Here is an 80,775-nt window from a genome sequence, read left to right on the forward strand (position 1 = left end):
ATAAAAGAAGATAAAATTAAAGATATTTGGGATAAGCTAGTTAAAAACAGATCGAAATGGTATAAAGATTTTTATGTTGAACCCGTTGAATGTAAAGAATGTAAATATAATATTAATTGTCATAGATGTCCTGGTGTAGCTAAGATAGAAAATGGAAGTCCCAACAGTTGTTCTGAAACTTCAAAATGGGAAGCTGAATCATTCTATCTATCTAAATATATTTAATCTAGTGAGGTGGTAAGATTATGAATTACGCAATTAATCAATCAATAGTTTACAGAGAAAAAAATAATAATGTATTTATATTAAGTGAAGAGAATAGTATTATTATAGATGGAGTAGGTGTAGATATATGGAATTATGTGATTAAGGGTTATTCTAAAGAAAAAATTATAAAACTAATAGCAAAAAAATATAAAGATGTAGAAAGATCAATTATTGAAATTGATGTAGAAAAAACTCTAAATAAGTTGGAAAAAAATAATATTATAAAGCAAAGAAACATAAATCAACCCATATTAAGTCATTTTTATGATAAGATTGATTTTTTATACAAAGTTGTTTTAGAATTAACATATAATTGTAATAATAAATGTCAATATTGTTATAATGGAGAGTATAAAGAAAATGATTTGCTTTCAACAGAAAAAATTAAAGAAATAATAGATGAAAGTTATAAACTAGGAGCTATGCATTTGAGTATAACTGGTGGAGAACCTTTATTAAGAAATGATTTATTAGAAATATTGAGATATGGTAATGAAAAAAAATTTTATATTACCTTACAAACTAATGGAACATTGTTAACAGATGATATAGCACGAAGTTTAAGCAATATTAGACCTATTAATGTTGCCATAACTTTACACAGTCATGATTATAGGATACATGATGAATTTACAAGAAGAAAAGGTTCTTATACAGAAGCTATAAATGGGATTAAATTACTTAAAAAATACAATATTCCTGTTACTATTAGGTATGTAGTAACTAAGAAGAATTTTGACGGAATTGATGATTACGATAAATTAGCAAAAGAACTAGGAGTACATGTTAATAGAAGTCCATTGTTATATCCAACTACAGATGGTTCTCTTGAGCCTTTAAAGTTGCGATTAACAGAAAAGCAAATAGAATATTTAGTACAATATAAAAATTATAAGCCCCAAAAGGATCCTTGTGGTGCAGGAAAAACTAAGATTATAGTTTCACCAGAAGGAAAAGTATATCCATGTACTTTTTATCATAAAGAACTAGGAGATATATGCCAATATACAATAAAGCAAATTCTAAATAATAATAAAACTAAAAACATTCAAAAAATGTTTGAACAGCCTTCTTATTGTAGAGAATGTGATAAAGAAGATAATTGTCCAAGATGTCCTGTAATAAGTTATTACGAAAAGAATAATTTTAAAGATATTAATCCTTTTGATTGTATGATTGCTAATGTTTGTAAAAAGGAGATGATCAATGAATGAATTATAAAATTAACATTAATCCTAAAATAGCATTTTGTAAAATTAAAGATGAATATCATATATTAAATTCAAAAGGTGAAATATTGACCCTCAAAGGTATAAGTGTGCAGATATGGGATATGTTGTTAGAAAATTATGACTTTGATGAGATTGTTAAATCTATAAAAAATAAATTTCATGATATAAGTTATAAATTAATTGAGAAAGATGTTATGAAAGTTATAAACAAATTAATTGAAAAAAATATTTTAATAAAAATATATGGAGATGAAAATAAGCATACTGAAATAAAGAATAAGTATATAGATGTTGTTGAATTTAAAGGCTTATGGGAAAAGGCTATTATTAATACAGTACCTCTAAAAGTGGATATTGAATTAACTAATAATTGTAATCTTAATTGCAAATATTGTTATGTAGATTTAGCTAATGATGTAAATATAAAAAATATAGATTTAAATTTAATGGTTAGTTTAATTGATCAATTAAAAGAAATGGGAACATTGTTCATAACACTTACTGGAGGAGAGTGTACTCTTCACCCTAACTTTATGGATATAGTCAAGTATGCCTTAAAAAGCAATTTTTATATAAGAGTATTAACAAATGGAAGTACATTAACTAAAAAGCAAATAATGGAGTTAGATAAAATCTCATCAAAAGGATTATTAGGTTTAGATATAAGTATACATAGTTTTAGAGAAGAAATATTTGATGATTTTACTAAAAATAATAATCTAGATATTGTTTTTAATCCTATAGTATATCCAACCATTAATAAAAAATCTAATGAAGATTTTTATATAAATAAATTAGAAATAGAAAAGCTTATAGATAATAATATACTTTTGCCCAGAAAAAGTTTTTGCACAGCGTTAAAGTCTAAATGCTGGATTGATTATAATGGAAATGTAAATGTATGTGAATTTATTAGGGAATCAACAGGAAATATAAAGAATTCAAAGTTTAAAAATATATGGAATGAATTAATATCAAATATAAATTTAAGAGAAAGTCTAAAACTAGATAAAGAATGTACTGATTGTAAATTGAAGGAAAATTGTTTGATTTGTCCGGGACTTTTGAATTTAAATAAAAATAAAAGTTATTTTTGTAATTCAGCTCAAATTGCACACGGAATTAGTTGAAAAATTAATTGTAAAAGGAATAAACAAAAATGCAAAAATAAACTATATGATTTTATTTATGAGACATAATAGTAATTTAAAAAAGATATAACAAAATTATTTTAAGATATAAATTACATTATTGTTTGTTTGAAATTGGTTTAGAATAACTCTTTTTGAAGGCTATAAAATAAATAGCTAATATTTGTTAGAAAGAGATTATTCTTGCTATTTCAATAAAAGTATTTAATACTTAAAAAATATAATTTAATTATTTAAGGGGGTGAAAACTATGGATAACAAGAAATATGAGTCACCAGAAATTGTTGAATTAGAAAATGAAGTTTCTGATACTAGTGCATTCTTTAATATATGTGGCGGAGGATGTGCTTAAAATTAATAAGTAGAAAAAGGGTACTATAGTACCCTTTTTCTACTTATTTGGTTTTTGCTAAATAAATAGTTTTCAGGGTTGAGCAGAAAGAGTATCTATTGATATAATAAGTTTGGGTTTAACCAATCAAATTTAAGCCAAAGAAAGTATCAATATGTATAATAACAGTTTATTATATAGAAAATAGAATTCTAAATATTACATGGTTTTATATTAAAAAATAGAAAACAGATTGGATAGGCTACAATAAACTAGACAATAAAAATAAGGTCATGTAAACTAATAATAGAAAAAGGAGAGAGTTTATATGACAAAGAGAGAAAGAGGAACCTATACCCCTGAATTCAAAGAACAAATGGTAAAACTATTTGAAAGTGGTAAGCCTAAGAAAGATATTATGGCTGAATATGACTTAACACCTACTGCTTTCAATACCTGGATAAAAAGAAGCCAAACTACTGGATCTTTTAAGGAAAAAGATAATCGTTCCCCAGAAGAAAATGAACTAATAAAGTTAAGGAAGAAAAATCAACAATTAAAGATGGAGAATGATATTTTAAAGCAAGCGGCGCTGATATTAGGACGAAAGTAAATGTGATAAAAAGCAATGCTCACAAATACAGTATATCAGCAATGTGTAAAGTTCTACAAATCCCTAGAAGTACCTATTATTATGAATCAAAAGCAAAAGAATCTACAGATGAAATAACACCTAAAGTAATAGAAATATTTAAAGTGAGTAGAAATAACTATGGTACTAGAAAAATTAAAGTCGAGCTTAAAAAAGCAGGCTATATAGTATCTAGAAGAAAAATAGGTAGAATAATGAAGCAAAATGGCTTAGTATCAAACTATATAGTTGCTCAGTATAAGCCTATGTGGATAAATGTAATGAATCAAAAATTGCTAATGAACTAAATAGGGAGTTTAATACAGATGAGCCGTACGCAGCTGTAGTCAGTGATTTAACATACGTTAGAGTTAATAAAAGATGGAACTATGTATGTTTATTAGTTGACCTATTTAATAGAGAAATAATTGGTTATAGTGCTGGTCCTAACAAAGATGCTGGGCTTGTTTATAGGGCCTTTGCAAAGGTTAAAACTAGATTAGATGATATTATACTATTTCATACAGATCGAGGCAACGAATTCAAAAACAAAATAATAGATGAAGTTCTGGATACTTTTAAAATTAAGCGTTCATTAAGCATTAAAGGCTGTCCCTATGATAATGTTGTAGATGAAGCTACATTCAAGATATTTAAAACTGAATTCGCTAATAACTATCATTTTGAAAGCTTAGAACAGTTAGAAATTATGTTAGCTGACTATGTAAATTGGTTCAACAATATTAGGATTCATTCAACTTTAGGGTATTTGAGTCCTAAAGAATATAAATTACATAACCTTAAAAAAACTGTCTAAATAAGTGTTGACAATCCAGATAATCTATGAAAAGGTAAAGTAAGATGTTGAAAGAGTATTAAGATAATTATGTAAATGTAAAGTATATATAGACTATTTCACAGGGAAAAACATAAAGAAATAACGATAATAATTAAACTTCTTTAGGAATAGTCTGAAAAGTTACAGTAATTAGCAGACATTCTAGTATGTCTTGAGACATGGCAAGTAATATACCCTAGAGGCAAAAATTCCGTTTTATGGGTAGCTAATTAAATTTGTGATTTATAAAGGAGGAGGCTATGTGAAAAAATATTTATATTCTAATAAGAAACTATTTATAAGTTCCATTGTTTTATCAATTTTTGTTGTACTTTCAGACATAGGAATAGCTTTTATCTTTAAGAGGATATTTAATTTTGCACATGAAGGAACTATTATTCAATTTAAAAGATTAGTTCTATTCTCTTTAGTTTTTGTTTCAATTACATATATAATAAGTTTTTTACAACAAAATTTTCAGGCACGTTATATAAAAAACACATCTGTAAGATTAAGACAAGATGTTTTTAAAAAGATAATAAATAAAGATATATTAAATTTTTCAGGGAAAAATTCAGCTAACTATATATCAATACTAATGAATGATTTGAAGATAATACAAGAAGATTATTTTAATAGCATTTTTGATATCATATCTAATATATTTAGATTTGTTTTAAGTGCATGGGCTATTTTGTACATAAATGTGCGTATTAGTATTTGCATATTTATAATTGTAATATTAAGTATTTATTTACCACTTTTATTTAGTAAAAAAATAAGTAATTGTAAAAAAGGTTACTCTGATAGTTTAAGTAAATATACTATTAAAATAAAAGATATCTTATCTGGTTTTCAAATTATTAAAAGTTTTAATATAGAAGAAAAAATAATAGATGAACATAGTAAATATAATAAAAATGTTGAAGATAATAATTACAAGTATAAAAAGATCACTATAGTTGCAGATATTATGTCAAATATAATGGGATTTGCATTATTCTTTACTTCATTAATTGTGGGTATTCATTTAGTTATAAGTAAAAAATTGACAGTAGGTGAATTAATAGCTATAACACAACTTATGAATAATATAAAATTTCCTATTATAACTATATCTAGTAAGTTTAATATATTAAAAGGAAGTAAACCAATAATAGATAAAATAGAAAAAATACTTAATAGTGAAAAAAGTTCTGATAAGTTAATAGAAAAAAATGAATTTAATGATAATATATTTTTTAAAAATGTTTCTTTCTCATATAAAGATGATAGAAAAATTTTAAGGAATGTATCATTTACAATAAAGAAAAACAAAAAATATGCAATTATAGGTCCAAGCGGAAGTGGAAAATCCACTATTTTAAAATTGTTATTAGGATACTTTGATAATTTTGATGGTGAAATTTTCATAGATGATATTAATATGAAACTAATATCTAAAGAATATATTTATAGATTAATTTCAGTTATTCAACAAGATATATATATGTTTGATTCGAGTATAGAGGAAAATATAAAATTATTTGGAGAATATAGTAATGAAGAGTTGAAGAGGGCTATTAAACTTTCAGGTTTAGAACCACTTATAGATAAATTAAATGGTGAGATTAAAACTAAAGTAGGAGAAAATGGCTCTAATCTTTCAGGAGGAGAAAAACAAAGGGTATCTATTGCAAGATCAATCATAAAAAATACTCCTATTATGATATTAGATGAAGCTACTTCATCATTAGATAAACAAACAGCCCTTAATATCGAAAATTCAATTCTTTCTCTAAAAAATACTACATGTATAGTGGTAACACATAAATTAAATGAAAATATATTGAAGAAGTATGATGAAATAATATTTATAAAAGAAGGAGAAATATGTGAAATAGGAAGTTTTAATCAATTAATGGATAACAAGAAAAATTTTTATGATTTCTACTCTTCAACGTTAGATTCTAAATACAAAGGTTGTGTGACACCTGTTTAGAAATTATTACCGATAAATCGAATTAACATTCTGGATAAGTTATACTTAATAGATTATTTCAAAATGAAGAAAAACATGTATTAAAAAATGATTAAATAATTACAATATGATTAATAGAGAATAGATAGTTAAATACATTATCTCTTCTCTATTTTGTCTATACTGTAGTGATGATAATTGAGCAAGAAAAATAGAAGAGGAAATAGCAGGAAATAACATAGAAATAAGAAGTTAAAGTTTAAGAGCCTATCTTTAACTATTTTTAATTTAGAATTATTTTGTGTCTAATCAATTAAACATAGAGAGAATCTAATTAAAACAACTTAATTTTACTATTTTAATAAAACGTGAACCTTTTGGAATACAATTATATTTATTAATATTAATATGAACTTTTATAAAGGGGCTTATATTATTATGAGTATAAAAAAGCCCCCAATATATCTTTTAAAAAAGAATCATAAAATATAAATTTGTATATATCAATTCTTATAGTACTATAGCAAAATCCATCAAAAGTATTTCTCTTGACTCTTAACCAGTGTCTTATGTTTATACAATTTTTTAAAAAGAAGAACTTGCAAAATATTGTGTAAATGATTATAATAAATAAAATAGTTATAAGGGGTGTTTAAAATGAAAGCAAATGTTCCAAATAGAAAGGATGCTTATGAATTATTAAAAAAATACAATAAAGATGAAGGACATATAAAACATGGACTAGCTGTAGAGGCTGTTATGATTCATTTTGCGAAACTGTTTAATGAAGAGGATATAGAGAAATGGGGAATAGTAGGTTTAGTTCATGATCTTGATTATGAAATATATCCAGATGAACATTGTAAAAAAACAAGAGAGATACTAATGGAAGAAAACTGGCCAGAAGACTATATTCGAGCTATAGAAAGTCACGGTTGGAAAATTTGTTCTGATGTGGAACCTTTAGAAACAATGGAAAAAGTGTTATATACCATTGACGAATTAACAGGATTAATAATTGCTACTGCTTTAGTTCGTCCAAGTAAAAGTCTTTTAGACTTAAAGGTAAAATCAGTAAAGAAAAAATGGAAAGACAAAAGTTTTGCAGCAGGAGTTAATAGGGAAGTTGTTGCAAATGGAGCTGAAATGCTGGGGATGGATTTAAACAAAGTTATAGAAGAAACAATAAAGGCTATGCAAGGTATTGCAGAAGAAATTGGATTAAAAGGTAGTATAGATAAAAAGCATTGAGGCTGTTTGCTTAACCTCAATGTTTTTTTATTCTTCATATATTATATTATAAGTAACAGGGGTAGCTTTTTCTAGCATAGCAGTAACACCACAATATTTTTCTTGAGATAAATATACAGCCCTTTCTATTTTCTTTCTAGGAAGGTCTTTTCCTTTAAACTTGAAAGTTAAATGAATATTTTCATAAACTTTAGGATGTTCTTCTGTATTGTTTGTTTCTACTTCAATATTGAAATCATCTAGTTCTACTTTCATTTTTCTTAAAATTGACATAATATCAATACCTGTACAACCAATTAATCCTGCTAAAAGAAGCTGTTTTGGACGTGGACCAAAATCATTTCCGCCTATATCTTTAGAAGCGTCGGTAATGAAAGTATGACCATCAAGGTTCATTTCAAAAGCCATATTGCCTTTTAACTTAGCATTTATTTTTTTCTTATTCATAAGATCGACTCCCTTCAATAGATTCTATAACTTTCATACCCAATTAATTAAAAAATAAAAGGGCTTTATATTAGCATCAATTGCATTTTTATGTTAAACTATATAATATAGTAAAGTAAAAGACTGGGGAGCTTGTGCATACAGGCTGAGAGGAAGTGAATTGCAACTTCGACCCTGAACCTGATTTGGATAATGCCAACGTAGGGATAACATTAGAAACTTAATGGGATATACCAGTTGGTATATCCCATATTTTTTATGATGGGGGAATGAAATTATGTTTGAGAATATTTTAGAAAATGTAAGAGAAAAGACACCTATTATCCATACTATAACAAATTATGTAACAGTTAATGATTGTGCAAATATTATATTGGCAGCAGGAGGTTCGCCTACAATGTCCGACAGTATATATGAGGTGGAAGATATAACTTCTATTTCAAATGCACTAGTTATCAATATAGGTACACTAAATGAAGAACTAGTACAATCTATGATAAAAGCAGGTAAAAAGGCTAACAAATTAGGACATCCTGTAGTACTTGATCCTGTAGGAGTTGGTGCTTCTGCTTTCAGGACTAAATTTATTTTTGATCTATTAAAAGAAGTTAATTTTTCAGTTATAAGGGGGAATATATCAGAAATAAAGACAGTTTATAAAGGTAGAGGTACAACAAAGGGGGTTGATGCTGATGACAAGGATGCAGTATCTGATGATAATATTGATGAAGTTTTAGTTTATATTAAAGATTTAAGTAGGAAAACAGGTGCCATTATTGCAGTTACAGGAGCAATTGATATAGTAGCTAGTAGTGAAAAAGCTTATATCATTAGAAATGGACATCCATTAATGACTAAAGTTACAGGTACAGGCTGTATGCTAACAACAGTTATTGGTAGTTTTTGTGGTGGAAATAAAGAAAATATTTTGGAAGCAACAGCAGCTGCAGTCTCTGCTATGGGACTTTGTGGTGAATTAGCTTATAATAAGTTAGAAAAGGTAGGTGGTGGTACTTCTACTTATAGAACATATATTATTGATTTTATGAGCAATATGAATAGTGAAATATTAAATGGGGGTGCTAAAGTTGAAATTAGATAGAAAATCTATGCTTTTATATGCTATAACTGATAGAACTTGGCTTAAAGGTACTACTTTAGCAAGTCAAGTTGAAGATACAATAAAAGGAGGAGCTACTTTTATTCAGTTGAGAGAAAAAAATATGGATTTTGATGAATTTGTAACGGAGGCTAAAGTTATAAAGGAAATCACTGACAAATATAACATACCTTTTGTTATAAATGATAATATTGATGTGGCTTTAGCTGTCAATTCAGATGGAGTACATGTGGGACAAGATGATATGAACGCAAAAGATGTTAGAAAATTAATTGGCAAAGATAAAATCATTGGAGTTTCAGTTCAAACAGTAGAACAGGCAATATTAGCAGAACAAAATGGCGCAGATTATTTAGGAGTAGGTTCAGTATTTCCAACATCAACAAAGACTGATGCCAATTATGTTTCTATTAAGCAATTGAAAGAAATATCTAAGTCCATATCTATACCTATAGTTGCTATTGGCGGTATTAATGAAAACAATATAGAAAAACTAAGGGAAAGTGGAATTGATGGTATTTGTGTAATATCTGCAATATTTTCAAAACCTGATATATTGGAGGCTACTAAAAGATTGCGAAAGTTATCAGAAGGGATAGTAGATTATGAAATTTAAAGGTGTAATTTTTGATTTGGATGGAACACTTATAAATTCTATGTCTGTATGGGAAAATATTGGAGATGATTTTTTAAAAAGTAAAGGAAAAGTTCCACCAGACAATCTTTCTGAAATATTGAAAACTATGAGTTTTCAAGAATCTTCAAGATATTTTATTGATAAGTTTCATTTAAATCTTTCTGTAGATGAAGTGATATCTGAATTTAATAGTTTAGTAGAAGATGAATATAAATATGAAATAGAACTTAAAAAATATGTGTTAGAATACCTTAAAAAATTAAAATTAAAAAATATTAAGATGTGTATTGTTACTGCAACTGACATTGAATTATCTAAGGCTGTGCTTACTAGACTTAAAATATTAAATTTCTTTGAATTTATATTGACTAGTGGTGAAGTAGATATATCTAAAAATGATCCACGAATATATATAAAAGCAGCAGAAATGTTAGGGTATTTGCCAAATGATATAGTAGTGTTTGAAGATGCTCTTTACTGCGTTGAAGCTGCTAAAAAAGCTGGTTTTTATGTAGTGGGAATAGAAGATGAGTCTGCAAGGGAGGATAGAGAAGAAATAAAGAGAATAAGTGATATTTATATAGAATCCTTTGAGGAATTATAATATAATTTAAAACGGTTCTTTTTGTCCTATGACATATAAAGAACCGTTTTAAATGTATTATAGTACTTTAAGTATTTCTTCTTTTAATTTCAAGGTTTTTGAAGATAAGATTCTTTCTCTTTTATTAGCTGTATTAAAATCTAAAATTATTTCTTTTTTTATAGTTGCAGGTTTTGAGGACAATACATAAATTCTATCGGATAACAATAATGCTTCATCTATATCATGGGTTATTAGGAGAATTGTATTATTTAACCTGTTTTTCATATCAAGAAGCCACATTTGCATTTTAGATTTAGTGATGGAATCTAAGGATGCAAAGGCTTCATCTAAAAGCATTATATCTTCTGAAGCCATAAGGGTTCTTAAAAAACTTGCTCTTTGTCTCATTCCTCCAGATAATTGAGAGGGATAATTTTTTTCATATCCTTCAAGTCCTACTATAGGGAGGTATTTTTTTACTTTATTTTCACGCGTTTTTTTATCAACACCTTTTATTGTTAATGGAAGGGCTACATTATCCATTATAGTTTTCCAAGGCAAAAGTAAGTCTTTCTGTTGCATATATCCTATAGTTCCATTGACATAAATTTCTCCACTATCCTGAGGTATTAGTCCTGATATTATATTAAATATTGTACTTTTTCCACAACCGCTAGGACCTATAAGAGAAACAAATTCCCCTTTCTCTATATTTATAGATATATTTTTTAACACCTTTATGTTATTAAAATTTTTTTCTATGTTTTTTAATGTAATTAGGGAAGCACCTTCTTTTTTATGGTAAGAAATCGTTGGTAAAGGCATCTTCAACTTTTAACTCCCTTTCTATCAATCCATTTTCCTTTAAGAATTTAGCATATTTACTCCATATTTCCGATTTCATTGTTCCCCACTTTGGAGCATCAGATATATATTCTCTTGCTAAGAACTTTTGGCTTTCAACTACAAGTTCTTTATCTAGTTCAGGTGCATATTTTATTAAAATTTTAGCGCTTTCTTCTGGATTTTCTACAGCGAATTTATATCCCTTTTCTGTTGCTTTTAAGAACTTTTTAACTTTTTCTGGGTTTTTATCAACTATTTCATTATTAGTAATTAAAATTGGAGTATAGTAGTTTAAATCAGGATGCAAATCTTTAACTGGTATATAGTTTAATTCAATACCTTTTAATTTAGCTTCAACGCTTGTCCATCCTTCAAATATCCATGCAATATCTATATTCTTTTCAGTAGCAGCAAAGAAATCATCACTACCTATATTTATATTCTTAAGTTTATTATAATCAGCATTATTTTTACTCATAATTGCTTTCAATATAGCTTCTTCAGATGGAGAACCCCATCCTCCATAAACTTTACCTTCAAAGTCCCTTATAGTTTTTATATTTTTACTTTTTGGAGAAGCAAAGCCTGATGTATTATTTTGTATTATTGTAGCAATAGCTTTAACAGGAAGAGGATCTTTACTAGTCAATGCATAGGTAACATCCTCTTGATAACTTACACCAAAATCTCCATTTTCTGTAGCAATTAAAGTTGTAGAAGAACCCTCTGATGGTTGAATTATTTCAACATCTAAACCTTCATCTTTATAATATCCCTTTTCTAACGCAACATAAAGACCAGTATGATTTGTATTTGGGGTCCAATCAAGTATAACTTTTGTTTTTTCTAATTCTGCATCATTTTTATTTTCGTTATCTTGTGAAGAACAACCTGAAAAGACTGCTATCATCATAATAGCAATAATTATTAATGCTATTATTTTTGTTTTTTTCATAATGTTAAACTCCTTTCTCTTCTGATTTCCAACGTATTAATTTATTTCCAATGAAATCAATTGTATATATAGTTAAAATGCTTGCAATAATTATTACTAAAATAGAAGCAAATACTTTGTCTAAAGCATAGGCATTTTTAGCTCTTACCATATATACCCCTATACCTTTTTCTCCTCCTAACCATTCACTAACTACTGCAGACATAATCATATAAGTAGCTGCAATTTTTATTCCTGATAATAAGTGAACCATAGCATAGGGTAGTTTTAAATGATAGAAAGTTTGTAATTTTGAGGCATTCATAGTTTTAAATAGTCTAAGATAATCATTGTCTATTTTTTCAAGGCCATCTACTAAACTTATTACTATGGGGAAGAAACAAGTCATAATGACCATGATTATCTTAGGTAAGGTTCCAAATCCAAACCATATTATGAAGATGGGAGCTATGGCAATAGTAGGTATAGTTTGAGATATAACCAGTAAGGGATAGAAAAGCTTTTTAATTATTTTAAAACTATCCATCATTATAGCTAATATGAATGCTAATATTATTGAAAAACAAAATCCTACAAAAGATTCATAAAGAGTGATTTTCGTATGAGTTATTATTAAATTAAAATCACTCTTTAAAGCAAGAAATATATCTGCAGGAGATGGTAATATATATTTAGGTATATTATTTAAGTCTACTATTATTTGCCATATAAAAGTTATAGTTACAATACTTAGGATAGGGTATAATTTATCTATATTTATAGATTTTTTCATCCATTGTTACTCCTTCAGCTTTATAATCAATTTTTATTACAGAACAAACTCTTGCAGCACCTTCTTTTATACATATTTCCTGTGATTTTTTAACTATATCCAATAATAAATTCAAATCTCCTTCCATTGTAGTTTCCATAGGTCCAACTTCATATTTAACTCCTGTAGAATCTATATATTCTATAACTTTATCTACCACAGGATACAATTTTTCTTCTGGAACATTTGGCAATACTTGAATACTTACATTTGCACTATTCATTGATAATCACCTACCTTCATTTTTATTTAAATAAAAGCTTAAAATTATTGTAAATTTTTTCTTTTGCTTCTTCCCCAGTAATCTTCTTAAGAGTAGAGATTTTTTCTACAATGTTTATAATATAATCTGGATACCCATATTTACCATTTATCCATTTTAATGCAGTAGGTCCGTCTGTTTCTGTTAAAATTCTTTCTATAGGAATATATTTCACCATTTCTTCAGTAATTTTAGAATAGCCAATATCTACACTTATAGTAAAATAACATCCGTAATCTAAAAGTTTTTTTAATATATCAAAAGGACCACTATACCAATGTATAATTGGAGTTCTCAAGTTATATTGTTTAATGAGCTTTAGTATTTCGTATTCAGCACCTTTAGTGTGTAAATTAGTAATTTTATTATATTCATTAGCTTTTTTAAAGAAATACTCTAATACTTTTATTTGATGTGGATATTTATAATCTTCTAAAACCCAATGAAAATCTAGACCTATTTCTCCAATTATAGGAGTTTCTTTTATATATGTATCGAATCTCTCTAGATAATTAGAATTTTTATGAGCATTCCAAGGATGAATCCCAAAACATGGAACTATAAGGGAATTCTCTTTGCTCAAATTTTTAACTAATAAATAACTTTTTTCATCCATAGAACAGGCAAGAGTTTTTATTTTCTTTTTATTTATTATATTTATAGTTTTATGTAGCTTATCTCCATATAAATCTAAATGATTATGAGCATCAATATACATAATTTCCTCCAATATAAAAAGCACTGTTATATATAACAGTGCTTAGGGTTTTAAAAATTAGATTAGCTTTCCTACGTCGGGTTTATCCGAATCAGGTTCAAAGGGTAAAGTTATAAAAACTTTTCTCAGCCATAAGGCACCCCTAGCACTTTTCATATTAAATTGTAGAACTAAATACCATTGTAACACTAATAAAGAATAAAAGAAAGTTTGTTACATATTTACTCTAGCTTAGAAATTTTTTAATAATTATGGTATAGTATGAAATATAGAAAAAACGAAAAATCAAGGAGGCATTAAAACTTAGCTTGATAATAGTCTAGAGGTAACTTTTGAAATAATAGAGAATAAAAAATCTAATACTTTACTATTAGATAGAAATGGTTAAATAGTATCATATATAGATGATGTAAAAATAGCAATTAATTCTGATAGTATTGCTATAATTGATTCTAGATCTAAGGATAGATATGCTGGAAAAATTGAACCTTTTGAAAATATAGTTGGACATATTCTTACTGCAATAAATTTTCTTTAGATGAATTTAGTAATAGATGGAAAGATAATGTCTTTAAAAGAAATTAAGAAGTATTATGCACCATTAGAAAAGTATAAGGATATAACTGTACATTGTAGTTCAAGTATAACAGGAACAGTAAACTATTTATGGAAGAAGCAGGCTTGGAACCAAAACCATATGTAGGAGGATTTAGTGATTGTGTCAGTTATAAAGACAATATTGTGGTGAAGGAAAAATAGTATTGCATAGCCCTTGATTTAATAAGGGGCTATTTTTTTAATGGTTTATTTATATTATTGGGTACATATAATTATATATATTATATGTTTTTAAAGGATATAAATTTTTATTAGTATTTAAGAAGGAAGGTATGTTATGGGAAAATATAATATGGATGAATTAAATGAAATGACAATAGAGATGCTTGAAAAAAGAGGTGTGAAATTAGAAGACATTGGAAAAATAGTATTACATCTTCAGGAAGGATTTTATCCAGATTTAACTTTAGAAACTTGTCTAAAGAATGTTGAGGCTGTACTAAAGAAAAGAGAAATAATCCATGCCATTTTAACAGGGGTAGCCTTAGATGAGTTGGCTGAAAAAAAGCTTTTGCCTGAACCACTTCAAAGTATAGTTGAATCAGATGAAGGGTTATACGGTATTGATGAAATTATTCCACTATCTATTGTAAACGTCTATGGAACTATAGGTTTAACAAACTATGGATATTTAGATAAGGAGAAAATAGGAATAATAAAAGAATTAGATGAATCTAAAGGAAAAGAAGTAAATACATTTTTAGATGATTTAGTAGCTGCAATTGCAGCTGCAGCGGCTAGTAGAATTGCCCATTCTGCTAAAGAATAGTTAAATAAACTCAAATTATTATATAATAATTTGAGTTTATTATTTTTTAAAAATGTGTTCTTGCTATTCAAAAAAAATTTGATATAATATTAGAAATAATCGAAAATTGAGTTAAAGGAGGGAAAAAGCATGAATTATGTATTAAATAAAGGAATCTTATTGAAAAAAGCAGAAGAAGAATTTTCTACGGCTTCTACAGAAGATAAGAATATAGCTCTTAAAAAAGTTAGTGAAAGTTTAGAAAATCACAGAGAAGATATATTAGAAAACAATGCTAAAGATATAGAATTAGAAAAAAAAAATAATATGAAATCTGGATTAATAGACAGATTAAGATTAGATAATGAGAGATTAGATGGCATAATAGAAGGAATCAATACAGTGATTAAACTACCAGATCCTATATGGAAAAGTGATAAGGTATGGACTTTAGAAAATGGGCTTACTATATCTAAAATGACTGTACCATTAGGAGTTATAGGTATAGTATATGAATCAAGACCTAATGTGACAGTAGATGCTTTTAGTTTGGCTCTTAAAAGTGGTAATTGTATAATGCTAAGGGGAAGTTCCAGTGCTATTCATTCAAACAAAGCCATTGTAAAAGCAATAAAGGAAGGACTAAAATCAAGTAATATTTCAGAAGAAGTAATACAATTTATAGAAGAAAGTGATAGGCAACATGTTTACGATATGCTTAAGGCCAATGAATATATTGATTTAATCATTCCTAGAGGAGGAAAAGGGTTAATAGATTTTGTAGTAAAAAATTCTTCAGTGCCAATATTAGAAACAGGTATTGGAAATTGCCATGTATTTGTAGATAAAAATGCGAATTTAAAAAAGGCATTAAATATTGTAAACAATGCGAAAACTCAACGAGTAGGAGTATGCAATGCTTGTGAAACATTATTGGTTCATGAGGCTATAGCAGATAAATTTTTACCTATGGTTTTTGAAAAAATACAAAGCATAGTTGAAATAAGAGGATGTACAAAAACTAGGGAAATAATAGAAGTTAAAGAAGCAAAAGAATCTGATTGGAAAGAGGAGTTTTTAGATTATATTATAGCTGTAAAGGTTGTTAAAGATATTGATGAAGCTATAGAACATATACAAAATTATGGTACTAAACATTCAGAGGCTATAATAACGGAAAATTTTACTAATGCTCAAATGTTTTTAAGAAAAGTAGATGCCTCAACAGTATATGTAAATGCCTCAACCCGTTTTACTGATGGAGGAGAATTTGGATTTGGTGCTGAAATGGGCATAAGCACACAAAAAACTCATGCAAGAGGACCAGTTGGGTTAGAACAATTAATAACATATAAATATTTAGTAATAGGAGATGGACAAATAAGAAAGTAGAGGGATTTGATATGGAACAGGATATAATAAAGAATAGCAAGAAAATAGTTATAAAAATCGGAAGTAGTACAATAACTAGTAAGGATGGAGTTATAAATAAAAAATTTTTGGATAGTTTAGCTAGTCAAGTAAAATCTTTAATAGATAAAGGTAAACAGGTAGTAATTGTTTCTTCAGGAGCTAGAATTGCAGGGGTATCTACTTTATGTAGATGGTCAAGAAAAGAAGATGTAAACTATAAACAGGCTCTATGTGCAATAGGTCAAGTAGAGCTTATGGATTCTTATAGAATAATTTTCAATAAATATAATGTGCATGTAGCTCAGATACTTCTAACAAGAGAAGATTTTAATGATAGTTCAAGAACTTTGAATATAAGAAATACATTATTTACATTATTAGATGAAAATGTTATACCCATAGTCAATGAAAATGATACAGTTTGTGTAGAAGAAATAAAAATAGGAGATAATGATATGTTAGCTGCCCAAACAACTGTATTATGGAATGCAGATCTACTTATAATTTTAAGTGATATAAATGGAATATATGATAAAAGTCCTGTAGAACACAAAGATGCTAAGTTGATTGAGTTAGTAGATAATATTGATGAACTAGAAAAAAACATATCAATAGGTAGGTCTAGTTCTTTTGGAACAGGAGGTATATCGACTAAGTTAAAGGCAGCAAGACTTGTAAATAAATTTGATATAAATATGATAGTGGCAAACGGAAAAAAAGATAATATAATAGAAAAATTAGAAAGCGGAGAAGAAAAAGGGACAGTTTTTATTTGAAATATATATAATGGTGGGCGATATCGGATTCGAACCAATGATCTCCACGATGTCAACGTGGCACTCTAACCAGCTGAGCCAATCGCCCACTTACTTTTTATATATCTTATCATAAAATTATTGTATTTTCAATTATAATAATTCTTTTCTTAATTCCTTACCAGATTTTGGAGAGATATATGAAAGAGGAATATCAAAAATGGAAAAAGCACCTTTTTTACCTTCCAAAGCCAATCTATAAACTCCACGAGCAAAAGCAACCAGTACAGAAGCAGTGAACTCTGGATTATTATCTAAAGATAAATTAAACTCCATTTTTTGTCTATGATTATTTTCATTTATATCAGTAGAAATAACAAAACCTCCATGAGGCATTTTAGAATGATTTTTCACAAAATCTTCTTCTGTGATAAAATGGACTGTGGTATCATAGTCAAGGAAATAATCTGGCATAGTTTTTATTTCTTTTTCAATTGCATCAGTATGATCAAAATCAAAAGGTACTACATAACAAGTTCTTTTATGTTTTTCTCTAGTTTTAAGATGTGGATTGTTTCCAGACCTTGCTTTTTCAATTGCATCTTTTATAGGTATAGTATATTGAACTGCATATTTTACACCATTTATTTTTCGAATAGCTTCAGAATGACCTTGACTTACTCCTTCACCCCAGAAGGTGTAGTCTTGACCTTTTGGAAGGATAGCTTGGGCTAATAGACGGTTGATAGAAAAAAGTCCTGGATCCCATCCTATAGAAATTAGACTTACCTTATTAGATTCTTTTGCAATATCATCCACCATATTAAAATAATCGGGTATTTTGCTATGGTTATCATAAGCATCTATAGTATTGAAACAAGCTGCAAGTATTGGACATTGTTCTGGCAGATCATTAGCGGAACCACCGCAAAGAATCATGACATCTATCTCATCTTTATAATTCAGTATTTCAGAAATATGAATAATTTTTGAATTTGTTTTTATAAGGGATGTATCTCTCCTAGTGAAGATTCCCTTAAGTACAAAATCATTATTTTGTTTAAGTGCTAGTTCTACACCTTTTCCTAAATTGCCATATCCAACTATTCCTACTCGTATTTTATTATTCATAGTGCACCCCTACTTTAAAAGTTATTTATAATCTTAGATCATATTATAAATATTTTAGCATAATTTGTTTTATTTATCTAGATGGCAGTATTGACAGTCAGATTTTTACAATATAATATAAATATAAGCAGTGAAGGGAGGTTGAAAAATGTGGATAAGGAAAGTAAAAGTTTAGCTTATATCTCAGCATTATTATATGCGTTGATAGTAGGGCTTTCTTTTTTATTTACTAAAGTGGCTCTTAGCACGTCTAATCCTATTGATATTTTGGCCTATCGTTTTATAGCATCTTTTTTAGCAATATCTATACCAGTATTATTTAAATGGGTTAAAGCAAGCTATACAAAAGAAAGAATTATAAAAATAATTCCTCTTGCACTATTGTACCCCCTATTATTTTTTGGATTTCAAACTTTTGGACTAATGCATGCTACTTCATCAGAGGCAGGTATTATTCTCGCTTCAGCCCCTGTTTTTACTATGATTCTGGCTTCCTATTTTTTAAAAGAAAAAACTAATTTATATCAAAAACTATCTATTATTATATCGGTTCTAGGTGTTCTCTATATTATGATAAAAAAAGGTTCATCTATTGATTTAGCCAATTTTAAAGGAATTATTTTATTAGTATTATCAGCTCTTTCTTTTTCAAGTTACAGTATTATGGCACGAAAACTTACTAAAGATTTTACAAGTACTGAACTTAGTTATATTATGATCACTATTAGCTTCATATTTTTCACTGGACTTTCTATTATAAAACATATAGTAGATGGAAGTATTTCTGAATTTTTTATTCCTTTAACAAACATAAGTTTTGTAATTTCTATTCTATATCTAGGAGTATTGTCTACACTAGTTACATCCTTACTTACAAATTATGCACTTTCAAAACTTGAAGCATCTAAGATGAGTGTTTTTGGAAACTTAGGAACTGTTATTTCTATTGTTGCAGGAGTTATTTTCCTAAAGGAAGAAATTTTTTATTATCATATCATTGGTTCTATTTTGATTATAGGTGGTGTCATAGGAACTAACTTTTTAGATGATGAAAAGATTACTAGTAGATGAATTTAATGTTAAGGATAAAAGGATATTGTTGACAATTATTTTAAAAGGTTATATAATCTTGATGCTAGAGGGAGTAACTTTCCAGTTTGGAACTAAAGTCGTCATTACGGATATTATCCCGGCTTTGGTGGCTAATTAATTTAGCTTAGTGAGACTCTACAGTTTATTATTAATAGTAAACTGTAGAGTCTTTTTATTTATTTAGTTTTTTAAAATATAAAATGGAAGGAGACAAATTATGGATGAGATAATTTATACTATACTTAATGATTCTTCAATATTAGTCCTATTTAGTATTATTGGGGTTAGCTTATATATATTAGGTAAAGGAGCTGATATTCTAGTAAATGAAGCTGTTGGATTATCCATTCGGTGGGGTATATCTAAAATGGTTATTGGTGCTACTATTGTAAGTTTAGGAACTACATTACCTGAGGTAACAGTTTCAGTACTTGCAGCAATTAAAGGCAATCCAGATTTGGCTTTAGGAAATGCTATTGGTTCAATTATTGCTAATACAGGTTTAATCATTGGTATTGCAGCATTAGTAGGTACATTGTCAATAGATAAAGATACTATTAATCGTCAGGGTAATTTACAATTAATTTCTGGTATATTATTAGCTATTGCTAGTCTACCCTTTTTATCTAAAGGTCCTGAAGGGAGAATTACTCAATGGATGGGTTTTATTTTTATTGGATTATTAATTCTTTATATTGTGGGGACTATTTATTGGGCAAGAAAGTTTAACGGAGAAATTGCATCAGAAATTGAAGGAGAAGAAAGTTCTTTACCTTTACAATTAATAAAATTAGTATTAGGTGTAGCATTGGTTATTTTTTCATCTAAAATACTTATTCCAAGTGTAGAAATTACAGCTATACGTATTGGAATTCCCCAAAGTGTCATTGCAGCCACTTTAGTAGCTTTTGGTACAAGTCTACCAGAGTTAGTTACGGCTATTACAGCTGTAAAAAAAGGTCATGGAGAATTAGCAGTTGGAAATATTATTGGTGCAGATATACTAAATGTATTATTTGTTACTGGTAGTGCAGCAGCAGTAACTAAGGAAGGTTTATTAGTACCAAGTAATTTTTATAAATTGCAAATACCCACTATGCTAATTATATTAGTTGCTTTTCATATTTTTGCTAAAAATAAAAATCAAGTAATTACAAAATTAGAAGGAGTTTTCTTAGCAGGAATGTATATAGTTTATCTTGTACTAAACTATATTTGGATATAGAAATAAATTAAAAGTCTTTGTCCCTACATCAATCAAGAAAAATATGTTATAATGTTTAGATAATTGTATAAATAACAAATAAAAAATATTATTAGTACAAGAGGTGGAAGGATGAGATTTATAATACCAATATTGGTTGGGGCAATTATTGGGTATATTACTAATTGGTTTGCTATAAAAATGTTGTTTAGACCTTATGAAGAGAAAAAATTTTTAGGTCTTCATATACCATTTACACCAGGTCTTATTCCCAAGGAAAAGAGTAGAATAGCAAAGAGTGTAGGAGATACAATAGGTGTATATCTTTTATCTCCTGAAATAGTTACAGAAGCTATATACAGTGATAAGATAAACAATCAACTAAGGGAATGGGTAGAGCATAATATAAACAAGTTTAAAGAAAGTAATAAATCAATAAAAGATTTTACTATGAATATTGGAAATGGAAACTATTATAAATCATTAAATATAATAGAGGAAAAACTAGCAAACTTTATTTACTCTCAGTTTAAAAAACAAAAATTTAAAGATGAAATATTAAATTTAGTAGAAGAGAAAGTTTTAAATAGTCCTATGGATGATTTTTATAAAGTGATAGACGAAAGGTTAGAATTGTTTATATATGAACTATCTGCATCAGAAGAAGTAAAAATAACATTTAAAAATTTAATAAGTAAAAAAATAGATGAATTGGCAAATGATGAAAGAACATTAAATGAAATAATTCCAGAAGATTTTATTAATATTTTTAAAAAATATATCAATGAAAATAGGGAAGATATTATAAATGAGTTGAGAGGCATATTTGAAGAACCATCTGTAAATATGAGAATTAAGGAGTCAATTACTGAATTTGTTTCTCAAAATGTAAGTAGGGCAATAACTATATTTATGAGGCCTGAATTAATTTCAGATAAGATATTTAATGAGATAGAAAAATATATTTATAATCGAGAAAACGATGAAAATATTATATTAGTTATTATGGCTTCAATTGATAAATTATTAGAGTGGAAAGCAACTAATATATTTTCAGACATATCATCAAAAATTGATGATGAAGATATGTTGAATATTTCATCTACCCTATTGTCTCCTATTTCTAAGAAGGAAAATCAGGCAAAAATACTTGATATAGTAGAGAGAAAAATAAAATATTCAGAAGCAGATATTAAAGAAAGTTTATTAAACTTAATATCGAATAAGATTGAAATTATTTCAAATTCAGAAGTATTATATGAAAAGACACTTTCCATTGTACATGATATTTTTCAAATGATTATAAACAAACCTGTTTCATATATATTTGAAAATGTTGATAAATCTACAGTTACAAGTATTGCTAATTTTTCTAAGGCTATTTTTGACAATTTTGTGAAGAGTAAATTACCATATATCGTTGAACTATTGAATATTTCTAAAGTTGTAGAAGATGAAATAAATAAGTTTGATGTAGCTTTTGCAGAAAAAATAATAATTGAAATAGCTAATAAAGAATTAAAGGCTATAACATGGCTTGGTGCACTTCTGGGAGGAATAATGGGCATGCTATCGCCTCTTTTACAGCTAATATAATGTAGGGACAGTTGTTTAACTGTCCCTATATTTTACTTGGAATTATTTTAGGTATATAATTTAATATATTAAGGTTTTGATGGAGGAATTAAATTGTTAGTTATAATTTTTAAAAGTTTAATCAATAGAGTAGGAATAATAATTTTATTAGCTTTTTTCATGTCTAAAGTAGATCTATTCAGAAAATTAGTTTCAAAACAAAATATAAGTGTTAAAGATAAGATTTTATTAGGCATTATATTTGGAATTTATGGTATTGTAGGCACATATACTGGAATACCTATAAAAGGTGCTATTGCCAATGCTAGGGTAGTTGGTGTTTTTGTAGGAGGACTTTTAGGAGGGCCTTTTGTGGGCATTTTATCTGGATTGATAGCAGGAGGCCATAGGTATTTAATAGATATAGGTGGCTTTACTGCTTTTTCTTGTGCACTGTCTACTATAACAGAAGGTGCTATGGCTGGTTTTTTAAGTAAGAAAATAGAAAAGTATGATAATAAATTATTATTTGCTTTGATTTCAGGAATGGCAGCAGAAATTTTGCAAATGATAATAATATTAGTTTTTGCAAAGCCTTATTTAAAAGCTTTAAGCTTAGTCAAGATAATAGGTATACCGATGATAATTATAAATGGGATAGGAATAGCTGTTTTTATTGCAATAACTGATAGTATTTTTAAGGATTTAGAAATGGCTGCAGCTTATCAAGCGCAATTAGCTTTAAGAATAGCTAATAAAACTTTAAAGTATTTTAGAAAGGGATTCAATGAAAATACTGCCTATGAAACTGCTATGATAATAAAAGAAATGACTGATGTTAAGGCAGTTGCTTTTAGCAATACTGAAAGAATATTAGCCCATGTAGGAGTTGGAGAGGATCATCATTTTTCTGGAAGTTCAATAAAAACTAATTTAACCAGAGAAACTATAAAAAAAGGTAAATACATGGTGGCTAATAAACAGGAGGAAATAGGTTGTGAAGATAGTAGTTGTAGTCTTAAATCTGCAATAATTGTACCATTAACTGAAGGAAATAAGGTTATCGGAACATTAAAATTATATAAAACAAAGGAAAATTCGATTACTAAAGTAGAAAGAGAACTAGCTTTAGGATTAGCCCAAATATTTTCAACTCAAATTGAGCTTAGCAAAATAGATTATCAAGCGGAATTACTAGCCAAATCAGAATTGAAAGCTTTACAGGCTCAAATAAATCCACATTTTTTATTTAATGCTATAAATACTATAGTGTCCTTAATACGTACTCAACCTGATAATGCCAGAAGACTATTGATTCATTTAGGAAATTATTTTAGGAATAATTTACAAGAGGGAAATGAGGAAGTTGAGCTTCACAGAGAAATAGAACATATAAATTCTTATTTAGAGATAGAAAAGGCAAGATTTGGAGATAAATTAAAGATTGTGTACAATATTCCTGAAGATATAGACTGTATACTGCCTCCATTACTATTGCAACCAATAGTGGAAAATGCTATAAAACACGGTGTTTTAGAAAAAATCGAAGGAGGCACTGTAGAGATATTAGCTATAGATAATGAATGGGAAACAGAATTGGTGGTAAAAGATGATGGAGTAGGGATGAGTTCAGAAGTATTATCTTCTTTATTTAAAGAAGATAAATTAGATAGTATAGGGCTTACTAATGTAAATAACAGATTGAGGAATAAATATGGTAGAGAATATGGATTAAAAATAGATAGCAAACTAAATAAAGGCACTAAAGTAACAATGATAATTCCTAAGAAACAAAGGAGGGAAGCTATATGATTCGATCCATAGTTGTAGATGATGAATTGCCTGCACGTGAAGAATTAGTATATATATTGCAGAGTTTTGAAGAAATTGAGATTGTAGGAGAAGCTTCTCATGGAATAGAAGCATTAGAATTAAATAGAAAATTAAAACCAGATTTAATTTTTTTAGATATACAAATGCCTAAAATTAGTGGTATAGATGTAGCAAGTAAAATATTAAAAGAATTTCATATTCCATTTGTAGTATTTGTAACAGCCTATGAAGAATATGCTTTAAAGGCATTTGAAGTAAATGCCATAGATTATATATTAAAGCCTATTTCAATAGAGAGATTATCTAAAACCGTGGAGAAAATTATTAATAATACAAATATAGAAAAATCTAATTATCTAGGTAAGCTTAATAAGTTAATACAAGATTTAAGGGCTAATGAAAGGGAAACTGGAACTAAAATATCTGTTTCAGACAATGGCAAATTAATACCTTTAGATTCAACGGAAATAATATACGCTACTATAGAAAATAAAAATACAATTATTTTTAGTGAAAAGGGTAAATTTGAGACAAATTATACACTAGGAGAACTTTCTGGAAAATTAAATAGAGCAAATTTCTTTAGATGTCATAAGAGTTACTTAGTTAATTTAGATTTAATTGAAGTTATTGAGCCTTGGTTTAATTCAACTTTCAATTTAAAACTTAAAAATATTAAAGACAAAATACCAGTAAGTAGAAGTCAATCAAAGGAATTTAAAAATATAATGAACATAGAATAAAATATATGCATTATATCTTTCCATATTGCATTTCAAGCTCTAAAAAAGACATCTTATCTTTAAAAACCTCTTTATAATTAATAGAAGTATATAATCATAAATGTATAAGATATAAATTATAGGGAGGTTTTTTAATGTCTTTTTTTATTTTAGGTATTATAATATTAATAGCAGGTTATTTTACTTATGGTAAATTAGTAGACAAGACTTTTGATGTGGATGAAAATAGACAAACACCTGCAAATGCAATAAATGATGGTGTTGACTATGTGCCTATGAGTTGGCCAAGAGTATTTTTAATCCAATTGCTTAATATTGCTGGCTTAGGACCAATATTTGGTGCTATTCAAGGAGCATTATTTGGACCAGCAGCATTTTTGTGGATAGCTTTTGGTAGTATATTTGCAGGAGGAGTTCATGATTACTTTTCAGGTATGCTTTCTTTAAGACATGAGGGACAAAGTATATCAGAAATTGTCGGTATTTATTTAGGTGAAGGTGCAAGAAAAGTCATGAGAGTGTTTTCAGTTGTACTTCTTATATTAGTTGGTACAGTATTTATGGTGGGACCAGTTGATTTATTAGCAAATTTAAAGCCATTAGGACTAGGAAATGCAAACGTTTGGTTAGCAATTGTACTAGCATATTATTTTTTAGCTACAATATTGCCAGTTGATAAAATAATAGGAAAATTATATCCAGTATTTGGACTTGCATTACTTATAATGGCAGTTGGAATAGGTGGTGCCTTGATTATAGAGGGATATACATTGCCAGAGTTTACACTATCTAGTTTACATCCTGACGGTTTACCATTATGGCCAATGTTATTTGTTACAATTGCATGTGGAGCTATAAGTGGATTCCATGCTACTCAGTCTCCAATGATGGCAAGATGTTTGGATAATGAAAAAGAAGGTAGAAAGATATTTTATGGTGCAATGATAGCAGAAGGGATAATTGCAATGATTTGGGCAGCAGCAGCTATGGCGTTCTTTGGTGGTGTTCCACAATTAGGTGAAGCAATGGCTAATGGTGGAGGACCAGCAGGAGTTGTAAATACAGTTTCTAAATCCCTTTTAGGAACTGTAGGTGGAGTATTAGCTATGTTAGGAGTAATAGCAGCTCCAATAACTTCAGGAGATACTGCTTTTAGAAGTGCAAGATTAACTATAGCAGATGCAGCTAAATATGATCAAGGTCCAATAAAAAACAGATTATCAATAGCTATACCTTTATTTACAATTGGATTTATTTTAACAAGGATTGATTTCAATATTATATGGAGATATTTTGCTTGGTCAAATCAAACTTTAGCTATGATTGTACTATGGGCTTCAGCAGCATATTTAGTCAAAATGAAGAAATCTCATTGGATGGCAAGTTTACCAGCTACGTTTATGACAGGAGTAAGTATTACTTATATAATGATGGCACCAGAAGGATTTAAGTTATCTTCTAGCATTTCATATCCAGTAGGATTTATAGGGGCTATAGGAGTGTTAATCTATTTTATAAAGAAAACCAATAAAAAGGAAAGTTTACAAAAAGCATAAAAAAATAGTCATTCCCTAGGGAATGACTATTTTTTAGATTTCATCCTTCCATTGTTCTATATTTTCTAATTCAGGGATAGAACTTGCCTTGAAAACAGGATTTTTTCCTTCTTTTCTTTGCCTAGTATAATCTTTTAATGCTTCATAAGCAATAGGACCTAATTTAGCTATTACAATTAAGTTTATAACAGCCATTAGCCCCATAAAAAGATCTGCCATATCCCAAACAGTAGAAAGTTTAGCTACAGAGCCTAACATAACCATAGATAGTACAATGACTCTATAGATAAAAAGAGCAGATTTACTGGATTTTATAAACTCTATATTTGTTTCACCATAATAATAATTCCCTATAATAGAACTGAAGGCAAATAAAAATATGGAAATAGCAATAAATGAATCTCCCCATGAACCAACTTGTGATGATACAGCAGCTTGTGTTAATTGAATTCCTGTTAAATCTCCTGGATTGTTATGAATACCAGATAAAAGTATAATAAAAGCAGTAGCACTACATACTAAAAGAGTATCTGTAAATACCCCGAGAGTTTGAATGAGTCCTTGTTTTACAGGATGACTTGTATCTGCAGCTGCTGCTGCATTTGGAACACTTCCCATTCCAGCTTCATTAGAAAATAGTCCTCTTTTTATACCCTGCATCATAACTCCACCTAAAGTTCCACCAAGAGCTTGATTTACACCAAATGCATTTGTAAATATCATTTTTATCATTTCAGGTATAAAGGTAATATTTTTTATCATTATAAATATAGCTACACCTACATAAATCAAGGCCATAATGGGAACTATAATTGAAGATACATTAGCAATTCTTTTTATTCCACCAAAAATGATTATTCCAGAAAGAACAACTAAAACAATTCCTGTTATAGATGTTTTTATTCCAAAAGCTTGTTCAAAAGCACTTGATATAGTATTTGCTTGAACGGAGTTGAAAACAAAACCAAAAGAAATAGTTATTAGTATTGAGAAAAGAACTCCTAACCAACGCTTGTTCAAAGCTTGTTCAATATAATAAGCTGGACCTCCTCTAAATTCATCACCATCTTTTACTTTGTAAATTTGTCCTAAGGTACTTTCAATAAAACTTGAACTGCTTCCAATAAGTGCAATAATCCACATCCAAAGCACAGAGCCAGGGCCGCCTATAGCAATAGCCAAAGCAACTCCAGCCATATTTCCTGTACCTATTCTAGATGCTGCACTAATAGAGAAGGCTTGGAAAGGTGAAATACCCTTTTTACCATGTTCAGTATCTGTTTGTTCAGATAATAATTTAAACATTTCTTTAAAATATCTAAATTGTACAAAATTAGTCTTAAGAGTGAAATAAATTCCTAATGATATTAAAAGTCCAATTAAGACATAGGACCATAAAAATTCATTTAATAGTCCAACTAAATTATTTAATGATTTGACCACATAATTTCCTCCTCTTGCAATTTTAAAATTATTTAGACTATACTATACCAAACTTAATACATATATTCAACCTTTTATAATTGAATAGTTAAAGTTTAACTTTTAATAGTATTTTATATATAGAGAATATTTTTATAATAGTAATGAAATATTTATAATACTTCATAATAAATAAATGTTATACTAAAATTAGTGCTTGAAAAGATTAGCAAGGGGTATTTTATATTGTATTGAGAAAAGTATGAAATAAAATCTTCTAGGAAGGAGATTATATATTGAAAAATATATTTGATATGATGATGGAAATAATAAATGATACTGGCAAGGGCATTAAAGGATATATTAAATCTCAATTAATACTTATGGCTATAACTTTTATAATTATAAGTATTGGACTGCTAATTATAGAAATACCATGGGCTATTCTCATTGCATTAATAATAGCAATTCTTGACATATTGCCAGTTGTAGGTAGTGGACTTGTAATGGTACCTTGGTCAATAGTTAATTTTATAAAAGGAGATATAGATACAGGTATTTATTTAGCAATACTTTATGTTGTCTTAACTATATTAAGACAAATCATTGAACCTAAGATTGTTGGAGATCAAATTGGTGTAAGACCCCTTTATACTTTTATTGCGACAATATTGGGTTCTCTAATACTTGGTCCTGTAGGAGTTGTAGTTGGTCCCATGATAGTTGTGATTATAAGTTCTATATATAGAGTGAAAAAGAAATGGGATGATAGAGATTAGATGTAGGGACAAGGTTTATTTAACCTGTCCCTATAAGATATTATATAAAGTACTAAATTGAGTTGCATGCTCTAATTCATCTTTGAGAGCTATAAGTATTCCTTCTTTGTAATATGGATATTAGACAGGTTTTATGGTATATTTAGGCATTTATCCAGTAAAATAATAATATAACTTTGTGAAATATTGCAAATGTTCCAACTCATCTTCGTAGCATGTTTTATGAATTCTTGATGTAGATTATTAGGAGCTTCTTCTAATAAACGTGAATAGAATTCAGTTGCTGTTGCTTTACCTACAATAGCTATATATATTGCAATATTTTCTTAAATGAATGAGGACCTAAAATAGGTAAATGAGGAAAGTGAGTATCATTAGACATATGATTATACATAACAACCTCCTAAATATTTATAGTCTATTATATTCTTTTCTGTAAACAGTGTGATGAATTATTGATAATTAAGCATTTCATTGATAGAATATATATTGATAATTAATAGATTTGCAAGGAGAGGAAATATGAATTCTAAAAACATAAAAATTAAAAGTACTACATCTAAATTAGTATATACTAGTATATTAATAGCTATTTCATTTATTGGGTCTTTAATAAAAATACAAGGAAGTATAGCTCTTGATTCTATGGCAGGATTTTTTGCTGCATTATTTTTAGGACCAGTGTATGGAGGACTGGTTGCAGGATTAGGGCATCTACTTACTGCGGCTACAAGCGGATTTTTGTTAACAATTCCTATTCATATTGTTATAACGTTAGAAATGGCAGTATCTGCTTATATATTTGGAATAGTGTATAGAAAATTTAATAGTATAATTGCCTCCATAGTAGGCATATTATTAAATGGAATAGTAGCAGTATTGATTTTAATGCCTATTACAACATGGCTAGGGCTTCCTTTAAATGGGAAGACTTTTTTTGCTGCTATGGTAGGGCCATTGTCATTGGCATCTGTAGTAAATATTGTACTAGCCTGTGTAGTTTATAAGATAATAGAAAAAAGAGTGTTATAATAGGGAGAAGAATATGAAAATAAGTAAATATAGAGATTTAACATTAGTAGATATGAGTAGTGATCAAGTATTAGTAATATCCTGTGATTCTTCTGGGGGTATAGGTAATAAAGAAAAAGATATAGTTAAAACTTCACCAGAGATTGTAGGATATTATGCAACTCAAGTTGCAATGATGGAAATACTTTCATTTGGGGCTGAACCTGCTGTTATTGTAAACACATTATCTGTAGAAATGAATGATACAGGTAAAAAAATAATAAATGGTATAGAAAAAGCGTTGAAACCATTAGATTTTCATGCTTCCAACTTAATTACAGGAAGTACGGAAGAAAATTTTCCAGTAATTCAAACTGGAATGGGTATAACTATAATAGGAATAATAGATAAGAAAAAATGGATAAGACCATGCACCCAAGCTGGTCTTATTTCTGCAGTAGTTGGATTACCTAAAGTAGGAGATGAAGTATTAGCTGATAATAATAAAACTATAATGAGTATTTCTAAACTTGCTGAACTGAAGGAGAAAGAATACATAAAAGAAATTCTTCCAGTAGGTTCAAAGGGAATACTGTATGAGTTAAAGGAGATGGCTAAAACTAATGATATTGAATTTGAATTAGAAGAAAGTATAGATTTGGATCTTGAAAAATCTGCAGGACCATCAACTTGTGTCATAATATCTATAGAGGAAGACAAATATGAAGAATTTGAAAACAGTTTTTCTATACCAGTTAAAAAAATAGGGAGATTTTTATAAAAACAAATCCAGATAAAATTTATCTGGATTTGTTTTTATTCCCATCTAGGTTCATTGAAATTTTCTGGAGTTTTTATTCTTTTAGCTTCTTCTTCAGATACTATATATGCAACAATACCTTTTTTATCATAATCTTTTATAGTTTTTATAGCAGCGTCCCTAGACATAGGCTGGGAAAAATTCTCATCGGTTACTACAACAAATTTTTGATCCATAAATATATTCCTTTCTTTTTAAAGATATTATTATTATTTCCTAAAGAGCTAAAAGTATTCAAATTAGAATTTTTTATGTTTTTATTTTAGATTATAGTTTATAAGTGTATCTATTTAGGGTATGATATAATGTAATATAACTATAAAATATGCAAGAGGTGATGAAATGACAAGAGTAATTATATCTCCTAGTAAATATATTCAAGGTAATGGAGAACTAAAAAATTTATATAAACATATTCATTCTTTAGGGGATAAAATATTAGTATTAGCTAGTAAAAATGGGATAAAACGTACCAGAGATACAATTGAAGAAAGCTTTAAAAATAGTAGTGCTAATTTAGTATTTGAGTCTTTTAATGGGGAATGTTCTAGGAAAGAAATAGATAGACTTGGAGAAGTATTGGAAAAGAATAATTGCAATGTAGTAATAGGTGTTGGTGGTGGAAAAGTATTTGATACAGCTAAAGCTGTAGCATATTATAATAATACTCCTGTAGTTATAGTTCCTACTATAGCTTCAACAGATGCACCTACTAGTGCATTATCTGTAATATATACTGAAGAAGGAGAATTTAGTGATTATTTACTATTACCTAAAAATCCTGAGATAGTTTTAGTAGATACATCTATAGTGGCTAAAGCTCCTGCTAGATTATTAGTTGCAGGTATGGGAGATGCACTAGCCACATATTTTGAAGCAAGAGCTTGTATTATGTCTGATGGAGATACTATGGCTGGCGGAAAAGCTACCAACGCTGCTTTTGCTATTGCAGAATTGTGTTATGAAACACTTCTAAATGATGGATTGAAGGCAAAGTTAGCAGTAGAAAGAAAAACATCTACAAAGGCAGTAGAAAATATAATAGAAGCTAATACTTATCTAAGTGGAATAGGATTTGAAAGTTGTGGGTTAGCTGCTGCTCACGCAATCCATAATGGATTTACTGTACTTGAAGAAGGTCATCATCTATATCATGGAGAAAAGGTGGCTTTTGGAACTATTGTACAATTGGTGTTAGAAAATGCTCCAATAGAAGAAATAGAAGAAGTAATTAGTTTTTGCTTAGAAGTAGGTCTTCCTGTGACATTAGAAGATATGGGAATTGTAAAAGCAAAGGAAGATGATATTATGAAAGTAGCGGAAGTTGCATGTGCTGAAGGAGAAACTATATATAATATGCCCTTTGAAGTAAGTGTAGAAGATGTATATTCTGCTATATTAGCGGCAGATAATTTAGGTGGACTGTATAAATAAAGGATTAAGGGACAGGTACCTATCCCTTAGTCCTATCTAAAGTTTTAAATGAGAATAGATTATAAAATAAACCTGAACAATGGATATATTCCATGTTCAGGTTTATTTTATAAAAAATACTTAAGATATGTCTATTTTACTGAGAAATATTATATAATAAGCTTAGTTGATGCCTTATTTGTTCATTTGCTTTGTTCGTAGACGAGGTTTTGGGAATAAAATTAGTAATGATAATTTAGCTGAGGAGGTAGATTTCTATTGTCAAAAATAGAAAAGAATAAAAAACAAAAAGAGAACTCTTTATATGATGCGGCTTATCATTTGTTTACTACAAAAGGTATACACAATACAGCCATAAGTGATATCGTTAAAAAGGCAGGAGTAGGAAAGGGAACATTTTATCTTTATTTTAAAAATAAATATGATATATTAGACAAAATAATTTTAGATAAGAGTACTTATGTATTGAGTGAAGCCATTAAGCAAACTAAGGAAAAAGAATTTAATAATTTTGAAGATGAACTTTTATATTTTATAGACTATATTATTGAATATCTGAGGAAAGACAGACTTATGTTGAAATTAATACATAAAAATTTATCTTGGGGAATTTTTAAGAAAGCATATAAAGATTATGAAGAAATACATGAAATATATTCTATGTTTCAAAGTGGATATAAGAATTCTTCGTTATCTAGGGACTATATTGGAAAGGTATTATTTATGATTTTAGAACTGACAGGATCGGTATGTTATAGTTCTATAATATTGGAAGAACCTGTAGGTATAGACGAAATGAAACCAGTTCTTTTCCAAACTATAAGGAAGATTATATAGTATAAATAAATTTTGTAATTAAAATAAAAAATGTAGTATGATATAATGTACATAATATATATGCTTAAAGCTCAAATTCTATTGGAAGTGATTTTAAGTGACGGAGAAAGAATTGTTAAATAATATATTAAATGAAGTAAAAAAATAGTTAGGGATGAAGTGAAAACAGTTAGAGACGAAGTAAAGACAATTACAGGTGAAGTAAAAACTATTGATGAAAGTGTTAAATCTATTGAAAAGCAACAACAAGAGGATCATTTGATATTGAAAGCATTAGAGCATAATGCAAGGATAAACAAGGCTGAGCATGATAAAATGGATAATGATATAGCATATATAAAGGGAAAGTCAAATAATATTGATGAAAAGCTTGAGGCAATATACGATGTAATAGGAAGACATGAGATAGATATAAAGAGATTAAAAAATAAAATGGTGTAACAATTGGAGAGTTAAAGCCAAATCTAATTTATTGGCTTTTTATTTTTTTATTATAAACTTCAAATAAACTAGTATATTTTTATCCATATAGTTAAAAATAAAACAAGTATGTTATTTTTAACTATATGAAGGGAGTTTATAGTAAATGAATAAAAAGATGAGTTATCAAGAATTGAAAAAGCATATTCTAGAATTTTTAAAAGAACATAAGGAAGGCTCCTTAGGAACTTGCATGGATAATATTCCTAGAAGTAGTCCAGTACAGTATTTTATAGGCAATGATATGGACATATATATAGCTTCTGCAGGAGGAGATAAATTTAAAGCTATAGCTAAAAATCCAAATGTTTGTCTACTTGTAAATACAAGCTATATCAATTATAGGCAAATAAAAGGTGTTCAAATTTTTGGCAACGCTATTACAAGTCTGGAAGATGAAAACCTTTTTAGTGAAGCAAAAAAAATTCATCCAGAACCCTATCAAATAGAACATGAAAAAGATCATATAAAAATAATAAAAATAAAACCTACTGAGATTGTGTACTTAGATTCCTTAGGTGATGGTAATAGAATAAAGCAAGTATTAAAGAATAATAGTGTAGTAGAAAAGCAAGGATAACTATTGCTTAGTAGTTAACACGAGCTAAATGAAATTTAATTCCTTTATCACTCCATCCTAAATCCCAAGGTACTCGATGTCTATCAGAGTTGTGGGAGTTTACTAAAATATATCCTTTTGAATCTATCCCAGTTACAATAGATATATGGGCGATTTCTCCTTTTTTTTCATAAGCTATATAATCACCAGGTAAAAGTTCATAAGAATGTTTTAAAACTTCATCGTAATTACCCTGGCTAATTATAGAGGCCCTACCACTATAAACCATATAGTTATGAAAGGCTTGGGCATTTACCCAGGCGCTGCTTCCAGAACCTTTTTGATAGTTCCATGTCGAGTTTTTTTCAAAATTCCCTCCTTCATAGAATACCTGAGAAGCGAAGTTAGTACAATCTCCTCCTTCATTATTATAATCTCTATATTCAGGATTGTATTGGAAGCCGTATTTAGGCAGGCTAGCGGCACCACTATATTTATCTGCGTATTCTACTGCATTTTTTCTTCTTTCATCTATATTTGATAACTCTTTAGTATTTCCTGATTGAATAATATTCTTAATTTCTTCACTTTTAATTTCATCTAAATTTAAAGAGTCAGCAAAAGGGTCTGTGTACCATTCTCTTATAATAATGTATTTATCTTTATCTTTAACTAAATCTAGAGAATGATACGTGCCTATTCTAAAAGAATTATTTATTTTAGTATTATTTTTATATATGTATTCATATTCAGTTGAAACTAATAGATTTACTGAAATTTTATCCTCTTTCTTTTTAAAATTTCTTAAAATAACTTCAGAATCAATATTTTTAAATTGGACAGATTGTTTATTTGACCATTTATTTAAATATTCCATTTTCTTAATCTCATGTTCATAGGCCCATATGCCATTTCTTATTTCTTTGTCATATAAATTAGATAAAATATCTGTATTTCCCTCAAGTAAGGCTTTATTTCTAAGATTAAACATTTGCTCTAACTTTATATCTAAATCTTCAGTAGCAATTATAGTTGAAACTTTTTTAGGATTATTCCACATATGAAATCCTAGTATACAAGCTATAGATATAATTGTACATAATAGGACAATTCTTAATTTTTTAAGTCTTATATAGATAATCATACTGTTCCTCCTAATACGTATTCATAAGATTATATGTATAAAGATCGTCTACTATGCTTTATTAATTTAAATTTAAATTTAAATTAATAAACTAAATACAAGAAGAGAAATTTCCAAAATATATTTAATTATATAGTATAATAATTTTAGACGCTTTTAAAATTAAGGAGGTCAAAAATGGATAGAGATAATGATTTTAAATTAGTTAATATGGAGAAACAAAAACATATAGCTTTAGTTGCTCATGACAATAGAAAAGAGGATTTAATTAAGTGGGTAAGAATAAATAAGGATAAACTTGGGAAACATCTTTTATGTGGAACTGGAACTACTGCGAGAATGATTAATGAAGCAGTCCATCTGCCTGTTAAAGCTTTTAATAGTGGACCATTAGGAGGAGATCAACAAATAGGTTGTCGTATTGTTGAGGGAGACATAGATTTTATGATTTTCTTTTGGGATCCATTAACAGCTCAACCTCATGATCCAGATGTAAAAGCATTGCTCCGTATTGCAGTGTTGTATGATATACCTGTTGCAACAAACCAAGCTACAGCAGATTTCTTGCTCTTATCTCCATTAATGAATGAAGAATATGAAAGAAAAATAATAGACTATTCTAAAAGGATGCACAGGAAATAAATATATTGATAATTTTTTTATAATATGTAATACTTTATAGTAGTATAGAGAGAAGAGAAGGTGAATTATGATAGAAATCGGAAAAATACAGAAATTAGAAGTGATAAAAACAGCACAGTCAGGAGTATACTTAAATACTAGAGATGGACAGAATGAAGATAATGCATTTCTTTCTAGAAAGGAAGTACCAAAAGATATTAAGAAAGGAGATATATTAGAAGTCTTTATATATAAAGGTTCTAAAAATGAAATATTAGCTACAACAAAGAAGCCAAAGATAACTGTTGGCGGAATGGGCATTCTTAGAGTAGTTCAAAATACAAAAGTAGGTGCATTTTTAGACTGGGGTATTGAGAAAGACCTATTTCTTCCTTTTACTGAGCAAATAGGAAAAATTGAAAAAGGAAGAGAATATTTAGTTGGAGTGTATTTAGATAAAAGTAATAGGCCATGTGCTACTATGAAGATTAAAAATATATTAAGTAATAAATCTCCTTATAAAGAAAATGATAAGGTTAAAGGGACTATTTATGCTATAAATCATGATATGGGAGCTTTTGTAGCTATTGATAACAAATATGATGGACTAATTCCCAAAGATGAGCTATATGGCGTATATAGAATTGGTGATGAAGTACAAGTAAGAGTTACTAGAGTAAGAATAGATGGAAAGTTAAACTTAAGTTTAAGAAAAAAATCATATAAACAAATGGACAGAGATGCAAATAAAATTTTAAAAAAGTTAAAAAGTAACAAAGGAGAACTAGAATTGAATGATAATAGTTCACCAGAGAAAATAAGAAGAGAATTAAATATGAGTAAAAGTGCATTTAAAAGAGCCGTAGGAAGACTATTAAAAGAAAGACAAATTGAATTTATGAGAAATGGTATTAGGATAAAAAGATAGGTTATGTTATGGACTTATATTGGTGGAGACAAGGGGATTTGAACCCCTGACCTTTTGACTGCCAGTCAAACATTCTCCCACTGAACTATGTCCCCATTTAATAATAATATACTATGTTTTTAGTATTTGGTCAAGGTATTGGGAAATATCATGACATGAAAATTTAAATCAACTAAAATTTATGTCATAAAATTCTTTTTAAATGATATAATATAAATTGAGAGGCTTTATAGGGGAGAGGCAACTCCCCTATAAATCAAGCTTTTCTCTTTCTTCTAGAACTCTTCTTTTTGGAAGAGTTCTTACTGATTTTTGCATTTTCAAACTTTATTAATTGGATTAGGAAGTTAAGTAGAATAGTTAAAAAACTTAAGATATTTTCTAGATTTGTCATTTTACTCACCTCCTGTAGATAGAATTAATTGGATTTTTGACTATGGTAAGTAAAGATTTTTAGATAAAAGAAATATGGATAAGAAGATATTTTGAGCTTGTTTAAAGTTTATATTTAAACTTTACTAAAATGATATCTTATTATAATCATATGAAAAAAATTACTTTATTATTACTTATTATAGTATTTTTTGGTATTTCAATAAAAAAATAAAGGCATTTGAAATTTCAAATGCCTTTTTATCGTTATATAAGTTTTGAATAATATTCAACTACTAATTGGTCATCTATTTCAATAGGTACTTCATCTCTATTGGGATATCTTACATATTTACCAGAGAAAATATTTTTATCTTTGTCTAAATAAGGATAGCTAATAAGAAAGTTAGAATAGAAATTTTCCTTAAAGAGTTCTACATTTTGTGATTTTTCCTTTAAAGAAATAGTATCTCCAGTTTTAACTCTATAAGAAGGTATGTCCACTTTCTTGCCATTTAATAATATATGACCATGAACTACCATTTGTCTTGCTTGCCTTATAGAAGAGGCAAATCCTAATCTGTATACTAAATTATCCAATCTAGACTCTAATATTTTAACTAAAGCATGACCAGTTTGTTCTTTCTTCTTTTTTGCTTCTCTTACATACTTTACAAATTGTTTTTCCATTACTCCATAATAAGCACGTAGTCTTTGCTTTTCTAATAATTGCATTCCATAATTTGAAAGCTTTTTATCTGACCTAGAAGTACCTTTGTGAGCTCTATCCATAGCCTTTGGATGACCACATACATTTAGTCCTAGTCTTCTACATTGTTTAAATCTAGGATATTGCATATTTGCCAAATTATCATCTCCAAAATTATATTTGCCGCGATAATTTAAGACCAATATTTATATACTCTATAATAACATATATGTAAATGATAATCAATATCATTTACATATAATATTGACTATTTTTGATATAAAAAAATAACGGATAGATAAAATATCAAATTATCTATCCGTTATTTACTACACTATATTTAAGTTTATTTGATCATTTTAATACTAGCAGTCTTTACAAAAATCACAGAAGATAACTACCAATAATAAGAAGAAGAATAGTAATGAAGTGTCTGGGCAGTTTATCATTCCATTCCAACCACAATCTTTATTTGTCATTATAATACACCTCCTGATCAGGAATAGGGAATTTAAATCCTACTATAGACTATGTTACATAGCGAAAAATGTTAATGTTTAATTAATTTAATAATTAAAAAAGCTATACCAGAGGCAGTTAAAGTACCTACGGGTATTCCATTAAAAAAAGTCACTCCAATAATAGAGCCTGCTACTACACCTATTAATGCAGAAGGGTCTTCATTTAGAAAGGTTAATCCTTTTGATGCAATTATAACTACGAAAAAACCAACTATAAAAGATACAATTCCATTTATATTTAAAAATTTCTCTATATTCAGTAAGTTTAAGGTGTTTTTTCCATTTAATAAAGAGGATAGCATCCAAATCATTAGAAAGGTCATTCCAATATTTAGAAAGTGATTTTTAATTAGACTATTTAAATATCTATTATTTAAAAATGATAATAATAGAATGACAATTGCAGCAAATGTCATATACTTGTTTTTTGCTGTAGCTGAAATTAAAATTATTATAAATATTACAATTTTATTAATCATATACATATCTCCAATCACATTATCTATATCTTTATAATATATTCGGATATAGGAAATATATCACATGAAATATAAAGCTAATTTTATAGAAGCTAAGCCTAATCATCCTATGTTTCAAGACATAGGATGATTAGGCTTTTGTGTATGTAAAACTTGCATTTTGTTTCTAGTTGTGATATGTTGTAGTTAACGAAAGGCTTTGAAGCGGGCCTTATGCTGATGCTAATGTGGTCCATTGGAACGTGCATAGTTAGTGAAAATCTTAGGGAAAATAGATAGTTTTAATATGTTGTAGCTATATAGATATATTGACAGTATTAAAGAAATCTATATAGTTCCTCAGGAACTCCATCGGTTTTAGCGGTGGAAGCTTCAGTTAATACTAAAAAGTGATATGATAAATATATAGGAAAGAAATCATATTATAAAATTGAATAGAAATTTAAAGGGGGGCTTATATAATAGGCTGAGATAGGAATGTTATTCCTGACCCTAAGAACCTGATTTGGGTAATTCCAGCGGAGGGACTTGTTTTTTTATGCTTATTTTGATACTTAGCTATATGCTTCTGTTGGAAGTGTATAGCTTTTTGTTTTTTGAAAGGGGGTTATATGTATATTGAGTATCTATAGGATAATAGATGCAAATATAAACAGGGTATCAGAAGGACTTAGAGTTATAGAAGATATAGAAAGATTTATATTTGAAAACAAAGAAATATCAAGAGAAGCAAGGGAGATAAGGCATTTAGTGAGGAAGAGTTTTTCAAATACTCAATTGTTTAAAGACAGAGGTTCTTTAACAGATATAGGCCTTGATGCATCAAGAGAAAAGGATTTAGATAAGAAAAGTAACATAGAAAGTTTACTTATATCTAATTTTAAAAGAGCAGAAGAAGGTTTAAGAAGTATTGAAGAATGTCTAAAGGTTATAGAATATTATGAAGAGTCAAAACTCTATGAACAACTAAGGTTCAGAGTATATGAACTAGAGAAAAAGGCATTTTTATATAAAAGTCAAGAAAGTATATCTTCTGAAGAAATAAAAAAATAATAAGGGGGAATTTTAAATGGAGTATACTACTCAAATGGATGCAGCTAAAAAAGGTATTGTAACAAAGGAAATGGAGATAGTGGCAGAAAAAGAGAATATTGATGTAGAAATTTTAAGAAAGAAAATAGGCGAGGGAAAAATCGTTATACCTGCAAATAAAAAACATAGTTCATTAATTCCCGAAGGAATAGGAGAGGGGCTTAGAACTAAGATAAATGTAAATTTAGGTATTTCTAGAGATTGTCCTGATGTAGATAAAGAACTTGAGAAGGTAAAAAATGCAATAGATATGAATGTAGAAGCTATAATGGATTTAAGTTCTTTTGGAAAAACTGAAGAGTTTAGAAGAAGATTAGTTGAGGCCTCTTCATCTATGATAGGGACTGTTCCAGTATATGATGCAGTAGGATTTTATGATAAAGAATTAAAAGATATTACTTCAGAAGAATTTCTAGACGTAGTAAGAAAACATGGAGAAGATGGAGTGGATTTTGTAACAATCCATGCAGGTATGAATAGAAGGACAGCAGAAGTTTTTAAAAAAAATAATAGAATTACAAATATAGTATCAAGGGGAGGTTCTTTATTATATGCTTGGATGGAATTGAATAATAAGGAAAATCCATTCTACGAATATTTTGATGAGCTTCTAGATATATGTAAAAAGTATGATATGACTATAAGCCTTGGAGATGCACTAAGACCTGGATGTATTGAAGACGGTACAGATGGACCACAAATAGAAGAACTTATAGTCCTTGGAGAACTAACAAAAAGGGCTTGGAGAGAAAATGTACAAGTTATGATAGAGGGCCCAGGACATATAGCTATAAATGAAATAGAAGCAAATATGCTGCTTGAGAAAAAAATATGTCATGGTGCTCCTTTCTATGTTCTGGGACCAATAGTTACTGATATAGCTCCAGGATACGATCATATAACTAGTGCTATCGGTGGAGCAATAGCTGCAAGTAGCGGAGCAGACTTCCTATGTTATGTAACACCAGCAGAACATTTAAGACTTCCAGATTTAGATGATATGAAAGAAGGAATTATTGCTTCAAAGATTGCAGCTCATGTAGGAGATATAGCTAAAGGATTATCTGGTGCTAAAGAATGGGATTTAGAAATGAGTATTGCAAGACAAGAATTAGATTGGGAAAAAATGTTTAGTTTAGCTATAGATGAAGATAAGGCAAGAAGATATAGGAAAGAATCCACTCCAGAGCATGAAGATAGCTGTACAATGTGTGGAAAAATGTGTTCAATGAGAAATATGAATAGAATAATGAAGGGAAAAGACATAAATATTTTAAGAAATGATGATTAATTTAAATGAAGGTGATTTAATTGGGAACTAAAAAGACTAAGAAGTTGACTATGGCTGGAATGTTTACGGCTATAGGAGTAGCTCTTGGAAATTTAATATATATTCCAATAGGAGCATCAAAATGTTTCCCAGTTCAACATGTTATAAATGTTTTATCTGCCACCATATTAGGCCCAATCTATAGTGTAGGTATAGCATTTTCTATATCTCTTTTAAGGAATATATTAGGGACAGGAAGTCTTTTAGCTTTTCCCGGTAGCATGATTGGAGCTTTAATTGCTGGATTATTTTATAAATATACTAAAAATAAATATATTTCAGCTGTTGGAGAAGTATTTGGAACAGGAGTACTTGGAGGATTTTTAGCTTTTCCACTAGCAAAATATATTATGGGAAAAGAAGTAGCAGTACTTTTCTTTGTATATCCTTTTATTTTAAGCAGTATAGGAGGTAGTGTATTATCTTTAGTAATATTAAATATTGTAGAAAAAAATAGAAAAATTCAAGTTAATACAAAGTAATAAAAGGCTATACACATAGTGGTGTTGTATGAGATAAGCCTATATGTTAGTATCTATATTAGGTTCTACTTTTAAAAATAGGGGGCGTTTAGATGGAAAGTAGGAAGCCAGAATGGTTAAATATAAAACTACGAGGAAATAGAGAGATAAATAATGTAAATAATCTGGTAAAGGGTTTATCTCTAAACACTGTATGTAAAGAAGCTAATTGTCCAAATCTTATGGAATGTTTTAGCAAGAGAACGGCTACTTTTATGATTTTAGGAAGTAATTGCACTAGAAACTGTACTTTTTGCAATGTAACAACGGGAAAGCCAGAAGTTGTAGATTTAGAAGAACCTTTAAAGGTTGCTAATGCGGTTAAAGAATTGGGACTTAAGTATGTAGTTATAACATCTGTAACAAGAGATGATCTACCTGATGGTGGAGCTGAACATTTTGCAAAGGTAATAGAAAGTATAAAAGAATTAAATGAAAGTATAATTGTAGAAGTACTTATACCAGATTTTAAGGGAGATAAAACAGCACTATCTAAAGTTGTTGAATCTAAGCCTGAAGTTATAAACCACAATGTAGAAACTATACCAAAATTATATTCTACGGTAAGACCTATGGCTATATATGAAAGATCTTTAAAACTATTAGAAAATGTAAAAAGTATGGATAAGAATATATTGACAAAGTCAGGAATTATGGTTGGACTTGGAGAGAAGGAAGGAGAGGTTATAGATTTATTTAAAGATTTAAGGAAAGTAGATTGTGATATATTGACTATAGGACAATACCTTGCTCCTTCAAAAAAACATCATCCAGTTGTTGAATATATCCATCCAGACATTTTTGAAAATTATAAGAATAAGGCATTAAAAATGGGCTTTAAATTTGTAGCTTCTGGTCCACTAGTAAGGAGTTCATATCATGCAGATCAGGTAATTGATTTAATAAAATAAATATTATAAATATCGTCTATTTTGAGGTTTTTCTTACTTAAATAGACGATTTTCTATTTTTCACATTCATTATTATTTGATACAATAAGTATAAGTAGTGGTTCAAGGCTATAAGGAGGAAAAGTTGTATGAGAGCAGAGACAGTATTACATGAATATTTTGGATTTGAAGATTTCAGAAAAGGACAGAAGGAACTAATAGATGGCTTAGTAAATAGAAGAGATGTACTAGGTATTATGCCTACTAGTGGGGGAAAATCATTATGCTATCAGATTCCAGCACTATTATTAGAAGGAGTTACATTGGTGATTTCTCCATTAATATCTTTAATGAAAGATCAGGTAGATGCGTTAAATGAATTTGGAATTTCTGCTACTTTTATAAATAGTACATTATCTATAAAGGAACAAAATTTAAGGATAGATGAAGGTTTAAAAGGTAAGTATAAACTTATATATATTGCACCAGAAAGGCTTAATTCTGAAATGTTTTTAAGATTTGTTAGAAAAGTAAATATTTCCTTAATTGCTGTAGATGAAGCTCATTGCATTAGTCAATGGGGTCATGATTTTCGCCCTAGTTACAGAGAGATCCCTAAATTTATATCTAACTTAGAGAATAGGCCAGTTATAGGTGCTTTTACTGCTACAGCTACTGAAGAAATAGTAGAGGATATTTCTAATATATTAAAGCTTGATAATCCATTAAAGATAATTACAGGATTTGATCGTCCTAATCTATATTTTGAAGTAAAGAAATCTTCAGATAGAAAAGCCTTTATACTTAATTATTTAGAAAATAGTCCTGATGAGTCAGGAATTATATATTGTGCTACTAGAAAAGAGGTAGAGAGTGTAGGAAGTTTTTTAAAAGAGAAAGGCTTTAATGTAGGTATATACCATGCTGGATTGACAAATGAAGAGAGAAAGAATACTCAAGAAGATTTTATATATGATAAAATTTTAATTATAGTTGCAACAAATGCTTTTGGAATGGGTATAGATAAATCTAATGTTAGATTTGTAATTCATCATAATATGCCGCAAAATATAGAAGCCTATTATCAAGAAGCTGGTCGTGCAGGAAGAGATGGAGAAAAAAGTGATTGTATTCTTTTATATTCTCCACAGGATATACTTAAACAAAAATATCTTATTGAACAAAGTACTTACAATCCAAAGAGAAAAGAAATATCCTATAAAAATCTTCAACATATGATAGATTATTGTCATACTAGAAATTGTTTAAGAGAAAGACTTTTAAACTATTTTGGTGAAGAAAATGGAAAGGATAATTGCAATTTTTGTAGTAATTGCTTAGATGATAGAGAGTTAAAAGATATTAGTACAGAAGCACAAAAGATTATATCCTGTGTATATAGAATGGATCAAAGATACGGTACCACTATGGTTGCTAAAGTTTTAATGGGTTCAAAGGATAAGCGAATTTTAGAGTTTGGATTAGATAAGGTATCTACTTACGGAATTATGGAAGAATATACTGAAAAGGGAATAAAAGATATGATTTTGCTTCTTATAGCAGATGGATATTTGCATGTGACAGGAAGTAAATTTCCTGTAGTCCAAATGACTCCTAAATCAATGGAAATATTGAAAGGAGAAAAAAAGGTATATCAGAGAATAGAAAAGAGAGAAGAATTGCCTAAGAGAGATTTAACTATACATGGAGAGTTATTTAAAGAACTTAGAGGTATTCGTATGGAAATAGCAATGCAAAAGAATGTTCCTCCCTATGTTATATTTGCAGATAGTACTTTGAGAGAAATATGCGCCTATCTTCCAGAAAATAAAGAGGAAATGCTTTCTATGAAAGGTATTGGAAATGTAAAGTATGAAAGATATGGAGAAATATTTCTAGATGCTGTATTAAAATATAGGGAAGAAACAGGGGCAGATGCACCTAAGAAGACTAGGAATAGTAGCATTACAGAATTAAATACTAGAAAAACAAATAAAATTAAAAGCCATGAAATAACTTATAAATTATATAATGAGGGGAAATCAATAGAGGAAATTGCAAAGGAGAGAGGATTAATAGAAGAAACAATTTTTAATCATTTAATTAAATGTCAGAAAGAAGGAAAAGATATTAACTGGTCAGATATGGTAGATGAAGATTTAGAAAGTCAAATATTAGAAGTAGTTGATGAAGTAGGCTCTGATTATTTAAAGCCTATTAAAGAAAAGCTTCCGGATAGTATTTCATATTTAGACATTAAAAAAGTATTATGTAAAAGAACTTATTCATAAAATATAATAGTATGGGAGGAGAAGTTATGAGGGATATGTTAAAAAAGCTTCCTAAAGTTGAGCTACATTGTCATTTAGATGGGAGTGTAAGACCAGAAACTATGTATGAATTATTGCTAGAAGAAAAAGATTTAGAAAATATATCTTTAGAAGAATTTGAGAAAATGGTTAAGGTAGAAGATGGATGCAATTCATTGGTTGAGTATTTAGAGAAGTTTTCTTATCCATTGAAAATAATGCAAAGTAAAGAAAATATAGAAAGGATTACATATGAACTTTTAGAGGATTTAAGTAAACAAAATGTAAAATATGCAGAAATAAGATTTGCACCATTCCTTTTTATGAAAAAAGGTCTTAGTTTTGATGAAGCTGTAGAAAGTGTGTTGAAAGGAATGGAAAGAGCTAAGAAAGATTTTAATATATTGTCTAATGCTATACTTGCATGTATGAGGTATGAGAGTGTGGATAAAAGTATAGAGGTAGTTAAAAAGGGAGAGAAATTTCTTGGAAAAGGAGTAGTAGCAGTAGATTTAGCTGGAGGAGAAGAAGGTTTTCCACCAGAGAAACATAAGGAAGCTTTTGATTTAGCTTATGAAAAAGGATACAATATAACAGTCCATGCGGGAGAAACTGGAAGAGATGAAAATATAATTAAATCTGTAGAACTTTTACATGCTCAAAGAATAGGCCATGGAATAGCAGCTATAAAAAATCCTAATATAATGAAATTGCTAAAAGAAAAAGATATATTTTTAGAAATGTGTCCTATAAGTAATTTACAAACTAAGGCAGTAAACTCAATAGATGAATATCCTATAAGGGAATTTTTAAATAATGACATATTAGTAACAGTAAATACTGATAATACAACTGTTTCAAATACTTCATTAGATAAAGAATATAGTCTTTTAATAGAAGAATTAGGATTTTCCATTGAAGATATAATGAAAATTATGGAAAATTCAGTAAAAGCTACATTTTTACCTGAAGAGGAGAAAAACCATTTAAAAAGAATAATAGAAGATAGCTTAAAAAATATATAATTTTCCTAGATTAGGAGGGTTTATATATGGGGACTGCAATGCCATTGGTAGTAATTTCATTTATATGTGCTACAGTTTTTATTGGGATTGGAATATTTGCATTAAAAAAGAAAACTCCAATGCATTTTTGGTCTGGAACAAGAGTTAAAACGGAAGAAATTTCTGATGTAAAAGCATATAATAAGGCTAATGGAACTATGTGGATTGCATATGGTTCCACATTTATTTTATCAGCCATACTTTCCATATTATTTGAGGTGGTTTTTATTATCTTTAATAGGTTTTTTTATAATATACAATTACTTTCAAGCAATTTTTTATTAAAAGTGATATAATATAAATATTATTTCGTGTATCTAAATAAGTTATAAATGGGGGAGTTATATGAAAGAGGATAAAAGAAAAGATCTCATACTTGGTGGAGAATTGTATAAGGTAATTATAACATTATCATTGCCTATTATGGTTAATAACTTAATTCAAACCCTTTATAATGTAGTAGATGGAATGTGGGTAAGCAAATTAGGTTCTGTCCAATTTGCTTCTACATCTTTTGTTTGGCCAGTATTATATCTGTTTATATCTATAGGTATTGGACTTTCAGTTGCTGGAACATCTATACTATCTCAATTAATTGGGGCTTCAAAAGAGGAAGAAGCTAATAAATATGCTAGTCAGCTTATTATAGTATCTTTAATATTTGCTATTTGTTTTTCTATTATTGGATATATAATAACACCTCTTGTAATTAAGTTGATGGGAGGAAAAGGTGATTTAGCTAAATATAGCAATACATATTTAAAATTAAGTTTTTTAGATTTATCTTTTATGTTTTTGTTTTTTAATTTTAATTCTATTATGAATGCTCAAGGAAATACTCTTTTACCAACTGTACTTAGTGGTATTAGTGCTATAATCAATACAGTATTGGACCCTATTTTTATATTTAATTTTAATATGGGAATTGCAGGGGCTGCTATTGCAACAATAATTTCAAGGGTTTTTCTTGCCGTTTCTAGTATGTACATAATGTTTAAAGGTTCCAATACGATTAGACCAAGTTTTAAAAAGTTTAAATTTGATAAATTTATAATTAAAAGAATTTTAAATGTTGCATTGCCTGCTTCCATTGGGCAATCTGGTTCAGCTTTAGGCTTTATGGTTCTCAATACTTTTATAGCATCTTATGGAACAGCTACTATAGCTGCTTTTGGAATGGTCAATAGGATTACATCGCTTATATCACAACCTGCTATGGGTATTGGAGCAGCATTAACATCTATTGTAGGGCAAAATATAGGTGCTAATCAATTAGACAGGGTAAAAGAGGCATTTAAAAAATCATTAAGATTAACAGTACTTTTTTCAACTATAGGGGTCATATTTATATTATGGAAGGATAAAGAAATAATTAATTTTTTCATACGTTCAAAAGATGATAAAGAGGTTATATATCAAGGTATTAATTATCTTAGATATATTTCAGTATCTATGCCATTAATGGGAATATTCAGTGTACTTCAAGGTATATTTCAAGGGTCAGGACATACTAAATATTCTATGTCAATGGAGGTAGGAAGACTTTGGTTTGTAAGACTTCCTATGATACTTATATTTAAGCATTTTACAAATATAGGACCTACAGGAATATGGTTTTCAATGAGTTTTAGCAATTTAATAATATGCTTATATGGAATTTTTATTTACAAAAAGAAAAATTGGCAAGAGAAAATACTAACTGATAAAGAATATATATAATAAATTATTAATTTATAGTTTTAGATATGCAAATAAGGGTAATATATTATTGGTACTATGCTAAATATTTGGAAAGGAGTTGGCACGATGCTAAATTTTAATTATTCTATTCCAACAAAAATATTTTTTGGTAAAGGACAAATAGAAGTTTTAGGTAGGGAAATAAAAAAATACGGTTCTAAAGTTCTTATTGTTTATGGAAAGGGAAGTATTAAAAAGACTGGTATATATAATGAGGCAGTTAACATACTAAAAGATAATAATATAGATTATTGGGAATTAGCAGATGTAGATCCTAATCCTAGAATAACAAGTGTAAGAGAAGGAATAAAAATTTGTAAAGAAAAGGAAGTAGAATTTATTTTACCTATAGGTGGTGGAAGTTCTATAGATTGTGCAAAAGTTATAGGAGCAGGTTATTATTATGATGGAGATCCTTGGGATCTTTTAATTGGAAAAGCTAAAGTTAAAAATTCTCTTCCTATAGGTACAGTACTTACATTATCTGCTACAGGTTCAGAAATGGATGCTGGTGCAGTAATTACTAATATGGAAACTAATCAAAAGCTAAGTGTTGGTCATCCAACTATGGCTCCTAAATTTTCAATACTAGATCCAGAATATACATTTACAGTTCCAAAAAATCAGACAGCTGCAGGAGTAGCTGATATTATGAGTCATGTATTTGAATCTTATTTTAGTAGAACAAAAGAGGCTTATTTACAAGATAGAATGGCAGAGGCAATTCTAAAAACTTGTATAAAATATGGAAAAATAGCTATAGATGAACCAGAAAATTATGAGGCAAGGAGTAATATAATGTGGGCATCAAGCCTTGCAATTAACGGACTCTTAGGATATGGCAAGGGAAATGATTTTAAATGGAGTGTTCATGCTATTGAACATGAATTAAGTGCATATTATGATATTACTCATGGAGTAGGTCTTGCAATACTATATCCTAATTGGATGAGACATGTTTTAGATGATGAAAATGTATATAAATTTGTAGAGTATGGTATAAATATATGGGGTATTGACAGAAATAAAAATGATTATGTCATAGCTAATGAAGCTATAGATAAAACAAGAGAGTACTTTAATTCACTAGGATTGCCAGCTACTTTGGAAGAGGTAGGAATTGGAAAAGAAAATTTAGATAAAATGGCTAAAGCTGCTGTTGACCATAATAAAGGTACAGTAGGTTCTTTTAAACCTCTTGCATATGAGGATGTTTTAAATATATACATGGCTTCATTATAATATTTATTTTTAAAGGAATCTAATTGCATTGAACGTTTTTATTAACTAAATGAAAATATAATATAGGGAGTTGAAGAAATGCAAATCACAGAATTGCCAAAAGAAGGAGAAGAAATAGGGGAAATAGTAACAAATTATGGGACTATAAAAGTAAAGTTTTTTCCTAATGTAGCACCAAAGGCAGTAGAAAATTTTAAGACTCATGCAAAAAATGGCTATTATGATGGAGTTATATTCCATAGGGTTATTGAAGATTTTATGATTCAAGGTGGAGATCCAGAAGGAACTGGAATAGGTGGAGAAAGTATATGGGGTAATCCCTTTGAGGATGAGTTTGATTTGAACTATAGGAATTTTAAAGGAGCTTTATCTATGGCAAATAGAGGACCTAATACAAATGGCAGTCAATTTTTCATAGTTCAAAACTCCAATGTAGACAAAGATATTATAAAGCAAATGAAGAAATTAGGAGAAGAAAGTGGCTATCCTGATTCTGTAATAGAAACCTACGAAAAAGTAGGGGGAACTTATTGGTTAGATGGAAGGCATACAGTATTTGGTCAAGTTTTTGAGGGAATGGATATAGTAGATAAAATAGCAAAAGTGGACACTGATGTAAATGATAAACCAATAGAGCCAGTGGTAATGGAAAAAATTAATATAGTTAAATATTAAAGGTTAGAGTGAAATTCAAATAATAAGCATAAAAAAATCTTCTACTTTTAAAACTTAAGTTAGAAGGTTTTTTTATGCTATACCAAAAATGGTATAGATTAATAAGTAAGGCAGATATAATATATAGTAAAGATAGTTTACAATATAAAAATATAATTAACTATATAGATTTTAAAAAAGGGTAGTTGTAGAAATTTAAAAATGACAGATTATATTATTATAGTTGGTGGTAATTATTATCATGGTATAGGTATATTTAAGATGGGGAAAATAGTTCAAGTTATAAAGGATTATGAAAATAGTTATGATGATGAATTGATACAAGTATATATTGAAAGATCAGGAAAAGTAGGATATGTAGCAAATAGTACTTATACTGTTGCAAAGGGTACAAAAAATGCTAGAAGAATATATGATAAATTTGGAAAAAAACAGAAGCAAAGATTTTATTTATTATAAAGATAGTATAATATTTGAAATAATTAAAGAAAATAATTAAATAGCATTAAAAGACTAGTATTTTAATAACGGTTGACAATGAAAATCCTATATGATACGTTCTATATGCAGTAAAACTTAGTCACAAATAAATAATAAAGGAGATTCTAGACTATGGGAGAAAACACAGTATTAGCAACAGTAAATGGCAAGGAAATTACAGAACAAGAAGTACAAGCTTTTATAAATGGATTGGGACCACAAGTTGCTATGCAATTTCAATCACCAGATGGTATGAAAAAAGTAGTAGACGAGCTAGTGAATCAAGAATTAATGTACTTAGATGCTGTTGAAAATAAATTTCAAGAGGAAGAAACTTTCAAGAAAGAATTAGAAAAAGTTAAAGAATTTGTTTTAAAACAATATGCTGTTAATAAACTTTTATCTAATGTATCTGCTACAGAGGAAGAAGTAGCTAAATTCTATGATGATAATAAGGAACAATTTAAAGTACCAGAAAAAGCTAGAGCTAGTCATATACTAGTTGATAAAGAAGACAAAGCTAAAAAGATAATTGAGGAAATAAAGAATGGTTTATCCTTTGAAGAAGCTGCTATGAAATATTCAAACTGTCCTTCAAAAAATAATGGTGGAGATTTAGGAGAGTTTAGTAGAGGGAAAATGGTGCCAGAATTTGAAGAGGTAGCTTTTAGTATTGAAGAAAATAAATTAAGTGAACCAGTTAAGACTCAATTTGGATACCATATAATTAAGGTTCAATATAAAAAAGAAGCAAGTACTAGTGCCTTAAGTGAGGTTAAAGATCAAATTGCACAACAGATTGTTGCTATGAAACAACAAGAAAAATATCTAGACAAAACTGAAGAATTAAAAAATAAATATGAGGTAAAAATAAATCTTTAATAGATGATAAAAGAACCTATTAGGTTTTATAAAATGGAACCTATGAAATAGACAATAAAAAAAAGTCTATTATCATAGGTTCTTTTATTTTAAAATTTATTTCTTGTATTATTGACTTATCTCAATTAAAATATAAACTAAATTAGGCATTAAATTAAAATGAGAGGAGTTGATTGTTATAAAAATTAAAACTCTTGTAAATGATAGTGTGAAATCTATATATAATAGTGTTAAAAGATTTCCTATAACTATAGGAGTGTGTGTACTTCTCGTTATAATGCTCATTATTACAAATGAAAATCAGTCCAACTTAAGTAGAGAAACTTTAAAAACTATTCAACGGATTGATATGATAATAGCCCTTGGAATACCATTGTCCCTTTGCTTTAAATTGATATTTGAAAAGAAGAATATAATAAACAAATTGAATAAAGTATTTATATATATTGTTGGAATAGGTGCTTTAGCGTTATATTATTTTTACCTATTGAAAGATTTTAGCACTATAAGCATAATAAGATATATAGGATTGAATGTCTTCTTATATCTAGGTTTTTTATATATACCATGGGTTGGGAATAAAGAACATTATGAAAATTATATTATAAAAGTATTGGGAAGCTTTTTTATTGTAGCTATTTATTCAATAGTATTATATTTGGGATTTTCTGCTATAATATTTACTTTAAATAGACTTTTTTCAATCAATATAGAAGGAAAAATATATTATTATATGTCTTTGTTTGTATTTGTAGTATTTATGCCATCTATGTTTTTAGCAAAAATACCTTATAATAACTATGATTTTTCGAAAACAGAATATCCAAAAGCTCTTAAAATATTATTATTGTATATAATAATTCCATTAGTTACAATATATACAGCTATATTATATGCTTATTTTATAAAGATACTTGTAACTAGAAATTGGCCTGAAGGTTTAGTATCCCATCTTGTATTATGGTACTCAACTATAGCTGTTGGAATTATATTTTTTATCTATCCACTAGTAAACAAGAATAAATTGGCTAAAATTTTTACTTTTTGGTTTCCTAAAATAATTATTCCGCTAATGATTATGATGTTTATTTCTATAGGAATTAGAATAAGAGAATATGGAATAACTGAGAATAGATATTTTGTATTTGTCTTAGGATTATGGGTTTTAGGGATTATGATATATTTTTCAACTGCAAAGAAATTAAAAAATATTATAATTCCTATTTCTCTTTCAATAATAGCCTTAAATTCAGTATTTGGTCCATTGAGTAGTTTCTCAATATCCAAATATAGTCAAAATAAAAGGTTTGAAAAAATATTAATAAGAAATAATATGCTTATTGATGAGAAAATAGTTAGATCTAAAACTAAAATATCAGAAAAAAACAGAACAGAAACTAGTATGATTTTATCATATTTTAAAGATAAACATAGTTTAAATGATGTAAAATATCTTCCCGAAAATTTTAAAATAGATGATATGGAAAAGATATTTGGATTTTCCTATACTCATGCAATATACGGTAAAAGAGAATATTTTCATTTTACTACTAATGGATCTAAAAAGCCTATTGAAATAAATGGCTATGATTATTTAATAAATATGAATAGTTTAACAAATGATACAGTCAAATTTGGAGATTCAAAAGAAATTAGTTATGATATGGATGGTAAACTATTAAAAATATGTGATAGTGGAAGTATAATATATGAAAAAAATATAGAAGAATATGCTGAAGCTGTATTCAATAAATATAAAAATAGTTCCGATAGTAGTGAAATAAACATTGAAAATATGACATTTGAAGATGAAAATGAAAAAGTAAAGATTAAGTTTATATTTGATTATATTTCACTAGAAAGCGATGATAATAAAACGATTGAAAATATAAATGATATAAATTTCCATGTTATTTTTAAAATCAAATAAGAAAGAATCAAGGAAAACCTTGATTCTTTCTTATTATATAAATGTATCAATATTGACAACAAAAAAACGTATCTATATAATATAGATGTAAAGGTACAATTAAAAGCGTATCGGTATAGAAACGGAAGCGGCTATTTTAAATTTTAGAGGTGATAAATTTGAAAAATTTTAAATATGTTTTTGGTCCTGTTCCTTCAAGGAGAATGGGGCTTTCTATTGGAATAAGTCCTATAGCCGAAGGACATTGCAATTATTCTTGTATATATTGTCAACTAGGAAGAACAAGAAGCATGATAAATAAGAGAGAAGAATATTTCAATTGTAATGAAATAATTGAAGAATTTAAACTCTATTTGAAAGATAATATTGATTTTGATGTAGTTACAATTGTAGGAGAGGGAGAACCTACATTGTATTCTGAATTAGGTATTTTGATTAAAGAGTTAAAACTTCTTACGGACAAGCCTGTAGCAGTTATAACAAATGGAGCTTTAATGTCTGATGATTCAGTAAGAGAAGATTTAAAAAATGCGGATATAGTACTCCCATCTTTAGATGCTTGCAATGATGAAATGTTTAGAAAAATTAATAGACCATATGGAAGCATAAAATTTGATGAAATAGTTGAAGGATTGAAAATATTTTCTAAAGAATATAGTGGTCAATTATGGATTGAAACAATGATTATAAAGGATATTAATGATAACAAAGAGTTTTTTATAAATTTTAAAAAATTGTTAAGTACAATAAATTATCATAGATTATATATCAATTCTCCTGTAAGGCCACCAGCTGAAAAATTTGTGGAACAACCATTAAAGGATTCTATCAGAGAAGCTATATCAATATTAGGAGGTATTTCCATAGATGAATTAGCATCTGAAGGATTTTATAGTGAAGTTGAAGACGACTATGAAGCAATTTTAAGTATTATAAAAAGACATCCCATGAACCAATTTGAAATAAAATCTTTTTTAGATAAAAGAGGGACAGTAAATATAGAAGAAATTTTAAAAGAATTATCCAATGATAATAATATAGAAATGATAAATTACAAAGATTATTATACATATAGATTGAAATGAAAGGAGAAATATCTATGAAAAATCCTGTAAAAAAAGTTGCGGCCATTCATGATCTATCTGGATTTGGCAGAGCTTCACTTACATCAATTATACCAATACTTTCATATATGGGTATTCAAGTATGTCCTTTTCCAACAGCAGTTTTGTCAACTCATACTGGGGGATTTAAAGATTTTTCTTTTGTAGATTTAACAGATTCTATGGAAGACTATATGAATCATTGGAAAAAAGAAAATATAGAATTTGACTGTATATATAGCGGCTTTTTAGGTTCTCCAGAACAAGCAGATATAATTTTAGATTTTGTAAAAAAATTTAAAAATAATTCAAATATAGTGGTTGTAGATCCTGTCATGGGAGATGATGGAAAATTTTATTCTACGATAGATGAGAATATGGTTCATAAGATGAAAAATTTAATAAAAAAGGCAGATATAATTACTCCCAATTTAACAGAAGCTACTTATTTACTTGGTCAGAAATATACTAAAGATATTGAAGAAGAGAAGGTTAAAAAGATGTTGGTAGATTTATCTAATATAGGGCCTAAAATAGTAGTTATAACATCTATTCCAAATATTCACATATCAGATAATATAGATGTATTTGCATATGATAGGGATGACCATAAATTTTGGAAGATAGGATGTAAGTATATTCCAGCAGATTTTCCTGGTACTGGAGATATGTTTACAAGTGTTTTTATAGGAAGTTTACTTAATGGAGATAGTTTACCTATAGCATTAGACAGAAGTGTAAAATTTATTAATATTGGTATTAGAGAAAGCTTTGGTTTTACATACCCTAGAAGAGAAGGAATTTTATTGGAAAAGGTCCTTAACACTTTAAATATGCCAATAATAAATAGTAATTATGAATTATTAGAATAAAGATAAATTATTTACCTCTTGACAAAATTAAATATAAAATATAGAATATTGAAAAGCGATGAATAGGACGAGTAAATCTTGCAAGGTCAAAAGAGATAGAAGTTCACCGGCTGAAAGACTTCTTTGATACACTAGATTGAAAACCACCTATGAGCTCAATCCTGAAGGAAATTATTTTATTAGGGATATGCGTTTGCTGCGTTAAAGCGAAACTGTGAAATTTGGGTGGATGCGAGAATATAAATGCTCGTCCTTTTTGGGCGAGTATTTTTTGTACCCATTTTCTAAGGAACTTAAGATTTTTGAGTTTTATGTATTTTTAGATTATTCCGAATAAAAAATATATGAGGAGGTGTAGAAGTTGAAAGATGTAATTGTATCGAAGTTTGGTGGCAGTTCCTTAGCTGATAGTAAACAATTTGCTAAAGTAAAGAATATTATAAAATCAGATACTAGAAGAAGGTATATAATACCCTCTGCACCTGGAAGACGAGATGAGAAAGATCATAAGATTACAGACCTACTATATATGTGCTATCAACTCGCTTCTCATAATCTTAATTTTGATGAGGTATATGAGATTATTGAAAGAAGATTTGAAGATATCTGTATAGAGCTTGGCTTGGATATTAATATAAATGAGAATTTATTAGATATAAAGGAAAAAATCAAAAATGGAGCTTCTAAGGATTATGTAGCTAGTCGAGGAGAATATTTAAATGCAATTATACTTTCACATTATTTGAATTTCGAATTTGTAGATGCTAAAGACTTGATTGTTTTTGATAATGGTGGTCAATTTGACTCAGAGGCTACTCAATTAAATATACAATCTAAATTGAATGATGTTAGACAAGCAGTTATTCCCGGATTTTATGGTGCTAGGGAAAATGGTGAAATTAATACTTTTTCTAGAGGTGGATCTGATATAACAGGGGCTATTATAGCTAGAGCAATAGATTCTAAGCTTTATGAAAATTGGACGGATGTATCAGGATTTCTTATAGCAGACCCTAAAATAGTAAACAATCCTAAGCCTATTGAAGTAATAACATATAGGGAACTTAGAGAACTTTCTTACATGGGTGCTCCAGTACTTCATGAGGAAGCTATTTTTCCAGTAAAACAGGCAGGTATATCTATAAATATTAAAAATACAAATTTTCCAGAAGAGCCTGGAACCATGATTGTAGATGATTTGTCTCCTATTAGCTATGCTGGAACTATAACTGGGATTGCGGGTAAAAAAGATTTTACTGTGATTTCTATAGAGAAAACTTTAATGAGTTTGAAAAAAGATTTTTACAGAAAATTGCTAACTGTATTAGAGACAAATAATATATCAATTGAACACATGCCTTCAAGTATAGATTCAGTATCATTAATAATTTCAAATACACAATTAAATTCTAAACTTGAAAAGGTAATTGAAGAGATAAGTATATATTGTAGTCCAGATTCAATAATACCTTATCCTAATATGGCTCTTATTGCAGTAGTAGGAAGAGGAATGATAAGGACTAAAGGAATATCAGGAAAAATTTTTATGGCTTTAGCCAATAAAGGAGTTAATATTCGAATGATCACTCAAGGTTCAAGTGAATTAAATATAATTATAGGGGTTGAAAATGATGATTTTAACATGGCTATAGCAGCTATATATGAAGCTTTTGAAAGTTAGCTAATAAATGAAATAATATTAGTTAAATAAATTTAATTTAGTAGTAGGAGGTTAATTTATGATAAGGATTGGATTATTAGGACTTGGAACAGTTGGAACAGGTGTAGTTGAAATTTTAGAAAAAAGACAGGAAGAATTAAAATTTTTAACTGGGGAAGAAATTAAAATAAAAAAAATTTTAGTAAAAGATATAAATAAAAAAAGGAAAATACAATTAGAAGAAAATATAATTACATATGATTATGATGAAATATTAAATCATGAAGATATAAGTATAGTTGTGGAATTAACTGGAGATTTGGAACAAGGATATAGATATATTAAGGCTGCTTTAGAATCTGGCAAAAATATTGTTACAGCAAATAAAGCTGTAGTATCAAAATATCTTGAGGAATTATCCAGTTTAGCAGCTAAGAAAGATCTAGCATTTTTATATGAAGCCAGCGTAGGTGGAGGTATTCCTATATTAAAATCTCTCAAGGAGGAGTTAGCACTTAATAAAATTACAGAGGTTGAAGGAATTTTAAATGGAACTTGTAATTACATTTTAACTGAAATGTTTAATGAAGAACTAGATTATGAAGAAGTATTGGAAGTAGCACAAGAGATGGGATATGCAGAGGCAGATTCAACAGCAGATGTTAAAGGTTATGATACTTTGAGAAAACTTAGAATATTGGGAACTTTAGCATTTCAAGGAGAAATTAATGAGAATGATATCTTATTAGAAGGTATAAGTGAAATCATACCATTTGATATTGAACAAATTAAAAAGAAGGAGTCCACAATAAAATTAATTGGTGAGGTAAAAGAATTAGAAGATGGTTTTACTGCATTGGTTCAACCTACAATAATAAAAGAAGATTCTTATTTTGCTAATGTAAATAATGCCTTTAATTCTGTAGTATTTAGAGGAGATAATGTGGGAGAATTAAATTTTTATGGCTTAGGGGCTGGCATGCTTCCAACAGCTAATGCAGTTTTAGGTGACGTAATAGATATTATAAAGGGTTCTTATAGAAAGGGAAATCCACTAGGAAAAAGAAAGCTTAAAAATTTAAATACGAAATTAAAAAATGAATACTATTTAAGAATTTCATCACCTAATGATAGTATTTATAAAAGTATTGAAAATATTTCCAAAGAATTGTTATCTAAAAAGGATAATATTGCAATTATAACTAAGGAAATTGAATACCTAGAGATAGTTGAATTGTTATCATCCTTAGGTATTGATAATAATAACTATTTTATTGCTAGAATTCTTAAGTAAAGTAGTACTTTAAGTATAGTGAAAGGAATGATACTTAATATGAAATATACAAGTACTAGAAATAAAACAGTTTCTATTTCATCAAGTGAAGCAATTATACAGGGAATTTCAAAAGATGGGGGACTATTTGTTCCTACTAATATACCTAAATTAAATAATATTATGGATTTAAAAGAAATGAATTATAAAGAATTAGCTTTTATAATAATGAGTAAATTTTTTACAGACTTTAAGTCGAATGATCTTAAGAATTGTATTGACAAAGCATATGATATTAAATTTAGTAAAAAAGAGATTGCACCATTAGTAAATGTGGGAGATGTATTTTTTCTTGAACTTTTTCATGGACCAACTTTGGCATTTAAAGATATGGCATTATCTATACTCCCTTATTTATTGAAAGAAGCCATAAGGATAAATAAGATAGATAAGGAAGTAGTTATATTGACTGCTACTTCTGGAGATACAGGTAAAGCAGCATTAGAAAGTTTTGCCAATGTTGATGGAATTAAAATAGTAGTATTTTTTCCTGAAGATGGTGTAAGTGAAATACAAAAAAGACAGATGATTACTCAGGAAGGAATTAATACCTTTGTAGTAGGCATTAATGGCAATTTTGATGATGCTCAAAATGGAGTAAAGGAGATTTTCAACAACAATGATTTTGCAAATCTTCTATATAAAAACAACTATATATTGTCATCTGCCAATTCAATTAATATTGGTAGATTAATTCCTCAAATTGTTTATTATTTTTATGGATATTTAACTCTTTTAAAAGAGGGAAAGATAAAAAATAATGAAAAAATAAATATTGTAGTACCTACAGGTAATTTTGGAAATATTCTAGCGGCATATTATGCAAAGGAAATGGGACTTCCAATAAATAAGTTAATATGTGCATCCAATGAAAATAATATTTTAACTGATTTTATTAATACTGGAATATATGATAAGAGAAGGGAGCTTATTTTAACTTCATCTCCATCTATGGATATTCTAATATCTAGTAATTTAGAAAGGCTTCTATTTCATATAAGTGGAGAAGATGATATGTTTATTAGAACTAAAATGGATGACCTTGCTAGGCAAGGATATTATAAAATAGATAATCTAAATTTAAAATATTTTTATGGGGCTTATTCAACTGAAAAGCAGGTGAGTTTTTCAATTAACAATATGTTTGTAAAAAATAAATACCTAATAGATCCTCATACTGCAGTAGCTTATAATGTACATGAAAAATACAAATTAGAAACTTGTGATGATACAAAGACTATAATTGCCTCAACTGCCAGTCCATTTAAGTTTGGATCAAAGGTAGCGTCATCTATTGACATAGATGTAAAAAATAAAGATGAATTTAACATAATAAAGGAATTAGCAGGCAAAACAAATATTGAGATACCAAGGGCTATAGCCAATCTTGAGAATAAAGAAGTCCTTCACGAAAACAACTGCAATAAAGAGAATATGAAATACTTAATTGAAAAATTTTTAGAAGTAGGTGGAATAGATGATTAAGGTTAAAGTACCTGCTACAAGTGCAAATTTAGGTCCAGGGTTTGACACTTTAGGTCTTGCTCTCAATCTTTATAATACATTTTCATTTAAAGAAATACCTAAAGGCTTGGAGATTGAGGGTTGTGACAATTATTATGCTAATGAAAAAAATCTAGTATATACTTCAATGTTAAAAACATTTAATAAAATAGGATACGAAACTAAGGGTATTAGAATAGAAATGGATACTGATATACCTATTTCTAGAGGACTAGGAAGTAGTGCAGCATGTATTTTAGGAGGGGTTATGGGTGCTAATGAACTAGCTAAAGCTTCTTTGTCAAAAGATGAAATATTAGAAATAGCTACAGAAATAGAAGGGCATCCAGATAATATTGCTCCTGCACTATTTGGAGGACTTGTAGTATCAGTTATGGAAGATAAAAATATATACTACAACAAAATTGACATAGCTAGCGAGATTAAATTTGTAGCATTAATTCCTGATTTTACTCTATCAACTACTAAATCTAGAGAAGTGTTGCCTTCAACTTTTAATAATAAAGATGCTATATACAATATAGGAAGAGTATCTTTATTATTATCTGCTTTGTCAAATGGTAGATTTGATTTATTAAAAATCTCACTAAGAGATAAAGTACATCAGCCCTATAGGAAGAAATTAATACCTAAAGTAGATGAAATTCTAAATAAATGTTATGAATTAGGATCATTAGGTGTATATTTAAGCGGTGCAGGACCTACTATAATGGCTATTGTTAAGAAGGATGATATGAATTTCACAAAAAGAATAAAAGATTATCTCAATTCTATTAATTATAATTGGAATGTTAAAGAATTGGATTTAGACTTATCAGGGGCAATATAGAAGGAGAATTTTATTAGAAAAGGTCTTTGATATTTAAATGTAATATTAATATCTTGACTCTTATATAATATTAGTATTAAAATTAATGTAAACTATAACAAAAATAAAGCTTACAATAAAAGGAAGGAATATATTACATGTTTAAAATAAGACCTCATCATTTAATGTGTATGCAAGCATATATAGGAAAAGGATATAGTAAAGATTTTATAGAGAACATGGATTTTATAGTAAAATCTTTAAAAGAAAATCAAAATCAAATTATACAAATAGTTGGTTTGAATGATGATATTTGCACTAAATGTCCTAATAATATAAATGGATTTAAATGTAGTTCTAATGATAAAGTATTATCTATAGATGGAAAAATTGTAAAACTTTTAGATTTAAAAATGGAAGAGTATAATTATAAAACATTATTAGAAAAGCTAAGAGAAAATTTTAGTGAGGAAAGATTCAAAGAAATATGTGGTAAATGTCAATGGTATAAATATGGGATATGTGAAAAAATTTTTAAAGAAAAAGGCTTTATATAAAAAAGGTAACTATATATGGCAGTTACCTTTTTTATATATATTTAAGCAAATGCATACTGGACATTTGCATTTGGACATTTTATTTGTTCAATAATATCTACTAAATTTATATTTGAAGCACCTAGTTTATCCTCTACTATTTTTTTAATAGATATTGGCTTATAATCATTATGATCAACTGCTACATTAAAGTATTTGTTTTGCTCAAATTTTGAAGGAAGTAGTACTCTATGATGATGTCCATGGATATTAATTGTATGTTCATGGATATTCTTAATAGGTTTATGGGTTAATACAAAATGGTAGTCATCTAAGAAAAATTCTATTTTATTATAGATTTTAATTTTTTTTGTTTCTATTAATCTTTTTAATCTAAATTTGAAGTCATGATTACCTTTTACAAGTATTTTTTCACCATTTAACTTTCTTAGAAGAAAGTGAGAAAATATTTTATTTCCACCATAAAAATCTCCTAATATAAGGACTATGTCATTTTCATCTATATTGTCATTCCAGTTTTTTATCAACGCTTTATGCATTTCTTTTATATTTTTAAATGGTCTTCTAAAAAATTTTACAGCAAATCTTTGACCAAAATGTGTATCGGAGATTAAATATATATTTTGCATTTAAAAAAATTCCTCCTTATTTTCACTATTTTTTTAAATTATAAACTAAATCAGTTATATATTCAAATATATATTTATTTTTAGCAAATAATTAAAAAATATTCTTTTAATGGCTTTTTTGCTATATTTATCATATAAATTTAAGTAATTGGATATGTATTTAAATATAAAAGTTTACATAATATTAAAGGGTGAAATATAATATAAATAATAAAAAACTTTCTAAAATAAGTATTTTTGCTATATTAAAATAAGTATTTTTGCTATATATATGAAAGATGACAATATATATGCTTTAATTCAAAGGTTGACCAAAATAGTAAAATATGTTAAAGTTATTTCAAACGTTGACAATTAAGGTATAGATAAGATTTTATTTTAATTAATGAAGAATTATTTTTTAGAATGTATAAATGAAAGGAGATATTATACCATGGAAAAACTAATGAGAGCACCATCACGATATGTTCAAGACAAAGATGTAATATTAAAAATGAAGGATCACACTACTATGTTAGGAGATTCTTTTTATATTATTGCAAGTAAAACAGCTATGAAAGTTACTAGACCAAAGATAGAAAAAAGTTTTGAAGAAACTGATGTGAAACTAGTTTTTGAAACATTTAATGGAGAAAGTTCTAAAGGTGAGATAAATAGAATTAGAGATTTAGTTAAAGAAAACGGTAGCAATGTTATAGTAGGTGTAGGTGGAGGAAAAACTATAGATACTGCAAAGGCAGTTGCATATTTTGAGAAATTACCAATTGTTATAATTCCTACAGTAACTGCAACTGATGCTCCATGTACAGCTCTTTCTGTTATATATACAGATGAAGGAGAGTTTAGTGAGTACTTATTTTACCCAACTAATCCAGATGTAGTAATGGTAGATACAGCAGTTGTAGCAAATGCTCCTGCAAGATTTTTAGTAGATGGCATGGGGGATGCTCTTGGAACATATTTTGAAGCTAGAGCATGTTTAAGATCAAATTCTCCAAGTTTAGCTTTTGGAGGTATAACACAAGCAGGATTTGCACTAACAAAACTTTGTTATGAAACATTATTGGAGTACGGCTATGAGGCGTTACTAGCAGTAGAGAAGAAGGTAGTAACACCAGCAGTAGAAAAAATAGTAGAAGCAGCAACCTATTTAAGTGGGGTAGGAGCAGAAAATGGTGGACTTGCTGCAGCACATTCAATATATAATGGATTTACGGTTCTTGAAGAATGTGAATATACTTCCCATGGAAGATTAGTTGCATTTGGAACTTTAGTACAGCTTGTTTTAGAAGGTAGTCCAACAGAAGAGATAGAAGAAGTTATTGATTTTTGTTTAAGTGTAGGATTACCTATAACTTTAGAAGAAGTAGGGACAAAGGAAATAGATGGGAAAAAATTAATGAAAGCTTCAAAAGTAGCTTGTGCAGAAGGCGAATCAATACATCATATACTTGGCGGTGTGACTCCAGAACAACTATTTGATGCTATTATTGCTACAGATAATTTAGGAAAGCATTATAAAGATTTAATATAGAATTTTAATATATAAAAGAACCTTTTATTTTTAGAAGGTTCTTTTATATTGTCCAATAAAAATTAATGAAAGTATTTATTCTAAACAGAGAGAAAATGAATAAATTATAATAGTATTTAAGATATATAAAAAGGAAATATACGTATTATGTCGAATAGTATACAGAACTAATTTAAATTTAACATATTTATATTAACATTATTAGTTATGAATGGGGGCGTGAATATGTGGACAAGAAAAGATTTAAAAATTAAAGCTAAGGAGTTTTTAAAGAAACATTATTGGAAGGCATTTGTAGTATGCTTGATTACAGCCCTTCTCGCAGGAAGTATCATCAATGGTTCAACAAGTAGCACTAGATATGATGAAGATGAAGGAACTTTTTCTGAGCATGAATATTATACAGTTAGAATAAGCCCAACTAAGAATCTACTTAGTTCCATAGATAAAGGCTTAAAAAATCCTTTTGTATTTAGAGTAACTTTGGAAACTTTTATTGTATTGGTGATTATTAAAATAATAGTTAGTATAATATTTGGAAATGTGTTGCAGGTAGGAGAAAAGAGATTCTATATTGAAGGATTTAAAGGAGAACCAAAGATTAGAACGTTATTTACTACCTTTAAAAATGGGGAGTGGTTACCTATTGCAGGGAAAATTCTTCTGATGGATATTTACTTATTATTATGGACATTGCTGCTTGTTATTCCTGGTATAATAAAGGGTTATGAATATAAGATGGTACCATATATTCTATCTGAAAATCCCTATATAAGCTTATCTGACGCTATTAAAATCAGTAAGGAAATGACTAATGATGAAAAATGGGAAATATTTGTTTTAGATCTTTCTTTTATAGGCTGGCATTTATTAGGTTCATTACTTTTTGGTTTAGGTGGTATATTTGTAGCTCCATATCATGAAGCAACTGTTGCTAAATTGTATGAGAATTATAGAGAAAACACTTCTCTTAAAGAGCAGTTTAATTATATTTTAGACTAAAGGTTTATATTTTAGCGTTAAAGAGTTTTTTAAAATAATTTTAAGCTAGTATTAGAAAAAATGAAAGGAGAGGAGTAGATGAAAAAATATAATATATCTAATAAAGATCTTACTATATTTTTTGTGGTAACCTTTGGATTAACTACTATAATGGGCTTGGTCATGTCATCAGTCTATTCTTCGGATTTAGTAGACGGTTATTCCTTGGTACAGATGTATTATCCTGCACTAGGTGCAATGACAGCTTTGTTATTGAATAAAGAATCACGTAAGAAGGTACCTAAAGAATTTTATGGTGCATACATATTTTTTTCTGTTATATCCATTATTTATTTATTGGTGAAAACTTGCATATTACATCAAGATCCTTCTTCACAATTAGAAATTTTGGTAACTATTGGAAGCATTGTGTTAATTGTTGCGTATGTTGTAGATAAGGAAGAGAGTTTAGAGTCATTTGGATTAAAATTCAACAAAAACTATAAAAATTCTATTTTATGTGTTTTTATATTTATCATTCTCTATTTAGGTACTATTTTCGTTCCATCATTATTATTTGGAGAATTAGATGAATTTATATCCCCTTTCCGAAATATGAGTACCTGGATTTCACTATTCTTTCTACCCATTTCTTTTCCATTATCTTTTATAATGTTTTTAGGAGAGGAATATGGTTGGAGATATTTTCTTCAGCCTGCACTTCAAGAGAGATTAGGTAAGCGTAAAGGAATAATTGTTTTGGGGTTGATTTGGGGAATATGGCATTTTCCAATAAATTTATTTTATTATAGTCCCCAAACTCCTTTTCATTCAGTTTTAAATCAATTAGTCGGTTGCGTCGCCTATTCAGTTTTCTGGGGCTTTGTATATATGAAGACTAAGAATATATGGTCAGTTTCTATGATACATTTTCTTAATAATAACTTGATATATATTCTTTATGGTGGTACTGGAACAGATATTGTACTTACATGGCAAGTGGTATTGATTAATCTGGTATTTTCAGCCATTTTTTATTTACCTTTTCTATTAACTAAAGAATATAGGAAAAAGATAAATGATAATGTAGTATTATAGGAAATTTTCAAGCTTTGACATACAAATTTCAAGGGGAAAACTATATATTTAAATTGGGATTGCAGTTAATAGATGAGAAGCTGTTGGAGTTATTGAAGTGAAAATAAGCTTGGAAAATCTGATATTGTTTCTAAAGAATAATATTTACAGTTGTGTGATGATTAAGAATAGGTTACTAGAGAATCTCTGGTAGCCTATTTTGTTTTGAAGCAAAATATAAATAATTAACTATTGTTATATATAATAACAATAGTTGAAAGTCCTATTATTGAAAAATGCAATAGTATTGGAAACTTTTTTTATTTACATGTAATATATTAATTGAAAATAAGAAAATAATAAATTCAATTTAAATTAAAAATTGAAATGGAGGGTTGATATTTATGTCCCATATAAAAGAAAAGCTTTTGAAGGATTTAGCTGAATCTGTAGTAGATATGGACGAAGATAATGCTGTAGATATTGCAAACGATTTCATAGAGAGAAAATATGATCCATATGAAGGTATTTCTAATGGTCTAGCTATTGGGATGGATAAGGCAGGCAAGCTTTATGAAGAAGAGGAATACTATATTCCGGAGCTTTTGATGTGTTCAGATGCTATGTATGCAGGTATGGATGTTCTAAGACCTCATTTAAAGTATGATGAAACTGATGAGAAATATAAAGCGGTAGTTGGAGTAGTGGAAGGAGATACCCATGATATAGGAAAGAATCTATTTAAAATCATGTTGGAAACTACAGGGTTTGAAGTATATGATTTAGGAAGAGATGTGCCACCTAATGAGTTTATTAATAAGGCAAAAGAATTGGGAGCTAAATTAATTGGTCTTTCAACTTTAATGACAACTACTATGGATAATATGGAAATAGTTATTAATTTATTGAAGGAAGAAGGTATGAGGGATGATGTAGTAGTTATGGTTGGAGGAGGGCCAATATCACAAAATTTTGCAGACAAAATAGGGGCAGATGGATATGCACCTGAGGCTTCAAGGGCTGCAAGATTAGCTAAAGATCTGGTAAGGGGGAAGATGAATGCCATTGTTTAAAGATGAAATGACACCTATGGAGAGGGCTATTGCTCTTTCAAAAGGAGAAGATGTAGATAGAATTCAATGCAATCCTAATCTATCTAATGGTATTGCAAGAGTTTTAGGATGTAAGATTTCAGAGTTTAACTATAGTGCTAGAACTTTAGCAGATGCAGTTATTGCAACTCATAGAAGATTTGGCGGAGATAGTGCAAAGGTATTTACTGATCTTTTTATTATTGCAGAAGCTATGGGTGCTAAGATGAAATATCCAGAAGATGAAACAGTGGATCTTTTAGAGCCAGCCATAAAGGATATTTCAGAAATATATAAATTAGAGCCTATAGATCCATATAAAGATGGAAGATTACCAATCCATATTGAAGCTATGAAATATGTACAGAATGAAATAGGAGATGAAGTTCCTTGTACTGCTTTAGTTGTTGGACCTTTTACATCTGCTTTCTTTTTGATTGGTGTAGAAACTATGACGAAGATGATGATAAAAGATCCTGAATCAGTTCATAAATTATGTGAAATTTCTTTAGAAAACTGTATAAGATTTGCAGATGCTACTATTAAACAAGGAATAGGTATAAGTATTGCAGATCCTATGTCTTCTTGTACTGTAGTAAGTCCAAAGCATTTTAGGAAATTTTCAAAGCCGTATTTAAAGAGATTTATAGATTTTATCAAGTCTAAAGGATCTGGAACTTCAATACATATATGCGGGAAAACAGATAATATATGGGAAGATATAGTAGATATAGGTGTGGGAGCTTTAAGTATAGATAATATTGCAAGCCTTAAAAATTGTACAGAAACTGTAGGAGACAGAATAAAGATAATGGGCAATGTTGACCCTTCTTCAATAATGTATGCAGGTACTAAAGAAGATGTTAGAAAGGCTACACTTAAATGTGTAAAAGATGGATATAAATCTCCTAAAGGATATGGCATTATGTCAGGATGTGGACTTCCAGTAGAAACTCCTATAGAAAATATTGATGCTATGCTAGATACAGCTAGAGAGATTGGGTGGCCAATTACAGATGAAAAATTAGAAGAATTGATGAGTTTTAGTAGATATGAATAATATGAATTGAGTTAAGGGGGAAAATTTTATGACCATAAAGTCATTATCTAAAAAGGAAAGGTTATTTCGTGCAATAAAAAGAGAAAAAATAGATCGTCCTCCTTGTATTTGTCCTGGCGGTATGATGAATATGATTATAGAAGATATTATGGATATTACTAAGGTGGAATGGCCAGAAGCTCATAGGGATGCAGAAATGATGGCGAAGCTTACTATGGGAGTTTGTGAAAATGGAGGATTTGAAAATTTTGGAGTACCATTTTGTATGACTGTAGAAGCAGAATCTATGGGAGCTACTGTAGGTTTAGGTACCAAGATAAATGAACCTAGAGTTATAGAATATCCAATTAATTCTGTTACTGAGTGGAAAAATCTTAAAGAATTAAATTTAAATAAAGGCAGAACCAAAGTAGTTTTAGATGCTATAAAAATACTTAAAAGTAAAAATTCTGATGTTCCTATTATAGCTAATTTGGTAGGGCCTGTAAGCACAGCATCTTCTTTGATGGAGCCTGTAGATTATTATAAAGAACTTAGAAAGAAACCTAAAGAGGCTCATGAATTTATGGAATTTGTTACGAAAAATCTTATATGTTTTGCTAAGGCTGAGATAGAGGCTGGAGCAGATATATTAGCTATTTCAGATCCTAGTGGTACAGGAGAAATTTTAGGACCAAAACTATTTGCAGAGTTCGCCGCTCCTTATTTAAACAAAATAGTTAGTGCAATTAAAAACTATACTCCAGGAGGAACCATAATACATATATGTGGAAAACTAAAAAGTGTATATGGAATACTTAATTCTCTTGACAGTGATGTTATAAGCTTTGATTCTATAGCTAATGTGAAAGAAGTAGCAAACAATGTAAATAATAAGGCTATTATGGGAAATGTAAGTACTTTAGCCCTTGAAAAAAGTTCTCCAGATATTATAAAAAATCTTTCTAGAGGTTGTATAAAAAGTGGAGTGAATATATTATCTCCAGCTTGTGGTATAGGTCCGAGAACTAAATTAGAGAATATACAGTCAATGGTAGAGGTTGCTAAAGAATCAGCATCAGAAAATATAATTTTGAAATTATCATAGATGGAGTGAAAAATTTATGAGCATATTAGAAATATATAACAAAGATATATTCTATAATTATCAAGAAGGCAAAAACCTTCTTGATATATTGCAAGACAGCGGAGAGATTATAGAAAGTCCCTGTGGAGGAAAAGGATATTGTGGAAAATGCAAAGTACAGATATTTAAAGGGAATCTAGATAAGCCTACAGAGGAGGAACTAAAACATCTTTCAAAAAAGGAAATAGGAAAAGGTATAAGGCTTAGCTGTTTTGTTTATCCAAAGGGTGATATATGTGTAAAACTTTTATATGAAGAAGAAAAAAATTATAAAGCACTATCAGATGGCTATATTCCTGAGATAGAGTTGAACCCTATTATTCACAAAGAAGTTATTACTTTGGAAAAGCCTACACTGGAAAACAATATTTCTTATGAGGAAGTTTTAAAAAAATCCATAGGTAGAAAGTTATATTATGATAATACTGAATTTTTAAAGGCTTTAGCCAATGTATATAGAGAAGAAAAAGCCACTTTAGTATATTATGAAGATAAATTGATAGGTATAGAAGCTGGAGATACAAAAGAAAAGCTATATGGTGCTGCAGTAGATATTGGAACTACTACAGTAGTTGTATCCCTTATAGATTTAAATATTGGTAAGGAAATTGCGACAGAAACTTCTATAAATCCTCAGAAAGAATATGGTCTTGATGTACTATCCCGTATAGATTTTGTAAAAAGAAAGAGGAATGGTCTCTATCTATTGCAAAAGGTTATAGTAGATTGTATAAACTCTCTACTAGAAAACCTATGCAATAAAAATGATATAGATATTCAAAATATCTATGAGGTATCTGTAGGAGCTAATGCTACTATGATGCATTTGCTGTTAGGAATTGGTACTAATACTATAGGAAAATCCCCTTATGCTACAGTTTTCTCAAAAGAGAAAAACTTATGGGCTAAAAGTATTGGACTTGAAATATCACAGTTTGGAAGATTGTACTGTTTGTCAGGAGTTTCTAGTTTTATTGGTGCAGATATTGTGGCTGGAGCTATAGTGGCTAATTTGAAACATACTAAAGATAATGTATTTTTCATTGATATTGGAACAAATGGAGAAATGATATTGTCCAAAGAAGGAAAATTAGCATCATGTTCTTGTGCAGCAGGTCCAGCATTAGAGGGAGCAAATATAAGCTGTGGTATGAGAGCAGCAGAAGGAGCTATTGAAGGCATACAGTTTAATGAAGAGGGGGTTGCACTTCAAGTAATTGGAGATGCAGAACCTGTAGGAATATGTGGCAGTGGTATATTAGAAGCTATAGCTGAGCTTAATAAAAAAGAACTTATAAAAAAGTCTGGAAGATTGAAAAGAAAAGAGGATTTAGAAAGAGAAGGGCGTCATGTATTAGCGGAGCATATAATGGAAGAGGACAAGAAGAGGAAAATTATTATATGTAAAAAGGGAGATGAAATAATATCCATAACCCAAGAGGATATTCGACAAGTCCAGTTAGCTAAAGGTGCTATTTCTTCTGGATTCTATTCTCTTATTGATTTTATGGGTATGGACATTGATGATATTGACAGTATAGTTATAGCAGGACAGTTTGGAAGACATTTAAAGACAAGTAGTTTGACTGGTGTTGGAATCATACCAGAAAGCCTAAATGATAGGATAAATTATATAGGGAACTCCTCTAAGACTGGAGCTGTGATGTGTTTATTGTCCAAGGATGTAAGAAAGGAAATGGAGGATTTAGCTAAGGATATAGAGTATTTTGAATTGTCTACAAAGGAAGGTTATGAAAAGCTATTTACTAAATGCTTGACTTTTGGATAAATAGGAAATAAAAATGTTTTTAACTAATATAGATAGGTGATAAAATGAGTGAAATTATAGATTTTAAATGTGTAGGAGACAGAACGGAAGAAATACCTGAGAGTATAGTAACAAAAACAGGACTTAATTTTCCAGAAGTTCATACTGAAGCTAAATATATGGTAGCTCTATCAGAAGAATTAAAAGAATATAGAAAAGACACTTTATGTAGGATACCTTTTTGTAATACTGTAGAGGCAGAAGCATTAGGTGGAAATATTAAACTAGGAGATGCTAAAACAGGTCCTAGGGTGAAAAGTTATGCTTTCAATTCTATACATGAATTGATAAAAATTGGAGAAATGGATTTGACTAAAAAAAGAATAAATGAAGTTTTAAAAGCTGTAGAAATATTAAATTCAAAAGGAGAAACTGTAGTTTTAAATGTGGAAGGACCTTTTACTATCATAACTTCTTTATTAGATTCAAGAGTATTTTATAAGGCCATAAGAAAGAACAAAGAAATGGTTTATGAACTTTTAAAACTTACAGAAGACAATATTGTAAAATATATAAAAGAAGGAATAGAGAGAGGAGCAAAGATAATATCCTATGGAGACCCAGCGGGATCTAAAGATATTGTTGGACCCAAAGTATATAAGGAATTTAGCGGGAAATCTACCTATAATATATTAAAACATATGGAGAGGGAATTAGGGGAGAGTATAATGCATATTTGTGGAAAGACATCTACAACTTTTCAGAATATGGGCTTTGTTAAATCCTATCCTATTAAATTTAAAAATAGGATAACCTATGGTGAAGCTATAGATTATATTTTAGAAAACAGAAGAGACATAAATATTATAGGCCACAATTGTATTAAAAGAACAGCTTTGGAACTGAAAAATTCTACTCTTTGGTCTATAGAGTTTTTATAGAAATGACATATGGAGGGATATGTAATGTTGAAAGATAGTATGACTCCAATGGAAAGAGCCATGGCATTAAGTAAAGGCTTAGATGTAGATAGATTGCCTTGTAATCCCAATATAGCAAACGGAGTTGCTAGAATCTATGGGTGTAAAATTTCTGAATTTAATACAGATGGAAAGACTTTAGCTAAGGCACAAATAGCTGCTTATCGTAAATTTGGTTATGATGGGGTACGAGTTTTTACAGATCTTTTTACTTGGGCAGAAGCTATGGGTGCCAAAGTAAAACTTCCAGAGGACTATACAGCAGATATTGTAGGACCTGCTATAGAAGATTATAAGGATGTGGATAGGTTAAAGCCTGCAGATCCTTATAAAGATGGGAGATTACCAGTACATGTAGAAGCTATGAAATATTTAGTTAAAGAATTAGGAGATGAAGTTCCATGTTCTGGTGGTATAGTAGGATCTTTTACAAATGCTTTCTTTTTAGTTGGTACAGAAAGAATGACAAAACTAATGTTTAAGGATCCAGAAATTGTTCACAAGCTATGCGAGGTATCTCTTCAAACACTAATAAATTATGCGGAGGTTGTTATAGATTGTGGATTAACTGTAACAATTTCAGAGCCAATGTCATCATGTACAGTAGTTAGTCCAAAGCATTTTAGAGAATTTTCTTTACCATATTTGAAAAGGTTAGTTGAATATATAACTTCTAAAGGGAAGGGAGTTACTATGCATATTTGTGGCAAAACAGATGCTATATGGGAAGATGTAGTAAGTACAAGAGCAGCAGGATTTAGTATTGATAATGTAGTAGATTTGAAAAAGTGTAAAAGAACTGTAGGAGACAAAATCAAAATAATGGGAAATGTAGATCCAGCATCTATTATGTATCTAGGTACGGAAAAAGATGTGAAGAAAGAAGTTATTAATTGTGTTAAACAAGCATGGGATTCACCTAAAGGATATGTTGTTATGTCAGGATGTAGTTTGCCAGTAGAGACACCCTTTGAAAATATAGAGGCTATGATGGAGATAACAAGAGAGATAGGATATCCTATAAGAGAGGAAAGATTGGAAGAATTGTTAAATGAACTATAGTTTTTAAATATGAAGAAATCTCAGGTTTATGAAACATAAAAGATATAGAAAAATAAATAACTAGGAAAACAATTATTAAAAACGGAAATAATAGTTAAATTTTGTATATAAAAAACATATAGAATTATATCTCTGTTTTTTAAAATTACTTTTATGAAAGGGGAGATAATAATGAATAACTTACCAAAGGTATTTAATGATTTTAATGAGGCGAGAAGAAATTCATTTATAAAGGTTAAAGAATATAAAGATGCGGGAGAGCATATAGTAGGAATTTTTTGTACTTTTACTCCCATAGAGGTCATATATGCTGCAGGGGCCTATCCTATTTCACTATGTGGTATGAGTGATGAAACAATACCAGATGCTGAAAGGGACCTTCCAAAAAATTTATGTCCCCTTATAAAATCAAGTTATGGTTTTGCTTTAACTGAAAAATGTCCTTTTACATATTTTTCAGATATAATTGTAGGAGAAACAACTTGTGATGGAAAGAAAAAGATGTATGAATATTTAAATCAGATAAAACCAATGCATGTTATGCAGCTTCCTCAAGTTACAGATAGAAGGCATGCACTTTTAGTTTGGAAAAATGAAATTATTATATTGAAAGAAAGATTAGAAAAACAATTTAATACCAAGATAACAGATGATGACTTGAAAAAAGCTATAAAGAAATGCAATGAAGAAAGAAGGGCATTAAAAGAATTATATTCCCTAGGTAAAATATGTCCTCCTCCTATAACTGGAATGGAACTTCACACTGTTTTGCATGGTGCATCTTTTACTTTTGATAAAGATGAACAAAATAAAAAGATAATGGATATGGTAAAAGAGTTAAAAGAAGAACATACAAATGGGATTAGAAAGGTAAAAGAAGATGCCCCAAGAATTTTAATAACAGGTTGTCCAATTGGAGGAGTTGCAGACAAAATCATACCTATTATAGAGTCAAATGGAGCAGTAGTTGTATGCTATGAAAATTGTAGTGGCATAAAAGAAAAATCACGTTTAGTTGATGAAATTAAAGAGCCAATTGAGGCATTAGCTGAAAAATATTTGAATGTTGGATGTTCAGTTATGGCACCAAATGATAATAGAATTGAATTGATATCTGAGCTAATAGATGAATATAAAGTTGATGGTGTAATAGATATTATTTTACAGGCTTGCCATACCTATAATGTAGAAACTCGTAGGATTAAAGAATTTATAACTGGAGAAAAAGATATACCATATATGAGTATAGAAACTGACTATTCACAGGCGGATGAGGGACAATTAAAGACTAGAATAGCAGCATTTATAGAGATGTTATAATTATTCTGTGCTTATTCTAAGGAGGGATAGAAATATGTATTATGCTGGAGTTGATATTGGTTCTACAGCGGCTAAAACAGCTTTATTTGAAAATGATAAATTAATAGATACTTTTGTTGTGCCTACAGGTTGGAGTAGTATTGAAACAGCCAATATAATAAAAGAAAAAATTGTATCTAAAGGAATAAAAGAAGAGGAAATAGAAGTAGTAGCCACAGGCTATGGAAGGGTTTCTGTCCCTTATGCTAATAAAACGGTAACAGAAATAACTTGTCATGGAAAAGGGGCTGCTTATCTTACAGGAGAGGATTGTACTGTAGTAGATATAGGCGGACAGGATACAAAGGTTATAACTGTAGAAAAGGGTATGATAGTGGATTTCTTAATGAATGATAAATGTTCTGCAGGTACAGGAAGATTTTTAGAGATTATGGCAAATACTCTAGGAGTAGATATAAATACTCTCTGTGATTTAGCTGAAACTGGCAGTAATATCACTATAAGTTCCATGTGTACGGTTTTTGCAGAATCAGAAGTAATAAGTCTCATTGGTAGGGGAGAGAAAAAAGAGGATATAGCCTATGCTGTAGTTGATTCAATAGTAAGCAAAGTGGCCAGTTTGTGCAATAAGCATTCAAATAGGACAAACTATTATCTTACAGGTGGATTATGTGAATGTGACTATATAGTTAGAAGCTTGTCAAAAAAACTTAAAAGCCCTGTTAAAACAAATCCTATGGCAAGATATGCTGGAGCTATAGGGGCAGGCGTTTTAGCACAAAATCTAAAATAGAAAGGTAGTATAAGTTAAATAGTATATTTTCTATTTCAAGTGGTAAAATATTAAAAGAAAGATTAATTAAGCCTTAGGGAGGGATAATCTATAAATAATAAAAAAATATTAATTTTATTAATTGGAGTACTTATTCTAAGTTTTGTTTCAGGATGTGCAACTAACAACAAAGATAATAAAAATGTTATTCCAGAGGATAAGCGTAAAGAAGATAAGGTGGATGACAATATAGTAGATGAAAATAATAATCAAGACAATAAGACTATTGGACTAGAAGAAGCAAAAGATATAGCATTGAAAGAAGTAAATAATAGAAATGGGGTAATAGTAGATTACGAACTGGAAGGTACTTGGAATAACTATACTCATCATGATTTTGAAATACAATTAGACAATGAAAAACGTGAAGTAAAAGTAGATGCAAAAACAGGAGATGTAGTAGAGACTGAATCAAAGCAAAATAATCATAAAATTGCAGATTATGATAAATATATTGGTTTTGATAAAGCAAGGGATATTGCAATTGACAATATGAAAGATAAAAATGATGTAATAACTGAACTTGATTTAGAAAATCATAATAAGGAAAATAAAGGAGCTTATTATAAAGTCGAAATCCATACAGAAAATGGAGAATATGATATAAAAATAGATGCAGAAAGTGGAAAAGTAATATCCAGGGAATGAATTATATGAGGAAAAAGCTTTAACATGTTTATAGAGAACATGTTAAAGCTTTTTTTATTTGTATATACTAAAAATGGTATATTAGAAGTGGAAAAGAATAATAACTAGATACTGTTTTATATTTCTAACTAATAGTTAAATAAATATCTAATTGTTATATTGACATCATATAATCATCAACATATAATATAACCAACAAATAATTTGGAGGTTAATTATGAATACGAATCTTGTTAGACAAAAAGATTTCTTTTTATTAATGTTAGGAAAATTAGTTTCTTTACTGGGGAGTAATATGCAGCAATTTGCATTATCCTTATATGTACTTGAAATAACTGGCTCAGCTACTATATTTGCTTCTATGCTATCCATATCAATTATTCCTAGAATATTGTTATCACCAATGGCTGGAGTTTTTGGCGATTGGTTTGATAGGAAAAAAACCATAGTGATATTAGATATATTAAATGCGGTTATCATTGGAATCTATGCTATAATTTTTATTATAAATGAAAGTTTCTCTTTATCCATGATTTATTTACTAGTTATTTTATTAGAGGTTACTGAAATATTTTTTGGTTCTGCCATGTCTGCTGTTTTACCAAGTATGGTAGATAGAGAGGAATTACTTGATGCGAATTCTTTAAATTCATTAGTTATGAATATAGGACAATTATTAGCTCCTATAATTGGTGCTATAATTTACGAAAGTTTTGGTTTGAAACTTGTTTTGATAATAAATTCTATCAGTTTCTTAGCATCAGGTATTAGTGAAATGTTTATAGATATTCCTAAAAAACATAAGAAACCAGATAAGATAAGTATCAAATTATTTAAGAATGATTTAATGGAGGGAATAGATATTATTAAAGGAAATAAATTTATATTTACTATGATAAGTTTAGGAACAATAATTAACTTTGCTATTGCACCTCTTTTTTCAGTAGGATTAATTTTTATAATTAAGGAAGTATTAAAAGCAACAGATTTTCAATTTGGAGTATTTCAAATGGTTTTATCTGTGTCTATGATTGTTGCACCAATTTTATGCTCCGGTTATATAAAAAGAATTCCTATAGGAAAACTATCTTATATAAGTTTTATATTAGTAGGGCTACTTGTATTGATTATGGCTCCAATACCTTCTAGTATTATGATAAATAATTTTAGCTTAAACTTTATATATGTCTTATTATTAACAGTTTCCTTTATAATTGGAGTATTAGCTACAGTATCCAATATAGCTATAGGAACAATATTTAACCAAGTAACCCCTATTGAATTTATGGGGAGAACTTCCACAGTATTTAATTTAGCTGTAACAATTTTTATTCCAGCAGGGCAAATGATTTTTGGTTTTCTTTATGATATAATTTCACCAAGTTATGTAATAGCAATAAGTAGTATCATTATGATTGTAGTGGTTAGGATATATAAAACTGCTTTAATGGATATTGACATGGAAAAAACTGAAATAACGGGAGATGTGATAAATGAAATTTAAATTTTATTTAGAAGAAAGTAGACTTTATGATTTTTTACTATTTCCAAGACTACTATATTATAATGAAGAATTTGAAGCATCTAAAGAATTGGAAAATTATGAAGAAATAGTTGCAGATGATTATTCTGATTTTGTAAAAAAAATCGAGAATAGGTTAAAACCTTTTTCTAAAGAAATTGAAATTTTTTATATGAAACAATACTCAAGTGAATATGATTTTATAGATTTAGTGTCTAGATATATCGGAATAATTGGCTATAAAAATGAAGAAGATTATCTCAATAAATTATTAACATTAAATGAACATGATATCAAAAAAAGTATTATTCATTCTATATTAGTGACTAATGATGGATATTTCCCCTATTCAGATAAAACTATAAAAGAATCTGAAAAAATCATTAGTGATAATGACAAGATGATCTCATTTATTAAAGAACTACCTATTGAGGCTGGAGTAAAGTGGAATCTTTTTTTAATAGTACAGGAATCCTTAAAATATATGAAAATATATGTGGAGTTAATGACAAAGCTATTGCCTATTTTTGAAGAAATATACTTACCTTTTCAGGATGAAGTGGAGGAATACGGAGAATATCTAGTAGAGTTTTTAAATGATATGGGAGCTAAAGGTTTAGAAGAAATTACTTATTCAATATTAGATGCCAGTATATTAGATGATAATCAAATAAATATACTGATTTCTGCAATGTATTCTTATGCAATTTCAATTGCCAGTACAGCTAAAATCAATTATATTGCATGGGGTTTAAGGATGGAAGAAGCTTTCAAAAAAATTAAAGATATAAATGAAAATAAAACCTATGAAAGGGTACAGATATTTAAAAATTTTGGAGATAAAACAAGATATGGGGTGTTAAAGCTAATTGCATCAGGTGAAACATCTACTAAGAAAATTGCAAAAGTTTTAGATGTATCAAGTGCCACTATATCTTACCATATAAATAATATTCTTACTGCTAAAATAATAAAAATGGATAAAAGTAATAATAAATTTGGTTATGTAATTGATTATGAATTATTAGAGGAAACTATAGAAGAGTTTAAAAAAGATTTAAATTTTCCGGAATATTGATATGTATGAAGAATAATTAATTGTTGTCATTGTCTGCTTTTAAAGATAGTAAAATATTTATAATATCCTAATAATCTCTAAAAAAATAGTACTACCAAAAACAATAGTTGTTATTTATTACGTAAAATAAAATTATCGGAGGTGAGTAGTAGTGGCTAATATAAATAGAGATTCTGTATCTCTTGATTCATATGAAAAAATGGCTAAATACTATTTCAAGGAAGTTGATACTAAATCATTTAATGCCTATTATGAAAGACCTGGTTTAACATCTATTATTGGAGATGTAGAGGGAATGAAGGTTTTAGACGCTGGATGTGCTGCAGGTTGGTATACAAATTGGCTACTTGAAAAAGGCGCAGATGAGGTAATAGCAATAGATTTTAGCCCTAAGATGATTGATATGACGAAAATTAGAGTAAAGGATAAGGAAAATGTAAAGGTGATTCAACATGATCTAAATAATTCTTTAGATTTTATAGAAAATAGATCTTTAGATTTAATAGTTTCATCCCTAACTATACATTATATTAAAGATCTTAAGAGAGTCTTTAAAAACTTTTATGAGAAGCTCAAGCCAGATGGAAGGGTAGTTTTCTCATGCCATCATCCATTTTTAGATTTTATGTTATTTGAAAAAGAGGATTATTTTAAATTGGAGCTAGTTGAAGATGAATGGGAAACTAGTATAGGGACTATACAAGTGGATTTTTATACTAGACCACTTAGTAAGATTTTAGAAGGTCCACTATCTTCAGGTTTTGTAATTTCAAGACTAGAAGAGCCTATGCCTACGGATAAATTTAAGGAAGTAAATCCAGAAAAGTATGATATAGTACTTAAGAAACCAAGATTTTTATTTATTGAAGCTATTAAGAAATAGAGTATAGCAATTACTGTACTCTATTATTGAGTGTGCCTAGTTAACTTGAAAGTAAAAATTGTTTTATTATTTAATTTTTTGATTTCAATTTCTTTTAATTTTTTATATAAACCTATTTGCTGTCCATACCAATTTAAAAGAGGTGAAAAGATGTTTGAGGAAATTAATAACAGGCTTTTGAAACTAAGAGAGGCTTTGAAAAGAAAAAAGAAATTAGAGCTTATGTTAAATCAGTCAAAGAAAGAATTGGACACACAAAAGATTAAGAAAAATGAACTCAATAGAATTTTAAGTAAAGAAGAAAAAGATGTTAAGAAATTAGAATCATTAAGTATAACGGGATTATTTTATTCTGTATTAGGTAGCAAAGGGGAACAACTAGACAAGGAAAGGCAAGAATATTTTGCGGCCAAACTTAAATATGATGAATGTTGTAACTCTATAAAAGATATTGAAGCAGAAATTAGAATGTATACAGAAGAGTTAACAAAATATATAGGATTAGAAGAAGAATATGCAAGAGTGCTAAAAGAAAAACAGGAATTAATGTTAGGTAAAAATGATGAAAGGTCGCAAAGACTGATGACTAACCTGAATAAAGCTGCTAATTTAGAATGGGATATAAAAGAAGCTAAAGAAGCCATTAGTGCAGGGAATAATCTTCAAAGTGCTTTAAGTCAATTAATTCGGTCTCTGGAAAGTGCTCAAGGCTGGGGAACATGGGATATGCTTGGAGGAGGACTTTTGGCAACAGCTGCAAAACATTCAAAAATAGATGAGGCTAAAGAACAGGTATATAATGTTCAAAGATTAATCAGAGCATTTAAAAAGGAATTATCTGATGTGAAGATGCCTACGGATATTGATATAAATATTGGTTCATTTGAAACTTTTGCTGATTATTTTTTTGATGGACTTATATCAGACTGGATAGTTCAATCAAAGATAAATAATTCCCTAGATAGAATTCGTAGTATTGATAGAGATATAGGCAGTGTATTAAATGTATTAGAGAAAGATTTAAATAAATCATATAATGAACTGACTAGTACACAAGAATATATTAAAAGATTAATAGAAGATGAATCACCTCAATTCAAAACATCAAGAATATAAAAAAAGAATAGGTATTAATGATTGGCATAGGTGAAAACAGGAAATAGAAGAACAATGTACAAAATAGTAGTAATAATATTTTTATTGAGTTAGATATAGAAGATATCCATGTTTAAATCTAAAAAGAAGGATAATAAAAAAATAATGATAATAACGGGGAAGTAAACAATTCCTATTGTATAGTACTTGAAAATAAAATCTATTTTGAAGAAAAGCCAGAGGGTTATCTTGAGACTCCATAAAGAACAAAGTATGGAGGGAAAATCTTTTGTTGGTCAATATGACTAAAATAAAGAAAGACGATATTATATATTGTATCAATTAATATAGCTGTAAATAAAAGTTTTGCTTCAAAAAGACCAAAAACTTTAGATAAGCTTGATTTATGGGATAAGGTAGGTTAATTTACTAATAATTTTTTATAGAAAGTTATTATAAATTATAAAGAGGAAATATTAATATTATGTAGAACAATACATAGTATTAGGAAAGGCACTTAAGAAGTGAAATGAATATATAAATTTCATCTGCAGAAGAAAATATATAAGGGGGTATATATAATGGATGTTTTATCTGCAATACAAGGGAGAAGGAGTATAAGAAAGTATAGTAGCAAACATGTAGAAGAGGAAAAACTATTAAAAGTATTGGAAGCTGCTAGACTTTCTCCATCTGCAAAAAATCTGCAAGAATGGAGATTCATAGTTGTAAAGGATTCAGAACTAAGAGAAAAACTTACCAATGAGGCAATTAAGCAACCATTTGTTGGAGAAGCTCCAATAATTTTAGTCTGCTGCGGTACAGAAGCAAGTGGAATTATGAAATGTGGGCAACCACGTTATACCGTTGATCTATCTATTGCTACAGCATATTTGATATTAGAAGCATATGAACAAGGACTTGGCACTTGCTGGTTGGGAAGTTTTGATGAAAACAAGGTAAAAGAGATATTAGATATTCCAGAAGATGTAAGAGTAGTATCAATAACTCCACTAGGATATCCTTCAGAATCTCCAGATGAAAGACCAAGGAAAGAGCTAAATGAAATTATAAGTTATAATAAATATTAAAAGAGATGTTAATATTTAATTAAAAACAATATGGGGCTGTTTCATAACTGATTTATCAGTTATGAAACGCCTCTTTTTTTATGTTCAAGTTGACAACTGAAGTACCTAAGTTTCCATAAATTTAAATATATTTTTCTTAGTCTAATTTTAGGTATAGCA

At 28.6% G+C, this 80,775-nt stretch carries 78 protein-coding genes, 2 tRNA genes, 1 pseudogene and 3 riboswitches (1 of these 84 only partly in view); of the genes and pseudogenes, 65 read left to right on the plus strand and 16 right to left on the minus strand.

From position 1 onward, the window contains the following. From NSA23_RS08300 to NSA23_RS08325, 6 genes and pseudogenes are all read left to right on the plus strand, one after another. Positions 1-225, plus strand: partial view of a radical SAM/SPASM domain-containing protein gene (locus NSA23_RS08300; RefSeq protein ID WP_042682890.1) — the 3' end only. It extends 1,086 nt beyond the left edge of the window; 225 of the gene's 1,311 nt are visible here — the last part of the coding sequence; its start codon lies beyond the left edge, outside the window; it ends in the stop codon at positions 223-225. 20 nt (positions 226-245) lie between these two features. After that, a complete protein-coding gene (locus NSA23_RS08305; RefSeq protein WP_042682889.1) occupies positions 246-1,481 on the plus strand; it encodes a radical SAM/SPASM domain-containing protein in 1,236 nt (411 codons plus the stop codon). Beyond that, on the plus strand, positions 1,478-2,629 hold the full coding sequence (locus NSA23_RS08310; protein WP_257490388.1) for a radical SAM protein: 1,152 nt from the start codon (positions 1,478-1,480) through the stop codon (positions 2,627-2,629). Before NSA23_RS08305 ends, NSA23_RS08310 begins: the two co-directional genes overlap by 4 nt. Before the next feature lie 680 nt (positions 2,630-3,309). Beyond that, positions 3,310-4,429: pseudogene (locus NSA23_RS08315) on the plus strand (IS3 family transposase). A gap of 283 nt (positions 4,430-4,712) precedes the next feature. Continuing rightward, positions 4,713-6,431, plus strand: coding sequence for an ABC transporter ATP-binding protein (locus NSA23_RS16640; RefSeq protein WP_042682883.1), 1,719 nt, complete (start codon positions 4,713-4,715; stop codon positions 6,429-6,431). A 636-nt stretch (positions 6,432-7,067) separates the two neighbouring features. Continuing rightward, positions 7,068-7,661: a hydrolase gene (locus tag NSA23_RS08325; protein ID WP_042682880.1), complete on the plus strand. Its 594-nt coding sequence runs from the start codon at positions 7,068-7,070 to the stop codon at positions 7,659-7,661. Positions 7,662-7,688: 27 nt separating this feature from the next. Here the strand turns inward: NSA23_RS08325 and NSA23_RS08330 are convergent, their stop codons facing one another. Continuing rightward, positions 7,689-8,108, minus strand: a complete 420-nt coding sequence (locus NSA23_RS08330; RefSeq protein ID WP_042682878.1) for an OsmC family protein — start codon at positions 8,106-8,108, stop codon at positions 7,689-7,691. A gap of 114 nt (positions 8,109-8,222) precedes the next feature. After that, positions 8,223-8,333: riboswitch (TPP riboswitch) on the plus strand. Positions 8,334-8,385: 52 nt separating this feature from the next. Between NSA23_RS08330 and thiM the strand changes: the two genes are divergently transcribed. From thiM to NSA23_RS08345, 3 genes are read left to right on the plus strand one after another with little or no spacing between them, the layout of a single operon-like run. Then, positions 8,386-9,210, plus strand: a complete 825-nt coding sequence (thiM, locus tag NSA23_RS08335) for a hydroxyethylthiazole kinase (RefSeq protein WP_042682876.1) — start codon at positions 8,386-8,388, stop codon at positions 9,208-9,210. Beyond that, complete coding sequence (gene thiE, locus NSA23_RS08340) at positions 9,197-9,844, plus strand: thiamine phosphate synthase (RefSeq protein WP_042682875.1); 648 nt, start codon at positions 9,197-9,199, stop codon at positions 9,842-9,844. The genes thiM and thiE overlap by 14 nt, the downstream gene beginning before the upstream one ends. After that, complete coding sequence (locus NSA23_RS08345; protein WP_257490389.1) at positions 9,834-10,469, plus strand: HAD family hydrolase; 636 nt, start codon at positions 9,834-9,836, stop codon at positions 10,467-10,469. The genes thiE and NSA23_RS08345 overlap by 11 nt, the downstream gene beginning before the upstream one ends. A gap of 57 nt (positions 10,470-10,526) precedes the next feature. Here the strand turns inward: NSA23_RS08345 and NSA23_RS08350 are convergent, their stop codons facing one another. From NSA23_RS08350 to NSA23_RS08370, 5 genes are read right to left on the minus strand one after another with little or no spacing between them, the layout of a single operon-like run. Next, positions 10,527-11,276, minus strand: a complete 750-nt coding sequence (locus NSA23_RS08350; RefSeq protein WP_257490420.1) for an ABC transporter ATP-binding protein — start codon at positions 11,274-11,276, stop codon at positions 10,527-10,529. Next, entirely contained in the window at positions 11,248-12,252 is a 1,005-nt protein-coding gene (locus NSA23_RS08355) for an ABC transporter substrate-binding protein (RefSeq protein WP_257490390.1), read from the minus strand. Before NSA23_RS08355 ends, NSA23_RS08350 begins: the two co-directional genes overlap by 29 nt. Positions 12,253-12,256: 4 nt before the next feature. Further along, positions 12,257-13,024, minus strand: a complete 768-nt coding sequence (locus NSA23_RS08360; RefSeq protein ID WP_257490391.1) for an ABC transporter permease — start codon at positions 13,022-13,024, stop codon at positions 12,257-12,259. Then, positions 12,999-13,286, minus strand: a complete 288-nt coding sequence (locus NSA23_RS08365; protein ID WP_257490392.1) for a thiamine-binding protein — start codon at positions 13,284-13,286, stop codon at positions 12,999-13,001. Before NSA23_RS08365 ends, NSA23_RS08360 begins: the two co-directional genes overlap by 26 nt. Before the next feature lie 22 nt (positions 13,287-13,308). Next, the gene (locus tag NSA23_RS08370) at positions 13,309-14,043 is read right to left on the minus strand and encodes a TatD family hydrolase (protein WP_257490393.1); all 735 of its coding nucleotides are present in this window, start codon (positions 14,041-14,043) and stop codon (positions 13,309-13,311) included. A gap of 51 nt (positions 14,044-14,094) precedes the next feature. Further along, a riboswitch (TPP riboswitch) is annotated at positions 14,095-14,197 on the minus strand. Between the two features lie 384 nt (positions 14,198-14,581). Here NSA23_RS08370 and NSA23_RS08375 point away from each other — a divergent pair. From NSA23_RS08375 to proB, 4 genes are all read left to right on the plus strand, one after another. After that, positions 14,582-14,746, plus strand: coding sequence for a hypothetical protein (locus tag NSA23_RS08375; protein ID WP_257490394.1), 165 nt, complete (start codon positions 14,582-14,584; stop codon positions 14,744-14,746). A gap of 192 nt (positions 14,747-14,938) precedes the next feature. After that, positions 14,939-15,430 carry a phosphatidylglycerophosphatase A family protein gene (locus tag NSA23_RS08380; RefSeq protein ID WP_257490395.1) on the plus strand — a complete coding sequence of 164 codons (492 nt, stop codon included), beginning with the start codon at positions 14,939-14,941 and terminating at the stop codon, positions 15,428-15,430. A 129-nt stretch (positions 15,431-15,559) separates the two neighbouring features. Then, positions 15,560-16,801 (plus strand): glutamate-5-semialdehyde dehydrogenase, encoded by a 1,242-nt coding sequence (locus NSA23_RS08385; protein ID WP_257490396.1) that lies wholly within the window; start codon positions 15,560-15,562, stop codon positions 16,799-16,801. Between the two features lie 11 nt (positions 16,802-16,812). Further along, positions 16,813-17,598, plus strand: a complete 786-nt coding sequence (proB, locus tag NSA23_RS08390) for a glutamate 5-kinase (RefSeq protein WP_257490397.1) — start codon at positions 16,813-16,815, stop codon at positions 17,596-17,598. Positions 17,599-17,609: 11 nt separating this feature from the next. Here proB and NSA23_RS08395 read toward each other — a convergent pair. Beyond that, positions 17,610-17,686, minus strand: a tRNA-Val gene (locus NSA23_RS08395). Between the two features lie 44 nt (positions 17,687-17,730). After that, entirely contained in the window at positions 17,731-18,708 is a 978-nt protein-coding gene (locus NSA23_RS08400; protein WP_257490398.1) for a diaminopimelate dehydrogenase, read from the minus strand. A 150-nt stretch (positions 18,709-18,858) separates the two neighbouring features. Here NSA23_RS08400 and NSA23_RS08405 point away from each other — a divergent pair, with 150 nt between their 5' ends. The 6 genes from NSA23_RS08405 (at position 18,859) to NSA23_RS08430 (ending at position 26,711) form a co-directional block, all read left to right on the plus strand. After that, positions 18,859-19,779, plus strand: a complete 921-nt coding sequence (locus NSA23_RS08405) for a DMT family transporter (RefSeq protein ID WP_257490399.1) — start codon at positions 18,859-18,861, stop codon at positions 19,777-19,779. Between the two features lie 238 nt (positions 19,780-20,017). Beyond that, positions 20,018-21,025 (plus strand): calcium/sodium antiporter, encoded by a 1,008-nt coding sequence (locus NSA23_RS08410; protein ID WP_257490400.1) that lies wholly within the window; start codon positions 20,018-20,020, stop codon positions 21,023-21,025. 111 nt (positions 21,026-21,136) lie between these two features. Next, positions 21,137-22,600 carry a DUF445 domain-containing protein gene (locus tag NSA23_RS08415; protein WP_257490401.1) on the plus strand — a complete coding sequence of 488 codons (1,464 nt, stop codon included), beginning with the start codon at positions 21,137-21,139 and terminating at the stop codon, positions 22,598-22,600. Positions 22,601-22,693: 93 nt separating this feature from the next. Next, on the plus strand, positions 22,694-24,391 hold the full coding sequence (locus tag NSA23_RS08420) for a sensor histidine kinase (RefSeq protein ID WP_257490402.1): 1,698 nt from the start codon (positions 22,694-22,696) through the stop codon (positions 24,389-24,391). After that, a complete protein-coding gene (locus tag NSA23_RS08425; RefSeq protein ID WP_257490403.1) occupies positions 24,388-25,155 on the plus strand; it encodes a LytR/AlgR family response regulator transcription factor in 768 nt (255 codons plus the stop codon). Before NSA23_RS08420 ends, NSA23_RS08425 begins: the two co-directional genes overlap by 4 nt. A 134-nt stretch (positions 25,156-25,289) precedes the next feature. Continuing rightward, the gene (locus NSA23_RS08430) at positions 25,290-26,711 is read left to right on the plus strand and encodes a carbon starvation CstA family protein (protein ID WP_042682842.1); all 1,422 of its coding nucleotides are present in this window, start codon (positions 25,290-25,292) and stop codon (positions 26,709-26,711) included. A gap of 33 nt (positions 26,712-26,744) precedes the next feature. On the opposite strand, the gene NSA23_RS08435 is transcribed toward NSA23_RS08430, so the two are convergent. Next, positions 26,745-28,154, minus strand: coding sequence for an alanine/glycine:cation symporter family protein (locus NSA23_RS08435; protein ID WP_257490404.1), 1,410 nt, complete (start codon positions 28,152-28,154; stop codon positions 26,745-26,747). Between the two features lie 275 nt (positions 28,155-28,429). On the opposite strand from NSA23_RS08435, the gene NSA23_RS08440 reads away from it, so the two are divergent. From NSA23_RS08440 to NSA23_RS08450, 3 genes are all read left to right on the plus strand, one after another. Beyond that, positions 28,430-28,912 carry an AI-2E family transporter gene (locus NSA23_RS08440; protein ID WP_050069848.1) on the plus strand — a complete coding sequence of 161 codons (483 nt, stop codon included), beginning with the start codon at positions 28,430-28,432 and terminating at the stop codon, positions 28,910-28,912. Between the two features lie 522 nt (positions 28,913-29,434). Next, complete coding sequence (locus NSA23_RS08445; protein WP_257490405.1) at positions 29,435-29,944, plus strand: ECF transporter S component; 510 nt, start codon at positions 29,435-29,437, stop codon at positions 29,942-29,944. Positions 29,945-29,957: 13 nt separating this feature from the next. Continuing rightward, entirely contained in the window at positions 29,958-30,704 is a 747-nt protein-coding gene (locus NSA23_RS08450) for an AIR synthase related protein (RefSeq protein ID WP_257490406.1), read from the plus strand. 35 nt (positions 30,705-30,739) lie between these two features. Here NSA23_RS08450 and NSA23_RS08455 read toward each other — a convergent pair whose 3' ends face one another. After that, positions 30,740-30,919: a hypothetical protein gene (locus NSA23_RS08455; RefSeq protein WP_257490407.1), complete on the minus strand. Its 180-nt coding sequence runs from the start codon at positions 30,917-30,919 to the stop codon at positions 30,740-30,742. Positions 30,920-31,085: 166 nt separating this feature from the next. Here NSA23_RS08455 and NSA23_RS08460 point away from each other — a divergent pair, with 166 nt between their 5' ends. From NSA23_RS08460 to NSA23_RS08475, 4 genes are all read left to right on the plus strand, one after another. Further along, entirely contained in the window at positions 31,086-32,177 is a 1,092-nt protein-coding gene (locus tag NSA23_RS08460; protein WP_257490408.1) for a glycerol dehydrogenase, read from the plus strand. Between the two features lie 258 nt (positions 32,178-32,435). After that, positions 32,436-33,014 carry a TetR/AcrR family transcriptional regulator gene (locus tag NSA23_RS08465; RefSeq protein WP_042682829.1) on the plus strand — a complete coding sequence of 193 codons (579 nt, stop codon included), beginning with the start codon at positions 32,436-32,438 and terminating at the stop codon, positions 33,012-33,014. 159 nt (positions 33,015-33,173) lie between these two features. Beyond that, positions 33,174-33,455 carry a hypothetical protein gene (locus NSA23_RS08470; RefSeq protein ID WP_042682826.1) on the plus strand — a complete coding sequence of 94 codons (282 nt, stop codon included), beginning with the start codon at positions 33,174-33,176 and terminating at the stop codon, positions 33,453-33,455. A gap of 145 nt (positions 33,456-33,600) precedes the next feature. Continuing rightward, positions 33,601-34,074 (plus strand): pyridoxamine 5'-phosphate oxidase family protein, encoded by a 474-nt coding sequence (locus NSA23_RS08475; protein WP_042682824.1) that lies wholly within the window; start codon positions 33,601-33,603, stop codon positions 34,072-34,074. A gap of 7 nt (positions 34,075-34,081) precedes the next feature. Here the strand turns inward: NSA23_RS08475 and NSA23_RS08480 are convergent, their stop codons facing one another. Then, positions 34,082-35,197, minus strand: coding sequence for an amidase domain-containing protein (locus tag NSA23_RS08480; protein WP_042682822.1), 1,116 nt, complete (start codon positions 35,195-35,197; stop codon positions 34,082-34,084). A 177-nt stretch (positions 35,198-35,374) separates the two neighbouring features. On the opposite strand from NSA23_RS08480, the gene NSA23_RS08485 reads away from it, so the two are divergent. After that, positions 35,375-35,839 (plus strand): methylglyoxal synthase, encoded by a 465-nt coding sequence (locus tag NSA23_RS08485; RefSeq protein WP_081915258.1) that lies wholly within the window; start codon positions 35,375-35,377, stop codon positions 35,837-35,839. A 67-nt stretch (positions 35,840-35,906) separates the two neighbouring features. Then, positions 35,907-36,746, plus strand: coding sequence for a CvfB family protein (locus NSA23_RS08490; protein WP_042682819.1), 840 nt, complete (start codon positions 35,907-35,909; stop codon positions 36,744-36,746). Positions 36,747-36,766: 20 nt separating this feature from the next. On the opposite strand, the gene NSA23_RS08495 is transcribed toward NSA23_RS08490, so the two are convergent. The 4 genes from NSA23_RS08495 to NSA23_RS08510 all read right to left on the minus strand — a co-directional run bounded on the left by NSA23_RS08495 (position 36,767) and on the right by NSA23_RS08510 (position 38,827). Next, positions 36,767-36,841: transfer RNA gene (locus NSA23_RS08495), tRNA-Ala, on the minus strand. A gap of 161 nt (positions 36,842-37,002) precedes the next feature. After that, on the minus strand, positions 37,003-37,140 hold the full coding sequence (locus NSA23_RS08500; protein ID WP_257490409.1) for a hypothetical protein: 138 nt from the start codon (positions 37,138-37,140) through the stop codon (positions 37,003-37,005). A gap of 245 nt (positions 37,141-37,385) precedes the next feature. After that, the gene (gene rpsD / locus NSA23_RS08505; protein WP_050069847.1) at positions 37,386-37,985 is read right to left on the minus strand and encodes a 30S ribosomal protein S4; all 600 of its coding nucleotides are present in this window, start codon (positions 37,983-37,985) and stop codon (positions 37,386-37,388) included. A 392-nt stretch (positions 37,986-38,377) separates the two neighbouring features. Next, complete coding sequence (locus NSA23_RS08510; RefSeq protein WP_042682817.1) at positions 38,378-38,827, minus strand: DUF441 family protein; 450 nt, start codon at positions 38,825-38,827, stop codon at positions 38,378-38,380. 436 nt (positions 38,828-39,263) lie between these two features. Further along, positions 39,264-39,372, plus strand: a riboswitch (TPP riboswitch). A gap of 73 nt (positions 39,373-39,445) precedes the next feature. Between NSA23_RS08510 and NSA23_RS08515 the strand changes: the two genes are divergently transcribed. From NSA23_RS08515 to NSA23_RS08610, 20 genes are all read left to right on the plus strand, one after another. Then, positions 39,446-39,880 carry a hypothetical protein gene (locus tag NSA23_RS08515; protein WP_257490410.1) on the plus strand — a complete coding sequence of 145 codons (435 nt, stop codon included), beginning with the start codon at positions 39,446-39,448 and terminating at the stop codon, positions 39,878-39,880. A gap of 16 nt (positions 39,881-39,896) precedes the next feature. After that, positions 39,897-41,210, plus strand: coding sequence for a phosphomethylpyrimidine synthase ThiC (gene thiC, locus NSA23_RS08520; protein ID WP_257490411.1), 1,314 nt, complete (start codon positions 39,897-39,899; stop codon positions 41,208-41,210). A 20-nt stretch (positions 41,211-41,230) separates the two neighbouring features. After that, positions 41,231-41,731 (plus strand): energy coupling factor transporter S component ThiW, encoded by a 501-nt coding sequence (gene thiW, locus NSA23_RS08525; RefSeq protein WP_257490412.1) that lies wholly within the window; start codon positions 41,231-41,233, stop codon positions 41,729-41,731. A 92-nt stretch (positions 41,732-41,823) separates the two neighbouring features. After that, positions 41,824-42,681: a lipoyl synthase gene (lipA, locus tag NSA23_RS08530; RefSeq protein WP_257490413.1), complete on the plus strand. Its 858-nt coding sequence runs from the start codon at positions 41,824-41,826 to the stop codon at positions 42,679-42,681. A 128-nt stretch (positions 42,682-42,809) separates the two neighbouring features. Next, the gene (recQ, locus tag NSA23_RS08535; RefSeq protein ID WP_257490414.1) at positions 42,810-44,951 is read left to right on the plus strand and encodes a DNA helicase RecQ; all 2,142 of its coding nucleotides are present in this window, start codon (positions 42,810-42,812) and stop codon (positions 44,949-44,951) included. A 26-nt stretch (positions 44,952-44,977) separates the two neighbouring features. Further along, positions 44,978-45,994, plus strand: coding sequence for an adenosine deaminase (gene add / locus NSA23_RS08540; RefSeq protein ID WP_042682806.1), 1,017 nt, complete (start codon positions 44,978-44,980; stop codon positions 45,992-45,994). Positions 45,995-46,020: 26 nt separating this feature from the next. Next, on the plus strand, positions 46,021-46,329 hold the full coding sequence (locus tag NSA23_RS08545; RefSeq protein ID WP_042682804.1) for a hypothetical protein: 309 nt from the start codon (positions 46,021-46,023) through the stop codon (positions 46,327-46,329). Positions 46,330-46,378: 49 nt separating this feature from the next. Next, entirely contained in the window at positions 46,379-47,752 is a 1,374-nt protein-coding gene (locus tag NSA23_RS08550; RefSeq protein WP_042682802.1) for an MATE family efflux transporter, read from the plus strand. 87 nt (positions 47,753-47,839) lie between these two features. Beyond that, positions 47,840-49,015, plus strand: coding sequence for an iron-containing alcohol dehydrogenase (locus NSA23_RS08555; RefSeq protein ID WP_042682799.1), 1,176 nt, complete (start codon positions 47,840-47,842; stop codon positions 49,013-49,015). A gap of 78 nt (positions 49,016-49,093) precedes the next feature. Further along, positions 49,094-49,690 carry a peptidylprolyl isomerase gene (locus tag NSA23_RS08560; protein WP_042682797.1) on the plus strand — a complete coding sequence of 199 codons (597 nt, stop codon included), beginning with the start codon at positions 49,094-49,096 and terminating at the stop codon, positions 49,688-49,690. A 201-nt stretch (positions 49,691-49,891) separates the two neighbouring features. After that, entirely contained in the window at positions 49,892-50,149 is a 258-nt protein-coding gene (locus NSA23_RS08565; RefSeq protein WP_075052131.1) for an HIRAN domain-containing protein, read from the plus strand. 153 nt (positions 50,150-50,302) lie between these two features. After that, positions 50,303-51,052: a peptidylprolyl isomerase gene (locus tag NSA23_RS08570; RefSeq protein ID WP_042682794.1), complete on the plus strand. Its 750-nt coding sequence runs from the start codon at positions 50,303-50,305 to the stop codon at positions 51,050-51,052. A 208-nt stretch (positions 51,053-51,260) separates the two neighbouring features. Beyond that, positions 51,261-52,982 (plus strand): DUF4153 domain-containing protein, encoded by a 1,722-nt coding sequence (locus tag NSA23_RS08575; RefSeq protein WP_257490415.1) that lies wholly within the window; start codon positions 51,261-51,263, stop codon positions 52,980-52,982. Positions 52,983-53,131: 149 nt separating this feature from the next. Continuing rightward, positions 53,132-54,067, plus strand: coding sequence for a radical SAM protein (locus tag NSA23_RS08580; RefSeq protein WP_257490416.1), 936 nt, complete (start codon positions 53,132-53,134; stop codon positions 54,065-54,067). A gap of 14 nt (positions 54,068-54,081) precedes the next feature. Continuing rightward, positions 54,082-54,957 (plus strand): pyridoxamine kinase, encoded by an 876-nt coding sequence (locus NSA23_RS08585; protein WP_042682789.1) that lies wholly within the window; start codon positions 54,082-54,084, stop codon positions 54,955-54,957. A gap of 361 nt (positions 54,958-55,318) precedes the next feature. Continuing rightward, positions 55,319-56,638 (plus strand): aspartate kinase, encoded by a 1,320-nt coding sequence (locus NSA23_RS08590; RefSeq protein WP_042682787.1) that lies wholly within the window; start codon positions 55,319-55,321, stop codon positions 56,636-56,638. A 58-nt stretch (positions 56,639-56,696) separates the two neighbouring features. Continuing rightward, a complete protein-coding gene (locus tag NSA23_RS08595; RefSeq protein WP_042682785.1) occupies positions 56,697-57,911 on the plus strand; it encodes a homoserine dehydrogenase in 1,215 nt (404 codons plus the stop codon). Positions 57,912-57,938: 27 nt separating this feature from the next. Next, entirely contained in the window at positions 57,939-59,435 is a 1,497-nt protein-coding gene (gene thrC / locus NSA23_RS08600; RefSeq protein WP_257490421.1) for a threonine synthase, read from the plus strand. Further along, on the plus strand, positions 59,428-60,303 hold the full coding sequence (gene thrB / locus NSA23_RS08605) for a homoserine kinase (RefSeq protein WP_042682779.1): 876 nt from the start codon (positions 59,428-59,430) through the stop codon (positions 60,301-60,303). The genes thrC and thrB overlap by 8 nt, the downstream gene beginning before the upstream one ends. Positions 60,304-60,440: 137 nt before the next feature. Further along, positions 60,441-60,839, plus strand: a complete 399-nt coding sequence (locus NSA23_RS08610) for a DUF1284 domain-containing protein (RefSeq protein WP_042682777.1) — start codon at positions 60,441-60,443, stop codon at positions 60,837-60,839. Between the two features lie 41 nt (positions 60,840-60,880). Here the strand turns inward: NSA23_RS08610 and NSA23_RS08615 are convergent, their stop codons facing one another. Next, positions 60,881-61,468, minus strand: coding sequence for a metallophosphoesterase (locus NSA23_RS08615; RefSeq protein WP_050069845.1), 588 nt, complete (start codon positions 61,466-61,468; stop codon positions 60,881-60,883). 433 nt (positions 61,469-61,901) lie between these two features. Between NSA23_RS08615 and NSA23_RS08620 the strand changes: the two genes are divergently transcribed. The 17 genes from NSA23_RS08620 to NSA23_RS08700 all read left to right on the plus strand — a co-directional run bounded on the left by NSA23_RS08620 (position 61,902) and on the right by NSA23_RS08700 (position 80,616). Next, positions 61,902-63,002 (plus strand): glycerol dehydrogenase, encoded by a 1,101-nt coding sequence (locus tag NSA23_RS08620; protein ID WP_042682775.1) that lies wholly within the window; start codon positions 61,902-61,904, stop codon positions 63,000-63,002. Between the two features lie 225 nt (positions 63,003-63,227). Next, positions 63,228-64,004 carry a DUF975 family protein gene (locus tag NSA23_RS08625; RefSeq protein ID WP_042682772.1) on the plus strand — a complete coding sequence of 259 codons (777 nt, stop codon included), beginning with the start codon at positions 63,228-63,230 and terminating at the stop codon, positions 64,002-64,004. Positions 64,005-64,082: 78 nt separating this feature from the next. Continuing rightward, positions 64,083-65,081 (plus strand): CPBP family intramembrane glutamic endopeptidase, encoded by a 999-nt coding sequence (locus NSA23_RS08630; RefSeq protein ID WP_042682770.1) that lies wholly within the window; start codon positions 64,083-64,085, stop codon positions 65,079-65,081. A 383-nt stretch (positions 65,082-65,464) separates the two neighbouring features. Then, positions 65,465-66,133, plus strand: a complete 669-nt coding sequence (locus tag NSA23_RS08635; protein WP_042682767.1) for a corrinoid protein — start codon at positions 65,465-65,467, stop codon at positions 66,131-66,133. Next, the gene (locus NSA23_RS08640; RefSeq protein WP_042682765.1) at positions 66,120-67,211 is read left to right on the plus strand and encodes a uroporphyrinogen decarboxylase family protein; all 1,092 of its coding nucleotides are present in this window, start codon (positions 66,120-66,122) and stop codon (positions 67,209-67,211) included. The genes NSA23_RS08635 and NSA23_RS08640 overlap by 14 nt, the downstream gene beginning before the upstream one ends. 28 nt (positions 67,212-67,239) lie before the next feature. Next, positions 67,240-68,298 (plus strand): methylcobamide:CoM methyltransferase MtbA, encoded by a 1,059-nt coding sequence (locus NSA23_RS08645; protein WP_042682762.1) that lies wholly within the window; start codon positions 67,240-67,242, stop codon positions 68,296-68,298. A gap of 16 nt (positions 68,299-68,314) precedes the next feature. Continuing rightward, positions 68,315-70,126: an ASKHA domain-containing protein gene (locus NSA23_RS08650; RefSeq protein ID WP_042682760.1), complete on the plus strand. Its 1,812-nt coding sequence runs from the start codon at positions 68,315-68,317 to the stop codon at positions 70,124-70,126. A 44-nt stretch (positions 70,127-70,170) separates the two neighbouring features. Then, positions 70,171-71,046, plus strand: coding sequence for a uroporphyrinogen decarboxylase family protein (locus tag NSA23_RS08655; RefSeq protein WP_042682757.1), 876 nt, complete (start codon positions 70,171-70,173; stop codon positions 71,044-71,046). Between the two features lie 24 nt (positions 71,047-71,070). After that, positions 71,071-72,147, plus strand: a complete 1,077-nt coding sequence (locus NSA23_RS08660; RefSeq protein ID WP_222704799.1) for a uroporphyrinogen decarboxylase family protein — start codon at positions 71,071-71,073, stop codon at positions 72,145-72,147. A 171-nt stretch (positions 72,148-72,318) separates the two neighbouring features. Further along, complete coding sequence (locus tag NSA23_RS08665) at positions 72,319-73,467, plus strand: double-cubane-cluster-containing anaerobic reductase (RefSeq protein WP_042682755.1); 1,149 nt, start codon at positions 72,319-72,321, stop codon at positions 73,465-73,467. Positions 73,468-73,501: 34 nt separating this feature from the next. Further along, a complete protein-coding gene (locus tag NSA23_RS08670; protein ID WP_042682750.1) occupies positions 73,502-74,260 on the plus strand; it encodes an acyl-CoA dehydratase activase in 759 nt (252 codons plus the stop codon). Between the two features lie 216 nt (positions 74,261-74,476). Continuing rightward, a complete protein-coding gene (locus NSA23_RS08675) occupies positions 74,477-74,947 on the plus strand; it encodes a PepSY domain-containing protein (RefSeq protein ID WP_042682749.1) in 471 nt (156 codons plus the stop codon). A 217-nt stretch (positions 74,948-75,164) separates the two neighbouring features. Next, positions 75,165-76,451, plus strand: a complete 1,287-nt coding sequence (locus tag NSA23_RS08680) for an MFS transporter (protein ID WP_042682747.1) — start codon at positions 75,165-75,167, stop codon at positions 76,449-76,451. Next, positions 76,441-77,547 carry an ArsR/SmtB family transcription factor gene (locus NSA23_RS08685; RefSeq protein WP_042682744.1) on the plus strand — a complete coding sequence of 369 codons (1,107 nt, stop codon included), beginning with the start codon at positions 76,441-76,443 and terminating at the stop codon, positions 77,545-77,547. Before NSA23_RS08680 ends, NSA23_RS08685 begins: the two co-directional genes overlap by 11 nt. 151 nt (positions 77,548-77,698) lie before the next feature. Beyond that, positions 77,699-78,430 carry a class I SAM-dependent methyltransferase gene (locus tag NSA23_RS08690; protein ID WP_222704798.1) on the plus strand — a complete coding sequence of 244 codons (732 nt, stop codon included), beginning with the start codon at positions 77,699-77,701 and terminating at the stop codon, positions 78,428-78,430. A 150-nt stretch (positions 78,431-78,580) separates the two neighbouring features. Continuing rightward, positions 78,581-79,546 carry a hypothetical protein gene (locus tag NSA23_RS08695; RefSeq protein ID WP_050069844.1) on the plus strand — a complete coding sequence of 322 codons (966 nt, stop codon included), beginning with the start codon at positions 78,581-78,583 and terminating at the stop codon, positions 79,544-79,546. Between the two features lie 560 nt (positions 79,547-80,106). Further along, positions 80,107-80,616 (plus strand): nitroreductase family protein, encoded by a 510-nt coding sequence (locus NSA23_RS08700; RefSeq protein WP_042682742.1) that lies wholly within the window; start codon positions 80,107-80,109, stop codon positions 80,614-80,616. Positions 80,617-80,775 lie beyond the last annotated feature (159 nt).

The sequence above is a fragment of the Anaerosalibacter massiliensis genome (assembly GCF_024623155.1).
Classification (GTDB): domain Bacteria; phylum Bacillota; class Clostridia; order Tissierellales; family Sporanaerobacteraceae; genus Anaerosalibacter; species Anaerosalibacter massiliensis.

Bases quoted from the DNA above. Each gene is read 5' to 3' on its own strand.
- NSA23_RS08560 (WP_042682797.1), top strand. From the start codon at position 49,094: ATGCAAATCACAGAATTGCCAAAAGAAGGAGAAGAAATAGGGGAAATA.
- NSA23_RS08480 (WP_042682822.1), bottom strand. From the start codon at position 35,197: ATGATTATCTATATAAGACTTAAAAAATTAAGAATTGTCCTATTATGT.
- NSA23_RS08645 (WP_042682762.1), top strand. From the start codon at position 67,240: ATGACCATAAAGTCATTATCTAAAAAGGAAAGGTTATTTCGTGCAATA.
- NSA23_RS08370 (WP_257490393.1), bottom strand. From the start codon at position 14,043: ATGTATATTGATGCTCATAATCATTTAGATTTATATGGAGATAAGCTA.
- NSA23_RS08365 (WP_257490392.1), bottom strand. From the start codon at position 13,286: ATGAATAGTGCAAATGTAAGTATTCAAGTATTGCCAAATGTTCCAGAA.
- NSA23_RS08385 (WP_257490396.1), top strand. From the start codon at position 15,560: ATGAATTATGTATTAAATAAAGGAATCTTATTGAAAAAAGCAGAAGAA.
- NSA23_RS08700 (WP_042682742.1), top strand. From the start codon at position 80,107: ATGGATGTTTTATCTGCAATACAAGGGAGAAGGAGTATAAGAAAGTAT.
- NSA23_RS08610 (WP_042682777.1), top strand. From the start codon at position 60,441: ATGTTTAAAATAAGACCTCATCATTTAATGTGTATGCAAGCATATATA.
- NSA23_RS08425 (WP_257490403.1), top strand. From the start codon at position 24,388: ATGATTCGATCCATAGTTGTAGATGATGAATTGCCTGCACGTGAAGAA.
- NSA23_RS08640 (WP_042682765.1), top strand. From the start codon at position 66,120: ATGCCATTGTTTAAAGATGAAATGACACCTATGGAGAGGGCTATTGCT.
- lipA (WP_257490413.1), top strand. From the start codon at position 41,824: ATGGAAAGTAGGAAGCCAGAATGGTTAAATATAAAACTACGAGGAAAT.
- NSA23_RS08670 (WP_042682750.1), top strand. From the start codon at position 73,502: ATGTATTATGCTGGAGTTGATATTGGTTCTACAGCGGCTAAAACAGCT.
- NSA23_RS08475 (WP_042682824.1), top strand. From the start codon at position 33,601: ATGAATAAAAAGATGAGTTATCAAGAATTGAAAAAGCATATTCTAGAA.
- NSA23_RS08615 (WP_050069845.1), bottom strand. From the start codon at position 61,468: ATGCAAAATATATATTTAATCTCCGATACACATTTTGGTCAAAGATTT.
- NSA23_RS08380 (WP_257490395.1), top strand. From the start codon at position 14,939: ATGGGAAAATATAATATGGATGAATTAAATGAAATGACAATAGAGATG.
- NSA23_RS08360 (WP_257490391.1), bottom strand. From the start codon at position 13,024: ATGAAAAAATCTATAAATATAGATAAATTATACCCTATCCTAAGTATT.
- proB (WP_257490397.1), top strand. From the start codon at position 16,813: ATGGAACAGGATATAATAAAGAATAGCAAGAAAATAGTTATAAAAATC.
- NSA23_RS08485 (WP_081915258.1), top strand. From the start codon at position 35,375: ATGGATAGAGATAATGATTTTAAATTAGTTAATATGGAGAAACAAAAA.
- NSA23_RS08685 (WP_042682744.1), top strand. From the start codon at position 76,441: ATGAAATTTAAATTTTATTTAGAAGAAAGTAGACTTTATGATTTTTTA.
- NSA23_RS08550 (WP_042682802.1), top strand. From the start codon at position 46,379: ATGAAAGAGGATAAAAGAAAAGATCTCATACTTGGTGGAGAATTGTAT.
- NSA23_RS08510 (WP_042682817.1), bottom strand. From the start codon at position 38,827: ATGATTAATAAAATTGTAATATTTATAATAATTTTAATTTCAGCTACA.
- recQ (WP_257490414.1), top strand. From the start codon at position 42,810: ATGAGAGCAGAGACAGTATTACATGAATATTTTGGATTTGAAGATTTC.
- NSA23_RS08305 (WP_042682889.1), top strand. From the start codon at position 246: ATGAATTACGCAATTAATCAATCAATAGTTTACAGAGAAAAAAATAAT.
- NSA23_RS08620 (WP_042682775.1), top strand. From the start codon at position 61,902: ATGGAAAAACTAATGAGAGCACCATCACGATATGTTCAAGACAAAGAT.
- thiC (WP_257490411.1), top strand. From the start codon at position 39,897: ATGGAGTATACTACTCAAATGGATGCAGCTAAAAAAGGTATTGTAACA.
- NSA23_RS08350 (WP_257490420.1), bottom strand. From the start codon at position 11,276: ATGCCTTTACCAACGATTTCTTACCATAAAAAAGAAGGTGCTTCCCTA.
- NSA23_RS08375 (WP_257490394.1), top strand. From the start codon at position 14,582: ATGAATTTAGTAATAGATGGAAAGATAATGTCTTTAAAAGAAATTAAG.
- NSA23_RS08355 (WP_257490390.1), bottom strand. From the start codon at position 12,252: ATGAAAAAAACAAAAATAATAGCATTAATAATTATTGCTATTATGATG.
- NSA23_RS08345 (WP_257490389.1), top strand. From the start codon at position 9,834: ATGAAATTTAAAGGTGTAATTTTTGATTTGGATGGAACACTTATAAAT.
- NSA23_RS08400 (WP_257490398.1), bottom strand. From the start codon at position 18,708: ATGAATAATAAAATACGAGTAGGAATAGTTGGATATGGCAATTTAGGA.
- NSA23_RS08660 (WP_222704799.1), top strand. From the start codon at position 71,071: ATGTTGAAAGATAGTATGACTCCAATGGAAAGAGCCATGGCATTAAGT.
- thiM (WP_042682876.1), top strand. From the start codon at position 8,386: ATGTTTGAGAATATTTTAGAAAATGTAAGAGAAAAGACACCTATTATC.
- NSA23_RS08655 (WP_042682757.1), top strand. From the start codon at position 70,171: ATGAGTGAAATTATAGATTTTAAATGTGTAGGAGACAGAACGGAAGAA.
- NSA23_RS08410 (WP_257490400.1), top strand. From the start codon at position 20,018: ATGGATGAGATAATTTATACTATACTTAATGATTCTTCAATATTAGTC.
- NSA23_RS08330 (WP_042682878.1), bottom strand. From the start codon at position 8,108: ATGAATAAGAAAAAAATAAATGCTAAGTTAAAAGGCAATATGGCTTTT.
- NSA23_RS08460 (WP_257490408.1), top strand. From the start codon at position 31,086: ATGACAAGAGTAATTATATCTCCTAGTAAATATATTCAAGGTAATGGA.
- NSA23_RS08545 (WP_042682804.1), top strand. From the start codon at position 46,021: ATGGGGACTGCAATGCCATTGGTAGTAATTTCATTTATATGTGCTACA.
- NSA23_RS08665 (WP_042682755.1), top strand. From the start codon at position 72,319: ATGAATAACTTACCAAAGGTATTTAATGATTTTAATGAGGCGAGAAGA.
- NSA23_RS08450 (WP_257490406.1), top strand. From the start codon at position 29,958: ATGAAAATAAGTAAATATAGAGATTTAACATTAGTAGATATGAGTAGT.
- NSA23_RS08585 (WP_042682789.1), top strand. From the start codon at position 54,082: ATGAAAAATCCTGTAAAAAAAGTTGCGGCCATTCATGATCTATCTGGA.
- thrB (WP_042682779.1), top strand. From the start codon at position 59,428: ATGATTAAGGTTAAAGTACCTGCTACAAGTGCAAATTTAGGTCCAGGG.
- NSA23_RS08325 (WP_042682880.1), top strand. From the start codon at position 7,068: ATGAAAGCAAATGTTCCAAATAGAAAGGATGCTTATGAATTATTAAAA.
- NSA23_RS08430 (WP_042682842.1), top strand. From the start codon at position 25,290: ATGTCTTTTTTTATTTTAGGTATTATAATATTAATAGCAGGTTATTTT.
- NSA23_RS08310 (WP_257490388.1), top strand. From the start codon at position 1,478: ATGAATTATAAAATTAACATTAATCCTAAAATAGCATTTTGTAAAATT.
- NSA23_RS08625 (WP_042682772.1), top strand. From the start codon at position 63,228: ATGTGGACAAGAAAAGATTTAAAAATTAAAGCTAAGGAGTTTTTAAAG.
- NSA23_RS08490 (WP_042682819.1), top strand. From the start codon at position 35,907: ATGATAGAAATCGGAAAAATACAGAAATTAGAAGTGATAAAAACAGCA.
- NSA23_RS08455 (WP_257490407.1), bottom strand. From the start codon at position 30,919: ATGGATCAAAAATTTGTTGTAGTAACCGATGAGAATTTTTCCCAGCCT.
- NSA23_RS08630 (WP_042682770.1), top strand. From the start codon at position 64,083: ATGAAAAAATATAATATATCTAATAAAGATCTTACTATATTTTTTGTG.
- NSA23_RS08555 (WP_042682799.1), top strand. From the start codon at position 47,840: ATGCTAAATTTTAATTATTCTATTCCAACAAAAATATTTTTTGGTAAA.
- add (WP_042682806.1), top strand. From the start codon at position 44,978: ATGAGGGATATGTTAAAAAAGCTTCCTAAAGTTGAGCTACATTGTCAT.
- NSA23_RS08650 (WP_042682760.1), top strand. From the start codon at position 68,315: ATGAGCATATTAGAAATATATAACAAAGATATATTCTATAATTATCAA.
- NSA23_RS08565 (WP_075052131.1), top strand. From the start codon at position 49,892: ATGACAGATTATATTATTATAGTTGGTGGTAATTATTATCATGGTATA.
- NSA23_RS08445 (WP_257490405.1), top strand. From the start codon at position 29,435: ATGAATTCTAAAAACATAAAAATTAAAAGTACTACATCTAAATTAGTA.
- NSA23_RS08500 (WP_257490409.1), bottom strand. From the start codon at position 37,140: ATGACAAATCTAGAAAATATCTTAAGTTTTTTAACTATTCTACTTAAC.
- NSA23_RS08635 (WP_042682767.1), top strand. From the start codon at position 65,465: ATGTCCCATATAAAAGAAAAGCTTTTGAAGGATTTAGCTGAATCTGTA.
- NSA23_RS08680 (WP_042682747.1), top strand. From the start codon at position 75,165: ATGAATACGAATCTTGTTAGACAAAAAGATTTCTTTTTATTAATGTTA.
- thrC (WP_257490421.1), top strand. From the start codon at position 57,939: ATGATACTTAATATGAAATATACAAGTACTAGAAATAAAACAGTTTCT.
- NSA23_RS08595 (WP_042682785.1), top strand. From the start codon at position 56,697: ATGATAAGGATTGGATTATTAGGACTTGGAACAGTTGGAACAGGTGTA.
- NSA23_RS08695 (WP_050069844.1), top strand. From the start codon at position 78,581: ATGTTTGAGGAAATTAATAACAGGCTTTTGAAACTAAGAGAGGCTTTG.
- NSA23_RS08415 (WP_257490401.1), top strand. From the start codon at position 21,137: ATGAGATTTATAATACCAATATTGGTTGGGGCAATTATTGGGTATATT.
- NSA23_RS08570 (WP_042682794.1), top strand. From the start codon at position 50,303: ATGGGAGAAAACACAGTATTAGCAACAGTAAATGGCAAGGAAATTACA.